Genomic DNA, 112,898 nt, shown 5'->3' on the forward strand with positions numbered 1-112,898 from the left:
ACCCGTCCCGCGCGTCCACGTGGCCGCCGGCGTGCGTCGGTTCGTCACCGGCAAGGTCTACATGCCGTACGGCAAGGGCGTGTCCGCGTACCTGCTCCCGGACGACTCCCTCGTCCACGACGGCCCGCAGCCGCAGCGTTTCGCCGTCGCCATGCTGGAGTGGAAGAACGGCACCACGGACTGGCGTCAGGGCGGAGCAGAAGGAATGCTCGCCGGGATCAGCGCACTCGACGCACTGCCGTCCCCGGACCGGCTGGTGAAGGAGGCCGACCACTGGATCCACGGCCGGGACGGCATCCGGATCGCGATCGGGCACCAGGCGGCCATGGGCAGGCACACGATCGGCACCGGACTGATGCCCAGTGAACGCCGACGGCTGATCGAGTGGGCGGAGCAGGCGATCGCTCCCGAGTTCGTCTCCGTTCCGAAGCTCGAGCGCAGCGCGTACGCGCGGCCGCCCAAGAAGCAGCTCAAGAAGCTGCCGTCCATTCCCAAGAACATGGAAGAGAAGGATCCCGAAGAGCGCGCGGTCATCCTGGACCAGCGTGAGCTGAACGCGGCCCACAACGCTCAGGTTCTGCGGGCACGCCTGGCCGAAGCTCTCGAAGGGGAAGACCTCACCGCGGTCGTGCTCCACCAGAACGACGCCATCCGCGATCAGATGATCGCAGCGGCGGAGACGGGGCTGGGGCTGGCCGGGCACCGGCGTGAGCAGGGTCCCGATACCTGGGTGTGGGAGGCGGAGGAGCTGACCGTCCGGCTGCACGCGCGGCCACTGGGCGTTCTCGGTGCACCGCTGGGAGGCGACGGCGTGCCGCGCCGGGGACAGGAACACGACAAGGCCATCGAGGAGCGCCGTATCGGTGTCGCGCGGGCCATGGCCGCCCTGCGGGAAGCCCTCCCCGGGGTGCGGCTGGCCTTCGTGGAGCTCGACGGACAGGATGCCTTCCGCCACGCCAAGCGACGGACCGACCCCAAGCACGCGATCCGCCTCGGCTGCGCGGACGCAGGCCTGGTGACCCAATTCATCCGTCCACCGGACCCGGATGCGGAAACGGAGGAGTCTCTCGCCGATGCAGGTCTGCGTGCCGCCGCGGCCTGGTCGGACGGCCTGCGCCAGACCGGCATGCGGCTGGTGCCTCAGCACACGCTCGGTGACACGCTCATCCCCGCCAACCTGAACCAGGTGGCCTTCCACCTCGTGGAACGCCGCCTTGACGGGCCCACGGGCAAGCAGCAGTTCACGCCGATCGCGGTGCTCATCCGACCGGGCGCGAAATGCGTGCTGGGCAAGTCGGCCGACATGCACGCATGGGTGCCGTACCCCGAACTCCTCAAGTCATTGACGGGAAGGGTCGAAGGCAGGAAGAACAGCGCGGAGCAGTCGGCCCTCATGGCGGCCTTCGTCAAGAAGACCCTCGCACAACTGCGCAGCACCCCGACGCTCGTCCTGGCCCACGCCCAGGATGTCCGCAAGCGCTGGCCGTGGCTGAGGAACGACGGTCTGGAACGGGACAGGCTCGGCCTCGACGGAGGCCCCGCCCAGCGGATCGGTCTCTACGGCAAGCAGCTGCGTGTCATCCGGATCGCCGACGGCAGCCGGGACGAGACGGCACAGTGCTGGGCCGAGGCGGAGGAACTCTCTCCCGAGCTGGAGGGGCAGCATCGTGGGGGCATCGCGATGGGGCTGTGGCGGCCCGGGGCGCGGCGCGACTCGGGCCGCGTCTTCTACAGCACGACCGGCAAGTCCGGCTCGCAGCCGAACCTCACCAACGATGACGCCAAACTCACTCCGCACACCAACGCCTCGGGCAACAACGCCTACCGGCCGACGGCGAACGCCTGGAACCCGGACCTCCTCGAACTGACCGTCGCGTGCCTTCAGCCCGGTGACGACGCGGAAGCATGGGCCGCGTTCGTCCACCAGCAGCGCTTCAGCGAGGACTACCGTGCTGGTCGTGAGGGGTTGGCTCTGCCCTTGATCCTCCACCTTGCGCGACTCGCGGACGATTACGCTCTGCCTCACGAGATCGAGGAGGCCTTGGATCCGACGGAGCCCCGGGCTGCGGCCGCTCCGGACGACGCTTTGTCGGGCCAGCTGGCCTTCGACTTCGACCTCGATGAAGGGGATGACGACGAGTGAAGCTTCCCGCCGAGTAGCCGAGCGGAGTCTCACCCCTCGGCTACTCGGCGGGGAAGGCCCTCACTACCTCACGGGCGTAGGTGTATCGCATCAATAAATTACATGTGCATACTCTCGGGGAGTGATCTTGCGACTCGCGGGAACATCAACATCAATTAGCCCTGTTGCGGCTGGTCAAAGGATCTCGTGAACGACCCACTCGCAGGGACGTTCACGAGATCGTCCCGAAGCGTTCACGAATTACCGGCCGAGTCATGTTACTCGCCGGTATTTCGTCGTTCCTGGGGCCATCGAGTCTCGTGATCGGCTCGGTGAGGGGGTGGGGCGGTGGCGGTCCAGGTGCTGCGCCTCTCCTGGGCCAGTACCACTGCATGTCGGCCAGCCACTGCAGCTGCTTCGAAGCAGAATTCCGCCACACGGCCAGACCGCGGGCCGGGCCCTCGGCCAGCCACTCCGTCATATCGCGACGCTGCGGCCTGCTGCCCGGGCAGAACTCCAGCACGATGCCGCCGGGTGTACGGTCGGCGGTCACCAGCGTTTTGACGGCATCCACCCGCCGACCTTCCGGCTCATCGCTGTCCGCGACCTGGTACTCCGCGTCCAGCGGCGGAGCGGAGGTGGCTGGCCGGCATGCCTCGTACGGCGGTGCGCGCCACCCTCTGCATACGCTCGGTGCTCCGCACGGCCGCGATCACGTGGCTCGTGGGTCCGTACTCCTTGTCGATGGTTTCAACGCCCAGCCGAGAGCGTCCTCGACGAGCGCGGGAACGCGAGCGAGCTGCGCGTCCCAGTCAGTGGTCCTGGACGGTGCTGGTGTCGAGCTGGCGGTACACGACATGAGTGATCAGAAGGTCACCGTAACTTGCCGATGCCTCGGCGCGCAGCCCCTCCCTCAGCTCGGTGAGCCGGTCGCGGACTGCACGCAGCAGTTGGGCGGAGCGCCACACCCTGTGCACATCGAGTGAAGAGCCGAGAAGCTCCTTATAGGTCTCATCGCCCCAGAGTGCGGAGAGGCCGCGCTTGGCCCTTGCGGCGAACTCCGCGTTACTGACCTTGAATGCGTGATGTCGTCAGGGTGGCTGGCGCCGGAGGCCGGTGCCGGAGAAGCAGCCGTCGAGGACGTCGGGGCGGTACTGGAGCTGGCGCAGGCCGCGTCGGGCGGCGGTGATCAGGTCTTGCGGGTCGGCGAAGGCGCGGTTGGCCACGGTGGTACGTCGTAGGACGGACCAGATGCCCTCAGTGGGTTTGTCACAGAAGCTCCTATAGATCGTCAAGTCGCTGGGGACGTCGATGGTGTGCTGCTGAATGCGCTCGTGACGTGGTGGTAGACCTCGCGTGCGACGAAGCGCTTGAGGCATCTGAAGATGTCCTTCGTCTTGAGCCCTTCGAGAGTGCGTCGTGCGACGTAGTCGCGAGTGCGTGGGTCGTGACGCATGCGGACCAGCACGATGGTGTGCAGCGCACGGTTGGCCTGGCGGTCACCGCCACGGTTGAGTCGGTGGCGGTCGGTGCGCCCGGAAGAGGCCGGCACAGGTGCGGCAGCGCACAGGTGGGCGAAGGATGCCTCCGAGACGAGCCTCTCGGGGTTGTCCCCGGCGGTGACCAGCAGCTGCCCGGCGGTCTCGGTCCCAACGCCCGGCAGCGCGAGCAGGCCGGGCGCGGTGCGGGCGATCAGAACGCGCAGATCGGCGTCCGCGTCTGCTATTTCTTCGCTCAAGTGCCGGTAGCGCCTGGCCAGACGCTTGAGAGCGAGTTTGACGGCTGTGGCCGGGTCGGTCGGATCGGCGCCGGGACGGCCGGCGGCCAGGCGCCGGATCAACTCGGTGGTGGTCAGCGAGCGCAGCGCTTCGCGCACCGCAGCGGGTGCGGTGATGATCAATGATTTGATCTGGTTGATGGTCTGGGTGCGGGCCTTGACGGCGCTGGCGCGTACCACGCGCAGGCCGCGGATTGCCTCGACCGAGCCGTCGCGGTGCTTCGGGGTGCCCTTGGCACGGCCGGAGAGCACCGCGGTGGCGGCGGCGTAGGCATCAGCGGGGGTCGGATTTGCCTGCCGCGCGGCGAGCTCGCCGGTCAGGTCGGTCCACCTCGATGACGGTGACCTGGTCGGCGTGCAGGTACCGGGCGAGTTCGGCGCCGAAGGAGCCGGTGCCTTCCATGCCTACGACCAGCACCCGGCCGTGCGAGCGCAGCCACTCCAGCAGGCGCCGGTAGCCTGCAGGAGTGGTGGGGAACGCCTCAGTGGCCAGGTGTCGGCCGATGGTGTCGATGACGGCGGCCTGGTGGACGTCGGTGTGGGTGTCGATCCCGCCGATCACCTCGATGGGCTGTGGCATGGTGGCCGGGTTGTTCCTTCCGCGCGCGGTGAATGGGCTCGCGCGCACCGGCCCGGCGGACGGACACGACGGTGATGGGACCGCTTCGGTCAAGCTCCTATGAGGTCACGATCGCCGGGCCGGTACGCGCAACGGCACCGCTCGGAAGGCCGACGATTCAGAGTAAGGACAGCCGAAGCGTCAATCGGGGATTGGGTCAGACCCTCGAGCAGTGCCTCCCTCATCCTCACAGTCGGGGATCTTGGAGTTTCACGGTGCGGCAGCGTGATCAACGGGCATGCTCGGGTGGTTCCGATAACCGATGCAGCCGTCGAGGTGCCCGTTGTCCCTGACTTGTTGAATCGACCCCAGACGCTCGGTCTGCAGCCGTAGCGTCCAGGGTGTCGGTCGGCACGGGCCCGCAGTGCTCCTTGCCGCCCTCGGGCTGGCTCACTGATAGCGTGCCGCCGCCGGCCGACACCCGCGCGGTGTGGCTCGACAGAGGCATGAAGGTGACACGGTGACTTCAAGTCAGGGTGCCCACCGCACTCCCCTTCCTGTCTCATCGAGTGCGAGGACAGCAGCCTGTGATCCTGATCGGCATCGATCCCCACAAGTCGTCCCACACCGCCGTCGCCGTCAACGCCGCAGGCCACCAGGTGGCCCAGCGCCGGTTCGTCGTCAACGCCGGAACCTTCCGCCGGCTGCTGCGCTGGTGCGAGCAGTGGCCCGACCGTCGTTTCGCGGTCGAGGGCGCCGGCGGCCTGGGCCGCTCGCTCGCCCAACAGCTGGCCGCCGCGGGCGAGAACGTCGTCGACGTGCCCTCCACCCTTTCGGCCCGGGCCCGGCTGCTGGCCACCGGAGGAGACCGCAAGACCGACGCCAAGGACGCCCTCCACGTCGCCCAGGTCGCCCTCTTCCGCCACGACCTCCGCCCCGTCGCGCGGGAAGACCAGACCACGATCCTGCGGCTGCTGACCGAGCGGCGAGACGACCTGGTCCACGAGCGCACCCGCGTCCTCAACCGGCTCCACGCCGTCCTGCGCGATCTCCTGCCCGGCGGAGCACCCACCGGGCTGTCGGCCGACAAGGCCGCCGCCCTGATGAAGGGCATCCGGCCGGTCACGGCCACCGACAACTGCCGCCGGGACATAGCCCGTGACCTGCTGGCCGACCTGCGCCGCCTGGACCGGCAGGTCAAGGACAACGAGGCCGAAATGCGCGAGGCCGTCGCCGCGACCCGCACCACGCTGACCACCCTGCCGGGCCTGGGCACCGTGCTGGCCGCCAAGGTCATCGGCCACGTCGGCGACGTCGGCCGGTTCCCCACCGAGCACCACTTCGCCAGCTACACCGGCAGCGCCCCCCTGGACGCCTCCAGCGGCAACAACGTCCGCCACCGGCTCAACACCGGCGGCAACCGCGCACTGAACTCGGTGCTGCACACCATCGCCGTCTGCCAGATCCGCGACGGCGGGCGCGGGCAGGACTACTACCTGCGCAAGATCGGTGAGGGGAAGACGCCTTCGGAGGCCCGCCGGGCCCTCAAGCGACGCCTGTCCAACGTGGTCTACCGGATCATGAAACGAGACCAACGGACCCACCTTGCCCAAGCCGCTTGACACACAGAGGCGCTATGAAGTCACAAACGCCCGTCCGGCCGCGTGCGTGGTGACGCCCGGCGGGCCGACAAATCGCAAACAGGACAGTCGAGACGTCAGTCAGTCGGAGGGTCAGACCCACCCGCAGCGTCACCACGAACATCATCACTGTCAGCCAACGTGACAACGCCGATCACACTCCCCATCGGCACGAGCATCCCGGCCTCGACTCATACCAGCCCCGTGACCAGCAACTTCAAGATGAAACGCGCTCAATGCACCCGACGGTCCTCCAACGGAGCCGCCTTCAACTCCCCGTCGGTCGCCCGCGGAAGATGCGGCGTGTGATTGACCAGTCGGGCCGAGTTGCCGACGACCGCGATGCTGCTCAGGTTGTGCAGCAGGGCCGCGAGAACGGGGTTCATGGAACCGCCGGCGCTGGCGAGGAGGCCGAGCAGATTGACTCCGATGGCGAGGCCGTAGTTCTGGCGGACGACGCGCAGGGTGTGGCGGCTGAGTTCGACGACGGCGGCGACCTGGCGCAGGTCGTTGCCCGCGAGGGCGATGTCGGCGGTTTCCAGGGCGACGTGGGAGGAGTGTTCGCCCATGCTGATGCCGACGTCGGCCAGGGCGAGGGCCGGAGCGTCGTTGGTGCCGTCGCCGACCATGGCGACGGTGTGGCCCTCGCTCCGCAGGTCGCGGATCAGCTGGAGTTTGCCCTCCGGGAGGGCATGAGCGTGGACCTCGGTGATGCCGAGGGTGTCGGCGACGACCTGGGCGGTCTCGGGTGCGTCGCCGGTGAGCAGCACCAGCCGTGAGACGCCGAGGTCGCGCAGTTGCCGGAGGACGGTTGCGGCCCCGGAGCGTATGGCGTCGGAGACCCCGAGCAGCCCGATCAGGTCGTCGTCCTGGGCCAGGCAGATGACGGTTTCGCCGCCTCGTCGGAGCTGTTCGGTCCAGTCCTGCGCCCCGTCGGTGAGTTCGACGCCGTGCCGGCGAAGCAGGGCGGGGCTGCCCACCAGCAGACGGGTGCCGTCGAGTTCGGCGCGCATGCCCATGCCCAGGACGACCTCGCAGGCTTGGTGGATGGGCACGTTCAGGTGCTGTTGCTCGGTGCGGGCGACGATCGCCTGGGCGAGCGGATGCCGGGCGTGCAGCTCTCCGGATGCGGCGAGGCTGAGCACCGCGTCGGCCGTGAACCTCTCGCTGAGGGTGACCACGCTGGTGACCAAGGGACGGCCGAAGGTGAGCGTGCCCGTCTTGTCGAAGACGACGGCCGTGACGCGGCCGACGCCCTCCAGGTGGGTGCCGCCCTTGATGAGGGTGCCGCGGCGCGCTCCGTTGCCGATGGCGGCGCTGATGGCGGTGGGCGTGGCCAGGCCGGCGGCGCAGGGGCAGGCGATCAGGAGCATGGTCATGGCGCGGCGGGCGTCGCGGGTGATGGCGTAGGTGAGTGCGGCCAGGGCGAAGGAGACGGGGACGAAGCGCCGGGTGAAGCGGGCCGCGACGGTCTGGATCGGCGCCCGGTCGGACTGGGCCTCTTCGACCCGGCTGATGATCCGGCCCACGGTGGTGTCCCGGCCGACCGAGGTGGCCCGGACGGTGAGCGATCCGGAGGCGACGATGGTCCCGGCATAGACGTGGGTGCCTTCCCGGGCGTAGACGGGCAGGGCCTCACCGGTGATCGCGGCCTGGTCCACGAGGGCCTCGCCGGAGACGACATGTCCGTCGACCGGGATGCGGTGGTGTTCGTACACCGCGACGAGGTCTTCCGGCGCGACGTCTTCGAGGGCCACCTCGGCCTCGACGCCGTCTTCCCGGACGAGCCAGACGCGCTCCTCACCAATGGTGAGCAGCTCCTCGATGGCGCGCCGAGTGCGGCGCAGGGTCAGGGTCTGCAGGAACTCGCCGATGTTGAGCAGCCACAGGACGGTGAGGGCCACCACGTTCTCCCGCAGGAGCAGGGAGATGACGGTGGCCGCGGTGACCAGGGTGTCCGTGCCCGGATGGCTGCGGCCGCGCAGCGAGCGCAGGGCTCCCCGGAAGAAGGGCAGTCCGGTGAAGACGGTGACCACGCCGAGGAGGCCGGACGAACCGAGCGTGATCCTCGGCCGGCCCAGCAGGCGTCGCAGCGCCACGAAGGCGAGGACCGCGCCGCCGACGACCAGCCGGGCCACCTCACCGGTGGACGAGTCGGGCGTGGACCGGGTGGGCTTCGCCGGCGCGGTCGCGGGCGGAGCCTCTTCGAGCGCCGCGACGAGCCGTTCGACGTCGAGGAGGTCCGGCGCCATCCAGACCACGACGCTCCCGGTGCGCGGGAAGATCCGCAGTGCCCGGAACCCGCTGATGCCCGTCAGCCGCTCGTCGACCAGTCCCGCGCTGCCGGGGCGGGCCCGCACCCATGGAACGACCAGCCGGACCCGGCCCGCGGCGACGGAGCGTACGAGCACGCCGGACATGATCAGTGCTCGTGCCCGTGATCGTCGTCTGCGACGCTCACCGCGGAGGGCGGCGGTGCCTCCTCACCGAGCGTGGTGCGGGCCTCCGCGATCATGTCCCCGGCGTTGAGCCGGGCTTCTTCGGCGGCCGAGGCGACCCAGCGGCCGACGACGATGCCGCGGGCGATACCGCCGACGAGGGCCTTCCGGGCGGCGGGTTGGCCGTCGGGTGTGCGTTTGGTGACTCCCCGGATGATCAGGCCGCCCACCACTCCGGAGACGGCGTAGTGGGCGAGACGTCCGGCTGCGGCGCTGGCGACGGTGAGGGGATGCATGCAGGACTCCTTCCGCCGCTGCTGAGTGACGGATCCTCTCCTTAAGTGTGTGCCCGTACCGTGCGTCCGGTCGAACGGAGGCCGACGCGCAGGCTTCCTCGGCGGATGACGTCGGCCACTGCACGCCGTGCCTGCCGCCGTCACCTGCTCGGTCAGGCGGGCTGCGGGGCCGTTCTCCTGGCTCCCGGGCGGCGGGTGCGGTACGTGCCGGCCAGGCGGCAGGCGGCGTAGATCGTGAACGAGACCGTCGTGACGTACGGGCTGATGGGGATGCTGCTGCCCAGGGCGAGGAGAATGCCGCCCTCGATGGAGATCACTGCGAAGACGGTGCTGAGCAGTGGCAGCAGTACGGGGGAGGTGGTGACGCGGGCGGCGGCGGCTGCGGGGGTGACGACGAGGGTGAGGACCAGCAAGGCGCCGACGACCTGCACGGACAGGGCGACCGCGAGGCCGAGCACGATCATGAAGGCGAAGGACAGTCCTCGCACCGGGACGCCGCGGGCCTCGGCGACGTCCGGGTCGGCGCTGGCGAAGGACAGCGGCCGCCACATCATTACCAGAGCCACCAGGACCACGGCGGAGGTGCTGAGCAGCCAGGTCGTCTGCGGGGTGTCGACGGCGACGATCTGGCCGGTGAGCAGGCCGAATTTGTTGGCCGCCCGGCCCTTGTAGAGGGCGAGGAAGAGGACCCCCAGCCCCAGGCCGAACGGCATGAGGATGCCGATGGCCGGGTTGCGGTCCCGGGCCCGCGCTCCCAGGACGCCGATCGCGCCGGCCGCGACGAGCGAGCCGACGATCGAGCCCGCCACGACGTTCGCCTCCAGCAGCAGCGCGGCCGAGGCGCCCGCGAAGGACAGCTCGCTGATGCCGTGCACCGCGAAGGGCAGGTCGCGCATGATGACGAAGACCCCGGCCAGGCCGCCGATCAGGCCGAGTGCGGCGCCGGCGACGAGGGAGTTGCGGACCAGGGCGAGCAGTTCGCCGTAGTTGTCGAAGTTGAAGATCTGCTGCCAGATCCCGTCGGCGAGCGTCATGGCCGGGCCCCGCCGGGCTCGTGGCTGTGGTGAAGCTGGGCAGCCGGTTCGTCGGGTACGCCGGCCACCACGATCCGGCCGTGGACGCGGACGACGTCGATCTGCGTGCCGTACAGGCGGGAGAGCGAGCCGGAGGTCAGGACGTCCTCCGGCGTGCCGACGCGATGGCCGCCCGGTGCCAGGTACAGCACCCGCTCCACCAGGTCGAGGACCGGGTTGATCTCGTGGGTCACGAAGACCACCGCCGTGTCGTGGGAGCGGCGGCGGGCGTCGATCAGTTCGGTGACCGCCCGCTGGTGGTTCAGGTCCAGGGAGAGCAACGGTTCGTCGCACAACAGAAGGCGCGGGTCGGTGGCCAGTGCCTGCGCGATGCGGACGCGCTGGCGTTCGCCACCGGACAGCAGCCCGAGCGGGACGTCGCCGTAGGCCAAGGCCCCGACCTGCTCCAGGATCTCGTCGACCCGCTGGCGGACGGCGCTCGTGCGCAGCCGCGGGCCGAAGCGGTGGCCGTCGATCCCGAAGCGCACCAGGTCGCGGGCGCGCAGCATCGCCTGCGCGGACAGTGCCGCCTGCTGGGGGACGTACCCGATGTGCCGTCCGGCGTCGCGGGGAGGGCGGCCGAGGACGGTCAGCGTTCCCGCGGACAGCGGCTGCCGGCCCAGCAGGGCTTTCACCAGACTCGTCTTGCCCGACCCGTTCGGCCCGAGCACGGCGAGGAACTCCCCGGGCCGTATGTCGAGGTCCAGATCACGCCATACCGTCCGCGTGCCGTAGGCTACGGCGGCGCTGCGCAGGCTGATCAGCGGGGCGGTGTCCGCGCCGACGACGCTGGTTTGTGTCCTGCTCTCGCGGGCCCGGGGTATGGGAGCCACCTCTGGTCACCTCACTTGTTCAGTGCGTCGGCCAGCGCGTCGACGTTGGAGGTCATCCACCCGACGTAGTCCTTGCCCTTGGGCAGGGTCTCGGTGACGGGAACGACGGGGATGCCGGCCGCCTTGGCCGCCTGTTCGATCTTCTCGGTCTGCGGACTGGAGGTCTGTGCGTTGTAGACCAGCGCCTTGACCTGCTTGCCGGTGAACAACGCGAGAGTGGTCTGCAAGGCCTTGGGAGAGACGTCACTGCCTTCCTCGGCGGCCTTGCTGAACTCCGCGGGAGTCTTGTTCACCAGCCCGCCGGCCTCGGTCATGTACAGCGGCACGGGCTCGGTGACGGCGATGGCCTCGCCTCCGTGGGTCTTCTTGATCTGCGCTTCCTTCGCCTCGAGCGGCTTGAGCTTCGCCTTGAAGGTCTCGGCGTTCTTGGTGAAGGTGGCGGTGTCGGCGGGTTCTGCCTCGCCCAGGGCCGCGGCTATGCGGTCGGCGATCTTGGCGGCGGTGGGGAAGTCGTACCAGACGTGCTCGTTGACCTCGCCGCCCTTCGGGGCGGTCTTGCCGGAGATCTTGACCGCGTTGATGACCTCGGCGGAGGAGTTGCTGCTCTTGAGCATCCGGCCGATGAAGTCGTCGTAGCCGCCGCCGTTCTCGATGACGAGCTTCGCCTTGGACAGGGCCAGCTGGTTCTGGGTGTTGGCCTCGTAGGAGTGCGGGTCCTGGCCGGGGTCGCTGATGATCGACGTGACGGCGACCTTGCCGCCGCCTATCTGCTCGACGATGTCGCCGTACACGTTCGTCGAGGCGACCACCGTGACCGTGGAGGAGGCGGCCGGGGTCTGCGAGACGCTCCCGTCGCTCTTGGCGTCCGAGGAGTTGCCGCAACCGGCCACGAGAGCCAGGCAGGCGCCCGCGAGGAGAGCCAGACGGCAGGACGGGAACGTGGGCATGGATCCTCCACGACGCGTGCTGCAGGGGCCTTCGCGAATGCGGCTGGCCCGACCCGGATCGGTCCGGGCCTATGCACCACGCTAGATGGAAGTGAATACCAAAACCATGACCTGATTACATCGATATGACAATCGTTGCGGACAATCGACGCACCGGCTACTCGTGCGATGGCGTCGCCCGTGACCGGCAGAGGCGGCAGACACCCGTGAGCTCCAGGGTGTGCTCGACCTCGGCGAATCCGGTGGTTGCGGCCAGGGTCTCGATCCAGCGCTCCCCGCTCTCCGCGTCCACGGGCGGCTGTCGGTGACGCCGCCACGGCCCACGCGGTGGCGGACCGAGATGCAAGGGCCGCGGCGGGACATCGCCCAGGCCGAACGGGCGATCTTCCAGCGGTCACCGCGTCGGCACCCCGCGCACCCGGTCGGTGTCGGCCTCGTCGGCCAGGTCCAGCCTGTGGAGCACGAGCCCGTCCGCGAACTCCACCTGGCGATCAGCAGATCGTTCACGGTGCGTTCGCCGCCCTGGCAAGGCCGCACGCGCGGGCGGTTCAGGGGGAATGAGCCGCGCTGGTTGTGGTGCGGACGAGGGGTGAGCGGATTCGGTGCAGGTCACCAGCTGCTCTTGGTCACGCCGGGGAGCTCGCCCGCGTGGGCCATCTCGCGTACCCGGATGCGGGACAGGCCGAAAGCGCGCAGGTGGCCGCGGGGACGTCCGTCCACGGCGTCGCGGTTGCGCAGGCGAGTGGCGCTGGCGTCGCGGGGCTGCCGCCGCAGTTCCCGCTGGGCGGCGGCGCGTTCCTCGTCGGATGTTTGGGGGGACGAGATGATCGCCTTCAGCTCGGCGCGGCGCGCGGCATGGCGGGCCACGGTGCGGCGCCGCTGCTCATTCTTCGCGATCTTGCTCTTCTTCGCCATCAGACCTTCCCTCCCCGGGCGCGGATGCGGGCCACGGCGGCCTCGATGCCGATCGTGTCGACCGTCTTGATGCCCTTGGCGGAGAGGGCGAGCCGGACGTGGCGGCCTTCGCTCGGCAGCCAGTAGCGCTTGGTCTGGATGTTGGGGTCGAAGCGGCGCTTGCTGCGCCGGTGCGAGTGGGAGATGCGGTGGCCGAAGCCGGGTCGGCGGCCGGTGAGTTGGCAGTGGGCGGACATGTTTCCTCCTCGTGCGCGGGTCGCGCTCCTGTGTCCGTTCGTGCGGAGTGGTGCGGTCGTGGCGTGGTGCGCAGCAGCACAGTAGCCCGTGATGAAAATGAAAATCAATTCACTGTATGGTGCTGCCCATGGCCCGTAACGAACTGCGCCCGATCATCAAGCTGAGGTCCACCGCCGGCACCGGCTACACCTACGTGACCCGCAAGAACCGCCGTAATGATCCCGACCGGCTGACGCTGCGCAAGTACGACCCGGTCGTCGGCCGCCACGTCGACTTCCGCGACCGGGCCGCCGACTTCGCCTTCCTCACCCGCTCGACGGCCACCAGCGACAAGACCGTCGAGTGGGAGGACGGCAACACCTACCCGGTCATCGACGTGGAGATCTCCTCGGCGAGCCACCCCTTCTACACCGGCACCCAGCGGGTGCTGGACACCGCGGGGCGGGTCGAGCGCTTCGAGCGGCGCTACGGCCGCGGACGGAGCGAGCGGTGAGCGGGGGCCAGGCGAGGCTGCCGGTCGCGCTCGTCGCCGGGTTGCACACGGATGCCCGCCGGGCCGCCGTGGAGGAGATCCTGCGCACGGTCCCCGGCTCGGTCGCGCTGCACCACGACCTGACGTCCGCTCTCGACAGCGCGGTGCACCGCACCGTACGCGACGCCGGCGGCCTGCTGGGCAGTGGCGACACCCCGCTGGTGAACGACTGTGCGTGCTGCGCGCTGCGCGAGGACCTCGTCCCCGAACTGCTGCGGCTCGCGGAGGAGGGCAGGCATCGGCTGGCCGTCGTGGAACTGTGGGACTCGGTCGAACCCCAGGCGATGGCCGCGGTCATCGCCGGCGCGGGCGCACCGCTGGCGCTGACCGGGGTCGCCACCGCGGTCGACCCGGCACTCGTCCTGCCGTGCCTGTCCAACGGCGACGACCTGGCCGACGTGGGCCTCGCCGCCGCCCCGACCGACCAGCGCACCGTCGCCGACACCTTCGCCCGGCAACTGGAGTACCCCACGGTGCTCGCCCTCGTCGAGGGCAGCTCGTGCGGCGAGGCCGACGAGACTGCCGACGACAGCGACCACGCGCTGCTCGCCCAGCTCACACCGGGCGCACGAGCGGTACGCGTCGAGGGCGGTGCGCTGGGGACCGCTCTGCTGGCGGGCTTCGACGTGGCAGCGGCCGCCGCCCGCCAGCATCCCACGTGCGCGCTGCTGCCGCAGGAGTGCGACGAGCACGGCGTGGGCACCCTCGCCTGGCGGCGGACACGGCCCTTCCACCCACAGCGTCTCCACGCGGCACTGGAGGACCTGACCTGCGCGGCCGCCCGCAGCCGTGGGCGGTTCTGGCTGGCCGACCACCCCGACACGCTGCTGTCGTGGGACGCCGCGGGCGGCGCGCTGTGTGTGGAGTCCGCGGGCCCCTGGCTGGCGGCCCTGCCGGATGCCGCCTGGGAGATGGTGCCCGCCGAACGCCGCGTCGCCGCTTCCCTGGACTGGCATCCCGAACACGGTGACCGCTGCCAGTACCTCACCTTCACCTCGCCCGGCCTGGACCGCGACGGTCTGCTGGCCCTGCTCGACTCCTGCCTGCTCACCGACGAGGAGTACGCGGAGGGCAGGGAGGGCTGGAAGGAACTACCGCACGCCTTCGACGATTTGCTCGACCCCGTTGCCTGAACCGTGAACCGTCCCGGCGACGCCCCGCCCCGAAGGCGTGTCGCCCGCACACCCCGCAGCACCCCGCTGGAGAGGACCGAACCGACCATGCCCCGAGGCACAAGTACCCGACGGCAGACCGTCAAGCACCCGCGCGTCAACCCGCTGGACGCCGCCGGCATCACGTACGTCGACTACAAGGACACCGACCTGCTGAGGAAGTTCATATCCGACCGCGGAAAGATCCGCAGCCGTCGGGTGACCCACGTGACGCGTCAGCAGCAGCGACAGATAGCGCGGGCCATCAAGAACGCCCGCGAGATGGCCCTCCTCCCGTACGGCTCCCGCTAGCCGTACGGACGACCGGGGCGGCCCGCGCCGCCGGTCGTCCCCACGTCCGCCGTCAGCGGCCCACCGGATCCTCCCAGGCGCGGTCCCCCGGAGCCGTCAGGGCCAGGTGGCCGCCGTCGTCGAGGGGGGTCGGCACGGTGAGCGTGGCCACATGCCCGGTTCCGTCGAAGAGGTGGACCTCGCCGTGACCGCCGCGGGTGACGGCAGTGAGCGGGGCGCCCGGCGAGGCAGCGATCGCCCGGCGCTGCACTCCGTCCCACGGCGTTCCGCCGGGCCTCGGCGCGCCGTCCATGGGCGGCAGCGGGTGACGGGCGATGACGCGGGGCTCGCCGCCCGGGAGTTCGGCCGTCAGCAGGATCAGTTCGTCGCCGTCGGGGTGCACCCGTGCGTACGCGATGTGGTGCGCGGCGACCGCGAGCCGGAAGACCAGCCCGGGCCCGAGTGGCAGGCGGCCGGTGCGGCCCCCGTCGAGGGTGTGGAACCAGGCGTCGTTGGTCCACTCCGGCCATTGCCCCGGGTCGGTGGGGCCGCCGCGTACGCACGACCACAGTGTCCGCCGTACGGGATCGAGTCGCAGGTAGTAGCCGCGTCCGGGCCCGGCCCAGGGTATCGGCTCTTCCATGAGCAGGTGGTCGCCGTCGCGCCGGGCCCGGTGCACTCCGGAGGCCGCGGCGGCGAACAGCCGTCCGGTGAGCCGGTCGTAGGCGTCGCCGTGGCCGTCGTGGTCGGGCAGCTCCGTCTCGTACGCGGGTGGCGCGGGGGGACTGGCGGGGGCGGCGCTCTGGAGGTCGTCGTAGCGGTACGCGGTCAGCGTGCCGGGCTCGCGGTGCCGCAGGACGACGAGCGGGCCGCCGGAGCCGCACATCACCGTCACGCCCGGTTCGCCGGCCCGTGTACGTACCCGGACCGATCTGCCACGGTCGAGGTCGACCGTGGTCAGCAGATCCGACCACGGCTCCCAGTTTCGGCCCAGACCTGTGGTGACCGCGAGCCGACGGCCCGACGCGTCGGCCGCCAGGTGTTCGGCCGGAGTGGCCACCGGCGCCGTCGCCGCGATCAGTGGGCGGCCCGCGTCCGGGCCGTACGGGTCGAGGACGACGAGCTCGCCCGCGAGGTCGTCGACGAATGCCCAGTGGCCGCCCGGGAGGGCGAGGAAGCCGGCGTGCTCGGCGAGGTGCCGGCCCTCCACGACACCCGTCACCCGGCCGTCCGGCAGGTTCAGCACCCGTATGGATCCGGCGACTTGGTCGGCTGTCAGCAGGCGCGGGGCGAGCGGCATGGCGGGACTCCTGGAGGGGTGGTGGGGTGAACGGGTTATCGGTAATGATTATCATGTGCCTATTCGTGTGGTGGGGGAACGGCCTGGGGCGCCTCTGCCTCACATCCGGATCCGCCCCGGGAACGACACGGAGAGCCGAGAGTCATATGTCACGCAGAATGCTGCGGACCGTTCGCCGCTGTGCCGCCGCGGCCGTCATGGGGGCACTGCTCGCCGGCTGCGGATCCACCGCCGCCGAGACCGGCGACAAGGGGGAAGGTGGTGCGGGGGCCAGGACCGATGTGAAGGTGGAGCCCATCGACGCCGCCCGCTCCGTCACCGATGTCAAGGGCGTCACCGTTGCCACGAAGGCCGCGCCGCGGCGTGTGGTCTGTCTCGTCGCGCTCTGCGACGACATGCTTGCCGAACTGGGCATGACGCCTGCCGCCACCAACTCCGGGCTGCTCGCCCATCCGAAGTTCCTGGGCAGGGAGAAGGCCGCGAAGATACCGGTCGTACCGGGCGGTTTCCTCGCGCCTGAGGCCGAGGCGATCCTCTCCCACCAGCCGGATCTGGTGATCGGCCTGGAGGACACGCACGGCAAGCTCGCGCCGGCGCTGAAGGGTGCGACGGTGTTCTGGCCGGTTCAACCGGGCAGTTGGGAGGACAGCGTCGGCTACCTGCGCAACCTCGCCGCGCTCACCGGACGCACCTCGCAGGGCGAGGCGGCCGAGAAGGCGTTCCGCGCCAAGCTTGCCGAGGCCGAGAGTGCCAGGAGCGACAAGACCGCGCTCATCATCTTCGGCAGCGACGAGAACTTCGGCGTCGCCACGCCCGGCAACGACGTCGCCGCCGGGCTCTTTCCCAAGATCGCGCACTACCCGTGGAAGAGCCGCGGCGTCGACGGGACGTACAGCATGGAGGAGATCCTCGCCGCCGACGTCGACGTGCTGTTCGTCGAGACGCTCTCCTTCGGCGGCCCTTCCGAGGGCAAGCTCTCCGACAAGCTCGCCAAGAACCCGCTCTGGTCGCGCATCCCGGCCGTCCAGAACGGCGAGGTCCACGAGGTCGACTCCGAGGTGTGGGCCAAGGGCCGCGGCACCCGGTCGCTCGGCATCGTCCTCGACGAGGCGACGGCAGCACTGAAGTGACCGGGCAAGGGACCGTGCGCCCTGTCGCTGTGGTCGCCGCGGTGCTGGTGACGGTCGTCTCCAGCGCGTTGTGCCTGGGAACGCCGTATGTGCCGCCTTCCGCACTCGCCGACGCGCTCGGCGGGGACGGCCTTGTCGGCGTCATCGTTGCCGAACTGCGGCTGCCCAGGCTCGTGCTGGCGCTCGTCGCCGGTGCCTGCCTGGGCGCCGCCGGGCTGGTCCTCCAGGAGGCCCTGCGCAATCCGCTCGCCGTGCCCGAGATGCTCGGCGTCTCCAGCGGGGCCGCGCTCGGCGTCGCGGCCCCGCTGGTCCTCGCCCTGTCCGTGCCGCTCGCGGTGCAGCCGCTGCTCGCCATCGGCGGCGCGGCGCTCGGCGGTGTCCTGACCCTGCTCGCCGCCGGGTTCGGGCGCAGCCCCTCGGGTGTGCTGCTCACCGGGGCGGCTGTCGCCGCCGCCCTTCAGGCCGCGCTGCTCGTGCTGATGGTCCTGGCCGACCAGCTCGACCTCCAGCTCATCTACCGCTACCTGCTCGGCAGCCTCTCCGCCCGGACCTGGGACGACGTGACGGGCCTCGGGCCCTGGCTTCTCATCGCCGTCCCGGCCCTGGTCCTGTGCGCCCCGGTGCTGAGCGTGCTGCGGCTCGGCGACGCCGACGCCCGGGCGCTGGGCGTACGGGTACGGCGGGCACGGCTGGCCGCGCTCGCCATCTCCGTGCTGCTCATCGCGCCGGTCGTCGCCGTGTGCGGGCCGGTCGCCTGGGTCGGGTTTCTCGCACCCCACCTGGCGCGCCGGTTGCGTCCGGGCTCGGACGCGGTGGGCTGGCTGCCGTGGTCGGCGGCGTGGGGCGCGCTGGTGGTGGCCTGTGCGGACCAGCCGGCGCGGCTCGCCCTGGCGCCGACCGAGACCCCGGTCGGCGCCTGGACGGCCCTGCTCGGCGTCCCGGCGGGCGTCGCCCTGCTGAAAGCGAGCCGCCGATGACGTACGCGCGCCGAACAGCTCTCCTGGTGCTGCTCGTTGCCACCGTCGCAGCTGCCGGGCTGTGCGCCGGACGCGCGCTGCCGGCCTTTGGCGTCTGGGAGGTGCTGAGCGGCGGCGGCGACCCCACCGCCCGGCACATCGTTCTTCACCTGCGCCTGCCGCGCACCCTGGTGGCGCTGGCGGCGGGCGCCTCGCTGGGCCTGGCCGGCACGGTTTTGCAGTCGGCGCTGCGCAACCCGCTGGCCGGACCCGAGGTCACCGGCGTCACCCCGGGCGCCGTTCTGGGCGCGGTGACCGCGACCGGGCTGGGCCTGGCGGGCTGGGAGTCCCCGGCCGCGGTGGTGACCGCCGCGTGCCTGGGCGGGTTTTCGGGGGCGGGGCTGCTGTGGTTGCTGGCCGGGCGTGAGCGAGGTGATTCCGCGCAGATGGCCGTGAACGGCGTACTCGTCTCGGCGGTGCTCGCCGGACTGACCGCCATGGTGCTGCTGGTCGCCCCCGGCGAGCTCGGCAGCGTCGTGCAGTGGCTGGTCGGCTCCACCGAGGGCCGCGTGTGGGCCCACTGGCACCTGCTGTGGCCCTGGGCGACCGCGTGGGCCGTCGCCGCCTACGCGATGGCGGCCCCCTTGACCCTGCTGCGCTGCGGGGAGGAACAGGCCGCGGCGACCGGGCTGAACACCGGACGGGCGCGGGTCGCGGCGCTCGTGTGTGCCGTGGCGCTCACCGCCGGGGCGGTCTCGGCCGTCGGCGCGCTGGGCTTCGTCGGGCTGCTCGTACCCCACCTCGCGTTCGCCCTCTTCGGGGCGGACCTGCGCGCCGCGCTCCCCGGGGCGGCGCTGCTCGGCGCCGTCGTGGTGGGCGCCGCGGACGCGGGTGCCCAGTGGCTGTCCCGGACGGCCGCCGCCGCACTGGACATGGACCGGCTGAGCATCCCCGTCGGGGCGCTCACGACCTGCGGTGGCGCGGCGCTGCTGCTGATCGTGGCACGCCGCCGCACGGCGAGTGAGGAGTGAAGGTGGACGTTGTCGTGGAAGCCGGGGCCAGGGGGGCGATACGGGTCGAAGGGCTGCGCTTCGGCTATCCGGGCCGGGAGGTCCTCGACGGGATCGACCTGGGCATCGCCACCGGCGAGCTGGTCGCCCTCGTCGGCCTCAACGGCTGCGGCAAGAGCACCCTGCTGCGGCTCTGCGCCGGCCTGCTGAAACCGGCTGCCGGACGGGTGCTGCTCGGCGGAGACGAGCTGTCCCGCCTCTCGCGGCGGGCGGCCGCCCGCCGGGTGGCTCTGCTGCACCAGCAGGCTCCCCAGGTACCGGGTATGACGGTGCGTCACTTGGTGCGCCAAGGGCGGTACGCGGCACGAGGGCCGCTCGGCATGCTTCGCGACGGCGACGACGCGGTGTGCGCCCGGGCCATGGCCGACGTCGGAGTGACCGAGTGGGCGGACCGGCCGGTGGACGCGCTCTCGGGCGGTGAGCGCCAGCGCGTCCGGCTGGCCATGGCGCTCGCCCAGGACACCCGCGTACTGCTGCTCGACGAGCCGACCACGTACCTCGACCTGCGTCACCAGCTGGAGGTCATGCAGACGGTGGTACGGCTGCGCGAGGAACGCGGGCTGACGGTCGTGATGGTGCTCCACGACCTGGGGCACGCGGCGCGGTTCGCGGACCGGATTGTGGCGCTGCGGCACGGTCGGGTGGCGGCGGACGGCCCGCCGGCCGAGGTGGTCACCCCGGCCCTGCTGGCCGAAGTCCTGGGCGTGGCAGGCCGGGTGGGCCGTGATCCGGAGGGCGGCTGGCCGGTGTGTTACCCGGATCACCCGCTCCCCGAAGGCTTGCGAAATGATAATCATCTTCATTAGTGTCAGTGGTGCGTCGCCGCCCCGGCGGCGCGGTCACCCGTATTGAACGGAGACTCAACTCATGGAGCAGAACAAGGTGTTCACGCCGATCGCGGAGCAGGGTCAGCTCGCCCACCTGTCGGCGACCCACTCCAACGCCCTCGTCGAGAACCCCTTCGACGACGTCGTCGAGGCGGACGCGGACAAGTAAGCCCGCCTGCCGAACCTGGGCCCGCCCGGAACGCCTTCCCGGGCGGGCCCGTCCAGTCCCCCTCTCCCTTGTTCCCCCTCGGAGGAATGCTCGTGGCCACCGTGCGGCTCACCCCCGGCGTCGTCCTCGTCACCGTCCCCCAACGGGGCCTCGCCGTCCGCACGCCCGACGGGAGGTTCCTGCGGGTGAACACGGGCACGGTGGGCGAGAAGGAGCTCCTCTCCCATTTCACCGACGGTGGTCCTGGCAACCCCCAACTCCTGGCCCTCGCACGGGCCTTCGAGGAGGCCGGCTACACCACCCGCACACCGGCACCCGCCCCGCTCGACGGACGCACCGTGGTCGTGCTCGGCGATCCCGAGCTCACAGGGCCGCTCACCCGGTGCGTCCGTGACGCGGGAGCCACCGTGCGCAGCGACTTCCGCATCGAGGACCCCCACCGCACCGCCGTCGTCTGGTGCCTGAACAGGCCCGCCGCCGAAGGCATCTGGGAGGAGGCCGACGAGCTGCCCCGACGCGGTACGGCCTGGCTCCGCTGCCACCGCGAGGGCGCCCACGCCTGGCTCGAGCCGCTTGCCTGCGCGCCCGGTGACGTCACCTCCGCGCACGTACGGCTCCGCCGACTCGCCGCGACCCCCGCCCACCGCGAACTCTCCGCCTACTGGGCCGGCCACGCCACCCCCGACGAGGCCCCCGGCCACTCGCAGGCGGCGGCCGCGCTCACCGCGGCACTGCTCACCGGGGACCTCATCGCCTGGGCGGACGGCGCGTCCCTACCCGTACGGCGCCGGCTGCGCCGCATCGACCTGCGCGACCTCACCGTCACCGAACACCCCGTCCTGCCGGTACCGCGCGTCGCCCCGCTGGACCTGCGCCGATGACCACCACCGTCCCCATCGACGGCCTGGCGACCGACCTCTGCCTCCCCCCGACGCCGGGCCCCCACCCCACCGTGGTCATCCGCACCCCCTACGACCGCCGCCATCACCGCGCCGAACTGCGCGGCTGGGCCGCCCGAGGCTTCGCCGCCCTCGCCCAGGACGTACGCGGCCGACACGCATCAAAGGGCGACTGGCACCCGTACGGCGCCCACGAACCCAAGGACGGCGAGACGACCCTTAACTGGATCCGCGCCCAGCGCTGGAGCAACGGCCACGTGGTCGCCGCAGGCGCCTCGTACGCCGCGCACTGCGCCCTCGTCACGCCCGGCGTCGACGCGGTGATCGCCGCCGTTCCCGCCCTCGGGCTCGCCGAGACGGCCCGCGAAACCACCGGCCCCGAACGCCTCCAGGCCCGCGTCGGCTGGTGGTCTCAACACGGCGCCCGCCAAACCCGCACCCCGAGGGCGCTGGAACACCTCCCGGTCAGCGAAATCCTGGACCTCCCGGCGTGGCCCGCCCTGTGGCACGCACCCCGCCGCGCCCTGCCCGGGGCCCGCGTGCCCCTGCTCTGTGTCGGAGGCAGCCGCGACCCGTTCGCCGAGGACACCATCCGGCTCTGGCGGCACTGGCCCGGCCCCGCCCGGCTGCTGCTCGGCCCCTGGGGCCACCGGCTCACCGCGGAGCCGGCACCCGAGGCACGCCCCGGCCACCGGCTCAACCTCGGTGAGCTCTACGCCAGCTGGGCCCGCGCCGCACTCGCCGACACCCTCGCGGGCCGGACCGGCGCGGTCGCGCTCGGCGGCAGCGATCACTGGTGCCGCCCCCGACCGGGCCACCCCGCCTCCTTCGCCTTCGGCACCCGTCTGCGCCTGATGAACGGCGCCGACTTCGTCGCCGATCCCCACCACCCGGTCCGCTCCGACGACCTGAACGTCCCCGACCAGGGCATCCCGGACCGCTGCCTGCTGCTCTCACCACCCCTGCCGCGCCCCCTCGACATCCTCGGCCCCGCCGAAGCCCGACTGGACGCCGTCGCCGACGCGCCCTCCGCCGACTGGGCCGTACGCCTCGTCGCGCTCGACCCCGCCGGCCGGGCCGAACCGCTCGCCACCGGCATCGTGCGCCGCACCGAACCCGGGCCCTTCACCGTCCCGCTCGGACACCTGGCCCGCCGCCTGCGCGCCGGGACCCGGCTCCGCCTCGAAGTCGCGGGCCACCACTTCCCGGCGCACGCCCGCAACCCGCACACCGGCGAGGACCCGGTGGCGGCCACCCGCCTGATGCCCTCCCACCGCACCGTCCGCACGCGCGGCAGCGCCCTCTTCCTCCCCGTCGTCCGGGGCATCCGCCCCCTCGATCCCGCCCAGGAGATCCAGACGTGACCATCGAATCCCTCGTGGACCCCGTCTGCGGGCTGATACGCAGCGTCGAGCCGGTACCGCACCCCACCGGAGCCCCGCCCCGCTACACCGCGATGACCGCCGACGTCTCCGACGCCCGCCGGTTCGGCGCGTGGCCCGCCGACCGGGTCTCGCTCGGCACCACCTTCGGCGACCCGGCCGGCGCACGGATCGCCGCCATCGCCGAGGCAGTCGAACGGTACTGCGGCAACCGTGTGCCCCCGCAGGGCCACCCCGCCGCACCGCGCCGCGCCACCGCCACCGAACTCACCGCCGAGGGAAAACGCCTCTACGGCCCGAGCGACGTCCCGGCCTACGCCCCCTGGCAGTACGCACGCGAGAACTTCCCCTACCGCCCCCTCACCCCCGACACCCCCGCCCTGTGGGCCCGCGGCACCGAGGACGGCGAGGAGTGCTGGGCCCCCGTCGCCCTCACCCACCTCAACTGGCGCCAGGGCGAGCACCGCCTGCTCCCGCGCACCCACCACCTCAACTACGCGGGCATCGCCACCGGACAGGGCCTGGACGACGCCGTCGAACGAGCACTCCTCGAAATCGTCGAACGCGACGCCCTCGAACTGTGGTGGCACCTCGACGGCCCGACCCGCGGCATCGACCCCGCCAGCGTGCCCGGCCTGCTCGACGACCTCGCCGGCACCACCCTCGACGTGTGGATTGTCGAGATGCCCTCCGAGTTCGCCCCGTGCATGGCCGCACTCGTCCACGATCCCGCCCGCGGCATCCACGCCGCCGGCTTCGCCTGCCGCTACGCCCCCGCCGAAGCCGCCCGCAAGGCGGTCCTCGAAGCGGTCCACACCTGGGTGTTCACCCAAGGCGCCACCGACGCCGACGGCTGGGTCTTCCAAGCCATCGACGCGGGCATGCTGGCCCGCGGCCTCTACCTCGACCACCGCCCCGACCGGCGCTACCTCGACGCCTGCGGCGAGGACTTCGCAGCCGTACGCGACCTGGGAGCCCACGTCCAGGTGTGGCTCGACCCGCGCATGGCTCCCCACGCCCGCCGCTTCACCGACCCCGCGCTCGGCACCGTCCCCATCACCGACATCAAACCCACCACACGATCCGCCCTCAGCTCCCGCCTTGCCGGCCACCGTGTGATCACCTTCGACCTGACCACCGAGGACATCCTCGAAACGCCCCTGCGCGTCGCCCGCGTCCTCGTGTCCGGCCTCATCCCGAACCAGCCCGCGGCCTTCGCCTACCTCGGCTGCCCGCGCTTCGCAGAGCAGGCGCTGTCACGACAGTGGCGCACCAGCGTGCCCACCACCGCCGCCGACTTCACCCTCGCGCCACCGCCCCACATGTGATGACGTCCCTCCACACCGCCCTCGCCCGCGCCCGCTGCGCACAGCCGCCCGGCCCCGACATCCCGGCAGGCCACCAGGTCACCCCGTGGCCCGGGGAGCCTCACCCGGTCCCGCCGCGCCTGGACCGGCTCCTGCGCCTGTCCCTCGGGGGCAACCGCCTGCGCCCCGCGGCCTCCGCCGGCGCCCTGCACCCGGTCAACACCCACCTCCTGCTGGGCCCCGACAACACGGTCCCGCCCGGCCGGTACGCGTACGACCCCGTACGGCACCGCCTGCTCGCGCGCGGCACCGTATCCGCCGACGCGCCGCCGGGCGCGACCGCCGTCCTCACCGTCACCGCGCGGCGCACGGTGTCCCACTACGGCCATCGAGCATGGCCGCTGCTGCTCCTGGACACCGGACACGCGACCGCCGCGCTCGCGCTCGCAGGCGCGCCGCAATGGTGCCCGGACGCGGACATCACCCTCCTCGCCGCAGCGGCGGGCCTCCCGCCCGACTGGCACGGAGCCGAGCCGGAACACCCGCTCGCGGCCGTACGACTCACACCCGGGCCGACCGACGCCCTCGACCACTGGGCGGCCTACGCCCCCGGCGCCCCACCCCTCCCGACATCCCACACCCCGCCGCCCGCCCTCCAGGAGGCGTGGCGCATCCTCGGTTCCCTGCCCGGCACGACGACCTGGCGCCCCACAGCGGCTCCCGTACTGCCCGACACCGCCCTGACGTCCCGCCGCAGCGCGCAGCCGCCCTTCCCGGGCGTGCCCGAAAGGACCCTGCTGGACCAGGTCCTGGCAACCGCCCGCCGCACAGCCCCGGTCCCGTGGCGCCTGCTGACCGCCCGCCACCCCGGCACAGCGGCTGCCCCCGCGGACCTGGCCGCCCGGGCCGCAGGCCAGTCACTGCTCGGGCACGTCGGTGCCCTGCTTGTCGCGCACGGCTGCCCCGACGACGCACCGCCCGCCCAGGTGCGCCAGGACCACGTGCTCGCGGGCCACGGTGTCGGCCTCGCCCAAGCGGTCGCCACCCACCTCGGTCTGGCCTCGCGCCCCATCGGCTCCTGGCAGCACGGCCCCTGCGGCCCGCCCCACATCATCCACGCCCTCGCGCTGGGCGTCCGCACACAGCCCCCAGAAGGGACCGACCGGCCATGATGGTCCACCCGGAACTGCTGCGCGCCGCACGGATCGCGCGACGCCCCCTCCTCGGGGCCACCGCTCTGCTCGGCGCCGTGGCCGTCACCCACCTCGCCCAGGCGGTGCTCCTCGCTCTGGCCCTGGCCCGCATCGCGCGCGGTGAGATCTCCGGCCTGCCCGCCCTGCTGGCCGCGGTCCTCACCACCGTCACCGTCCGCGCCGTACTGGGTCACCGCCAGCGCGTCCTCGCCGTCCGCGCCGGGGCACGCGTACGGATCGGCCTGCGCGACGAGCTCCTCGAACGCCTCGCCGCCCTCGGGCCCCCACGCGGCACGGACCACCGCGCAGGAGCCGTACGCGCCACACTGGTCGACGGTGTGGAGGGCGTCGACGCGTACGTCTCCCGCTACCTCCCACAGCTTCTGGTCACCTGCGTGCTGCCGCTCCCGCTCCTCGCCGCCGTCGCAGCGGTCGAACCGTACGCACTGCTCGCCCTCACTCCGGCGCTCCTCCTGGCGCTCTTCGCCCCGCGCTGGTGGGACAAGCTGCTCGCCCGCCGCGGTCAAGAGCACTGGGGCTCGTACGAGGCGCTGTCCGCGGACTACCTCGAGGCGCTCCAGGGCATGCCGGCGCTCCGGGCCGCCGGTGCGGTCACCCGCACCCGAGCGCGCCTGGAGGAGCGTTCGGCGGCCTTGCACCGTGCCACCGTCGCCAAGCTGCGGGTCTCACTCGTCGACACCGGCATCACGGACCTGGCCGTCCAGGGCGGCACGGTCGCCGCCGCGCTCGTCGCATGCGCCTCCGCCGTATCCGGCCGGACCGCAGCCACCGGCACCTACCTCGTCCTCATGCTGGCCTCCGAGTGCTTCCGCCCGATCCGGGACCTGTCACGCGAGTGGCACGCGGGCTACCTCGGCCTCTCCGCCGCCGACGGCATCACCAAGCTCCGCACGGCGCAACCCGCCGTCCGCGACGAAGGCACCGGGCCGGCTTTGCACCGACCGCCCGAGATCCGCTTCGACGACGTGCACTTCACCTACCCGGGCGCCGCACGCCCCGCACTGCGCGGGATCACGTTCACCGCCGAATCGGGCCGCACCACAGCCATCGTCGGTCCTTCCGGCGCCGGCAAGTCGACGCTCCTCGCGCTCCTCTTGCGCCAGTGGGACCCGGACGGCGGGAACATCACCCTCGACGGCACGGACCACACCGCCCTCACTCTCGCCTCCCTTCGACGCGGCATCGCGGTCGTCTCCCAGGAGACCTACCTCTTCCACGCCTCCGTCGCCGACAACCTCCGCCTGGCCCGCCCCGACGCGACCGACCAGGAGCTGTACGCCGCCGCCGGCGCCGCCGGCATACACGACGAGATCACGCGGCTGCCCGACGGCTACGACACGCCGGTCGGCGAGCGCGGCGCGACGCTCTCGGGCGGCCAGCGCCAACGCCTGGCGCTCGCCCGGGCCTTGCTCGCGAACGCGCCGGTCCTGGTTCTGGACGAGGCCACGAGTGCGGTGGACGAGCACCGCGAGTCGCGCATCGGCCGCGAGCTGCTCCGTGCGGCGCGCGGCCGCACCTGCCTGGTCGTCGCCCACCGCCTCGCGTCCGTACGGGACGCCGACCGGATCGTCGTCCTGGACGGCGGTCGCATCGACGGGGTCGGGAGGCACACGAGCCTCCTGGCGCAAGACGGGCTGTATGCGCGGCTGGTGGCCGCGGGACGCGTTCAGGAGGCGGCATGACCACCACGGTGACCGGAACCGAGCGCGGTGCCCTGCGGGCCCTGCTGCCGGTGCTGGCGGCGCACAAGGCCATGACGGCACGGACTTTCGGTGCGGCGCTCCTCGATCAGGCGGCACTCGTCACGCTGGTGACGCTCGCCGCGCACACCGTCGGTACCGCAGTCATGGAGCACTCCGTCCCGGCACCGGCCACCGTCACCGCTCTCATCGCACTGGTTCTGCTGCGTTCGCTCGCCACCTGGCGGGAGATGGACCTGTCGCACGACCTGGCGTACCGGGTGCTGGCCGAGCTGCGGGTACGGGTCTTCGACGGGCTGGCCCGCAGCGCGCCCGCGCGCATAGCCGGCCGACGCAGCGGCGACCTCGCGGCGGCGGCACAGGCCGACGTGGAGGCGCTGGAGTTCTTCTACGCACACGCCGTCGCCCAGATTCTCGCCTCCGCCACCGTCTTCGCGACCGGCACGGCAGTACTGGCCGTGGTCGACACCTGGCTGCTGGCCCCGATCGTCCCCGCTGCCGGGCTGCTGGTCCTCGCGCCGCTGCTGGACGGCCGAGCGCGGGCAACGCGCGGTGCCCGCACGCGCCAGGCAGCCGCCGAGCTGTCCGCAGAGGCGGTCGAGACCGTCGACGGGCTACGCGAACTACTCGCCTTCGGCGCGCTGGAGCAGCGGCGCGCCGGTCTGCGCAAGCAGGGCGAGCGGCTGGGGAAGGCACAGAGCTCGGAGCACGCGTGGGAGGCGGGCGCGGCGGCGGTGCGCGACCTGCTCGTGGTGGCGGCGGTCGTCGGGGTGGTCGGTACGGCCGCGCACTCGCTCAGCGGGGCATGGGCACCGGCGGCCATGGCACTGGCGCTCGGCGTCCTCGCCCCGGTCGCCGACTCCGCCGCCGCGCTCGGCCAGGCGGCCGGGCTGCGTGCGGCGGCCTCCCGCGTCGGCGCGGCGATCCGCGCCCAGGCGGGGGCACCCGCGCCCGCCTCGCCCCGCCCGGCGCCGGCCGGACCCCTGGGCGTCCGGATGCGGGGGATTCGCTTCGACTACGGCGGGGCGCCCGTGCTCGCCGGCCTCGACCTGACGGTCCACGCCGGCGAGACCCTCGCACTGGTGGGGGCGTCCGGCACCGGCAAGTCCACCTGCGCGCATCTGCTGGCGCGCTTCTGGGATCCGACGCAGGGCTCCGTCGAGCTGGTCGGGTCCGGTGGCTCGCCCGTCGACATACGGGAGCTCGCGGAGGAGGAACTGCGCCGTACCGTCTCGGTCGTCGGCCAGGACACGCCGCTCTTCCACGGCACGCTCGCCGACAACCTCCGCCTGGCCCGCCCGGACGCGACCGCAGACGAGCTGCACGCGGCCGCCCGCGTCTGCGGCGTCGACCAGATCGCCAAGGCCCTGCCCGACGGGTACGACACGCAGGTCGGCGAGCGCGGTGCGACGCTCTCCGGCGGGCAGCGCTCCCGCATCGCCCTGGCGCGGGCGTTGCTGACGAACCCGCGGGTCCTCGTCCTGGACGAAACGACGGCCCACCTGGACACGGCGGGGGACGCGGAGCTGTCCGCGGCGCTCGCGGCCGCGTCCCGGGGGCGTACGACGGTGGTGATCGCTCACCGGCCGACGACCGTGCAGCGAGCGGATCGGATCGCGGTCCTGGAGAACGGCCGGATCGCGGAGACCGGCACATGGGACGCACTCTCCCGTGCAGGCGGGGCGTTTTCCCGAGTGCTCACCCGGTGAGCAGGGGAAGGCCACCCGACGGCTGACGGGTCCGCGAAGCGGTGCGCGGCGTCCTTGCCTGGCTTCGTTGATCTATAAGAACAGCGTTTGCCGACCGGGTCCGGAGGCAGTGGGTGATCACTTGGCTCACGGATCTCGATGAGAAACGACGGCACCGTCGTGTCCAAGAACGTGGGACGGCCGCTCGTCAGAGCGGCCAGCCGCCGAAGGGGGCCGTCCACGGTCGGTGGAACGCTGCGGAGGGAACCGGACATCTACGAATCTTGGTCAGGGCGCCAGTGACCTTGTGTGTCGGTCGGTGGTGAGTTCGCCCAGTGCGGCACCGAGGCGGGTGAGGGCGGGGGCGATCCAGGGCAGGGTCTGTGGTTCCTCCGCGGTCAGCGCCAGGTGGCGTTGCTGCGGGGTGGCGCCGTACAGGAGGCTGGTGGCGAGCCGGAGGGTCAGGGCGGTGTCGGGTTCGCCGAATGCGCTGCCGGGCAGAGTGGCGATGCCGTGCCGGTCGAGCAGGGCGGTGGCCAGGTCGGTGCCGGTGGTGATCTCCTGGGCGCGCAGAACCTCACGGGCGGGGGCGAAGTCGGGGTAGAGGTAGAAGCCGGCCTGGGGCGGGCGGCACCGTGCTCCTGCCGCGAGCAGCCGGGTGCGCACCTCGGTGGCGATACGGGCGTGCAGACGGCGGGCGGCGGCGATGTGTGCGGTGGCCTCTGGCGGGTCGCTCAGGGCGCGGGCGGCCACGGCCTGCATGGGGGCGGCCAGGCTGGACCAGATCTCGCTGGCGACCCCGGTCAGTTCCTGGTGCAGGCGCCGCCCCCAGCGGCCCGCTGGGGTGCGGGCGAAGCCGATCCGCCACCCGCCCAGGGCCAGGGACTTGCTCAGCCCGGTGGTGACGACGGTGCGCTCGGCCAGGTGGCGCACCGGGCTGGGGGCGGTGCCGCGGTGGCTCAGTTCGGCGTAGATCTCGTCGCTGATGACCGCAAGGCCGTGGCGGTCGGCGATCGCGCAGACCGCCTCGACCTGTTCGGCGGGGGCGACGGTGCCGGTCGGGTTGTCCGGGATGGTGAGGACCAGTACGCCCGGCCGGGCCCCGGTCGCGGCGGCTTGCCGCAGGGCCTGTTCCAGCAGCTCGGGGTCGGGAATGCCGCCGGCCTCAGCCGGGATGGGTACGGAGATGACGCGGCGGCCGAGCAGGGCGGCCTGGGCCGCATAGGAGACCCACGAGGGGCGGGGCAGCACCACGTCACCGCCGATCGCGGCCAGCAGGGCGAAGAGCAGAGGCTTGCTGCCCGGGGCGAAGAGGATCTGGCCCGGTTCGGTGGCCAGGCCGCGTCTGGTGAACCAGCCCGCGGCGGCGGCCCGGGCCTGTGGTGAGCCGGCAACCGGGCCGTACCCGTTGCGCAGGTGGGCGTCGGCGAGTACCTCGGCCAGGCCCGGGGCGACCGGCAGCCCGGCCTCCCCGAATCCCAGATGGAGTACGTCGTGCCCGGCTTCACGGCGGGCGTGAACGGCCTCGTCGATGGCGAGCGTGGCGGAGTGGGTCGTCATGAGGAACCGTCCTGTTCGGTACCGAGCACCGGTGGCGTGGTGCCGCAGCGCTCTGCCGGGCACACGCCCAGCGTGCTCGAGGCGTAGCATCAGCAACAGCGCGAAAACGCGTTGGAGACTTTAAGGAGAGCTGATGCTGGACCTGCGGCGGCTGGAGATCCTGCACCGCTTCGCTGCCCGGGGCACCATCACTGCCACGGCCGCCGACCTGGGGTATTCGCCGTCGGCGATCTCCCAGCAACTGGCCGCTCTGGAACGGGAGGTCGGCGTCGCGTTGATCGAGCGCACCGCCCAGCGTGCGAGTCTGACCGACGCGGGACGCGAACTGGCCGAGCACGCCGCCCGCATCCTCGCCGCCGCGGAAACCGCCCACAGCCGCATGCGCGCCCGCATCGGCACCGTCAGCGGCCGGGTGACCGTCAGCTGCATCCACGCTTTGGCCCCCGCTCTCGCTCCCCACCTGGCCGCGCTGCAGCGCACGCACCCCGAGTTGAACGTCGTCGCTCACGAGACCGGCTCGACCACCGCCGCCGCAGCCGTCCTGGACCGCCGCTACGACCTCGCCGTCATCGACGACTGGTCCGCGCACCCACCGACCGAGGGCACCGGTCTGTCCGTCCACCGCCTGCGCCGCGAGGACATCGTCCTGGCGATCCCCGCGGACCACCCACTCACCGAGCAGCCCAGCCCGGCCACCGCCGCACGGCTGCGACAGATCGTCCACAACCAGACCTGGCTGTGCGCCCCCATCGGGCAACTCTCCCGAGCCGCGGGCGACCGGTACCTGACCGCCATCAACGCCACACCCCCGCGGCGCTGGGAATTCGAAGGACTCCACATCCTGGCCGCACTCGTCGCCACCGGTGCCGGCGTGGCCTTCCTGCCCGCCGGCCTCGCCCACGAGCAAGCAGGCGTCGCCGGACTGCGGCTGGCTCCCCGCATGCAGCGCACCATCCTGGCACTCACCCGGACCACTACCCAGGAAGACCCCGCCATCACCGCCTGCCTCCACGCCGCCCAACGGGCCCTCAGCAGCCGACACTGAGCAGGAACGAGCTCGCGCGGCGCAGTGTGAGGGCCTGGACGCCGCCCGCGCCCGCGGCGCCGCCGGCCGGCAACAGCTCCTCGAACTGCCCGCCCTGTCGTTGCGGATGCTCTCGGCCACCACGCCAGGACCACCAGCCGGCTCCTCAACGAGGCCGGCGGGGCCGGGAGCCGATACGCCCCTGGAGATCACGGAACGTCACTGCCCCGCTCAGCAGCACCGACAACCCGCGGCAGTTGAATGCGCGAGCCCACCGGTATCGCCGCGTGCAGCTCGACCTTTGACATACGCGGCATGACCAGCACCTTTCACCAGGGGCACCTCGATGCTGCCCCGGCAAGAACCTCGGTGCCTCCCGAACTCGTCGACAGCACCCATCCGCGGATTGGGGGTGCCTCCCAGACCCATCGACAAGTGACTTCGCTGCTGCTCGATAAAGCCACTTGCCGCCCGCCGGGGCGATGATGGCGAACCGGGGAGGTCACGACGCGAGGGCGGCGGTACGCCCGGGGCTGCTCCCGGCACGTCGCGCGCTCCAACTGATGCCCGGGCGGCTTGGGTGACCGGGCGGCTGCCGGGCCGGGCGGCGCCGTGGCTGCGTCCACCGCCCGGCCCGGGGTCTTCAGGCCCCCGCTACAAGGTCGGGGTGCTCGTGCTCGCAGCTGTCGTCGATGCCGTGGGTGTCCCAGGCGGGGAACGGGTCGACGGGCGGCGGGCTTTCGCCGTCGGCCATGAGGCAGTCGGTCAGTGCCGCGTGCAGTGCGTCCGCGTGCAGGTGCGTGCCGATGAAGACCAGTTCCTGGCCGCCGGGGCTGTCGGTGTCGCGGGCGGCGGAGGGCTCGAAGCGCGCGACGGAGCCGGCCTGTGACCACAGGCCCGTCACCTGCGGGCGGCTGGCCAGGGTGAAGAACCCCTTGGAGCGCAGGATCTGCCCGTACGCGCCGCTGTCGAGTTCCTCGGTCACGAACATCCACAGCCGGCCGGGGTGGAACGGCAGTTCGGAGCGGAAGACGGTCGAGGAGATCCCGTACTCCTCCGTCTCGGGGACATGGTCGCCGTTGAGCTCCCTCACCCAGCCGGGGGCCTGTTGGGCGCGTTCCAGGTCGAACCGCCCGGTGCCCAGTACGTCGCCGGCCTGCACCCGGCCGTGAACGGCCGGGACGACGCGCGCGACCGGATTGAGGCGGCTGAGCGTCGCCCGCAGCCGGTCCGCCGACTCCTGGTCGACGAGGTCGAGCTTGTTGAGCACGATGACGTCGGCGAACTCCACTTGGTCCATCAGCAGGTCGCTGACGGTGCGTTCGTCGTCCTCGTACTGGTCCAGGCCGCGCTCGACGAGCTCGTCACCGCTGGTCAGCTCGGGCAGGAAGTTGGCGGCGTCGACGACCGTGACCATGGTGTCCAGGCGGGCGATCTCGCCGAGGGTGGCGCCGTCGTCGCGGGCGAAGGCGAAGGTCGCGGCCACCGGCATGGGTTCGGAGATGCCGGACGACTCGATGAGCAGGTAGTCGAAGCGGCCCTCGCGGGCCAGCCGGTCGACCTCCTCGAGCAGGTCGTCGCGCAGGGTGCAGCAGATGCAGCCGTTGGTCATCTCGACCAGGCGTTCCTCGGTGCGCGACAGGGCTGCCTCGCCACCGCGCACCAGGGCGGCGTCGATGTTGACCTCGCTCATGTCGTTGACGATGACCGCGACGCGCAGCCCCTCGCGGTTGCCGAGGATGTGGTTGAGGAGGGTGGTCTTGCCCGCACCGAGGAATCCGGACAGGACGGTGACGGGCAGTCGCTCAAAAGGCATGAACGCTCAGTCCTCGGGCCGCAGCAGCCCGCGCTCGTACGCCTTCACCAGCCGCTGAGGCACCAGGTACGGGACGCCGTCGACGGTGACCGGCACGAGTGTCGGCGTGGCTGCCTTCCACTGGGCGCGGCGGTGGCGGGTGTTGCTGCGGGACATCTTCCGCTTGGGAACGGCCATGGGGTCCTCCTGGGTCGGTGAGCACGCAGCACGCTACATGAAAACGAATCCCATTACTAATTGGTGTCGGGGCGCCGAGTTCGAGGGGGTGGGCGGCAGGCGTGCTTGCGGACGCACGCACCCCCGCCGGCCGGCCGGCGCTCCCGTCGTTCGGGCGGGTTGCTGGGGACCGATCCGGCGCACCAGGCTGGGTGCACGTGAATCCCATGGCTGTGACGGCCTTTGTCGCATTCCTGCCTCCGGGTTCCTGTCCCGCCACCTGGCCCCTGATCGCTCCCTGGATGGGGCCGTCTCGAAGACCGCCCTGTCTGCACTGCCTGACCCCGGACGCCCTGCGCCGCGTCCACCAGCAGCTCGCGGTGCTGCTGGGCCCGGCGGCGTCCTCGTCAAGCGCAGCGGGCCGTCGCTCACGAGGATTGGGTGTCCCGGTGGGCGACGGCCGCCGAGGGCTCGAAGTGGTCGGCCCGCTCGCCGCACGCCGGATCCGGCAGTCGGCGGCCGCGGCCGGCCGTGGGTCACCAGTCGCGGAGCTCCGGTGACTGGTTGAGGATCTGCGCGCGCAGGGAGGTGAAGCGGGTGTGGGTCTCGCCGCCGCGCGCCTCGGGGGGGAAAACGGCGACGCGGTGGCAGTTCTGGAAGGCGAGGGCGACGCCGAAGTGCCGTTCCAGGCTGGCTCGGATCGCGTCGCTGGACAGGGCGCGCAGCAGCTGGCCGCGCTCCTTCTCGGAGGGCGGCGGGATCTGGTTGTCGGCGAACTTCGCCGTGCCGGAACGCAGTTCGGTAGCCAGGCGGGCGATGAGGTTGTAGGCGTACGGCAGGGACGTGCGGACCGTTTCCACGAAGTCCGGCTCCCGCACCTCGCCGTTCTCGGCTTCGGCGAGCAGCTGCGGTGAGACGTCGAGTGACATGAAGAGGGTGTCCTGTCTGTTGTTCGGATGTCTGGTGTGCGGGACGGACGGGAGCCGCTGATCCGGCCCGTCGTGCGTCAGGTGCAGGCCGCCAGCGCCGCGGGGCCGGGCCGGAAGTCGGGGTCGACCTGGGTGGCGAGGTCGTGGCCGGTGGCCTCGTTGGCCCAGGCGGTGGCGTTGCGCAGGTGGAACTCCACGGCGTGCTGCTGGAAGGCGTCCCAGTCCTTGGGGCGGGCGTCCACGGCTTCGCGCAGCCGGTCCAGGGTGTGGGCGTTGTGCGGCTCCAGCCCGCCGTGGCCGCGGCCCTGCTCCTGGGCGCGTACGTAGGAGGACTGCTCGCAGTGGGCGAGGAGGTCGTCGCCGACGTGCTCCTTGAGGAAGAGCAGGTCGTCCTCGCCGGTGATCTTGTTGCCGACCACGGCGATGGGGATGCCGAACTCGGCGGCGTGGTGGCGGTACTGGCGGTAGACGGAGACGCTCTTGCGGGTCGGCTCCACCACCAGGAAGGTCATGTCGAAGCGGGTGAACAGGCCGGAGGCGAAGGCGTCGGCGCCGGCCGTCATGTCGACGACGACGTACTCGCCGGGCTCGTCCACGAGGTGGTTGAGGTAGAGCTCGACCGCGCCGAGCTTGGAGTGGTAGCAGGCCACGCCGAGGTCGCTCTCGCCGAAGGCGCCGGTCACCATCAGTGGCACGCCGTGCACCTCCTGGACGTGCGGGGCGTGGATCTCGTCGTCGCCGAGCAGGCGCAGCAGGCGGGAGCCGCGGCCGGGCGGGGTCGTCTTGACCATGGCGTCGCGGGACGGGATGCGCGGGTTGGTGCCCCGCAGGTAGTCCTTGATCTCACCGGTGCGCGCGCTGAGCGACGGCGCGGTGAAGAGCTCGTCCTCGCCGAGGCCGAGCGCGTACGCCAGGTGCTGGTTGATGTCGCCGTCGATGGCGACCACCGGCGCGCCCGAGCGCGCCAGGTGACGGGAGAAGAGGGCCGACAGGGTGGTCTTGCCGCTGCCGCCCTTGCCGACGAAGGCAACGCGCATGCCTAGCCCCTCCTATTGAAAATGGATGTCATGAGCATAGGCTGGGGGTGCGGCGGGGCGGTGTCAAATCACCCGCGTCCCAACTCGCCTGTTTCCCAGGAGAGTTGGGTCACCCGTGGCGCAAACAGGGGACCTCTTTGACCCATACGGAGGAGACGCGAGATGAGCGATGCCGCAGGCGGCCGTCGGGGCCGCCCTTTCACCCTGGTCGTCTGCGGCTCATGTCATGCCGCCGCGACCGGGCAAGTGATGGACGGCCTGCGCCGCGCGGTCCGGGGCTGCCCGCACGGGGTCATGGTCTCCACCGGTTGCCTGGGGAAGGTGCTGCACTGTCGGAGCGGCCGCGGGCTGCATGCCGCCGTGCAGCCGTGCGGGGTCGACCGCAGGCCCAGTGGGGTCGTCGTACGCCTCGGCCCGCTGGTGACGGAGGCCGACGCCGAGGCGGTGGGGGCGTGGCTGCACGCCGGGATGCCCCAGGACGGCACGCTGCCCGACCGGCTCCGCGCGGCTCCGGCGCCGCGGCAGGTGGCCCACCTCAACTGACGGGCTGCTCCGGGGCCTGCCGGTGAGACCGCTGAGATGTGCCTCAGTCGAGGTCGCGCACGCCGAGGCGCAGGTGCTCGATGTGGTGGACGGCCTGGTTGAGGAGCTGGGCGACGTGGTCGTCGTAGAGGCGGTAGACGATGCGGCGGCCGTCGCGGCGGCCGGTGACCAGGCCGAGGGCGCGCAGCAGGCGCAGTCGGTGGGAGACGGCGGACTGTTCCACGCCGACGGCAGAGGCGAGTTCGTCGACCGGGTACGGGCGCTGCCGCAGAGTGGTGAGGATCAGCAGGCGGGACGGTGTGGCCAGGGCCTGGAGCGTCGTGGCGACGGAAGCGGCGGTGACCTCGTCGAGCCGGGCGGCCGCCAGGACGTCGCGGCCGCCGGCGTCACCGGCGTGCACGGGCGCGGGCCTCGCGCGGTGGGCGGATGAACTGGAGCGCCAGGGGGGCGGGCGGTTCGGCGATGCCGGGTCCGCCCGCCTGCGCCCAGCGCAGCAGGTCGTCGGTGCAGTCGTCGTCCATCGCGAAGCCCACCCAGACGGCGCGGCCCCCGGCCCGGCGCCCGGCGGCCGACGGCTGGACGACGATGACGTTGGCCTGGTCGCAGGGGCCGAGGCACTCCGTCGTACGGACCCGGAAGCCGCCTTGTGCCGCGCCGGCGCGCAGCCGGTCCAGTTGCCAGGCGTGGTCGGTGCCGGGGTGCTTGCGCGGGTTGCCGCAGCAGCAGCCCCGGCACACGACGAGGGGGCAGGGCCGGGGAGCGGCCGCCCGGATCACGGACCGGTTCACAGCGCGGTCCGGGACGGCACGCCGTACGTCCGGATCCGGCCGTCTTGTCACGCGACGGCCAGCAGGTGGGGGCCTGCCCAGGCCAGCGCCGCGACCGCCGCACCGGTGCCGTCGAGCTCGCGCACCGGCCGCAGGCGCGCCTGCGGCCGTCCGGCCGTGGCGTGCCACAGGGCTACGGTCCCGTCGGCGCCGCCGCTGGCGAGGTGCCCGGCGGCCCCCGGCCGCCAGGCGAGCGCGGTGATCGTCTCGTGGCAGCGCAGCGAGCGCGGTGCCGTGCCCTCCGGGCCTTTGCCGGAGAAGTCCCACACGGTCACGTCGGGTGCGCCGTCGGCGGCCAGCCAGAAGCCGGTGTCGTCGAAGGCGAGCCGGGAGACCTTCTCCGGGTAGCCGGACATGGTCAGCTCGCCGCCGTCCCGCGCTCTCCAGATGTGGATGGAGGCGTCCTGGTTGCCGCTGCAGATCCACTTCCCGGTGGGTGCGATGGCGAGCGCGAGGTGCGAACCGACGTAGGGATAGGTGGCGACCGGCTTCTCGGTGTGCCGCTCGTGGCAGCGCACGGCCCCGTACGCCGCCACGGCCAGGCGCCGCCCCTGCCGCATCCAGGCGAGGTCGGTGATCGTGGAGGCGGCGGGCTCCGTGCGCCGTCGGCCCAGGCGGCGGCCGACCAGGCACCGCACTCCCGCACCGCCGTACGCCCGTCGGAGCGGCGCCACAGCGCGTACCCCATGGGGCCGGTCGCCACCAGGTGCCCGGCATCGGGGGAGAGCGCGATCGTGAGTGCACCTCCGGGAAGGGCGAACGACCCGATCGCGGCGCCCATTGCCGCGTCGAGGACCTTCACGGTTCCCTCGGCCCCCGCGACGGCGACCAGATCGCCCCGTGCGCTGAGCGCGACGGGTGCGTCGTCGACGCCGACCTCCCAGGCGAGCGGGGACTGAACCGTCGTACTCACGCGGCCGCTCCCGCCGTGGCCTGGCAGTCGGCGAAGCCTCGTTCGAGGGCCTCGCGGTCGAGGTCGCGGCCGGTGAACACCAGCTTGTTCGTGCGGGCTTCGCCCTCCCGCCAGTCGCGTGCGAAGGTGCCGTCCAGCAGCATGTGCACGCCCTGGAAGACGTACTGCTTGGGCGCTCCGGCGACGGCGAGGATGCCCTTGGAGCGGAAGAGGTCGACGCCCTTGGTGCGCAGCAGGGTGCCGAGCCAGGCGTTGAGCCGGTCCTCGTCGAGCTCGCCGTCCAGTTCGATGCCGACCGAGGTGACGGTGGTGTCGTGCTGGTGCTCGGTCTCGGTGAGGAAGGCGGGGTCGTCGGCGAGCGCCCACTCCAGGTCGAACGCGCGCCCGCCGACGGTGCTGCGCTCCAGACCGGTGATGGTGGCGGCCCCCCCCGGTCGCCGCGCTGCCGGAAGGGGACGCAAGATCGAGCGCCGCGACCCGGGCGCGCCTGTCCCAGCTGCGGCCCCGTCGATGCCGACCCACACCCTGCCGCTTAGGCTGTCGAACCCGTAGAGCACGTCACCGGCCTACTGAGTAGAGCACGTCACCGGCCTACTGAAAGGCGTGGAAGTCGGCCTCGCCCTCGACGGAGAGCGTCTGCCAGGTCCGGCCCGCGTCCGTGCTGCGGATCAGGCCCGGGCGGGGCGAGCGGGCCTCGGGACCGGCCGGGGCGGGTGGCCGCTGGCCAGGAATGTCGACGGGCCGGTGACGGTGAAGCCCATGGTGTCCTGATAGCGGCCGGCCCCCCGGGTCGCGGTCCCACTGTCCAGGCGGAAGACGCCGTGGTGGCCGGCGGCGTGTGCCGTCACCCCCTGTCATCGATCACCATCGGATCTGATGGGGTCGGCGCCGCCCCGGTGCCCGGGAATGTCCGGGTTCATTGGACGCCCGCCGCGTCTGTCGGCAGACGATGGCCGACAGACGCGGCRGGCGTCGGGGTCATGCGTCGTGGAGTTCGGCCTGGACGCGGCGGGAGGGGCGGAAGGTGTAGAGGTCGAGGATGCCGGGTGGATCGGCGAGGCCCGGTCCGCCGTCCTTGATCCAGGTGGTGATGTCGGAAGTGGCGTCGGGGTCGTTGACCAGACCGAGCCASACGGGGCGCCCGCCGTTTYGGCGGCCGTCAGCGGAGGGCTGGACGACGATGACGTTGGCGCGCTCGCAGGCGTCGAGGCAGTCGGTGACCCGGACGGTCGCCGTGCCGCCCACAGCCTGGCGCAGGTCGCGCAGCTGGGCGGCGTGGTCGAGGCCGGGGACCTTGGGGGTGCCGCAGCAGCAGCCGCGGCAGACGGTGACGGTGGGCCGTGTGGCCCCCGTGGCGGGGGCTGTGCGGCGGGTGCGTTTGCTCACGCGGTGTCCTTGGTGAGTCGGGGCCAGGCGGCCTCGCGCAGCAGGCGCAGGCCGTTGAGGCCGACGATGACGGTGGAGCCCTCGTGCCCGGCGACGCCCAGGGGCAGGGGRAGGGTGCCGATCAGGTCCCAGGCGACCAGGACGGCGATGAACGCCCCGGCGATGACCAGGTTCTGGATCACGAGGCGGCGTGCGGTGCGGGAGAGCTGCACGACGGACGGGATGGTGGCCAGCTCGTCACGGACCACGACGGCATCGGCGGTCTCCAGGGCGAGGTCGGAGCCGGCCTTGCCCATCGCGATGCCGGAGTACGCGGCGGCCAGCGCGGGGGCGTCGTTGACGCCGTCGCCGACGACCAGCACCCTGCGTCCCTGGGCTTCCCACTTCTTGACGTCGGCCACCTTGTCCTGGGGCAGCAGCCCGGCGCGGACCTCGGTGATGCCGACCTCGGCGGCCAGATGCTTCGCGGCGCGTTCGTTGTCGCCGGTCAGCAGGATCGGGGTGCGGCCGGTCAGGCGGGTGAGGGCGGCGACGGTGGCCGCCGCGTCCGGCCGCAGCCGGTCCGCAACCCCCAGCACGCCCACCGGGACGCCGTCGCGCAGGACGACGACCGCGGTCCGGCCGGCCTCTTCCAGCTCGGCCACCACCTTCGGGTGGGCCGGGTCGGCGTCGGCGGGCAGCAGTCGGACAGGTGCGCCGACCTGGACGGTGTGGCCGGCGATGGTGGCGGTGACGCCCTGCCCCGGGGTGGAGGTGAAGTCTTCGACGTCGGACAGGGCCAGGCCGCGTTCGCGGGCGGCGGCGACCACGGCGCGGGCAAGGGGGTGCTCGCTGGGGTGCTCGGCGGAGGCCGCCAGCGCGAGCAGGGTCGTCTCGTCCAAGCCGCTGGCGGAAAGTGGGCGCAGGTCGGTGACGTAGGGGGTGCCTTCGGTGAGGGTGCCGGTCTTGTCCAGGGCGACGGTGTCGATCTGGCCGAGGCGTTCCATGACGACGGCGGACTTGGCGAGCACGCCGCGGCGGCCGGCGTTGGCGATGGCGGACAGCAGCGGGGGCATGGTGGAGAGCACCACCGCGCACGGCGAGGCGACGATCATGAAGGTCATCGCCCGCAGCAGGGCCGAGTCGAGCGTGTCGCCGAAGGCGAGCGGGACGCCGAATACGGCGAGGGTCGCGAGGACCATGCCGATCGAGTAGCGCTGCTCGATCTTCTCGATGAACAGTTGGGTGGGGGCCTTGGTCTCGGAGGCTTCCTCGACCATCGTCACGATCCGGGCGATCACCGAGTCCGACGGATCCCGATCCACGCGCACGTGCAGGGCGCCGGTGCCGTTGACGGTGCCGGCGAACACCTCGTCCCCGGCCTGCTTGGCCACCGGCAGGGGTTCGCCGGTGATGGTGGCCTGGTCCACGTCGCTGGCCCCGTCGAGGACCTGGCCGTCGGCACCGACCCGCTCGCCGGGCCGGACCAGGATCGTGTCCCCGACCGCCAGGTGCTCGGTGGCCACCGTCTCTTCGGTGCCGTCCGGCAGGAGCCGGGTGGCGATGGTGGGGGCGAGGTCGAGCAGGCCGCGCACGGAGTCGGCGGTGCGGGCGGTGGCGACCGCTTCCAGGGCGCCGGAGGTGGCGAAGATGACGATCAGGAGCGCGCCGTCGAGGACCTGGCCGATCGCGGCGGCCCCGAGGGCGGCGACGACCATCAGCAGGTCCACGTCCAGCGTCTTGTCCTTCAGGGCCTTCAGACCCTCCCAGCCCGGCTCCCAGCCACCGGTGATGTAGGTCGCGGCGAACAACGTCCCCCACAGCCAGGCCGGCCCGTCGAGCAGGTGGACCGGCAGCGCGAGCAGGAACAGCACCAGGGCCGCGAGCGCCCACCAGGCCTCCGGCAGCGCCAGCAGGCGGGTGCGGCGCCGGGGCGGAACCGGACGCGAGGCGCCGACGGGCGGCGCGGACCGCTGTTCCAGGACGGAAGACATGACGAAGCAACCTTCACGGGCGGGACGGGGGCAACACCTCCACCGTACAGGAACATATGAACAGGTCTTCAAATTTTGTCGGTATGATGGAGCAATGGGCCACGGACGCGACACCACCGCCAGCAGCGCCAGCACCCGCGCACGCCTCGACGCGGTCGGCACCGCGGACGTCGCCGCCACCCTCCAGGCCCTCGCCACCCCCTCGCGGCTGTACATCCTGGCCCGGCTCCAGGAGGGTCCGTGCTCGGTCGGCGACCTCGCCGAAGCCGTCGGCATGGAAGCCTCCGCCTGCTCCCACCAGCTCCGGCTCCTGCGCAACCTCGGCCTGGTCACCGGCGAACGCCACGGCCGTTCGATCGTCTACTCGCTCTACGACAACCATGTCGCCGAGCTCCTCAACCAGGCCCTCTACCACGTCGAGCACCTGCGCCTCGGTCTGCACGACGCCCCGGCCCGCGCGCTCGCCCCGGCCGCCGCCGGACGCTAAGCGGGCGGCAGGCGCCTCGCTGCCCGGCGCTTCAGCTCTGTTCCCCCCTCGTCCACCTCGGGCGCGTCCGGGTCGCGCAGCGGGCGCAGGGCGCCGGCGGCCGCCCATTGCATCGGATGCGAACAGGCGACACCCGACCCGGAGGTCACCCCCCGAACCGCGGGCGAGCGGTCCCCCCAGGGACATCGGACCTCAACATCACGCGGAACCACGACAGCCGTCACGGCGGCGCCTTTGCGGATGCGTCACCCCATCGGCGGTTGACCTGCGAAGACGCCCCCGGGACGTATCTGATGCGAGAATTTCGCATCAGATACGACAGACGGAGGGTGATCGTGGGTAGGGACGGTCTCGTGCCGGGAGCTGCTCGACTGCACCTGGGGTAGGCCCTTCTGGGGCAGAGCACTCAGCCCGCCCGGGCGGCGGCGAGGTGGGCGTCCACGGCGACGACACCGTCGACGCCCTGGCAGAGCCCCACGACCACCGGAACGAGCCGCGGTTCCGGGACGTGCCCTTGAAGGGTGACGACCCCGTCCCGGACCTCGACCGCGACGGTGCCCTCGTCCAGGCCGAGGAGGCGTCCCAGGACGTCCTGCTCGACCTCGCCGCGGATCTCGACGTCGGAGCGGAGGAAGGCGTCGAGCAGGTCGCTGCGGGTGACGATGCCGGTGAGGAGCCCGTCGTCGCCGACCACCGGCAGCTGCTTGACGTGCCGCCTGCGGAGTTCCCGCGCGGCCCGGGGGATTGTCCAGTCGGCGCGGGCGGTGAAGACGGGGCTGCTCATGAGCGCGCCCGCGGTCCGGGCCCGGGCCTTGTCCCAGGAGCGCTCGTCGGTCCCGTCCTGGCCCTGCGGATCGGGCAGGCCGGTCTCGTGCCGCAGCACGTCGGACGCGGACACGACGCCGACGGGAGCGCCGTCCTCGTCGATGACCGGGGCCGCGACGATGTCGTTCGCGTCCAGCAGGGCTGCGACCTCCTGGAGTGGTGTGGTGGGGCGGAGGGTGACGACCTCCTCGGTCATCACGTCACCGACCGTGCGGCGGTACAGCATGGCATCGGCCTCCTCCGCTGTGCGACGAGGCGGCCGCGGTCGGTCCGCCCGGGCGGACCACACCCGGCGCGTCGGCCTCCGCGCCCTTGCCGACTCGTCCACGCCGTATTCCCTACCCATGACAGCACCGCGCCGCTTCGGCGACCAGTGCCGTTCGGCCAGGCGGGGAGGCCGGCGGTCCCGCGGCCAGGAGTGCGGCCGAGCGCGGTAGGCGTTGGCGACGCTGGGCGTCTGTCCCGTGCGCTTGCCGATGGGGGTGATCAGGTTGCCCCCTGACCGCTCACTCAGCGTCATTGAGCTGCGGGCTGCAGCCGCGAATACCCGCCCCCTCACCATGCGACCTCACCAGTCCCGAGGCCAGCTGGCGGGCATGAAACTCACCGTGCGGGGAGGTCCGCAGCGGGCGGACGCAGACACCCACCGGATATGCACCGTCTCGCCCTACGGCCGCCCTGTCGGCAGCCGTCGCCCTCGGTGGCTTCCGCTGCCGTGCGCTGCGTTTTCTCCGGACTGTCGGTGTCACGCCCCGGCGCCGGGTTCCGGGACCGGCTTTCCCGGTGGGGTGAAGGCGGCCAGCACCGTGGCGGTGATGTGGGCGGCGGCGCGGTCGGAGGTCAGGCGACCGGCGCGGATCTCGTCGGCGGCGCTGTGCATGACCGAGTGCAGGACATTGACCAGCCATGCGATCGGCAGGTCCGTGCGGAAGACCCCCTCGGCGCGGCCGCGGGCGACCAGCGTCTCCACCCGGGCGGCGGGGCCGCTGTGCAGCTCACGGATGCGCCCCGCGGGCAGTTCCCGCTGGGCGGCGACGAGCAAGGCCCGCGCCTCATCCACCAGATGCCAGCCGACCTCGACGTAACGCGCCAGCGCGATGAGCGGAGCCCCGGACAGATCGACCGCGTCCAACGCCTCGTTGCCCCGGTCGATGGCACGGCTCATCGCCGCATCGACGACCTCCGCCCGGGAGGCGAAGTGTGCGTACAGCGTCACCCGGCCCACGCCCGCGGCGCGGGCGATCTCGCTGAGGCTCGCCTCCGGGTTCCGCCCCAGGCACTCGGCTGCGGCCTGCACGATCGCGTCGATGCTCCGCAGGGCGTCGGCGCGCTTGGCGGTGCTTCTGTTGCCCATGAGTCCACAGCCTATCCGAAGAAGTCGAACAAAGCTGTTTGGCTTACGCCCGGACCTGCTCTAACCTGAACATGCCTGTACGGTTTATCGATGAGGGGTGAGCGTCATGAGCGACACGGAAACCACCGGCACACACGCACCGGAAACACCCCATCCGCGGCGCTGGCCGGTCCTGGGCCTGCTGGGACTGGCCCAGCTGATGCTGATCCTCGACATCACCGTGGTCGCCATCGCGCTGCCCCACATGGGCACCGAACTGGACCTGGACCGCGCCGCCCTGACCTGGGTGGTCAGCGGCTACGCCCTCACCTTCGGCAGCCTGATGCTGCTCGGCGGCCGGGCCGCCGACCTGTTCGGCGCCAAGCGGGTCGTCCTGGCCGGCCTCGCCGTGTTCACCGCCGCCTCCCTGGCCGCCGGCCTGGCCACCGGCGCACCCCTGCTGCTCGCCGCCCGGATCGCCCAGGGGGCGGGCGCCGCGCTGCTCTCACCCGCCGCGCTGTCGGTGGTGGTGCGGCTGTTCGACGGCGACGAACGCAACCGGGCACTGGGCATCTGGTCGGCGCTCGGAGGCGGCGGGGCCGCCCTCGGCGTGCTGCTGGGCGGGCTGCTCACGGCCGGGCCGGGCTGGGCCTGGGTCTTCTTCGTCAACGTCCCCGTCGGCCTGATCGTCCTCGTCGTACTCGCCCGGATACTGCCCCGTCTGCCCCGGGCGGCCTCCGGCCCCCTCGACATGCCGGGCGCCGCCCTGGTCGCCGCGGCGACCGGCGCCCTCATCTACGCCCTGATCCGTGCCGGCGACCACGGCTGGCTCAACGCCCTCACCCTCGCCCTGTTCATCTTTGCGGCAGCCGCGTATACCGCCTTCGCCGCCTGGCAGCGCCGGGCGGCGGCACCGCTGATGGACCTCCGCCTGCTCGGCCGGCGCCCGGTGGTGGCGGGCATCTTCGTGATCGCGGTGGCCACGGCTCTGATGGTGGGGGTCTTCTTCCTCGGCTCCTTCTACCTCCAGAACCACCAGAATCACGGCGCCCTGATGACCGGTGTGCTGTTCCTGCCGGTGGCGCTGCTGACCATGGCCGCCGCCACCGCCGCCGGCCGCATGCTCGGCCGCCTCGGGGCCCGGTCGCCGGCAGCGGTCGCCCTGCTCGTCGCGGCCGCCGGGTTCCTCGTCCCGGTGCTCTGGTCCGGCACCGCCGCCATGGTCGCCGGCGTGAGCGTCACGGCGGCCGGCCTGGGTGCCCTGTTCGTGGTCGCCTCAGCCACCGCACTGGGCAGCGTCGCCCCGCACGAGGCCGGCGTGACCTCCGGAATCGTCAGCACCTTCCACGAGTTCGGCGCCTCGGCCGGCGCCGCGGCCGTCTCCAGCGCCGCAGCCGCCGGCATCGCCGGCCACACCGGCACCCGAGCCACCTCCGGCTTCGACGACGCGTTCCTCCTGGCTGCCGGTGTGGCCGCACTCTCCGCCGTCATCGCCCTGTGGCTGATCCCGTCCAGGAGCGAGTAGGCCCAGCAGCACGTGGCCTCCCGGCCGGGTGCGGACTCCATGCCGCCGTGTCGCCGAAGGCCAGGCGCTGGGGACCAAACAGCACTGCCCTCTGCCCGAGCGGCGGCTGGGGAAGGTGGACGGCATCCAGTGTGACGTAGATCGCTGCCGGAGCCGATGCTGAGCGCCCCTCCCCCGGCCCGATCTGCGGCCGGGCCGGGCGGGAGAGCCGAAGTGGGACGGCCTTCGAGCCTTGGTCTCCGACGAGGCGGGCCGGATGATGCTGCGCGCCCGGCGCGGCACCTGTGTGTGAGAACTCCAGCGGCTATGCCGCCGAACGCCGGTCGGCCCGCCGGGACAGGACGACGATTGACAGACCGCCGCAGACGATGAAGACGTCCGCGAGGTTGAAGGTGGGCCATCTCGTCTCGGCCTGCGCGGCACCCCGGCCCAGGCCCCGGCCGCGGCGGCTGGTGCCCGCTGAGTCATCCCTGGCCCAGCCACCGCATCCGCCCTCGCCGTGCATCCGTCCATCGGTGCGGAGGTCCACCAGGCGGCGGGGCCCGCACCGGCCGGTTGGCAGGGACGCTCCGGACTCCTGGCGGATGGCAACGGCATAAGCGCGCGCAGACCCTGGAGCACGTGACATGGAATGCGTCGACCGCTCGTGCTCCGCGTCGTGGAGCCGGTGGCGCGGACCGCCATGCAGCTGCCGCCACAAACACGTCACCACGACAGGCCGGGCCAAAGAGGAGGGCAGACCCATGACGATCCGCCTGACGCTTCTGTGCGCGCCTCCGGCAGACACGGTCTTCGGTGACGCCCCGCCCAGTAAGTACGAACTCCTGGGTGCGGGCGCCGCCGTGGCCTCGCTGCCCGCGCACGCGCCGGCCATGAGATCGCCTTCGTCCGGCTCGGCGCTGACCGCCGCAGCCCTCGGAGTGAAGGCCGCAGTGGAGCCCGCACTGCGCGACCTCGACTGCGGCACCTGGCGCGGCCGCACCGTGGCCGACATCGCCGCCGCGGACCCATACGGATACAGTGCCTGGCTCACGGACCCGGATGCCGCGCCACACGGAGGCGAAACCGTAAGGGAACTCTGCCGCCGTGTCGCGCACTGGCTCAGTGCCCTGCCCCCGGACACGGGCCGCGCGCTGGCCATCGCCGAACCAGCCGTGGTGCAGGCCCTGCTCGTCCATGCTTTGTCCGCACCGGTCCGAGCCTTCTGGACACTCCGGGTACCGCCCCTGTACACCGGCTCCCTGACGTGGCGCGATGGCGCCTGGAGTGCCCGGCCGGCCGACACGTCTTCCGCCCGCGGCCCCGGTCAGCCTCCGGCCCTGCCCTTCACCGTGCTGACCGCGCCCCGGCGCACGGTCAGCGACCGCGGCCCCTATCTCTGCGGAGAACAAGCGGCCTGACCCAGGCCAGCCATTAGGGGAGGGACACGTCCGGCGACGCTGTCGGCCGGATGGTCCACCAGAGCGCGAGAGGCAGGGATGCGCTGTCCAGCGGCTCGCGCCGCATCCCGAAGCGTCGGCCGAGGCCCCGGCCGTCGTGGCCGGGGCCAGTGCCGGAGCAGCCGCGTCACCTCACCCCGGTACCGGAACCGGCTCGGCCGCGAGGTACCCGGCGCGGTGCAGCCGTGACACGAGCCCCGCGCAGACGAGCCCGGTGCCGGCCAGGGTGGCCCACGGCAGCCAACGCACGCCGGTGTCGAACAGCGCGCCGACGACAAGGTTCCCGACGGAGATCGCGATGCCCGAGGCGGTGTTATAGGCGCCGTAGTACGTCGCGACCAGCCGGTCGCCGGAGAGCCGGACCACGGTGTCCATCTCGAAGGGGTAGAGCAGCGCCCCGCCCCAGGCCAGCAGCGCCGCACACAGCGTCAGGGCCCCCACGCCCACGATGGCGTTATACGAGCTGGGCAGCAGTGGCAGGAACGCTGCTCCCATCAACACCAGTCCGTACACGATCGCCCGCGGCCCGGGCAGGTTCCGCTTCGCCCACGCGGTCAGTTTCAGCTGGCCGGACAGCGCGGCCAGCGCCGAGACGGCGAAGACCGTGCCGGTCACCAGCCCGGTGTGCTCGCCGAACAGTTCGCGGGCGTGCAGCGGGAGGGCGAGGTAGACCTGGAAGGCCAGCACGTAACTGCCGGACATGGCGGCGGCGAAGAGCAGGAAGGGGCGGTTGGCGGCGACAGTGCGCCAGTCGGCGGCCACTGCCCGCCAGGCCGGCTCCGCGCCGCGGCCGGCCGGCGGACGAGGCGGCAGGGCGCGGGCCTGCAGGGCGGCCAGGGCGCCGAAGATGAGCGCGGCGACCGCGCACACCGCTCTGAAGTCCCAGGCCAGGAGGGCTAGTCCGGCGAGCGGGCCGACGAGGATGCCCGCCTGGTAGAAGACGTTGAAGGCGGCGAACGCCTCCACGCGCCGCTTTTCACCGGCGTCCGCCGCCAGATACGCGCGTACGGCCGGGTTGAACAGCGCGCCCGCCAGGCCGGTCAGTCCTGAGGCCAGGACCAGCACCGGCAGGCTGCCGGCCACCGCGAGCAGCCCGAAGGCGACGGTCCGCAGGGCGCACCCGGCCAGGATCAGCGGCTTGCAGCCGTAGCGGTCGGCGAGGGTGCCGCCGACGAGGAACATGCCCTGCTGGGAGAGGTTGCGCACGCCCAGCACCAGGCCGACCGCCCAGGCCGCCAGCCCGAGGCCGTGGGCGAGGTGGTCGGCCAGGTAGGGCATCAGCATGTAGAAGCCCAGGTTGATGGCGAACTGGTTCACCATCAGCAGCTGCGCGGGCCGGTCGAAGGAGGCCATCTGGGCCCGCAGCCGCCTCATCGCACACCCGCCTTCACCTCAGCCTGGCGCCCCAGCGGATCCCGCACCCGGCTGCACCGCGTCCAGGAGGTCACCACACACTCGTCCGGCTCGGCGATCTCCTCGGGCTCCGGAGGCGGTTCATGGCCCAGCAGGCCGTGCTCGCGGCACCAGGCATCGTTGTAGACGGTCTCCAGGTAGCGGTGCGGGCCGTCCGGGAAGACGGCGGCGATCCGAGTGCCGGCGGGGTACGTCCGTGCCGCCCACCCGGCCACCAGCGCCACCGCACCGACGCTCCAGCCGCCGGACGCGTAGTGGCGGCGGGCCAGCCGGCGGCAGGCCCATACCGCCTCGGCCGGGGCCACCCAGTGAACCTCGGTGAACGCGTCGTAGTCGACGTTCGACGGGTGGATGCTGGAGCCCAGTCCCCGCATGAGACGAGGAGCCGCGGACTGGCCGAAGATCGTCGATCCGACCGCGTCCACCCCGATCAGCCGCAGTCCGGGGAACCACTCGCGCAGTCCCGCCGTGATGCCGGCCGAGTGGCCGCCTGTGCCCACCGCCGCCACCAGGACGTCGACACAGCCGAGTTGGGCGACGAGCTCGGCGGCCAGCGGCCGGTAGGCGGCGGTGTTGTCGGGGTTGTGGTACTGGTCCGGACAGTACGCGCCCGGGGTCCGGGCGAGCAGTTCACCGACGCGGTCGCGGCGGGCCCGCTGCCAGCCGCCCTGAGGGTGCGGGACCGGCACCTGCTCGACGTGCGCGCCCAGCGCGGTGAGCAGCCGGACCATGGGGGGCTCCATGCCGGGATCGGTGACCACGGTGACCGGGTGACCGTACGTGAGTCCGGCCAGGGTGAGCCCCAGGCCGAGGGTGCCGCTGGAGGACTCGACGACGGGCGCGCCCGGCGCGAGCTCACCGCGCCGTCGCGCCTCACGGACCATGTGCAGGCCGGGACGGTCCTTGATGCCGCCGGGGTTCGCTCCCTCCAGCTTGGCGTAGAAGCCGCGGCCGGGTGGGGCGAAGGGTTCGTCGATCCACAGGACGGGGGTGTTGCCCACCAGCTGTGCGGGGCGGCGGGCGGTCACGGACAGCGGGGCGTGCGCCCCGCGGTATGCGAGCAGGGGGACGTGCATGGGCGTGCGGCTCCTTCGCACCCGCTTCTTGCGTCGGTGGGTGCGGTCGTTGCGGTTCATGGGCGCGCGGGCACGCCTCGGCCACCGTGTCGGGGCGAGGTCGGGGCGTGCGGGCGCGCCTAGAAGCGCCAGACGCAGTGGAGCGCGAGAGTGCCACGGCTGTCCGAGGCACGCGCGGCCTGAGGTGGACCGGCCCAGGCGGCGTACGCGGCCGTGGCCCCCGCCACCGGGGGCGGTGCGACATCCGCACCGCTGTGACCGGACCCGAGGACGACGGTGGCATCGGCGGAGGCCCTGGGCCGGTCCGCCGCGTGCTCGATGTGATCGTCTGCCTCGTGGTGATGCGCGGGAGCGTGGTCATCGCTCTCGTGGTCGTGCCCGAGAACCGGGCCGCGTCCGTGGCCGATGCCGGCTTCCGGGTGGGTGGAGGCTGCGGCTTCGATGCCGACCGCCAGATGGGGGCCGTCGTACGAGGAGCCGTGTACGGTGCCCGCCAGATGGGCGACGATCAGCAGGACAAGCCCCAGCAGCGGGCCGACATGGCCCGCCCGCCCTGGGATTCCTGTTCCGATCCGCCTACCGCTCACACGCGGAGCGTAATGGAATGATTGCTTTCTGTTGCGTTGGGTGGGCTGCGTGCCGGGGTGTGTCGACCTCGGGGATTCGCTGGACGGAGGCGGGCGGCCACGGACCCGTGCCGTGGCCGAAAGCCTCCCGTCGACCGACCACTGCCTGATTGCCCCGCCCCGCGGTGCGCGCAGACCGGCGAGGCCCTCGGCGTCGCTTCCGTGAGGGAGCCTGCGCTGCCCGAACCGGACCTCGCCTCCGGGCTTGAGCCCACCAGGAGCCGAACGGCCCCAGCACCCGGTTCACCAGCCTCAACCGTGCCGAGGCGGGCAGGAAGCGGCAGCCGGCTGCCTGGTGAACGACCGCGTACAGCCCCCACGACCGGCCGAGCGGGGTGTCCGGCGGCCAGTGCGGCGCAGGCGTCGGAGCCGCCCCGAACACCAGCCGCCTCCCGCGCACCAGGAGCTGAACCTCTGCCCCGGTCTCGCGCAGCAGGACCGCGCTCCCCTGGGCCGGCTGACCGGCCCCGACCACGACCACGACCTGTCCGGCGAACGTCGCGGGGTCGGCGCGCTGCGAGCTGTGCGAGACGAGTCCCTCCGGTGCGAGCGCCGCCACCGGTTCGGGAACGCATGCGAAGCCGTCCATGCCGCCGGCCACCACCACGCGGCCGAACCGACGACCCCGGCATCGCGGCCATCGCCGCCCGGAACGGCGAGGAGCCGGACGGGCCGGGACCTCGCCGCGCAACTGGCGTGTGCCGCCCTATCTGACGTGGCGCGCGGGCCGGCCGGCGAGGTGGAGCAGGTGCTCGAGGGGGCCACGCCGGAAGAGGCGGGTCCATACGGCCGCCAGGAGCGTGGCGGCCGCGATGAAGCCCAGGAGTACCGGCAGCGCGTTCATGGTGTCGGCCTCGATTGCGGCCACGTACCAGACGTCGGCGAAGAACCAGAGGGCGACGATGTGCAGGACGTAGAAGGTCAGAGCCATCGTGCCGACCGCCGCGACGGGGGCGGCCAGGCGGGTGAGCCGCGGCAGCCGGGCGGCGATGGTCAGACACGCGGCCAGCACCATGAGGGCGACCCCCGTGTTGCCGAGGATCGAGAAGGTCGTCTGGCTGTGCGGCGCGCCCACCAGCAGCCAGGCCAGCGGGGTGCGGTTCTCGGGTTCGCCCACTGCGTCGGACCACCATCCCGACGCTGCCGAACCGCCGCCCGTGGCCCCCGCGACGGCGGTGAGAGCGTGCGGGACCAGGCGCAGGGCCAGCCAGGAGCCGCCGTAGCCGGACAGGGCTAGTGCTCCGCCGGCCAGGGCCAGCCGGGAGCGGATGCCGGGCCGGGTGAGATCGAGTTTGGCCACTGCCATGCCCGCGACCAGGAACGGCATCCAGGTGAGGACCGGATACTCCCCGGTGAACAGCAGTTCGGTGATCTCGCCCGTGCCGCTGACCCGGGCCAACGGATCGCCGGCGGTGATGGCGTCCGCCCAGTTCCCGCCCTCGATCGACCGGCGGATCGCGTAGAGGACCTGAGGCAGGATCAGTGCGCCCGCGCCGGCGATGAGCGCGAGCGTTTTGGCCCGCAAGCGGTACAGCGGGAGGACGGTTAGGAAGAGCAGCCCGTAGAAGCTGAGGATCACGTCGACCCCGGTGTCCAGGGCGGTCAGGGCGTAGCCGAACCCCAGGAGGACGGCGGCGCGGATCACGATCCGGGCCACCGCCTGTCGCCCGGACCGCCCGGTCCTGGGGTGCGGGCGGCCGGTGATGATGACCAGCGAGAAGCCGGCGAGCAGCGCGAAGAGTGCGGAGGAGCGGCCGCGGGCCGTCTCCAGCAGGAACCCCACCGGCCCGCCCACCGTCACGTCGGGGCCGACATGGGCGGAGTACATGCCGAAGACCGCGAGGCCGCGGGCCAGGTCGATGCCGACCAGCCGCCCCGTCGACGGCGGGCCGGCGTGGGCGGGGGAGCCATCTGCCGCAGGCTCCCGCGGCGCCTGTGCCGGCACGGCCGGCCATGCGTTCTGCGTCATGTCCTCAGCATTGCCGAATCTCCGCCGCGGCTCACGCGGCGCCGCTCCGCGGCCACCCCGCCGACCGGCCGAAGCCCTCCTGGCCGACTGGCCGGGGCCGCGCGGCCGATCGGCGGCAATCGCGCTGGTCCGCGGCCCCACGTCGGCCGCCGGCCGGACTACCGCGTCATTGCGGGCCGCCGGGCCGAACTTTCGGCAGGATGCCGGCTCCCCACGCCACCCGGCGAACAGTTCTGCGATCTGTGCTTCGCTGGGCGGGATCCGCAGTTGCGGTTCCACCGAGGCCCGCGGCCGGTTCATCTCGTCCAGCGGGCACTCGACCACACGCCTGGTGAGGTTGTGCAGCTCCACCTTGTGCCGCAGCTCAAGGAACTGGAAGAACACCGCTGGCGCACCTGCCCGGCCGGTCCGGGTCGACGGTTGGGCGTCGCGGAGCACCTTGCCGAAGTACATGTCGGCGTCGGCCGGCCCCATCTTCCCCAGCGGGCGGCCGAACCGGTCCCGGATCGGTTCCGGGAGGTCAGGGTCGTGGCGGATCGTGCTGCCGGCCGGTCCGGCCGAAGCCCTCGCGAGCACGAGCCCGGCCAGGACGTCTGTCTCGAACTCGGCGAGTTCCTCCTCGCTCACCGGGGCCCGGTACTCACACGGATCGTGCACTACGGCCAGAGCCAACCTAGCCTCGCGCTTTCACGAAGCGGTCTGTCCGGCACGTAAGCAGGGGCGTGGGAAGTGCCTCTGAACAGCGAGAATGAGGATTGTCGAGGTCCTTGTTCCCGCACCAGCCGGAGGCACTTCCCAGGTGAAGAAGCGTATCGGGTTCTACGCGCGTGTCCGCGTCGAGGGCGGCCGTGGGGTGGTCTCCCAGGCCGGGGCCGTACTGCTGGTCGAGACAGTTCGCAAGAGCGGCCTGGATGCGGCGATATCGCGGGCGCTGGCGCCGTGGCGGAAGGCCCGGGCAGTGCATGATCCGGGCAAGATCCTGCTGGATGTGGCGCTCGCCGTCGCCCTGGGCGGGGACTGCCAGGCCGATGTGGCCATGCTGCGGGCCGAGCCGGCCCTGTTCGGGCCGGTGGCCTCCGACCCGACCGTCTCCCGGCTCATCGACACGCTGGCCGCCGACGGGAAGCGTGCCCTGGCCGTGATCCGCACCGCCCGTGCCGAAGTACGCGAACGTGTCTGGCAGTTGGCCGGTGAAGCGGCGCCGGACGCCGGCGGACAGGTGACCGTGGACCTCGACGGTGTCCTCGTCCTGGCGCACTCCGAGAAGCAGGACGCCGCCGCGACCTGGAAGAAGACCTTCGGCCACCACCCGCTGGTGGGGTTCGTCGACCACGGCCGCGGCGGGTCCGGCGAGCCCGTCGCGGGGTTGCTGCGACCGGGAAATGCGGGCTCCAACACCGCCGCGGATCACATCGAAGCCGCCCGGCTCGCGCTCGCTCAGCTGCCCAAACGCTACCGGCGCGGCCGGCAGACACTCATCCGCACCGATTCCGGCGGCGGCACCCACGAGTTCGTGGCCTGGCTCGCGAAGCGCGGACGGTGGCTGTCGTACTCGGTCGGCATGACCATCACCGACGCCATCCACGCCGCCGTCCTGAAGGTCCCGGCCGGCGCGTGGACACCGGCAATCGAACCGGACGGCGAGATCCGCCACGGGGCCTGGGTCGCCGAAATCGACGGCGCCTGCCTCAAGGGCTGGCCAGCGGGCATGCGGCTGATCGTCCGCAGGGAACGCCCGCACCCCGGCGCCCAGCTGCGCTTCACTGACGCCGACGGCATGCGCCTGACCTGCTTCGCCACCAACACCCACACCACCCCGATCGCCGCTTTGGAGCTGCGGCACCGCCAGCGGGCCAGAGCCGAGGACCGCATCCGCGCCGCGCGGGCCGCCGGCCTGCGCAACCTGCCCCTGCACGATGCCGCGCAGAACCAGGTCTGGCTGGAGATCGTCCAGACCGCCCTGGACCTGCTGGCCTGGATGCCGATGCTCGCCCTCACCGGCACCGCCCGGCTCTGGGAGCCCCGCCGGCTCCGCCTACGACTGTTCTCCGCCACCGCTCAGCTCGTCACCACCGGCCGCCGCCGCATCCTCCGCCTGGCGAAGCACTGGCCCTTCACAGACGTGATCACAGAGGCCCTGGGACGCCTCACCGCCCTACCAAGGCCTGGCTGGCCAGCGGAAACGTCCTGCCCCTACGACCCCATTCACCCCGGAGCCGTGGAACCCGGCGCCCACCCGACGCGACAGCCGGGCAATAACCTTGCCCATGATCAGCCCGGACGACCGAAACGGCCCGCCAGAAAACCCGACGGTCCGTCATGAAAGGTCGAGGTTAGTGCCCGCGCAGCCCGCTAGGAGCAGCGCTGCCGCGATCGTGCTCACCACCGTGCGTCTCATTGTCCCGCCCCTGCCGTGCCCGTCCGGTGCTGATCACCGAGCCGGAACGCCACAGTGTGCCATGACATTTCCCGCCCCTTTTCCGCGCGGATGTGCCGTGCCCGGCGGGCGGAACGCGCCGCACAGCGGCGTCCAGGGCGGTCAGGGGGCGGGTTCTTCGGCGGCGGACATGTCGCGCGGGCGGCTGTAGTGGAACTGGTGGGCCACCGTGACCGTGGCGGTGGGCCCGTTGCGGTGCTTGGCCGCGATCAGGTCGCTCTCCCCGGCCCGCCCGGACTCGGGCGCGTAGTGGTCCTCGCGGTGCAGCAGGAGGATCGCCTCCGCGTCCTGCTCCAGGGCCCCGGAGTCCCGCAGGTCGCTCACCGCCGGCTTCTTGTCCTGCCGCTGTTCGGGCCCGCGGTTGAGCTGGGCCGGGGCGATGAGCACGGCGCCGGTGTCGGCGGCGAGGATCTTCAGTTCGCGGCTGATCTCGGTGACCCGCTCGTAGGGCGACTGCCTCGCGGTGCGCTGGTCGGTCTGCATCAGCTGGAGGTAGTCCACCACCAGCGGCGCCCGGCTGGTCTCCCGGGTGATGGTCTTGATGCGGGAGCGGATCCGGGCGGGGCTGAGGCGGGCGGAGTAGTCCATCCACAGCGGCAGGTCGCGTAGTTCGGGGGTGTGCCGGTCCAGGCCGGTCCCAGTCGTCTCCGGTGAGGCCGTCGACGCCGTCGCGGATGTGGTGGAACGCCACCCGGGCCCGGGCGGACAGGATCCGGTTGCTGACCTCGGTCCTCCTCATCTCCAGCCTGTGCACCAGGGTGGGGGCCCCGGTGCGGGCGTTGGCGGTGGCGACGCCGAGGGCGAACGCGGACTTGCCCATGGCCGGGCGGGCGGCGACCACGATCATCTGCCCGGGCATCAGCTTCATCAGGGCGTCCAGATCGGTGAAGCCGGTGACGGCGGCCGCCGGGAGGGACACGGCCAGGCCGTCCAGGTGGGCGTCCAGGTGGTCCCCGAACCGGCCGAAGTCGTCATCGTCGGCCTGGCCGTCGGCGGCGAGGTACTCCAGCTCCGCCTGATGGGCGGCGATCGTCTCCGGCACGGACAGCGGGTCCGCCAGGCGGGCGCCCTGCATCCCGCGCACCAGGGCGGCCTGGTAGCGGCGCACCTGGGCGTAGCCGTGCACGAGGTCGGCGTAGTGGCCGGCCTCGGCCGCCGAACAGGCTTCACTCGCGAGGCGGGACAGGCCGACCACGCCGCCCAGGCGCTGGACATGTAGCCGGAGACGTCCGGCAAACGCATCACCGCCCGCATCTCCCTCCTGGACACCGGCGGAGCGTGACCGGGCGGTTCCCCTCCCGCTCCCCGGCGACGGCACCCGACCGCGTGATCCGCCTCAACCGTCCAACCCGGCCGGGCCGTTCACGAGGGCGTCATGGATGGCCCACCCCATGTCGCCCGCACACCAGCTGACGTTGCCCAGGACGGCGACGTCCACATCGTGCCGGGGATAGTGGTAGAGGCGGGCGCTGACCCCGTCCTCCTCGCCCGTGTGACCCCAGCGGACGACGGTTCCCCCGTCGTCCAGGAGGTGGGTGAGGCCGAAGCCGTACTTCCACCGGTATCCGCGCACCTTCTCCGCCCGCTCGTCGACCTGCGGGGTCAGCGCGAGGCGTGTGGTCTCCTCGTCCAGCAACCGGCCGATGCGCAGCGCCCGGGCGAAGGCGGTCAGGTCGGCGGCGCTGCAGGTCGCTCCCCCGTCGGCGGCGGCGCGCGGAGTGGTGGTGTAGTGATTGGTCCGGTACGGAGTGGGGCCGGTGGCCGGGGTGAGATACCCCTCGGCGATGTCTGGACCGAGTTCGTCCAGCGCCCAGAACCCCGACGCGGTCATGTCGGCGCGGGCGAAGACCTCGTCGGTGATGACCTGCTCGTAGGGGCGGCCGGTCAGCGACTCGATGAGCAGCCCAAGCAGGATGTACCCGGCACCGTTGTACAGATGGCGCTCCCCGGGCGGGAAGTGCGGTTCCTTGCCGGCGAACAGCGGCAGGTAGTCCGCGTTCTCTCGCAGGAGATACAGCGGATGGGAGGAGGTCAGGGCGGCCCATTCGGCCTCCCAGTCGGGGCTGCCCTCCTCGAACCAGTCGCCGATGCCGGACGTCATGGTCAGGGCGTGCCGGACGGTGACACGCGGGTCGAGCCGGGGCATGTGCTCCTTCACGTGGTCCGCGAGCGAGTCGTCCAGATGGACCCGCCTTTGCTCGACGAGCTGCAGCACGGCCACCGCCGTGAACATCTTCGACACCGAGGCCACGCGGAACCGGGTGTCGCACGTGTTGGGTATCGCCCAGCGCCGCGACGCCATCCCGAAGGCGCGGGCGAACACCGTCTCCCCGCGCCGGGTAACGCGCACCGTGCCGGAGAATCCCTGGCCCTGGGCCACGCCGAGGACGGCCTGCTCGAGACGGTCGGGATCGAGGCCGCCGGTCGGATCGTCCGTCGTCGCGCTTGCCACCGTGGACTCCTCGCAGAAGAAGGTTGCATCAGCCATGGGCCATGATCGTCAGGGGTTCGTGTATCAGGCAACCGCTTTGTATTCAACGCCGACTCTGCTGCGCAATTCGGCTGGGTGAGTTCTGCCGGTCGAGCGTGATCGTCTCTGTGGTTGCGATATCCCGGCCTCGTGTCAGTGACGTTTTCTCAGCGGATGTCCGGTCAGCACTGCCAGAGGAACGAGCCTTCCTTGCACGGCACGCACGCGAAGACGTATCCGCAGCCGCCTCCACCGAAGTTCATCGCTGTCCGGTGGTCACGTCCCTCCTCGAGCTGGGCCATGAAGCTCATCGGCTGCGCGCACGACGGACATGCCGGCGTCTCGTCGTGCTGCAGCCACGCCGGAGCGCCGCCCAGTTGGCCGAGGACGTCCCGCAAGGGACGGCCGTAAGTCTGCGACCAGTTACTGCGTGCCTCGTGGTAGGGAACCGCGTCGATCGCCGTGCAGTCGATGCCACAGGTCTCCGACAGCAGGGTCTCACCTTCCGTTGGCACCGGGGCGGGCGTGAGTCCGGCGCGAGGGAACAGCAGTGCCCGGTTGCCGCCCGCGCCCGGATCCCACTCGTCGCACAGCCCCGGGTCGTTCTGGCACATGAAGACCGACAGGACGCACTCGGCCGCCGCAGCTGCCTCGGCCCCCTGGGCGCCGGGCGCGTTCACCAGCAGTTGCGCGATGAACTGCATCGGCCCCGAGCACGCCGCGCACCGCGGCCAGGTGAACCCGGCCGGCACCAGCGGCACGCCGCCGGTGCGTGTCACCAGCGCGTGGTCATCGACCGGACCGATATACGTCATCAAGGTAGTGGTCACGGTCGGGAAGCCTAGATCAGCCATACGACAGCTCCCTGCGGCCCGACCGTGGGAGCACGACGCTGGGCTGGTAAGACGGGGCCCTTCACACACGATCGTCCGCCGACCCAGAGGCTTCACCGTGGTCCCCTACGCCGCCATGCTCGACGTCCCGCGCCGTACCGTCGAGTTCCTCGCCCGCTTGCTGGCCGCGCACCGCCGCCGGATCGGCACTCCGAGGAGGTCCCGTGCCTTGGGCCCGTTCCGGCAGGCGGTGTTGGTGCTGCGCTGGTTCCGCGAGCGCGGCTGCGTGCACTGCCTGGCCCACGATGCTGGGATCTCGCAGGCCACCGGTTACCGCTACCTGCACGAGGGCATCGACATCCTCGCCGACCGAGCCCCCGACCTGCACGAAGTCCTGGAGCGCTGCCGCAAGGACGGCATGACCCATGTGATCCTCGACGGCACGCTGATCGAATCGGACCGGGTCGCCGGCGTGCGCGAGAACGGCAACGACTGGTGGTTCAGTCAGAAGCACAAGGCCTTCGGCGGGAACGTGCAGTTCCTGGCCGCCCCCGACGGCACGCCGCTGTGGATCTCCGAGGTCGAGCCCGGCAGCGTCCCCGACATCACCGCCGCCCGCCTCCACGTCCTCCCGGCTCTGCACAAGGCGGCCCGCCGACGGCCTGCCCACCCTCGCGGACAAAGGCTATATAGGCGCTGGCATCGGCATCCTCGTCCCCACCCGTCGCCCGAAGGGCCGCTCCGAGCAGGCACTCCACATCGATACCCGCACCACCAACGCCCTGCTCAGAAGCCTCCGAGCCCTCGGCGAACGCGCCGCCGCCGAACTCAAGCAGCGCTGGCGCGCCCTGCAGCATGTCACCCTCAGCCCCAGCCGGATCAGCGCCATCGCCCGCGCCGCCCTCGTCCTCAACGGAACCTGGAAATGATCATCGTTGAGAAAACGTCACTGACTGCGGGAGCGCTCCTTCCGGGGGTCGCCTGGCCATGGTGGTTTCTCGAGTGGCGGCACCAGCAGCCCGGCCGTATGAAGCGGTGCGCGACCGAAGGGAGCCGAGGTCTACCGTCCGGTCATGAATTTCACCCTGCCAGAAGGACTTCCCCCGGGGCGGTTCGTCTCCTCGGGGTCGGCGTGCGTCTGGGTCGCGGACGAGCTGCCATGTGACGTTGACGGGGTGTGGCGGCCCCTGCTGTCCATGCAGGAAGACACCGAGCTGGTGCCCCTGCTGGGCGGGACGTTCCTTAGCCGTCCGATAGACCTGGCACAGATATCCGCTGTCCGTCTGGAGGATGCCCTGACCTCGGACTTCGCCGAGTACCGGCGCCGCCGTCTGCCCTGGTGGACGGACCCGACGCCGGAGCCGGTGCCCGAGGGCACCGCGCCGTGGCCGCATGATCCGGGCCCGCCCTTCGAGACATGGCCGGGTCTGGCACCGGCAACGCCGGTCACGGACACTGCCCCTTCACCGGCGGACGCCGCAGCGCACACGATCGGCCACCTCATAGCTACAAACCCGTACGAGTTGGCCGGATGCAGCCTCGTGCTGGCCCCCGCGCAGCACAGCGCCGATATCCCAGCACTTCTCGGCTGGGATGCGGAGGCTCCGCTGCCGCTGGTGTGCGCGCTGCTGCGCAGCTGGGAGGAGCGGTTCGGCGCTCGGGTGGTGGGAATGGGAGGCAGGTTGTTCGTCTCGGTTGCCCGCCCGCCGCAGACCGCAGCGCACGCGGACCTTCTTGCCCTGGAGCATGTCCTGTCGACCGCCGACAACATCGTCGACGACCCACCGACCCCCTTCCCCGAGTACGCAGCGATCCTGCCGCAGCGAACGCACTGGTCGTTTTGGTGGGACTGACTCGTCGGCTCCAGGTGCCGGACGAACGTTCCCGCAGTCAGCGGCTGACCTGCGGATTCACGGAATCGCGGTCAGAACCATTTTCAAAGGGCCCTATCAACATCCTGACGGCGGGGTTCCCTGGCGCTGCCCGGCGGCCTGGTCGTGGTCGGCCCCCGGGCGGGATCGGCCGCCCGGGGGCATCGCGGCGGTGAGGAGGCTGTGTCGTGGCGTGGTTCTCGGTGGGACGCTGGCCAGGGACATGCGGCGTCGGCGGGGCGGTCTGCCGTTCGGCCAGGGCCGCGCCGAGAACCACGCCACGACACAGCCTCCGACGTCCCGGCGGGTGTTTGTACGCACTTGTTTTTGGGACCAGGATTTCCAGGCTCTCTTGGCCGCACTGACAGGCTGCAGGGGGCGTGTGCGGCGTCTCGCACACCCCTGGTTCCGAGAAGTTTTGGCTCCACGTCCGACTACGGCCCGGCGCTGGGCGGCACCGAGGGCTGCACTGCGCCCGGGGCGTTGCCAGGCGGCTGCGACTGCTGGAAGCGGCCGCTGGGCGGGGAAGGCGTGATGTGCTGCTCTTCCACCGTGCCGCGGGTTCCCCGCCACAGCACGGTCAGGAGGCCGACGGCACACACAACGCCGACGACCAGCACGATCGGTGGGCGTTGCCGCGATCGGATCAGGCGAAGGCAGAGCCAGCCAGCGCATGACCCCGCGAAGATGATGATCAGCGGGGTGAGCCTGCCCCGCTTGTATGTGATCAACAGTGCGTCGGGGTCGGCGAGCAACAATATGAGCGCCGCGTAGACGGCGCCGAGCGCCACGATGACCTTGCATGCCCCTTCCAGCAGGCGCAGCGCGAGGCAGCTGCTGTGCATGTTGCCCCTCCCCTCCGCGGCCTACCGTCCAGAGATCGTCAGCCGGCCCCGCTGCGCCCCCGACCCGTGCAGGCTACGGCGTTTGTCATACCAGTGGGGCCAGATCGACTTGGTACATCGGCGGGGCCACAACTCATTGGTGCGGGGGAGCCCAAACAAGTGCGTATAGACACGGGCGGGCGCGCACCGGTGCTGTGGGGCCGGACCGAGTGCGCACCGCCCTGACCCGGTCTGCGCCGCGCTCGGTGTGCCCCGTGTATCCGTCGGCCGGCCCTGCCGGGCCGTCGGTTCGGTGCGGAGGCGGCAGGGCTCCGGAAGGGGTGCGCGCAGGAGAATTCTGACCTGTCGCATCGAAGTTAGCCGTCCGGGTCGCGTTGACCCGCGTCGATCAGGTTGAGCGAGATGGAGTCTCCGGATGTTCTTGACGGAGCGCTTCAACTGGCCATTCTCGCCCTCAGTGCTCCATCCGCCTACCAAACCTTGAGCGCCGCACCTGGATGGGGCGCGGCGCTCGGTCTTGGTCACCCCGTTCCCGTTTCGCGCGAGCCCCCGCGCCTCCTCATCCCAGTGCTTCCAGGAGTTTGCGTTCGCGCTCGATACTCAGGCCGGCCCGGCGGGGCCGGTCCAGACCCTGCTCCCGTTCCCAACGCAGAGTCTCCTCCAGCAGCTCCGCCCGAGGCCGGTGCCGCAGGCCGGCCGCGCTCGCCGCAGCGCCGTTGCGGGCGCCGAAGCCGGCCCAGTCCGGGTCGGCCACCCACAGCGCGAGCGACTCCGGGCCCATGGCCTGGACCACCTTCTGCCCGAGCAGCCAGTCGTCGTCCGCCTCCACCACCGGCCCGGTGTGCCCGCCGATCTCCCGCGACAGCGCGACCCACTCCCCGAAGGGCACGATCGGGCCGACCGCGTTGTACGTTCCGGTCGTCCCCTTCTCCGCACAGTCGAGCAGCCATGCCGCGAGGTCTCGCGCGTCCACCACCTGCGTCGGGATGCCCAAAGAAGTCGGCACCAGCAGCGGGGCCAGCGGCTCGCGGGCCGCGCGGCCGACCCAGTACCCGGAGCGGCCGCTGTGGTCACCGGGGCCGCCGATCAGTCCCGCCCGCGCGATGAGGAGCCGGTCTCCCACTGCGGCCGCCGCGGCCTCCTCGCAGGCCACCTTGGCCTCCCCGAACTCGTCGTGGTCGACCTCGTCCCGCTCGGTCGCCGGGAGCAGTTCCGCCGACTCGTCCGCGTCCGGCTGCGCATGCGAGGCATACGCGCTGACCGACGACACGTACGACCAGTGGCCCGCCCGCTCGCCGAGCGCCGCCAGTGCCCCGCGGACGAAGCCTGGCTGCCACGACACCTCGACCACGGCGTCCCAATCCCGGCCCGCCAGGCTTTCGTACGCCGACGGGTCACGCCTGTCCGCAGCGACCAACACCGCGCCCTCGGCCGCCTCGCCACTCTCCCCGCGGGCCAGGCAGGTCACCCGATGCCCACGTTCCAGTGCCTGCCGCGAGACCTCGCGGCCCACCCACGCTGTTCCGCCCAATACCAAGATCTTCATCAGCTCACTCAATCCGGACTGTGAGCCTGCGCGTCTCGGCTTCGCCGAGGGCGTAGCGGTCCTCAACGGGCCACCGGGGCGCCTTCCCAGCCGTTTACAACGGTCGGACGCTGTGGCCAACTGCCCAGTGCGTCCATCCGCGCGCCTAGGTTCGCTGAGACGGAAGGCCAAACGACTGGGTTCGATGAGGAAACGCCTCGATTGGATGAGAGCGGTCAAATTCGGTTTCCGAAAAAGAGGAGGAAGACTCTTCGAAATCAGGGATAATTCACGTCTGTTGCGTGCTTGGATCGGCTCGGACGAACGGATGGGAATCCTGGTGAAGAAGATCGCTCTATTCGGTCCCCCTGCGAGCGGGAAAACGACGATCGCGAAGAAACTGTCCGATTCGCTGGGTCTCCCCCATACCGACCTGGACGAGATCCTGTTCACCGGCGACGGGACTCTCCCGCTCGATGAATTCCGCATCGAGGCCGACCGGATCACGCGCGGGGCATCATGGGTCGTCGAAGGGAATTACTCGAAACTGGCGGACGTGGTCTGGCACCGGGCCGAGGTCCTGGTCTGGCTCGACCTCCCGCTGCTCCTGGTCGTGCGCCGGATCGTCTACCGGAGCCTGCGCCAACTCGCCGGCCTGGACACGAGCGCGCAGGCCCGGCGGCTCACCTGGAACCGCGCGTTCTTCGGCCGGCGTTCCCTGCTGCGCACCGCCATCCGCAAGTACCGCAACAACCGACCCCGTTACGCCCAGCAGGTCGCCGAGACGGCCGCTCTGGGCGTCCACGTCGTACGGCTCCGCAGCGGACGTCAGGCAAACGCGTGGCTCACCCGGCAGCTCACCGGACGGTGACCCGGACACCGGGGCCTGACAAAACACTGCGATCTTTCACCTTCGTGTCAGTACGCAACCTGCGCGTATATCGCCCGGTGACTGCCGCAGATCATCAGTGATCTGCGTCGATACGATCTACGTCACGTTGTCGGCGCTGCCGCCGGTGCCGGTGTCCTTCAGCCGGTAGGCGGTCCCGTCGGGTGCGATCAGATCCACCTGCAGGTCACCGCTCCAGGTGTGCTTGACGTCCACCTCCACGTGGAGGTTGGCGGGAGCGTTGTGGGGAACGCCGGTCACCCTGATCGGCGACTCGGCGACCGACCAATCCGGGACTCCGTAGTCGGTGGTGTTCTCGAACCGCTTACCGCTCGGCGCCGGCGCGGGCTCCGGAGCACCTCCGCCGTCCTCGCCAACGTTGAGCAGCAGGTTCGGCGAGCCGGGGCCGTGATCGGTGACGGCAGCGTAGGTCGCCTTGCCCGCCAGCGCGGAAGCGCCCTCCTCCGGGGTGGCGGTGGGGTCGTCCGCCAGGGGGTCCCCACCGTGAACGGTGGGGACCCTTCGACGTACGTGGTTGCAGTTCTCGTGAACAGGCTCGACAACTGCGAATCTGCACCGGAAGGACACGCCGCGACCTGCAGCAACCGCACGAGCCGTCACCGCAAAAACCGCACCCCGATGTCACCACCACCCCACACCCCACGGCGAACCCCCAGCCCACCGCCCTGACACCAGCGCTGGAGGGCACTGGTGTCACCACTACAGAAACCGGTGACATGGAGATGCAGATTCGCATCCTGCGCCGGTAGTCCGTCGTTAAATCTCACATAAGTTCTTCCGCCAGGGTGCCGGCAGGGCCCCGGCGTTTGCCCTACAACTCGAACTCCAGGTGCTCAATGTCGGTGAACTCCACCGCCAGGCCGTGGGCGCGCCGGCCGCCGTCGCGGAAGTACACCGCACCCGGGCCTTCGGCGGCGATGCCGCGCAGCACAGCTGTGAGCATGAGCCGTGGATAGCTGCCCCCGACGGGGCGCGATCAACTGTTTCCCCGGTGCGCCGCCCGTGTGGGCGCACTGGTCATACCGGCACAGGCACGGCGCACCCCTCCCGCACGCGTCGCGGTCGCGAACCGAGGTTCTTCGGCCGAATGGCGGGCGGGGTCACCTCTCGTCCGGCCACACCCTAAACACCGCTCCGCTCTCCGCATCGACCAGGATGACCCGGGCGTCCGGCAGCGCACCGTACACGCCGACCCAGACGACGAACTTGTCGCGGGCTGTGGCCTCGCTCCCCCACCAGCCATGCATCGCCGGACGGCCCGCCGCGATCAGGATCAGGTGATAACGCCGGTCGGAACCGAGTCTCATCCCACCAGCCTCCGTCCGGCGTGTCGACGCGCAGCGACCGGCCCGCCGTGACCACACTCGCCCAAAGGCCCGCGATGACGTCCTCCACGGCCAGGCCGTGGTGGCACAGGTCGACCCGGCCGGGGCCGGCCCCCGGGGCAGTCGACGGCCCCCTTTCCGGGCGGCGGCCGCGCAGCTTCTGGGGGTGCGGGTCTTTGCCGTCTCAGGCCCCGGCCGATGGATTGGACGATCCGGCGGTGCGGCGGTATGCGGCGTTGAGGCGCTGGGCCTCCTCGAGCTGGTCCTCGAGGATGATGATGCGGCAGGCGGCCTCGATGGCGGTGCCCTGGTCGACGAGTTCCCGGGCGCGGGCGGCGATGCGCAGCTGGTAGCGGGAGTAGCGGCGGTGGCCGCCCTCGGAGCGCAGCGGGGTGATCAGGCGGGCTTCGCCGAGGGCGCGCAGGAAGCCCGGGCTGGTGCCGAGCATCTCGGCGGCCCGGCCCATGGTGTAGGCGGGGTAGTCGTCATCATCGAGCCGGCCGAAGGAGTCGTCTGCGGTCACTTGCACCTCTCGGTAAAACGCGGGGAGGGGCCCCGGTGCCAATGGCACCAGGGCCCCGAAGGAACTACTACACCATCTGCCGGCCCTGATCCTGCGCCGGCCTCCTGTGTCCGCAGACCCGGCCGAGATGCTGCCGGGGGTGCGGGGATCGCGGTTGCTTGACCGGAGACCACCTCACTATCGATGTCCTGCGGTACCCGGGCTCAGACGTCCGCCCGGGCGATCCTGATGGCGCTCGGCTCCTCCGTTCTTCCCTCTGGGATCAATCACTTGCCTACTGCTGGTACTGCTGGTGATGCGACCTGCTCTGTGGCCTGTGACAGCGCCACCCTTCGGCAGCCGGCCCCGTCGCCCGTCCTGCGTCTGCTCTGGCGTTGGAACCCCACTGCCGAACCTCCCGGTGCGCGCGTCCGCAGCCGACGCCTTCACCGGGGTGCTGCCTCTTTACTTCGCTGCGGGGTACTGCTCACGGCGGCCCCTGATCACTGCGGGCCACCCGGTCCGGTCGTCAGTCCCGTCGCCGTCCTGCAAGCTCTGGCTTCGGAACTCCACCACCGCACCGTCCTGCGGGCACTGCGGCCCGGCAGTTCGTGTCTGCCGGGCCTTGCTCGATCTCGGCTACGAGAGAAACCGTAACCATGCGAGCATCGAATGTCTACTCCAGCAGGCATAGATTTCGGTGTGCTCGGCGATGAGATATCCCCCCTCGGCCGGTCTGCGAATGCTGGGGACCGTCCGCAGCGCAGGTCCGGCGCACGGGGTGAGACCCACAAGCCGCCCGCTGGGCTTCCCGTGACGCCGCCGACCGGCGCGGCGCGTCGACTGCGATCCTCAGTCCCCTCCGGCAAGCACGGTGGCTCTGGCGGGTTGGCCAGGTGGCGGGCAGGGCACAGGGGCCGGGTGGGCAAGGGCCGGGCATAGACGATCCAGCGACCGGGGCGACCCTGATGAACACGATGGCCGTCAACGCCACAACTTTCCGTTCTCCAGCGGCCGTTGCCGACGCACGTGACACCGCACGGGCCTTCCTCAAAGACCTGCGGCAGCCGACCATTGCCCCGGAAACCGCGGACACCGTGGTCCTGGTCATGTCCGAGCTCGTCACCAACGCCCTGCGCCACGGCGGGGGCACCTGCACACCGGAACTGACAGCCCACCCGGACACCATCGAAGTGGCCGTCCACGACCCCAGTTGCAGGTGCCGCACCTGCGCACGCCTGACCTGTATTGCGCCATCTGGGGTTCGGCCGGCCCATGGTCAACCACCTGGTCCGCGCCACCGCGGTCACCCGCCGGGCCTCCTGCGGCAAGAACGTATGCGCCCGTCCTGCCCGGTAGTGCCACCGCCCAAGCCGTCCGGACGGGCCGGTGCATACAATCGGATCTCATGCCGAAGCCTGACAAGCTGATCGTGGAAATCGCCGCCCTTGTGGAGTCCGGGCAGAGCAATCAGATGTCCCTGACCGTGGTCACCGGTGGTGCTGTCATCACCGGTCGCCTGGCTCCCGAAGCCGTGTGGAGGCAGAGGGTGTCGGAGGTGCTGAAGGACTCCGCCCGCCTGGGCGAGTTCTCCGCTGTCTTCGACGCCCCCGCGAAGAAGGACGGGCCGCCCACGCATCTGCACTTCCATGTCGCCCGGATCCTGCAGGGCGCGGTGGGGATCCCGGAGACGGGCGGGATGTACCGCGTTGCGATCGAGGACGTCAGTGCCTGGACCGTGGGTGACTTCAGTTACTCCGACCACTGACCCACCGCCGCGCCGAGAGCGGCACGGCACGCAGTGAGGGTCCGACCGGCGCGCGCCGGTCGGACCCTCACTGCTCTGTTCGGCTCGCGCCTGTCCCGTCGGTCAGATGGACATGGGGGCGCCAAGCATCGCGGAAGCCCGCTGGAGCGGGTCGACGATCCTCGCCGCTGAGGCCGCTGAAGCCTTGGGGACGGTGCGGCAGGTGAAGCCGAGCTGGGTCATGGCCCTGAGGACTTCGCCGTCGCTGAAATCGCGGCGGTCCTGGCGGGTGATGACCTGGCCGACCTGCTTGGCGGGATAGTGGCGGCGCCCGATGACCACGGAGTCGCCGGTGACCGGCTCGGGTTTGACGCCCTTCATCGCTTCCAGCACGCCGCCCTTGGTGAGCTCGAACGGAAAGCGGGCGATGACACAACGCATGATGCCTCACAAGGAGAAGAGGAAGGGGCCGACCATGGTGTGGCGGTTCAGCGGGAGAGGACGACGACGCCCAGGGCGTTGCCGTGCTCGTCGACCACGGGCAGGGCCCCGAGCCGCTGGTGGCGCATCGCGTGCTCGGCTTCGGCCACCGTGGTCAGCGGCGAGGCGAAGGGCCCGCCGTCGTCGGAGATGTCGCGCAGGCGGACCCGGTCGGTGTATTCGGGACTGTCCCGCACGGCGGTGAGCCGGGCCTGGGTGACCAGGTCGGTGTACTGGCCGTCCTCGTCACAGACGACGAGGTGAGCCGTGCGGGCGGCGGCCATGACGGACAGCGCCACCTCGACGGTCATGGCGTCCCAGACCTGAGGCCCGGCCGAGTCCGTGGCATCGGTAACCGTTCTGGGCACGGCGTTGGTGCTAGTTGAGCGGGAATGCATCTGGACCAGCGTCAAGAGGTGCCTCCTGCAGAGATGTGTCAGCTTCCTGATCAAGACGGTTCTAGGCCGCGTCGGAGACGGACCGTCGTGCGGGCGCGCGCCGGGTCGCCGAAGCGGAGCGGCGCCGACCGCGTGAGGTGGCGCCGCGCTTGGGGCGGTCGACCACCGGTGCGGTGATGACGACCGGGATGCCGGAGGGGGCCTGGGCACCGGTGATGCGGTGCAGGGCCTCCGCGCCCGCGCGGACCTGGGTGGTGTGCGGGACGATGCCGGCCATTGCCATGAGACGGGTCATGGCGCGGCGCTGGTTCGGGGTGACCAGGGTGACGACGCTGCCGGACTCGCCGGCGCGGGCCGTGCGGCCGCCGCGGTGGAGGTAGTCCTTGTGGTCGGTCGGAGGGTCGACGTTGACGACGAGGTCGAGGCTGTCGACGTGAATGCCGCGCGCAGCGACGTTGGTCGCCACCAGCACGCTGACGTGTCCGTTCTTGAACTGCGTCAGCGTACGGGTGCGCTGCGGCTGCGACTTGCCCCCGTGGAGGGAGGCGGCCCGCACCCCGCTGTTCAGGAGGTGCTCGGTGAGGCGGTCGACGGCGTGCTTGGTGTCCAGGAACATGATCACGCGGCCGTCGCGTGCGGCGATCTCGGTGATGGCCGCGTGTTTGTCGGCGCCGTGGACGTGGAGCACATGGTGCTCCATCGTCGTGACCGCGCCGGCCGACGGATCGACGGAGTGCACGACGGGGTCGTTCAGGTAGCGGCGCACGAGCAGATCGACGTTGCGGTCGAGAGTGGCGGAGAACAGCATGCGCTGACCCCCGGGGCGAACCTGGTCGAGCAGGGCGGTGACCTGCGGCATGAAGCCCATGTCGGCCATCTGGTCCGCCTCGTCGAGGACGGTGACCAGGACCTGGTCCAGCCGGCAGTCGCCGCGTTCGATGAGGTCCTTGAGCCGTCCGGGGGTGGCGACGACGATCTCGACGCCGCGGCGCAGCGCGCCGGCCTGCCTGCTGATCGGCATCCCCCCTACGACCGTCGCCAGGCGCAGCTTCACGGCGCGGGCGTACGGCGTGAGCGCGTCGGTGACCTGCTGCGCCAGCTCACGCGTCGGTACGAGGATCAGCCCCAGCGGCTGCCGGGCCTCGGCGCGCTGCCCGGCCGTACGGGCCAGCAGGGCCAGCCCGAAGGCGAGGGTCTTGCCGGAACCGGTGCGCCCCCGGCCCAGGACGTCCCGGCCGGCGAGGGAGTTCGGCAGCGTCGCGGCTTGGATCGGGAACGGGGCGGTCACGCCCTGTGAGCCGAGCGCGGCCAGCAGCTCCATGGGCATGGCGAGATCGGCGAAGCTCGCCGCGGCGGGCAGCGCCGGGGTGATCGTCTTCGGGAGGGCGAACTCACCCTGCAACGCGGCGGGGCGGCGGCTGTGACCATTGGAACGAACCGGTCCGCCGGAGCGGCTCGGGGACGATGAGCCGAACCGTTTGCCGTTCTTCCCGGGGGCGGTGCTGCCGTTCCGAGTGCGAGCGAAGCGGTCGTTCGTGCGTGTGCGGTTCATGCGGGACCTTCCTTGATGCGGCACATATCAAGGAATTCCCGCAGCAGTGCGCAGCATGGAGAATTGCAAGAACGGGCCGGTGGAACGCGAAGCGAATCTGGCCGGCAGAAAATCCGTGCGGGCGCAGGCGCTGAAATGGGTGACGCGATGTGGATGCAATACTCAGGGCGTCGACTGCGATGCAGCTATGCAAGGATGCACTGCATCCCCGAAAGGGAACCCGTGTGCGTAAGTCCGCGGATTCCTCGCAGTCGTCCCGCAGGTGAAACCACTACGGGAAGTGCGTACAGCTGGGGCCCGCACCCCGAAGGATGCGGGCCCCAGCTGTAAGTGCGTGCCGACGTCAGGCGGGAACGATGTTCTCGGCCGTCGGGCCCTTCTGGCCCTGCGCGATGTCGAAGCTCACCTTCTGGCCTTCGAGCAGCTCGCGGAAGCCCTGGGCGGCGATGTTCGAGTAGTGGGCGAACACGTCAGCGCCGCCGCCGTCCTGCTCGATGAAGCCGAAGCCCTTTTCCGCGTTGAACCACTTCACGGTACCAGTAGCCATGTCATATCTCCTTTGGGGCAGTGCATCGGAATCCACACTGCGCGGACGCCGTGTCGCCGCGATGATCACCCCGCCCGGAAAAAGACCGGAAAATACAAAAGCGCTTCCAGCGACACAGAAGCCGGCCGGAGAGCACTTGAAGTTTCGGGAACCACAACTGCAACCGAGATCGACAGTAGCACGCCGCAGCGGCCTGCGGGCGGTGAAGAATCCCACGTTAATTATTGCGGCAGGAAATCTGTCTGCATGTTCCGCTGAAATCTCACCTCGCGGACACAGCTATTGATTCACCCGGAGCGCAACCTTTAGCCTCGATCTTTCGTGATCGGCCGTCAGCTCTTGCTGGCGGCCGATCTACGTTCGGCGGTGTTCTTCGGACGTGAGGGCAGCCCGACTGTCGCGTCGGGTGGGCGTCGGGTTCCACGGCTCCGGCGGCGTGGTGCTGTTCGCAGGAACGGGACTTGCTGGTCAGCCGGGGTTGGGAAGGGTTGCGAGTCGCTGGATCGCACCGCTGATCACATCGGTCCAGGGCCAGTGGCGGGCGAACCTCAGGTGCCGGCGGCGCGCGGTGGTGACCAGCTGGACGGCGGCGGAGAGCAAGCGGAGTCGCAGGCGGCGGGGCTCCCAGAGCCGGGGTACCTGTCAGAGCGAGCATCGGCATCCAGCCTGGAGCCACTCACGGCTGGTGCGTTCCCATCCGAGGCGCTGGGCCTTGTGCATCTCCGCCTGGGTGGGGCGGCGGGTGGCGGTGCGGTCGCCCTTCTTCAACTGCCGCAGGCCATAGTCCTTCTCGATCTGCCGACATGCGTCGCCCACACGGAGACCGCTGTCGTGAAGCTTGGGACGGCGGCCGTCCTCACGAACCGTGGTGGCGAGGATGTGGATGTGGTCGTCGGCGTGGCGTACGGCGATCCAGCGGCAGCCGAGGTCGCCGCTCGCCGAGACGATGCCGGCGGCTTCCACGATGCGCTGGGCGATCTCCGCCCACTCGGAGTCGGAGAGGTGGCGGTCCTCGGGGGCAGCACGAACGGGGCAGTGCCAGACGTGGTCCGTGATCTTCTTGCCGAACTCGCTGTTGCGCAGCCGCACGGGCTCGTCGAGGTGGCGGGTGAGCTGAGTGAGGGTGGCGTCCTCGTTGCGTCCGGGATCGGGCATGTCGAGCATCGCGAAACCGGCGACGATGTGCGGATCGGTGTGCTCGTCGTGCCGACCCGGCCCATAGAGGTACGCGAGCAGGCCGCGTGTGTTGGCCCCGGCCGGTTTGATTGCGGCGATCATGCGGACAGGTCCTTCGTCGGGTCGGTGGGCTCGCGCAGAGCCTCGGCGATCAGCTCCAGCAGGTGGTGGAGCTCAGCGAGGTTCCGGCGGATGTCGGGCGGAGTGAGGTCGCTGTTGAGCGCCCGGGCGATCTGGTTGACGTTGACGCCGATGCGGTTGAGGTGGCGCAGTACCCGCGTGCGGAACTCGTGCGTACGGCGGCGGTCCTCGGACAGAGGCAGATTCGCGGTGAACCGGCCGTCCATGAACGCGAGGACGACATCGGCGGCGAAGCCGGATTCGCCTTTGTAGCCGTGCTCTGCGGCGACCTCTTGGAGGCGCAGGCGTTCCTCGCCAAGGAAGCGCAGAGGGCCGACGCGTTCTACGCGCTTGTCGCCGGTGAAACGGCGGATCGTGGGCTGAGCACACTGGGCATGCGGATCGCTGGACGCGGGGCGGAGAACGGCTCTCTGCGCGGCGGGGAATTCGTCCGGCTCGGGGCCGCCCTCGGCCCCGACCCCCGGGTCCGGCGCCCCCTGGCGCCGGGCCGTCTCCGCCACCCCCGGGGCGGAGATCCCCGAAGGCCGGCCGTGAGTCGGACTCGGGGTACTACTGGCTCCGCCAGGGGCCGTCCGTCCGAACGCCTGCCGCAAACGCGCCAGCAGCGCAGGGGACTTCGCCGACGGCAGCGGCTCGTCGGGGGCGTTCTCGGGGTGGAGCGGGTCGCGCGTCATGGACGGTTCTCTCCAGAAAGGGACGGGGAGGGCATGCGGGGCGACGGGAAGGTCTGACGGAGCTCGAGCGCCCACCACCCCATCCACAGGTGTGGACGATCACGCGATGCGTGGGGCGGGGGCCGGCAGGCCGGGTGACCGGAAGGGGTTCCGGCCACCCGGCAGGGGTTCCGGTCAGCTGCTGGCCGGATCGGACTCGGCGGAGGCTTCGCGCTCGGCCCGGAGGATGGCCATCACCTCGGTCAGCCGCTTGCTGCCGATCGTCAGCCCCTTGTCCTCAACTGCCATTCGGACGACGGCCCGGGTGAGCTTGCCCTGCTCAGCGGCAGCAGCCCGGCCGATCTCCACGAGTACCTCGAGTGGGGCGCCGGGCGGACGGCCACCACGCGGCTTGCCCTCAGCGGCGTCGAAAGACGATTCCGACGGCTGGACGGATAGGGCGGCCGGTGGCGCGGTGCCCTGGCCGGGCTCAACCAGTGGCTCGGCAGGCCGGACGCGCTCGACCGGAGCCTCGGCAGACTGGCCGGTTGCGGTGGCCGACGGCTCGGTGGGCCGGCCGGATGGGGTGACCGGTGGTTCCGGCACCTGCGCGGAACCAGGGCCCGAGGGGTCGACAGGCTGCTCGACGAGCTGGTGGATCTGCCGCATCAGCACGCCGAAGGCCACCATCGCGGCGGCCGGGGGAACCGCGGCGACCACGTAGTCGAGGAACGGGACGGTGCCGGCGTCGCCCGTGCCGCTGACCCCGGCGACGTTCAGCGCGATGGAGCCGACCGATCCGATGGCGGTCACGGCGATGGCCCATCGGTCGGTGACGCGGCGCAGGGCCGCGCGGAGCATGAGCAGCTCCCCCGCGACGATGAACGCGTCCAGGGTCGCCGGCCACGCCCAACGGCGGATCGGCGACGTTCCCAACCCGTGCCGGCCGGCGACGTCGGCCAGGTGCGCGTAGGAGAGCCAGAACGCTCCGGCGGTCAGGGCCACGATGACGACGCCGGCCATGACGAGCGCGTATCGCTCGGCATCGTGCTTGGTCATCCTCGGCCGCCCTTTGCCGGGCCGGTCCTCCGGCGACTGGTGGTGCGGTGGAGGAGAGAGGGGAAGAGGCGTCAAGCGGGATACTCCTGTGGTTTCGGCGTGGTGCGTCTTTGCCGTCTTGACCGTTGCAAGCGCAGGTCAGGGCGGGTACGGCAGCGGCCTCGGCCTTCCGTCTCGGCGGGTGGTGTCGGCGTCTTCGGCCCGGATGCGAGGAGGCTCAGGTGGTTCGTCGTGCCCGAGCCCGTCTCGGAGTGGCCGGGCCCCGGGTCAAGACGGTGGCGTCACGTCTTCCGTCTCGGTGGGCAGGGCTGTGACCTGCGTTGATACGGCAAGGACGCCTGGGACGTCGCAAGACGGATCGGGACGGCGTCTTGGGCGGGCGACACGCTGGTCGTGATCGCGTTGCCGTCTCGGCCCCGGTTGCCGTCTTGCCTGGAGGCCGTGTGACCTGCGAGGTCACGGCAGGGACGGCACGGACGGCAACCGGGGAGTGCGGGGCTCAGCCCTCGCGGGGGGCGGGGTCGGCGTCGACGGGGTGGACGGTGGGGCAGTACCGGCGCCAGGCGTCGAGGAACTTGTTGCGCATGTAGCCCTTGCGCTGCGTCCGGTCGGCCATGCGCACGTTGCCGGACGTGATGCCGAACTCGCGCAGCATCCTGCCCAGTTCGCGGGCCGTCAGCCCGCCACGTCCCCACTCCGACCACGGAGCCTCGGGGTCCTGGCGCAGGTGGTGGAGGAGTTCCTCGGTGGACAGGCTGTCCACCTCGCGCTGGGCGACGAAGACGCGGCGGATGTCGGCGAGGATCCGTGCTCCGCTGGGGTGATCCTCCTCGGCTGCCACTTCGGCGGCGACCATTCTCGTGCACGCGGCTCGCGCCAGGCGGGGCCAGTGCCCGCCTGCCAGGTCGGCGACGATGACCAGGGGTTCCCAGGTGTCGGCGGCGCGGTCCTCGACCGGCATGTCCGGCTCCAGCCCCGCGGCCTCGTCGAGGAGCGGCCTGGCCCACGCGGCGATGCGGTCACGCAGATCGTGCAGGGCCGGGATGTCGCGGCGGGAGCGGAAGGGCTTGACCTTCTCGCCCTCGGCCCGGCGCCGCATACGGATCACGGCTGCCCGGTCCATGATCGTGTCGGGCAGGTCGCCGATTCCCGCGATGGCCGCCATGGCGAAGGTGGCGAAGCGGTGCGGGGTGTGGTCGTTGCCGACGACCCGGGTCACATACCGGTTGCGCTGGTGACCGGCGTTGAGCAGGCCGCGCATCTCCTCGTTCTTCTCCGCCATCTTCGGGGTGCCGAAGATGGTGTCCGCCTCGTCCACCAGGAGCGTGGGCGGCTGCTCCTCGGTGATCGAGCGGAAGATCGCCGCGGGTGTGGTGTTGATGGTGAGCATCGGCTCGTGGACCGTCTCGGTCAGCACGTCCAGCAGCCGCGACTTGCCGCACCGCTTGGCCGGCCCCACCACCGCCAGGCGCGGGGCGTGCTGCCACGCGGGCTGCAGGTGCGTCGCCGCCACCCACAGCGTGACCGCGTCCAGCGCCTCCGGCGAAGGCAGGATCAAGAACTTGGCTATCTGCTGCCGGAGTTCGTCCAGCAGCGCCGACCCGTGGGTCGGCTCGGGGTCCGGTATCGAGCTCTCGGCTGTCTCGGCCGGCGACGTTTCTTCGGGTTCGCGCCGGCCTGGGTTGCCCGGCACCGCGACCGGCGGCCAGGCGGCGGCACCGGGTGCGGAATAGGGCGCGGGTATCTCGGGTTCCACTGGGCGGCTCCTCTTCTTGCGTCGCTGGGCGTGCAGGTCCGGCGGGCGCGGGTCGTTCGCGGGGATGCGGGCGGTGGAGTGTGTTGGGCCTCCGGCGTTGGCGCGCCGGGGGCTCACCCGTTTCTCGTGGGCTGTCGGCCACGGGCGGGGAACAGGGACAGTACGTTCACGCCTGGTGACAGTCCAGCGTTTCTGTGTCAGCTCAGCGCAGAACCGTCTGCTACGCTGCCGCTCCTTCACGCCGCCAGTCCGAGCAGTTCCAGCAGGTCCGCGGTCACCACCCGGTAGGCGTTGCCGAGCCGCAGCACCTTGCACGGGTACTCGCCCCGCTTCGCCAGCTCGTACCCCTTGCTCCGCCCGAGACCCAGGGCTCGATTGCCTGTATCCAGGTCAACGGCCACGGGGAGGGCGAGCAGCTCCTCCCGGCTCATCCCCTTCACGCGTGCCGCGCGGCTTCCTTCAGGCATGCAGCTTCCGTCCATTCCGTGCGCCGTCGGCGAACGAGCCCATCTCGTCCGGCTCCAGGCAGGCACTTACCAGCATCGCCAAGCTAATGTGTCTTCATGACACAACACGTTGGCGATGCTGGATGGGACGAAGACGACGTCCCCGAGTGGGCGGATCAGGTCATGGCCACGGTGGCGGCCGAGGTCCGCCGACGCAGGAAGGAACTCCGTATGAGCGCTCAGGACTTGGCCGACCGCTGCGAAGAGATCGGCCACCCGATCCCCCGCAACGTGATCGCCAACATGGAATCCGGCCGGCGCGCCAACCTTCCCTTGATCGATGTCCTGGTCCTCGCCGAAGCTCTGCAGACGCCTCCGCTCACTCTGATCTATCCCGTCGGCTACGTCCCCGAAGTGCAGCGCCTGCCCTTCCGCTACACCGAGCCGACCTGGGACGCCCTGCACTGGTTCACCGGCGACTTGGACGAGCACCCCTACCAACTCGACACCATGCTGCGTCGCTTCCATCGACACGTAGGCCTCCAGCGCGCTGCCTTCGCCGCCATCCGAGGCGAGAAGCACGAACGCTGGAAGGCCGAGACAGCCTCCATCCCCACCAAGCGCGCCGAAGCCGAGCAGAACCGCGAGGACTACGCCGAACGGGCCCTCCAGGCCAAGTACGAGCTCCGCAGCCTGCGCGCCTCTATTCGTAAGCACGGCGGTACCCCGCCACTCCTGCCGCCCGAACTCCACGACGTTGACCCGCCCGAACCCGACACCGTCACGGAGGAACGCCTTTGAAGGGCTCCACTCACCGCCGCTGCTACTGCCGTGATCCCAAGACCAGCAAGCCGCTCGGCAAGAACTGTCCCAAGCTCTCCAGCCGCAAGCACGGCTCATACTCCATACGCCAGGAACTCCCGCCCCGCGAGGAAGGCACCCGCCGCTCCTTCAGCCGCGCCGGCTACGAGTCCCTGAAGGCCGCTCAGGCGGACCTCGACCACGTCCGCTCCCTGCTCGCCCTGGCGGACAAGGACGACCCGGACAGCCTCCAGCGCCTCGTGGCCATGCTGGAGGAGGTCGCGGTTGAGAAGGCTCCGTTGCCGGCCATCGAGGAGACCCGGCGCCGCCTGAGGGCCGGCCTGACCCTCAGGGGCAGCCTCACCGTGGGCGAGTGGCTCGACCAGTGGTTCGCCGCGAAGAAGCGCCGCAAGACCACTCTCAACGGTTATGCCTCCCACATCCGCGTCCACTTGAAGCCCCGCATCGGGCAAGTACGCCTCGACCGGCTCAACGTCGGCCACCTGGTGGAGATGTTCGATGCCATCGCCGACGAGAACGAGGTGATCGCGGCCGAGAACGATGCCCGCCGCGAGCAGATCGCCCGCTGCAAGCCGAGCAAGCCCGGTCGCCCCGTAGGAGCCGAGCGGAAGCTGCTGGCGGCCGAACGGGCCAAGCTGGCGGAGATGAAGCCGTTCCGGAAGGTCACCGGCCCGGCCACCCGTCAGGCGGTCCGCCGCACCCTCCGCGCTGCCCTGAACTCCGCGATCGCCCAGCAGCTCATCACCTTCAATCCCGCATCCCACGTCGAGTTGGAGTCCGGCCGACGCCCCAAGCCGCTCCTATGGACCGAAGAGCGGGTCCGGCGGTGGTGCGAGACGGGCGAGACACCCGGCCCGGTAATGGTGTAGACCCCTCAGCAGTTCGGCGCCTTCCTCGACGCCGCCGAGGGCGACCGGCTGTACGCGATCTTCCACCTGATGGGCACCCGCGGCCTTCGTCGCGGCGAGGCGGTCGGCCAGGACTGGCACGAGATCGATCTCGACGCCGGCCTCATCACACCCGCCAAGGAGATCGTGGTGGACGGATGGGATCCCTACGAGTCCGAGCCGAAGACGGACGGCAGCGCGAACACGATCGCGCTCGACAGCGTGAACATCGCCGTCCTGCGCGACCACAAGGCCCGCCAGGAAAAGGAACGCGCCGAGTGGGGCGACGCCTGGAAGGACACCGGCAAGGTGTTCACCAAGGAGGACGGTTCCTGGCTGCACCCGGAGACGGTCTCCGAGACCTTCCGCCGCGTCCTCGCCACGACCGATCTGCCGCCCATCACGCTGCGGGACCTGCGCCACGTCTCCGCGACCCTCACGCACGGAGGCGGCGGCGACATCCATGCAGTGAAGGAGACGCTGCGGCACTCCACCATCACGCTGACATCGGACACGTACACGAGCCTGCTCCCTGAGCTGGACCGTGAGATCGCCGAGAAGGCGGCAAAACTGATCCCGCGGTCTCGTCCGGCAGTCGACGAATCGACGGCCTCACCGGCAGCCGATCCGCAGGCATGAACGCATCCGCTCACGCATCGCCCAGGGGTTGAACGTCTGCCTGCACTACTTGCCGTCGAAGCCGGCCGGGGTTCCACGGCGATCTCGGAGACACCGGTACCCGGCGGTCCCAGGAGTAGCGTGGTCAGCACGAGGCGAATCCGTGTTCGCACCGGATCCCGAACGGGTGGTCCCTCATGACCGACTCCGACACATCCCCTGGTTTCCGGCATCTGCCGAGTGGCATTCACCAGGCCGTGCGGCCGGGGTGTGCACTGCTCCGGCTGGAGACGACGGCATCGCGCGAAGGCGTTCTCGACGGGGCGTGGTGGCCGCGGTCGCGTGATATCGGTGCGGAGTTGCCCGCGCTGCTGAGCGCCCTCACGGGGCACCTCGGGCCCCTGACCCGCGTCGGGCTGGACGCCGAAGCCTGGGAAGGGCTCCCGACTCGGATCGTCGTGGACGACCGGGTAGTGCACATCGACTCCTTCCCGGTGGGTGACGACACCGTCCTGATCACCCGGGGCGAGAAAGACCTCTTCTCTCTGCTGGTGGTTCCGCCGGACGCGGCTCCCGAGGCCGCCCACGCGGCGATGGCCCAGGCTGTCCGGGCCGACAATCTCAGCCCGGCGGAGCAGATCATCGTCGACACGGGAAGCGGGCAGAGGCCGTAGCGCTGACGGGCCGGGCCGCCCCGCGGCCGGCGCCGACGGCGCGCTCAGCCGCGCCACTCCATCAGGAGGAGCGTGGCGTCGTCCGTGGTGTGTCCGCCCCGCGCCCGCTTGAGTGTGTGCGACAGGGAGCGTGTCACCGCCCGGACACCGCGACCGGTTCTCTCCAGCTGGTTCACCCAGTCGATCAGCTGGTCCTCCCCCGAACTGCTCTTCGCCCCTCGCGTGTTCCTCGATCAGTCCGTCGGTGAAGCAGAGGACGCGGTCTCCGCGTTCCAGACCCACCTCGCTGACCTCTGGCTCCGGTCCGCCCAGGCCGACCGGGAGTGTCGTGGGGGCGGCCAGCCGACGCGTGAGGCGGTGGTCGCGAACGAGCATCGGCAGCGGGTGTCCCGCATTGACCCACTGCATGCTTCCCGTGGTCGTGTTCAGCCGCATCATCTGCGCGGTGACGAAGTGGTCAGGACCGAACTGCTGTGCCACAGCGGCGTCCATGAAGGCATAGATCTCCGACAGCCCGGTTCCGAGGCGGCGGGCGTGGCGGTAGGCGCCGATGGCCACGGTGGCCATGGTGGCCGCGTCCAAACCGTGCCCCATCGCGTCGATCATGGCCACGTGGAGGACGTCGTCGTTGAGCGCGTAGTCGAAGCTGTCGCCCGCCACGTCGTAGGCGGGTTCCAGGATTCCGGCCACGGCGACGCGCGGCATGATCATGGCCAGCGGCGGCAGCAGAGACCACTGGATCTCGGCGGCGACGCTCATCGCTTCACCGCGCCGGGTATGGAAGAACAGGTCGGAGTAGCCGTGTTTGGTCACCAGCAGGTCGGCCACCAGGCCGGCGAGCCTGCGCAGCATGCGGCGGTCGTCGTCATCGACGCGGTCCAACGTCACGGCCATGACGCCCACCTGGTCGCCGCCGTCCAGCAGCGGCAGGTGGACCCGTACGCCGTCGTCCTCGGGCAGTTCGACCGTCAGCGCGTCGAGGAAGCAGCGCCCGGCGGCAGAGTCGTCGATCACCTGCGGGTCCCCGCCCGTGAGGCCCTCGCCGGGCAGGGGTACGAGCAGCAGCTGGCCATAGTCCTGCGGCAGCACCTACGGACGGCGGCCCCCCAACCGCTCCACGACGCCGGCGACCAGCGACCCGATGAGATGGGGCGGAAGCGCGTGCGCGCGATCGAGAACCATACCCAGCAGCGCTTCCCCGAAGCTCTCGGAGCGGTCCGCACGACGCCCGGCTGTCATTCGCTCACCCGCCATGATCCGTGCGTGTACGGACGGCGGGGTCGGAGGACGAAGGGACTGCCCGTCTCATCGCTCCATCATGGCCCGTTCCGCTCCCCGGCGCTCCCCTGGCCGAAGCCGTCCTCGACGCGCGCCAGGATGCGCTGAGCCGACAGCGGGTTCCAGGGATCGGCGGCGGCGGTCAGCAGCCGGGCGGCCGTTCCGACCGGCTCGTCGGGCGGGATGACCAGCAGCTCCCAGCGCCCCACGGTGCCGCAGTCCACGGCGATGGCATGGGCCTCGTCGGCGACATCGGTCAGGATCACCTCGATCACGTGATCGGGCGCCGGCACTGTCTGTGGGGCATCGGGCCAAGCCTCTGCGCCCACGGTCACACGGGTGACGGTGCCATGACCCGGGTCCAATGAGCCCACGAGCGCGGGCAACTCCAGTTCCAGGGCGCCGCACCGCGGCCACCACGCCCCGTCCAGCGGGCCGTGGCTGGCGTCCGGCGTGAGGCTCAGCCGGGGCAGGGGCATCCGGTAGGTGTGTTCGTCAGCTGAGGACGTGCCGCCGGCGGGCGGAGTGATGGCGTCCATCGTGCGGTCCCGTCCCGGGTGGCCTTCGGCTGCCCGCGTTCGTCACTTGCCGGGAACGGCGCCGCCGTGGTCGTGCGCGCGACATGCTCTCGGTACCTCTCAGGCTACTCCCGGCCTGGGCCGACGGCGCGAGGCGCAGGCGCCGTGCGAAAGCGCGGTTTCCCGGGACAGGCCCAGCACGCAGGGGGCGACCGGACCGGGCAGCCCGATCACCTCTCCGTGGTTCCGCCAGCCCCAGGACTCGAAAGCGGCCTGCCCGGCCTGGTCGGCCGGATGAAGCAGGGCGACTGCGAGGGCATTGTGCCGGTCGGCCAGCAGGCGCTGTTGCAGACGGCGGGCGATGTCGAGGTGTTGGGCGTGCGGATGCGCCACAACCTGGGTGAGGAGCAGGAACCGGGTGCAGCCGGTAAGCCGTTGGATGCTCTCCTGCAGTCCTCGGTCGGACCGGACGCCGGGGCATATCGGAAAGCCGAAGGCGCATCCGACCAGCCTCGTCGTCTCGGCGACCAGCAGCGCGAAGCCGGGCCGTCGGGCGCTGGCGGCCAACCGCCGCAGGAAGTCGCCCCGATCCTGGTACGCCTCCCCGGATGTGCCCACGACGGACGCCATGGCCAGGTCGGCGATGTCCTCACTCATCCCCTCCGCCTGCCAACGACTCAGCCGGCGAAGGCGGATCCCGTCCTTGACGACCGGCGCACTGGCGCGGTCGCCCACCGTCGGCATCCCGTCGGTGGGCGAACCCGACGGGGCCGTCTCCAGTAGATCGCGGAGCAGGGCGGGTGGCGCCGGAAACGCCGGGGCCGCAAGGAGCAGGGGTGTAGAGCCGGTGGCGGCGAGCAGCCGGGTGATCTGCGCGCACGGATGGTGCAGCCGCAGGGAGGCGTGCACCCGGCCGGCGCGCTGTGACGCCGTCAGGAAGACGTTGAGGCCCTTGGCATCGCAGGAGCCGACCGTCGTCAGATCGACGTCGATGGCGGTCACGCCGTCGCGCAGACACTGGTCCAGCGCGGCCCGCAGCAGGGGCGCTGTGGCCGACCCGATCTCACCGGCGAGCGTGACGAGAGCCCGCTCCCCTCGGTCACGTCGGTGGATGTCCAGCCGCCGCAGGGCCATCACGCCTCCGCCCGGCAGGCGCACAGAACGGCACAGACACTGAACTTGCGCGAAGTTGCTTCGATGGCGGCGGACACGATGCCGACCCGTCTCCGCGCCGACCGCTCGGGCAGGTACGGGGTTCGTCTCTCGCCGAGGACGACCCGGCGTGGCGGCCTGAGTACGCGATGCCCTCGGTATCTCCACGGTACGCCGCCGACAACTGGAACGGTTGCGGCGCGGGGCAGGAGTGGCGTGGGAAGGATCGAGGGTACGTCGTACGCCGCTGACAGGACTGGTCTTGTCCTCGGCGCGCGGCGCGGGCCGTGCGACACGATACGAGCCGTTCCTCGGCCCAGGTCGGGTTCCGCCTCATGACCACCGAACCCGTGCGCCTTCCGTACCCGCTTCCGTCCGCGGACCCGCCGGACGACGTTCCCAGTGAGAGCAGGGTCGAGGCCCGCATCATCTCCATGGACCCCGAAGCGGCCCGGCACGTCGCCGATGCCCTCCGGCTGCTGTTCGCCGGGGGCGAGCAGCGCAGTTATCCGGCGTGCCCGTCGGAAGAGGGACACGTCTGCACCTCACGCTCGATCCCGCGCGGGGCGTCGGCCCGCGGCTGCTCCTGGCTGGAGGCCAGCAGGCCGCCCGTGGACCGAACGCATCCGGGCGAGACCGCCTGACGCGTGTCCCCGCCGGCGCCGGACCAACGGCACCCACCAAGCCACCGCCACCGGCGGATCTCCACCACTCCAGCCCCAGGAGACCTCATGACAACCGCCTCAGTGCTCCACTCGTCCACAGAGGCGGAAGCCGAGCGGTTCATGGAGACGGCCACAGCAGACAGCCGGCTCGTGGGGCACGCTGCCTGACCGCGGGCACATCCGCTCACGCATCGCTCACGCAAGGGCCCGAAAACGAAGCAGCGCCCGAGCCGACCGAAGCCGACCCGGACGCTGAAGACCAGGTCAGAGGGGGTAACCCCTTCCCCACATCCGTAGGCCCTGTGGGACTCGAACCCACAACCAATGGATTAAAAGTCCACTGCTCTGCCAATTGAGCTAAGGGCCCTTGGCGATGTTGCCCCCACGAGCATAGCGGGATGTGGGCGCTTCTTTGATCGGGTATCGGCGAGGGGGACCCGGACGTGTCCCGTGGAAAACGCGGGAGGGCCCGCACGACGGGTGTCGTGCGGGCCCTCCCGGGTCGGTCCGGTGCGCCGGGGTCAGCCGTTGCGCTTCCAGCGCGGCTTGTCCTCGCGGCGGCCGAAGGAGCCGCCACCGCGGTGGTCGTCACGGCGGCCGTACGGGCGGTCGTGGGAGGCACCGGAACGGAAGCCGGGGCGGTCGCCCTGACGGTCACGGTTGAACGGACGGTCGCTGCCGCGGTGGCCGCCACGCTCGTCGCGACGGAAGCCGCCACGGTCACGGTCGCCGTCACGGCTGAACCCACTGCGGTCGTCACGGCGTTCGAAGGAACGGCCACCGCGGTCACGGTCACGGTCGAAGGAACGGCCGCCACGGTCACCCCGGTCGTCACGGCGGAAGCCGCCACGGTCGCCGTCACGGCGGTCGTCGCGACGGAAACCGCCGCGGTCACCGCGGTCGTCACGGCGTTCGAAGGAACGGCCGCCCCGGTCGCCGTCACGGCGGTCGAAGGAACGGCCGCCACGGTCACCCCGGTCGCCACGGTCACCCCGGTCGTCACGGCGGAAGCCGCCACGGTCGCGGTCCCTGTCGCGGTTGAACCCACCGCGGTCGTCACGGCGTTCGAAGGAACGGCCGCCACGGTCACCGCGGTCGCCCCGGTCGTCACGGCGGAAGCCGTCCCGGCGCTCGGGGCGCTCGAAGCGCTCCGTGTCGCGCGCGGTCGGCTGCTCCGGCAGCGAGACCACGGTCTGGGCCTGGGCCGCCGCCACCTCAGTGGCCGCCTCGGCCACCGCCGTCTCCGGGTCCTCGCCCCGCTCCCGGGCGGCCCTGGCGACCAGCCGGTCCGCCTCGTCACGCAGTTCGGACGCGCGGCGCTGCGCCCGCTCCAGCTCCTTGGTGAGCTGGGCGACCTCACGCTCCGCGTGCTGCGCCGCGTTGCCCGCCGACTCCGCCTGGACCTCGGTCATCGACCGGGCCCCGGTGATCTCGGCGAGCTCCGGGTCGAAGGCCGCGCCGCCCTGGATGATGTGGCGCGTGGCGTCCACGCCCGCGTCCTCCATCAGCCGGAAGATCTGGCGCCGCTGGTGCGGCAGCGAGAGGGAGACCACGGTGCCGGTACGGCCCGCGCGCGCCGTGCGGCCGGCCCGGTGCAGGTAGTCCTTGTGGTCGCCGGCCGGGTCGACGTTCAGCACCAGGTCGATGCCGTCGACGTGAATACCGCGCGCGGCGACGTCCGTGGCGACCAGGACGTTGACGTAGCCGTCCTTGAAGTCGGCCAGCGTCCGCGTCCGCGCGCCCTGCGTCATGCCGCCGTGCAGCGCGTCGGCCTTCGCACCCGCCTCGCGCAGCTGGTCGGCGACACGGTCCGCGCCCAGCTGGGTGCGGACGAAGATGATGGTGCGGCCCTTGCGGGAGGCGATGGCCGCGGTGACCGGCGCCTTGTCCTTCGGCTTCACGACCAGGATGTGGTGCGACATGGTCGTGACGGCACCCTGGGCGGCGTCGACCTCGTGGCTGACCGGGTCCTTCAGGTACCGGTCGACGAGGGTCTTGATCTCGTTCTCCATCGTCGCGGAGAACAGCATCCGCTGACCGCCCGCCGGAACCTGGTCCAGCAGCTCCGTCACCTCGGGCAGGAAGCCCAGGTCGGACATCTGGTCGGCCTCGTCGAGGACGGCGATCTGCACGTTCTCCAGGGAGCACGCGCCACGGTTGATGATGTCGCGCAGCCGGCCGGGCGTGGCGACGAGGATGTCGACACCGCGCTCGAGGGCGTAGATCTGGTTGCCCATGGAGGTGCCGCCGCAGACGACCTTCATGCGCAGGCCGACGACGTCGCCGTAGGGCTGGAGGGCGTCGGCCACCTGCATGGCCAGCTCACGGGTGGGCGTCAGGATGACGGCCCGCGGCTTGTGCTTCTCGGTCCGGCCACCGGCCAGCGTGGCCAGCGTCGGCAGACCGAAGGAGAGGGTCTTGCCGGAGCCGGTACGGCCCCGGCCGAGGATGTCCTTGCCGGCCAGGGCGTCCGGGATGGTCGCCGCCTGGATCGGGAAGGGGCTGGTCACGCCGTTCTGCGCGAGCTTGCGCACGACGCCCTCGGGAAGACCGAGGTCGGCGAAGGTGAGCTCGGGGGTGTCGTCGGTGACGCCGTCGTCGGCGACATCGATGACGGTGTCGTCGGCGACGTCGGTGATGACGGCGGTGATGTCGGTGTCCACCGAGCTCCCTGCGTTCTCAGGGGTCTCGGGCACGACGACGTGATCAGTACTGGCGATGGGCATACGAATGCGAAACCTTCCGGAGTCTCTTCGGCACGCGCCCGTCAACTCCGTGATTCGCGATTCGCAATATGACCGCCTCGATGCGGTCCACCACGGTAAGGGGAGAGTACGCGCCACACGGCGCGCTCTGCAGTGGCGCCGGGCAAATAGGATCAAACGATCTGCCACCATACGCACCCTCCCCCACCGAAAGCAAACCGATCTCCCCTCACTCCACAGACCCGCAGGTCAGCAGAGTGAAGGCCAATCGGCCCACGCATCGACAGGACGGCAGGACAAGTGCGCATACCGGCGAGGAAACGCTGGAGAAGCCGCTACACCGGCGCCCCCGCCTCCGGCGCCGGCTCCCGCCGCGCCAACTGGGTCTCCGGCGGCTCGTGCGCCGGCGAGGAAGGCTCCGCGACCGTCGGCTCCGGTGTGACCGACGGCTCCGGCGGCGGGGGTGCCGGCTCCGGGTCCGACGGCCGACTCGGCTCCGGTGGATCGGGTCGGCTGTCGGGCGTCGTCGGCTCCGTCGGCCCGCCCGGCCGCCCGGTGTCGTCCGGCGCCGGACCGCTCACCCCCGCGGAGGGCGACGCCTCGGCCGAGGCCGACGCCCCCGCCCCGCCCTTCTCGCGCTTGCCCTTCCCTCCTTGGCCCGCACGGCCCCCGCGCTCGCCCTCGGCCGCCGCGCCGCCATGGCCGTCCACACCTCCCGGCCCCGGCGGCAGCCCTCCGTCGGGCGCCGCACCACCCGGCCGACCCTCGGAATGCGACGGCTTGGCGGCCCCGCCCGCCCCGTCCTCACCGACACTCATACAGCCGGCGGCGGCGGCGACGGCCACGACGGTGGCGGCCAGGCGGACGGGTACGTACAAGGGGCGCACGAGGCCACCTCCGGTCGCGATGCTGGGTCGATGTGTCCAACTCCCGCCGCCCGCCGGAGGACACGCCAACAACGCACCAGTGACAGACTGGTGACCTACCCGTAGCCGAGAGCGTGCAGTCGGGCGTCGTCGATCCCGAAATGATGCGCGATCTCGTGCACCACCGTGATCTCCGCCTCCGCGACGACGTCCTCCCGGGACTCGCACATCCGCAGGGTCGGGCCCCGGTAGATGGTGATCCGGTCCGGCAGCACGCCGGCGTACCACTCGCCCCGCTCCGTCAACGGAGTTCCCTCGTACAGCCCCAGCAGCTCGGGATCGTCCGCCGGGGGCTCGTCCTCGACGAACACCGCGACGTTGTCCATCAGCCTCGTCAGCTCCGGCGGAATCCGGTCGAGCGCCTCGGCCACCAGCTCCTCGAACTCCCCGCGCGTCATCTCCAGCACACCGCCATTGTCAGCCATGACCCGTCCGTACGAGCGCCATCGGACACCCCGCATATCGACTGCTCCGTATGGGCATACGGGACCAATGGTCCGCGTCCCCTCCGTACTCAGGAACCTCCGACACCGCTCCCCAAGGGGCCCGCGCGCACTCAGTCGGCGCCACCGCTCCCGCCGCCGCGTCCCTCCGACGACGACCACCACGCTCGCCCCCCGCCCCCGCCCCTGGAAGCGGGTCCTGGGACTCATCGCCGTCGTTCTGCTGGGCGCCTGGCTCGGCCTGCTGGTCGTGGGCGACGTCCGGGTCCCGGTCGGCCCCATGGACACGACCATGACCCTGCGCCCCTCCCTCACCGGCGGCACGAAGATCAACGTCTCTCCCCTGGGCGCCCTCGAACTCGACAGCCACAACGCCCCCGTCCGCCTCGACGTCAACGTCGACCAGCTCGACCCCGCCCGCTCCCAGGCCCTCGTCGACCACCCCGAACGCCTCTCCGGGCTCCAGGACGAAGTCACCCAGGACATCGCCCGCGGCACAGCCGACCTCGCCGTACGCTCCGTCGTCGCCGTCGTCACCGGCGCCACCGCGCTCGGCCTCATCGTCTACCGCCGGCCCCGCCGCGCCCTGGCCGCGGGCGGCCTCGCCCTCACCCTGCTGGCCGCGTCCGGCGGCACCGCGTACGCCACCTGGAACCCGGACTCCGTCCTCGAACCGAAGTTCTCCGGGCTGCTCTCCTCCGCGCCGTCCCTGGTCGGCAACGCCCGCAGCATCGTCACCGAGTTCGACGTCTACCAAAAAGAGCTGGCCCGCCTGGTCACCAACGTGACGAAGCTCTACGACGCCACCTCCACGCTCCCCGTCTACCAGCCCGACCCGACCACCATCCGGGTCCTGCACGTCTCCGACATCCACCTCAACCCCGCGAGCTGGGCGATCATCGCCTCGCTCGTCGAGCAGTACCGGGTGGACGTCATCGTCGACTCCGGCGACACCATGGACCACGGCACCGCCGCCGAGAACGGCTTCCTCGACCCCGTCGAGGACCTCGGCGCCCCCTATGTCTGGGTCCGCGGCAACCACGACTCCCTGGTCACCCAGCGCTATCTGGAAGGCCTCAAGAACGTCCACGTCCTGGACGAGGGCCGGGCCGAGACCATCGCGGGCCTGCGCTTCGCCGGCACCGGAGACCCCCAGTTCACCCCGGACCGGTCCAAGAAACCCGGAGCCGAGCAGTCCCAGGAACTCGCCGGCGCCCGCCTCGCCTCCGCCCTGCGCGACCAGAAGGCGGCCGGCACCCCGGTCGACGTGGCCGTCGCCCATGAACCGTCGGCGGCTCGCGAGGTCGACGGCACGGTGCCCCTCGTCCTGGCCGGGCACATCCACCGCCAGAAGACGGAGGTCATGAAGTACGGCACCCGGCTCCGCACCGAGGGCTCCACCGGCGGCAGCGGCCTGCGGGCGATCGAGGGCGAGCACCCCGACCCGATCGAGACCTCGATCCTCTACTTCGACCGCGACACACGCCGCCTCCAGGCCTGGGACGCGATCAAGCTGGGCGGCCTGGGTCTCACGACGGCAGAGGTCAGCCGCCACCTCCCGGAGGAGAACCAACCGGGCGCGACGCCGTCCGGGTCCTCCTCCGAGTCCCCTTCCGAGTTCCCCTCCGAATCCCCCTCCCAGTCCCCGCCTCGGCCCCCCTCGACAAGCGCCCCGTAAATCGTTTTGGCGATCGCTCCCGCCATCCCATATGCTTCTCACGTCCCCGACGCGCTGAGAAGCGCCCAGGCGGGCCGATAGCCCTCATCGTCTAGCGGCCTAGGACGCCGCCCTTTCAAGGCGGTAGCACGGGTTCGAATCCCGTTGGGGGCACGCACCACCCTGTGCGACACTGTCGTACGAAGCTTGGTCCTGTGGAGCAGTTAGGAGTGCTCGCCACCCTGTCAAGGTGGAGGCCGCGGGTTCAAATCCCGTCAGGACCGCTGAGGTTTCACGTGAAACCTCGTGGCTGGGTAGCTCAGTTGGTACGAGCGATCGCCTGAAAAGCGATAGGTCGCCGGTTCGACCCCGGCCCCAGCCACAACAACACCCCCTCCGGGTTCCCGGAGGGGGTGTTCGCGTGCGCCGCACCGCCAAAACTGTTGGCCACAAAATTCTCGATGATGAGATCCTGGTTCCCGTATGTCCACGCAACCTGTCTCCGCTTCCGCGTCCTCTTCCGACACCCCCTCCTTCGGAGCCCTCGCCTCCCGCCTGACCGAGCTCTCACTGCGCGATGCGCAGCGGCTCGGGCGCAGGCTCGAAGGCGCGCGCAAGATCCGCAAGCCGGAGGCCCGGACCGCTGTGCTCGACGAGATCGCGGCGGAGGTCACGAAGGCCGAGGAGCGGATGGCCGGGCGGCGTGCGCGTGTCCCGGTGATCACGTATCCGGAGCAGTTGCCGGTCAGCCAGAAGAAGGACACGATCGCCGAGGCCATTCGCGATCACCAGGTGGTGATCGTCGCGGGCGAGACGGGTTCGGGCAAGACCACGCAGATCCCGAAGATCTGCATGGAGCTGGGCCGGGGCGTCCGCGGGATGATCGGGCACACACAGCCCCGCCGGATCGCCGCCCGCACGGTGGCCGAACGTGTCGCCGAGGAGCTGGACACTCCGCTCGGGGAGGCCGTCGGCTGGAAGGTGCGGTTCACCGATCAGGTGAGTCCGGACTCCACCTTCGTGAAGTTGATGACCGACGGCATCCTGCTCGCCGAGATCCAGACGGACCGGGAGCTGCGCGCCTACGACACGATCATCATCGACGAGGCCCACGAGCGGTCGCTGAACATCGACTTCCTGCTGGGGTATCTCGCTCAGCTGCTGCCGCGGCGCCCGGACCTGAAGGTCGTCATCACCTCGGCGACCATCGACCCGGAGCGGTTCTCCCGGCATTTCGGCGATGCTCCGATCATCGAGGTCAGCGGTCGTACGTATCCCGTCGAGGTCCGGTACCGGCCGTTGCTCGAGGAGGATTCGCAGGACGCCGACCGTGACCAGATCACCGCGATCACGGACGCGGTCGAGGAGCTGATCGCCGAGGGACCGGGCGACATCCTGGTCTTCCTCTCCGGTGAGCGGGAGATCCGGGACACGGCGGACGCGCTGACGAAGAAGCAGTACAGGTTCACCGAAGTGCTGCCGCTGTACGCGCGGCTCTCGCACGCCGAGCAGCACCGGGTCTTCCAGCAGCACAGCGGCCGCAGGATCGTTCTCGCGACCAACGTGGCGGAGACGTCGCTGACGGTGCCGGGCATCAAGTACGTCATCGACCCGGGCTTCGCCCGTATCTCCCGGTACAGCCACCGGACCAAGGTGCAGCGGCTGCCGATCGAGCCGGTGTCGCAGGCCAGCGCCAATCAGCGCAAGGGCCGCTGCGGGCGTACGTCGGACGGCATCTGCATCCGGCTGTACAGCGAGGACGACTTCGACGCCCGCCCGGAGTTCACGGACGCGGAGATCCTCCGTACGAACCTGGCGTCGGTCATCCTGCAGATGACGGCGGCGGGTCTGGGCGACATCGAGAAGTTCCCGTTCATCGATCCGCCGGACCACCGGAACATCCGGGACGGCGTGCAGTTGCTGCAGGAGCTCAACGCGCTGGACCCGGCGCAGAAGGACCCTCGCAAGCGGCTGACGGAGACCGGGCGGAAGCTGGCCCAGCTGCCGGTCGACCCACGGCTGGCGCGCATGGTGCTGGAGGCGGACCGCAACGGCTGTGTCCGCGAGGTGATGGTGATCGCGGCGGCGCTGTCCATCCAGGACCCGCGTGAGCGGCCGTCCGACAAGCAGACCCAGGCGGACCAGCAGCATGCCCGGTTCCGGGACGAGACCAGCGACTTCCTCGCCTACCTGAACCTGTGGCGCTATGTGCGCGAGCAGCAGAAGGAGCGCGGCTCGTCGTCCTTCCGGCGCATGTGCAAGCAGGAGTATCTGAACTTCCTGCGGATCCGTGAGTGGCAGGACATCTACACGCAGTTGCGCACGGTCGCCAAGCAGATGGGCATCCACCTCAACGAGGAGGACGCGCCCGGGGACCGTATCCATGTCTCGCTGCTCGCGGGTCTGCTCTCCCACATCGGGATGAAGGACGTGAAGGAGTCGAAGGACTCCGGTGCGGCCGGGCACAAGGACGGGAGCGGTCGCAAGGACGGAGGCGGGCGCAACGAGTACGTGGGGGCGCGCAACGCCAAGTTCGCGATCTTCCCCGGTTCGGCGTTGTTCAAGAAGCCGCCGCGGTTCGTGATGTCGGCGGAGCTCGTCGAGACGTCCCGGCTGTGGGCCCGGGTCAACGCGAAGATCGAGCCGGAGTGGGTCGAGCCGCTCGCCGGGCATCTGCTGAAGCGCACGTACAGCGAACCGCACTGGGAGAAGGACCAGGCCGCGGTGATGGCGTACGAGAAGGTCACGCTGTACGGCGTCCCGATCGTCGCCCACCGCAAGGTGAACTACGGTCGGATCGACGCCGAGGTGTCGCGCGAGCTGTTCATCCGCCATGCCCTGGTCGAGGGTGACTGGCGCACGCACCACAAGTTCTTCGCGGACAACCGCAGGCTGCTCACCGAGGTCGAGGAGCTGGAGCACCGGGCGCGGCGCCGGAACATCCTGGTCGACGACGAGACCCTGTTCGACTTCTACGACCAGCGGGTTCCCGAGCACGTCGTGTCGGGGGCCCACTTCGACTCGTGGTGGAAGCGCAAGCGGCACGAGCAGCCGGACTTCCTCGACTTCGAGCGCGAGATGCTCATCCGTGAGTCGGCGGAGGCCGTCACCAAGGCCGACTATCCGGATTCCTGGCGGCAGGGCGCCCTCACGTTCCGGGTGACGTACCAGTTCGAGCCGGGTGCGGACGCGGACGGGGTGACGGTCCATGTTCCGCTCCAGGTGCTGAACCAGGTCACGGAGGAGGGCTTCGACTGGCAGATCCCGGGTCTGCGGGAGGAGGTCGTCACGGAGCTGATCCGTTCCCTCCCCAAGCCGATCCGCCGCAACTACGTGCCGGCGCCGAACTACGCGAAGGCGTTCCTGGAGAGAGCGGTTCCGCTGCAGGAGCCGCTGACCACGACGATGGCGCGTGAGCTGAAGCGCATGGTCGGGGTGCCCTTCGACGCGGACGACTTCGACTGGTCCAAGGTCCCCGACCATTTGAAGGTCACGTTCCGGATCGTCGACGAGCGTCGTCGCAAGCTCGACGAGGACAAGGACCTCGAAGCGCTCCGGATCCGGCTCAAGCCGAAGGCCCGCAAGGCGCTCTCGCGGGCGGCGGCCGCCACGGCCGAACGCCGGGGTGGCGAGTCCCTGGAGCGTACGGGGCTGACCGACTGGACCGTCGGCACACTGACCCGCGTCTTCGAGACACGGCGGGCCGGTCAGCCGGTGAAGGCGTTCCCGGCACTGGTCGACGACGGCGACACGGTCTCCGTACGGCTCTTCGACACGGAGGCGGAGCAGCAGCCGGCGATGTGGAAGGGCACGCGTCGGCTGATCCTGCGCAACATCCCGGTGAGTCCCGCGAAGTTCGCATCCGAAAAGTTGACGAACCCCCAGAAGCTCGCTCTGTCGGCGAATCCGCACGGTTCGATCCAGGCGCTGTTCGACGACTGCGCGATGGCGGCGGCGGACCGGCTGATCGCGGACTTCGGTGGGCCCGTGTGGGACGAGGAGTCGTATCGCAAGCTGTACGACAAGGTGCGCGCGGAGATCGTGGACACGACCGTCCGTGCGGTGGATCAGGTGCAGCAGGTACTTGCCGCCTGGCAGGCGTGTGAGCGGCGGCTGAAGAGCGTGCGCAGCCCCGCGCTGCTGGCGAACCTCCAGGACGTGCGGGGGCAGCTGGACGCCCTGGTGAAGCCGGGGTTCGTGACGGAGACGGGGTTGCGGCGGCTGCCGGACCTGATGCGGTACCTGGTGGCCGTGGACCGTCGTCTGCAGCAGATGCCGGCGAACGCCCAGCGGGACACGACCCGCATGGAGAAGGTCCAGGAGATGCGGGACGAGTACGCCTGGCTGCTGGAGCAGATGCCGCAGGGGCGGCCGGTGCCGCAGCAGGTGCTGGACATCCGCTGGATGATCGAGGAGCTCCGGGTCAGCTATTTCGCCCACGCGCTGGGCACGGCGTACCCGGTGTCGGACAAGCGGATCGTGAAGGCGATCGACGCCGCCGTTCCGTGACGGAAGCGGCACGCAGGGTGAATTCGACCAGCGGGCCACGACTCCTGTACAGTCTCTTCTCGCAGCGCAAGACGGTAATCGCGCCGCGAAACCTGGTCCTGTGGAGCAGTTAGGAGTGCTCGCCACCCTGTCAAGGTGGAGGCCGCGGGTTCAAATCCCGTCAGGACCGCTTTCACGAAGGGGCCCGCACCGTACGGTGCGGGCCCCTTCGCCGTACTTGAGACCGGGCCGGGGCAGAGGCCGCGCCCGCGGCGGCAGCCGCCGTCGAACACAGCGAACCCCGTCAGGACCGCATCCACCAAGGCGCCCGCACCATGTGGCGCGGACCCTTTCGCCGTATCCGCGACCAGGCCGCGCCCGTGGCGGTCGCCGTAACGGTGAGGTCCTTCTCGCCAGGTTTCGTCGTCGCCCTCTCTCCCACTCCCCCCTCGCGGCGTCGCCATTCGCCACCCGAAGGCCCTCACCGGCGGCGTGAGGGCCTTTCATGCGGTCCCGCGTGTTCCAGGGCCCCACGCCCCGTGTCGAGCGCCTCTGAGGCTTCCCGGCGGAACTCCCTGTGTCTTGACGGGGCGGGATTCCCTGGGTACCCCGGACAGCAGGGCGGGCCGCTCTCCGTGCGGCCCTCTGGAGGTGGCACATGACCGCATCGGCCAGGCACGAAACGCAGGCGTTACTCCGCGCGCACCTGTTGGCCGCGTCGTCGTTCGGGGGGCATCTCACCCGCCACTGTCCTGTCTGCCACCGCCTGTTGCGGCTGGCGATGGACTCCGCCCCCCACGACTCCTTCCCCCGCCCCACCGAATCCACCGAACCCACCGAACCCCCCGAAGGCACAGAGCGGCCACCGGAGCCCGTCGAGGGCGAGGGCGCCGCGACCGCCTAGCCCACCGCCCCGCCCAGCACCCCGGCCACCCGGTTACCGGGCCCCACCGCCGAGTTGCTCGCCTCGCCCCCGACGCCCACCCCCTCTAGCGCATATGCCGGTGGCTCAACAACCCAGCCGGTATGTGACGGGTGTCACCGCACGAGTTTTGGAATGTGCGGTACTCACTCCCGTCCTATGCCAAGTCAATTTAATATGTACAATTGCACTCTCTTCAGGGGCCCGCACAAGCCTCCGCACAGATGGCCCCACAGTCGCCCCCGGAGTCGGACAAGCTCGCGCACGAAGCACCCGTCGGCCCACCCGGCCGGCCTTTCCGGGGCCTCGGCCAGCACCGATCACCGAGCGTTCACACCGACCGGCCGACAGCCCACCGCACAAAAAATCGCGCTGGACTCGGCGGAGTCCAGCGCGATCGACGACGCACCCTGTGCAGCTGCCTGGAAAGTTCTGTTCGGCGTGGGAGAGGGGCCTGTTGGGGCAGTCCCCGCGTCGTGTGGAGCTGTGGTTCCGAACGCCTCGACCAGTTGGGGGACCAGCCGGTTCGTCCGGGTTATTCAGTTGTTCAGGCCTCGCTGCGCTGCTGCGGAATGCCCGCGAGCAGGGCGCGGACCTCAGCTTCGCGGTAGCGGCGGTGCCCGCCGAGCGTGCGGATCGACGTGAGCTTGCCGGCCTTCGCCCAACGCGTGACCGTCTTCGGGTCCACGCGGAACATGGTGGCGACCTCAGCCGGGGTCAGCAGCGGCTCGGCATCAGGGGTGCGAGCGGTCATGAGCGGCCTCCTCGGGAGAACCGAACCTTCTCGGTTCTTTCCTCTAAATTCTGCACCTTGACCCGCGTTGCCCGAAATGGTGGACGCGGGTCGAGTCGGTTATAGGACGAACGGCTTGTCCTCGGCACTACAACTACACCATCCGTCCAGCCGCGTCGGCCAAACCGATGGAATTGCCCTCCCAGGTGTTCATCAGCCGCGGAAGCCGATGGACCATGCCATAGCGGACAGTCACTCGCCTGTGACGATCAGTCACAGGCGAGATCAGGAGCCACTCGACCCCCCAAAGCGGGCAATGCTGAGATTCCGCCCATAGTCGAGCACAGCAGGACGGAGGAGCCCTCCCGGACTCCTTGTCCTATTTTGGCACGAGGGGGTGCAAGGGGCGCAAGGGCCGCGTACGTGCGGTCCGTCACGCTTGACCCGCTTGGGACATACGCCCGGATCGGCATCTACGTCCGTTGTCGGGTTCGGGTTGACGAAACCTCAGGGCGACGACAAAACCTCAAGAAGGGCGTTTGGTCAAACGCCCGTTCGCCACCTCGGCCGTGCGGCGGGCGTCAGTTGGCCGACCGCAGATCCCGTACGGAACGCCACCGCTCCACCAGCCGCCCGTAGGCCTCCCCCGCGGCCACTCCGTCGCCGCGGCGCAGGGCCGCGATCCCCTCGGCCACGTCGGCCGCCGAGTGGTCGTCCTCCAGGGCGCCGGCCGGCAGGACGTGCACCAGGCCGCCGTAGTCCAGCTCGACCAGTGAGCGCGGATGGAACTCCTCCAACCAGCGCCCGACGTCCACCAGGCCGTCGATCAGCGGCCCTCCGTCCATGGTGTCTTTCAGTGCCCGCAGTCCGCGTGCCACCCGCCGCCGCGCCTCGACCATGGGCGTCCGGTAGCGCAGTACGGGAGTCCCGGTGGAACCCGCGCCGGCGGAACCCTTGTCGTACTCGCGCTCCTCGTCCGAGACCAGCACGAACCAGTTGATCGGCACCTGCCAGGTCGCCGTGCGGATCCACGGCCGGGCGTCGGGGTGGGCGGCCAGCCAGCGCTCGTAGTCCTCGGCGGCCTGGCGTCGTACGAACGGGGGCAGCAGCGTGTCCAGGACGGGCAGGGGAAATTCCTCGGCGAGTTCGCCCAGGGCCTGCCAGCCGCGCAGCCGGGTGCGCCAGGGGCAGACGCAGACCACTCCGTCGACCTCCAGCACGAACGCGTCGTCGCTCTCCCGCACCGGAACCGGGACCGGCGGGGTGGGCACGACGTCGGCCAGGGCCCGGCGGAGTTCGTCCTGGTAGGAGGGGAGGTCGGTGCGGCGGGCGTAACGTGCCCAGTGGCCGCGCTCCGGCTCCGGGAAGGCGGCCAGTGGTTCGTACACGCGCAGATAGGTCGCGTAGGGCACGACCACCGAGGAGACCTTGGGCACGCCTGCTCCCTCCCCCGCGCACCGGCGCGAAAACCTGCGGGCCCGCTCACGCGCGCGCGGGGGACGCGGACGCACGGGCAATCCAGGCAAATGGTCGCACGGTGACACCCCGGGAGTGACCACGGGAACGTGATCCTGGACACGTCGCCGCTCTCGGGCACGGCAGGGCCTAATCTCGTGCTCACAGCCTCCGCGGGCTCCCCCATCGCCACAAGCGGCGGGGGAGTTTTCGGGATCTGCGTCCACCCGCCGCTACTTACTCAGGAGTCACCACCGTGACCGACGTATCTGACGGCGTCCTGCACACCCTGTTCCGTTCGGACCAGGGCGGTCACGAGCAAGTCGTGCTCTGCCAGGACCGTGCAAGTGGCCTCAAGGCCGTCATCGCCCTCCACTCCACCGCCCTGGGCCCCGCCCTCGGCGGTACGCGCTTCTACCCGTACGCGACCGAGGAGCAGGCCGTCGCCGACGCGCTGAACCTCGCCCGCGGGATGTCGTACAAGAACGCCATGGCCGGTCTCGACCACGGCGGCGGCAAGGCAGTGATCATCGGGGATCCCGAGACGGTCAAGAGCGAGGAGCTGCTGCTCGCCTACGGCCGGTTCGTCGCCTCACTGGGCGGCCGGTACGTCACCGCCTGTGACGTCGGCACCTACGTCGCGGACATGGACGTCGTGGCCCGCGAGTGCCGCTGGACCACGGGCCGCTCCCCGGAGAACGGCGGCGCGGGCGACTCCTCGGTGCTCACCTCCTTCGGTGTCTACCAGGGCATGCGGGCCGCCGCCCAGCACCTGTGGGGCGACCCCTCTCTGCGCGACCGCAAGGTCGGCGTCGCGGGAGTCGGCAAGGTCGGCCACCACCTGGTGGAACACCTGCTCAAGGAGGGCGCGGAGGTCCTGGTCACCGACGTGCGCGAGGACGCCGTGCGGCGGGTCCTGGACCGGCACCCACGGGGCGTCACGGCCGTCGCCGACACCGAGGCGCTGATCCGGGCCGAGGGGCTGGACGTGTACGCCCCCTGCGCACTGGGTGGTGCCCTGAACGACGACAGCGTGCCGGTCCTGACCGCCAAGGTGGTCTGCGGCGCCGCCAACAACCAGCTCGCCCACCCGGGTGTGGAGAAGGACCTCGCCGACCGCGGGATCCTCTACGCGCCGGACTACGTGGTGAACGCCGGCGGTGTCATCCAGGTCGCCGACGAGCTGCACGGCTTCGACTTCGACCGGTGCAGGGCGAAGGCGGCGAAGATCTTCGACACCACGCTCGCGATCTTCACACGTGCGAAGTCCGACGGGATTCCGCCGGCCGCGGCGGCCGACCGGATCGCCGAGCAGCGGATGGCGGAGGCCCGCGCGGCGCGCTGAAACAGGCTGTAAACCGTAAACAGGAACGCAGACAGGAACGCCGATGCCGGACGGGGGCGGGGACGGGCCGGTGGGTCCGTCCCCGCCCCCGTCCGGACGCTGTTCGTACGTTTGGCCGGTACCCGCGGCGGGGTACTTCGAGAGAACTCTCACTTCTCTCGGCGGGTCGGCCCTCGACAAGTGCTTGAAATCGCAGTTGACCTGCGAGAACAGGGTGCCGTAAGGGTCACGGAAGGGGGCACGTCACGCGGGCGACGTACCGTATGGGCGTGGGCTCAGGTACCGTGGGAGCCCTACGGACCGGCCTCTCCACGGAGAGTCCGTTCCGGACTATGAACGCGTGTCAAGACTCTGGGGCCGTCGAGCCCCGTCGTTGAGGGGGTCGAGCCATGGGGCGCGGCCGGGCCAAGGCCAAGCAGACAAAGGTCGCCCGCCAGCTGAAGTACAACAGCGGCGGGACGGATCTCGCACGTCTGGCCGAGGAGCTGGGTGCATCACCTTCGAACACGTCACCGAATGTCAACGGTGACCCGGTCGAGGACGATGAGCAGGACGACCTGTACGCACGGTACGCCGACCTCTATGAGGACGACGACGAGGACGAGGACGGCCAGTCCTCTCCCCAACGTCGTGGCGCTTGACCTTGCACTGATTCATCAGCCCGGTCGGTGACTCCGGTCACCGACCGGGTTCTGTGCTGCCCGCACGCCCCGGGTTCCGGGCGCGGCCCGGTGGTGCCGGGTCCACTGGCCCCGGTCCGCCGGTCCGCGCGGGGAGTCACCGTGCTCGGCCTGCCGCTCGGTGTGCTCGTCCTGCATCAGCTCGCGTAGTCACCCACCAGTGCCGCTCCCGTCGTGTACTCGCCGCGGTCGGTGATCTCGCCGGCCACCCAGGCGTCCACACCACGGTCGGCCAGCGTGGTCAGCGCCGCGTCCGTGGACTCCTCCGGCACGATCGCGATCATGCCGACGCCCATGTTGAGGGTGCGCTCCAGCTCCAGGCGCTCGACCGAACCGGTCCGGCCGACGAGGTCGAAGACCGGGGCCGGGCTCCAGGTGGAGCGGTCCACGACCGCGTGCAGCCCGTCCGGGACGACGCGGGCCAGGTTGGCCGCGAGGCCGCCGCCGGTGACGTGGCTGAAGGCGTGCACCTCGGTGGTGCGGATCAGGGCCAGGCAGTCCAGCGAGTAGATCCGGGTGGGCTCCAGGAGCTCCTCCCCGAGGGTGCGGCCCAGCTCATCGATCCGGCTCTCCAGGGCGAGCCCGGCCTGGTTCAGCAGGACGTGCCGGACCAGCGAGTACCCGTTCGAGTGGAGCCCGGAGGCGGCCATGGCGACGACCCGGTCACCCTTGCGGATGCGGTCCGGGCCGAGCTGCCGGTCGGCCTCCACGACGCCCGTACCGGCGCCGGCGACGTCGAAGTCGTCCTCGCCCAGCAGGCCGGGGTGCTCGGCCGTCTCCCCGCCGACCAGGGCGCAGCCGGCCAGTACACAGCCTTCGGCGATGCCCTTGACGATGGCGGCGACCCGCTCGGGGTGGACCTTGCCGACACAGATGTAGTCGGTCATGAACAGCGGCTCGGCGCCGCACACCACGATGTCGTCCATCACCATGGCGACCAGGTCGTGCCCGATGGTGTCGTAGACGCCCATGCGGCGGGCGATGTCGACCTTGGTGCCGACGCCGTCCGTGGCGGAGGCCAGCAGGGGACGCTCGTACCTCTTCAGGGCGGAGGCGTCGAAGAGGCCGGCGAAACCGCCGAGGCCGCCGAGGACCTCGGGGCGCCGCGCCTTCTTCACCCACTCCTTCATCAGCTCGACCGCTCGGTCACCCGCGTCGATGTCGACGCCCGCGGTCCTGTACGACGCCGCCGCGTGGCCGGCGCCAGTGTTCTCAGACATGACTGGGAGAGCCTTCGTCTCGTTACGGCAGGGCAGGGCTTACGGGCGGCGGATCGCGTCGAGCGCGGCCGGCTCGGCCGTACCGGCGGCCAGCTCCGACTCCAGGAGCCGCTTGCCGAGGAGCTCCGGATCGGGCAGCTCCATCGGGTACTCGCCGTCGAAGCAGGCGCGGCACAGGTTCGGCTTGGCGATGGTCGTCGCCTCGATCATGCCGTCGATGGAGATGTACGCCAGGGAGTCGGCGCCGAGCGAGGTGCCGATCTCGTCGATGGACATGCCGTTGGCGATCAGCTCGGCGCGGGTCGCGAAGTCGATGCCGAAGAAGCACGGCCACTTCACCGGCGGCGAGGAGATCCGGATGTGGATCTCGGCGGCACCCGCCTCGCGGAGCATGCGGACCAGGGCGCGCTGGGTGTTGCCGCGCACGATCGAGTCGTCGACGACGACCAGGCGCTTGCCCTTGATGACGTCCTTGAGCGGGTTCAGCTTCAGTCGGATGCCGAGCTGGCGGATGGTCTGCGAGGGCTGGATGAACGTACGGCCGACGTACGCGTTCTTCACCAGGCCGTTGCCGAAGGGGATGCCGGAGGCCTCCGCGTAGCCGATGGCGGCCGGGGTGCCGGACTCCGGGGTCGCTATCACCAGGTCGGCCTCGGCGGGCGCCTCCTCGGCGAGGCGGCGGCCCATCTCGACGCGCGAGAGGTAGACGTTCCGGCCGGCGATGTCGGTGTCCGGGCGGGCCAGGTACACGTACTCGAAGACACAGCCCTTGGGCTTCGCTTCCGCGAATCGGGAAGAGCGCAGTCCGTTCTCGTCGATGGCGACGAACTCGCCGGGCTCGATCTCGCGGACGAAGCTGGCGCCGCAGATGTCGAGGGCGGCGGACTCGGAGGCGATGACCCAGCCGCGCTCGAGCCGGCCGAGGACCAGCGGGCGGATGCCCTGCGGGTCGCGGGCGGCGTACAGCGTGTTCTCGTCCATGAAGACGAGGCTGAAGGCGCCCTTGACCTGCGGAAGGACCACGTGCGCGGCCTGCTCCACGGTCACCGGTTCGCCGTCGGCGGCACGCTGGCCGGCCAGCAGGGCGGTTATCAGGTCGGTGTCGTTGGTGGCCGCCACCTTCGGGGCGCGGCCGTTCTCCTTGGGCAGCTCGGCCACCAGCTCGGCGAGCTCCGCCGTGTTGACCAGGTTGCCGTTGTGGCCGAGCGCGATCGAGCCGTGCGCGGTGGCGCGGAACGTCGGCTGGGCGTTCTCCCACACGGAGGCGCCGGTGGTCGAGTAGCGGGCGTGACCGACCGCGATATGACCCTGGAGCGAACCGAGCGAGGTCTCGTCGAAGACCTGGGAAACCAGGCCCATGTCCTTGAAAACGAGGATCTGGGAGCCGTTGCTGACCGCGATACCCGCGGATTCCTGACCCCGATGCTGGAGGGCGTACAGCCCGAAATACGTGAGCTTGGCGACCTCTTCGCCCGGAGCCCAGACACCGAAGACGCCGCAGGCGTCCTGGGGGCCCTTCTCTCCGGGGAGCAGGTCGTGGTTGAGTCGTCCGTCACCACGTGGCACGGCACCGAGTGTAGGCGAGGTCGAGTGCTGGTCCGAATTGGGTGCACCACCTCAGCCCTGGATCACGTGGCGGCGAAGAGTTCGACGGACGGACCGTTCTCGCTGGTCAGCGTCATGCTCCGGTGCTCGACCCGGTAGTTGAGCGTGGTGTCGAAGAGCCGCAGCAGCCGCTTCTCGGTCTTCATGAGTGAGTCTTCGCACACCATTCGGGTCGTGGTGGGCGTGCCGACGGTGATATGGCCGTCGCGGACGGTGGCGTCGGCGTTCACCTTGTTGCAGCCGAGGCTTCCGGAGACGGTGCCCTCCTCCTCGTCGAAGGTGAGGTGGGCACGGCCCGCGGAGTCGGGGGAGACGATCTTCCACTTCGTGCCGTACAGCGGGGTGTCCGCGTTGCCCTCGCTGAGACGGACGGTGGTGCCGTCGTCGGCGGTGAGGCTCAGACGGTCGTCGTTCACCCGGACCTTCAGAGCACCGTCCTGGAAGGAGAGGGCGCGGGCGAGGGCACCTTCGAAGCTCCTGCGCGGCTCGTCGTCACAGGCCATCAGGGTGGTGTCGACGGCGAACCGGACCCGGTCTTCGTCGAAGCCGGTCTCACCGCGGAAGTAGTTGCAGGCGTACCGGCCGCTGGTCCGGCCGTCGTCCTCGATGGTGACGTGCGAGTCGACGGGGGCACGGAGGGTGGTGCCGTTCGCGGTGACGCTGTCGACGTTCCAGCGCATGCCGGTGAGGGACCGCTCCGCCGTACCCGTCTTCGCACCGACCGCGCTCGCCCGCCCGGCGTCCGCCCCCGCGCCCGCGCCCGCCTGCTCACTGCCACAGGCCGCCACGAAGGGGACGGAGAGGGCGACGGTGGCCGCCGCGAGAACGGTGCGCCGTTTGCGCCGGTTGTTCCTCTGTGTGTACATGCCGCTTCGACGGAGACGGGGGACTTCCGGTTCCCCTCGCGTCGTCCGCCGTCGCCTCACGTCATCAGCGGCAGGTACGGTCCCAGGTCCGCCCGCTCCCCGCTCGCGCTCACCTCGGCATCGGCCACCGCGTCCTGCCAGGCCGTGCGCCCGGTGGCCAGCCGGATCCAGGTCAGCGGGTCGGTCTCGACGACGTTGGGCGGGGTGCCCCGGGTGTGCCGCGGCCCCGCCACGCACTGCACGACCGCGTACGGCGGGATGCGCACCTCCGTCGAGCCGCCGGGCGCCTTCGCCGCCAGCGTGTCGGCCAGCAGCCGGGTGCAGGCGGCGAGGGCCTGACGGTCGTGGGGGACGTCGAGGCCGGGCACGGCGGCGCCCAGGTCGTCGGCGTGGACGACGAGCTCGACGGTGCGGGTGACCAGGTAGTCGGTGAGGTTCATGGCCCCGGGGCGCAGGGCGAGCACACGGGTGGGCGGGGCGGCGTCGAGGTCCCGGGTCAGCTCCTCCGCGGTGCGGGTGAACAGGGCGTCGAAGTCCGAGGTCGCCTCGGCGAGCGCCCGGGAACGCTCGGCGACGGCACCGGCGTGGGCGGCGGTCGCGGCGGGGTAGTCCAGCAGCGCCAGCTCGGGCTTCGCCGGTTCGTCCCGCTCCAGGGCCCGGCTGACGCTCCCGACGGTCAGGGCGAGGTGCGCGAGCAGGTCCCGTACGGTCCAGTCGCCGAGGCGGGTGGGCAGGGCGAGGTGTCGCGCGTCCAGGGTGCGTACCGCCTGCCGTACGTTCCCGAACTGGGCCAGGACGGCGGTGCGGGTCTTGGCGGGGTCGTAGGAGCGGGTGCGCTTCTTGGCCGGGGACATGGGGGCAGCCTAGGAGGTGCGCCGCGAGGTCGGCACGGGCGCCTCGGACACCTCGCCGCCCCGGCCGGCCCCACGAACGACGGAGCCCCCGACCGGCGGACCGGGCGGGGGCTCCGTACGGGAAACCGAACGACGCAGGCCTCGGATCAGGCCAGCAGGGCCGGGATCGTCTCCTCGTGGACCGTGCGCAGCTCCTCGAGGGTGAGCGCGAACTCGCCCTGGAGGTCCACCGTGTCCCCGTCGACGACTCCGATGCGGGTCGCCGGGAGGCCGCGCACACCGCACATGTCGGTGAAGCGGACCTCCTCCGAACGCGGCACGGCGACGATCGCGCGGCCGGCCGACTCGGAGAACAGGAAGGTGAACGCGTCGAGCCCGTCCGGTACGACCAGACGCGCGCCCTTGCCGCCGAGCAGCGCCGACTCGACCACGGCCTGGATCAGACCGCCGTCGGACAGGTCGTGCGCGGAGTCGATCATGCCGTCGCGGGAGGCGGAGATCAGGATCTCGCCGAGGAGGCGCTCGCGCTCCAGGTCGACCTCGGGCGGCAGGCCGCCGAGGTGGTCGTGGACGACCTGGGACCAGGCCGAGCCGCCGAACTCCTCACGGGTGTCGCCGAGGAGGTAGAGCAGCTGCCCCTCCTCCTGGAAGGCGGCCGGCGTGCGCCGCGCCACGTCGTCGATCACACCGAGGACCGCGACCACCGGGGTGGGGTGGATGGCGGCCTCGCCGGTCTGGTTGTAGAGCGAGACGTTGCCGCCGGTGACCGGGGTGCCGAGCTGCAGACAGCCGTCGGCCAGACCGCGCACGGCCTCCGCGAACTGCCACATGACCGCGGGGTCCTCCGGCGAGCCGAAGTTCAGGCAGTCGGAGACGGCGAGCGGCTTGGCACCGGTCGTCGCCACGTTGCGGTAGGCCTCCGCCAGGGCCAGCTGCGCGCCCGTGTACGGGTCGAGCTTGGCGTACCGGCCGTTGCCGTCGGTGGCGATGGCGACGCCGAGGCCGGTCTTCTCGTCGACGCGGATCATGCCGGAGTCCTCGGGCTGGGCGAGGACCGTGTTGCCCTGCACGAAGTGGTCGTACTGCCGGGTGATCCACTCCTTGGAGGCCTGGTTGGGCGAGCCCACCAGCTTCAGGACCTGGTCCTTCAGCTCGTCGGACGTCTGCGGCCGGGGCAGCTTGTTCGCGTCGTCGGCCTGGAGCGCGTCCTGCCAGTCGGGGCGGGCGTAGGGGCGCTCGTAGACCGGGCCGTCGTGGGCGACGGTGCGCGGGTCGACGTCGACGATCTTGCCGCCGTGCCAGAAGATCTCCAGGCGGTCGCCGTCGGTCACCTCACCGATGACGGTGGCGATGACGTCCCACTTCTCGCAGATCTCGAGGAAGCGGTCGACCTTCTCCGGCTCGACGACCGCGCACATGCGCTCCTGCGACTCGCTCATGAGGATCTCCTCGGGCGAGAGCGTGGAGTCGCGCAGCGGTACGTCGTCGAGGACGACGCGCATGCCGCCGGAGCCGTTGGAGGCCAGCTCGGACGTGGCGCAGGACAGGCCGGCCGCGCCGAGGTCCTGGATGCCGACGACCAGCTTCTCCTTGAAGGCTTCCAAGGTGCACTCGATGAGGAGCTTCTCCTGGAAGGGGTCGCCGACCTGGACCGCCGGGCGCTTGGACGGCTTGGCGTCGTCGAAGGTCTCGGAGGCGAGGATCGAGGCGCCGCCGATGCCGTCGCCGCCGGTCCTGGCGCCGTACAGGATAACCTTGTTGCCGGGCCCGGAGGCCTTGGCAAGGTGGATGTCCTCGTGCCGCATGACGCCGATGGCACCGGCGTTGACCAGCGGGTTGCCCTGGTAGCAGGCATCGAAGACGACCTCGCCGCCGATGTTGGGCAGGCCGAGGCAGTTGCCGTAGCCGCCGATGCCGGCGACGACGCCGGGCAGGACGCGCTTGGTGTCGGGGTGGTCGGCGGCACCGAAGCGCAGCGGGTCCACGACGGCGACCGGGCGGGCGCCCATCGCGATGATGTCGCGGACGATGCCGCCCACCCCGGTGGCCGCGCCCTGGTAGGGCTCGACGTACGACGGGTGGTTGTGCGACTCGACCTTGAAGGTGACCGCGTAGCCCTGACCGACGTCGACGACACCGGCGTTCTCGCCGATGCCGACGAGCATCGCGTCGGACTCGGGGGCCTTCTCGCCGAACTGCCGGAGGTGGACCTTGGAGGACTTGTACGAGCAGTGCTCGGACCACATCACCGAGTACATGGCGAGCTCGGCGCCGGTCGGGCGGCGGCCGAGGATCTCCACCACCCGCTCGTACTCGTCCTTCTTGAGGCCGAGTTCGGCCCAGGGCAGCTCGACGTCGGGGGTCTCGGCCGCGTGCTCGACCGTGTCCAGAGGCGTCCGGCTCATGCGTTGACCAGCTTCTTGAGGATCGAGGTGAAGAACGGGAGGCCGTCGGTGCGACCGGTGCCGATCAGTGACTCGACGGCGTGCTCGGGGTGCGGCATCAGACCGACGACGTTGCCCGCCGCGTTGGTGATGCCGGCGATGTCGTTGAGCGAGCCGTTGGGGTTGAAGTCGAGGTACCGGAAGGCGACCCGGCCCTCGGCCTCCAGCTCGTCCAGCGTGTACTGGTCGGCGACGTAGCGGCCGTCCATGTTCTTCAGCGGGATGTGGATCTCCTGGCCGGCCGTGTAGTCGGTGGTCCAGGCGGTCTCCGCGTTCTCCACCCGCAGCTTCTGGTCACGGCAGATGAAGTGCAGGTGGTCGTTGCCCAGCATGCCGCCGGGGAGCAGGTGCGCCTCGGTGAGGATCTGGAAGCCGTTGCAGATGCCGAGGACCGGCAGTCCCGCCTTCGCCTGCTCGATGACGGTGTCCATCACCGGCGAGAAACGGGCGATGGCCCCGGCGCGCAGGTAGTCGCCGTAGGAGAATCCGCCGCACAGCACGACCGCGTCGACCTGCTTGAGGTCCTTGTCCTTGTGCCAGAGCGCCACGGGTTCGGCGCCCGCGAGCCGGATCGCGCGCTGCGAGTCCCGGTCGTCGAGGCTGCCGGGGAAAGTGACGACGCCAATACGAGCGGTCACTTCACGGCCCCCGAGACTTCCTCGACCCTGACGGTGAAGTCCTCGATCACGGTGTTGGCGAGGAAGGATTCCGCAAGATCATGAATGCGGGCGAGCGCGGCCTCGTCGACCGGCCCGTCAACTTCCAGTTCGAATCGCTTTCCCTGACGGACGTCCGAGATCCCCTCGAAACCCAGCCGCGGCAGTGCGCGCTGCACCGCCTGGCCCTGGGGGTCGAGGATCTCCGGCTTGAGCATGACGTCGACTACGACGCGTGCCACTGGCACTCCCGGTGTGTGGTGCTGAGCAGGTCCCTTCAGACTACCCGCACAAAATTTCTACGCGAGTAGAGTTGGAGGAATCTACGTGACCCCGATCACGATTCGGCGTCGCGGGGAGGAGCCGGGGAAAAGATCCGGGAAAGATCCGCGATCTGTCACGTATCGCTATTGCGCCCCGGACACGCGGGCAGATTTAGTCGAGCTTCACAATGCATTGCCGAGCACTGTACAAATGAATTGTCATTAGCAGATGGTTTGCCCGTTTACAGGCGGACGCCGACATCTCCGCGACACCCGGGGCGTCATCACCGACGTCGGCACAGAGGCGTCGCACGAAGGGACCGATTATTCGTGGCGCAGAAGGTCGTGGTCACTCTCTTTGACGACATCGACGGCTCGGAAGCGGCGGAAACGATCGCCTTCGGACTCGACGGCAAGTCGTATGAGATCGATCTGAACGAAGCCAACGCCGATGGCCTGCGGAGGGCGCTCGCGCCCTACGTACAGGCCGGCCGCAAGCGCTCCCGCTCGGGCCGGGCGTACCGGCAGACGGAGGTCGCCCCCGATCCGGCGGCCGTGCGCGCCTGGGCGCTGTCGAACCAGATGGACGTCCCCGCGCGCGGGCGGATCCCCAAGCGGATCTACGAGGCGTTCGCCGCGGCGCGGTGAGGCCGGCGCGGCGGGACGGGTGTGACGGGGCGCGCGGTGCGGCGGGGTGCGTCCCGGCCGTCCGGGCTCCGGTCGCCCGCGCCTCGGTCGCCCGAGCTCCGGCCATCCGGCCCCCGTGGCAGCCGACTTGCACAACACCCCCGTTGATCAGCTAGAGTCTGGAGCACACCGCGAGGCCAGGCCGAAAGGCCCAGCTCACGGAGTACATGCGGGTGTAGTTCAGTAGTAGAACATCCCCCTTCCAGGGGGAAGGCGCAGTGTGCAATTCCTGTCACCCGCTCTGCGTAGCCGTACCGATCGGTGCATCCGATCAGGTAGGCTGGTGCTCGCACCGACCGGTGAAAGCCGGTCGGAGGCAATGCGGACGTAGCTCAGCTGGTAGAGCGCAACCTTGCCAAGGTTGAGGTCGCGAGTTCGAACCTCGTCGTCCGCTCGGGAATCAGACCCCGGTCCATCGGACCGGGGTCTTTTCGTGTCGCCGTGACCCTCCCGGTGCCCGTGCGGGACGACCCGGCGCCGTTCTGACATTTGTCACGCCCAGTGATGACAGCCCGCACGGCTGCCCGGCCGGTTGATCCTGAATGATCGAAGCATGCGAGGAAACGAACATGAACACGTGATCGAGGTCACTGACCTGCGCCGTGTGTACAAGGGCGGGTTCGAGGCCGTACGTGGGATCGGCTTCTCCGTACGGCGCGGGGAGGTCTTCGCGCTGCTGGGCACCAACGGCGCGGGCAAGACCTCCACCGTCGAACTGCTGGAGGGTCTCGCGGTGCCGACCGGCGGACAGGTCAGGATCTTCGGTCACGACCCGTACACCGACCGCGCCGCGGTACGGCCCCGCACCGGCGTGATGCTCCAGGAAGGCGGCTTCCCCTCCGACCTGACCGTCATGGAGACCGCGCGGATGTGGGCCGGCTCCGTCAGCGGGGCCCGTCCGCCGCAGGAGGTGCTGCCGCTGGTCGGACTGGCCGGGAAGGACGACGTACGGGTCAAGCAGCTGTCCGGGGGTGAGCGGCGCCGCCTCGACCTGGCCCTCGCGCTGCTCGGCGACCCCGAGGTGCTGTTCCTCGACGAGCCGACGACCGGCCTGGACGCCGAAGGGCGCCGCGACACCTGGCGCTTGGTGCGGGACCTGCGCGACAACGGCACGACCGTGCTGCTGACCACCCACTACCTCGAGGAGGCCGAGGCACTGGCCGACCGCCTCGCGATCATGCACAAGGGGCGCATCGCCACCACCGGCACCCCCGCCGAGGTGACCGCCGCGCAGCCGTCGCGGATCACTTTCGAACTGCCCCCCGGCTACTTCCCCGGGGACCTGCCGCCGCTCGACGACCTGGGCGTGGCCGGGCACGAACTGGACGGACGGATCATCCGGCTGCACACCCGTGAACTGCAACGGGCGGCCACGGGCCTGCTGGTGTGGGCGGAGCGGGCCGGTGTGGAGCTGAAGGGACTGGATGTGCGCTCGGCGTCACTGGAGGAGGCGTTCCTGGGCATAGCCCGGGAAGCCTCCGCACGCGAAACCCTCGAGCAGGGGGAGAGCACCATCACGGGAAAGGAATACGCGGCATGAGCGGGACGGTCAGCACGACCAAGGGGTCGACCGGGGGAACGGCCGAGGCCGCGAGCGGCGGGAACACCGCGGCCAGCACCCCCGTGGGACGCATGCGGGCCCTCGCCCGAGCCGAGTTGACGCTGTTCGGACGCAGCAGGGGCACGCTCTTCGCCGCGCTCTTGGTGCCGCTGGTGCTTCCGCTCAGCCTGTACTCGGCGGCCGACGGGATGGACCTCGACAAGGCGGGTCTCAGCCTCGGCGCGGTGATCCTGCCCGGCGCGATCGGCTTCTCCCTGCTGTTCGCCGTCTACACGTCGCTCGTCAGCGTCTTCGTCACCCGCCGCGAGGAACTGGTGCTGAAGCGGCTGCGCACCGGGGAGCTGCGGGACGCCGAGATCCTGTGCGGGGCCTCGCTCCCGGCCGTCGTCACCGGACTGGTGCAGTCGCTGCTGCTGGCGGGGGGCTGCGCACTGGTCCTGGACGTGGCCGCGTCGCAGGCCGTCCATCTGTCCGTGCTGGGGCTGCTGCTGGGCCTGGGACTGTGCGCGACGCTCGCCGCCGTCACCGCGGGCTTCACCCGGACCACCGAGAGCGCGCAGGTCACCGCGATGCCGGTGATCATGGTGTCGATGCTCGGCTCCGGGATGATGGTCCCGCTGGAGGTGCTGCCCGACCGGCTGGCCTCCTTCTGCGAACTGCTGCCCCTCACCCCCGTCATGACCCTGCTGCGCGGCGGCTTCACCGGCGACCTGTCCGGCTCCGAGACGCTGTTCGCCGTGGCGACCGGCGCGGCCTGGGCGCTGCTGGCGGTGTTCGCCGTCCGCCGGTGGTTCCGCTGGGAACCGAGGCGCTGACATGCCGACGGCGGGAGGCGGGGACACGAGCAGGCGGGGCGGCTGGTGGGGGAGCAAGAGCACCCCGGCGAAGGTGGAGACGTACACCCGGTGGTCGTTCCACTCCTTCGCGTTGGCCGAGTTCGTGGCGGTCGGCGGGCCGGTGATCGGGCGGTTCGGGCACCTCGGGCCGAGGCTCGCTGCTCCACTGCTGCTCGTGATCGCCGTGCACTGCGCGCTGTGCGTCGTGACCGCCTCACGGGCGCTGGACTGGCTGCGCGGGCCGCGGGAGCAGCCCCTCCGGCTGCTGTGGGCGCTCGGTGTCGTCTCCGCGGTCGTCACGGTGACGGCCGTGGCGATCGCCGAGCACGGGCCGGCCGACCGCGACGTCGCCGAACCGGTGGCCGGGATCCTGATGCTCGTCCCGTCCTTCGGCGCCGGGATCGTCGCGCTCGGGGTGCGCAGCCGGCCGCGGGCGTTCGGCTGGGTGGTGGGCTTCGCGGTGGGCACGGGAGTGGTGTCACTGCTCTTCGGCATGCCCGCCCCGGCCGCGCTGCTCTTCTCGGTGGCGATGCTGTTCGGCGGCGGGTTCATGGCCTTCGCCTCGGTGATCTCGGTCTGGCTGCTCAACGTCGTGTACGAACTCGACGAGGCCCGGGAGACCCGTACCCGGCTCGCCGTCGCGGAGGAGCGGCTGCGGTTCGGGCGGGATCTGCACGACGTCATGGGCCGCAACCTCGCCGTGATCGCCCTGAAGAGCGAGCTGGCCGTCCAGCTGGCCCAGCGGGAGCGGCCGGAGGCGGTGACGCAGATGGTCGAGGTGCAGCGGCTGGCGCACGAGGCGCAGCGGGAGGTGCGCGAGGTCGTCCGCGGCTACCGCGAGGCCGACCTGGGCAGCGAACTCGCGGGCGCCAAGGGCGTCCTGGACGCGGCCGACATCGACTGCACGGTCACCGGTCCGACGACCGGGCTCCCGGCACAGGTGCAGTCCGCGCTGGGCTGGGTCGTACGGGAAGCGGTGACCAACGTGCTGCGGCACGGGGACGCACGGTGGTGCGCGGTGGGGATAAGGGTGCTGGAGGGGCGGACGGTACTGACGGTGGAGAACGACGGTGCACCGGAGAACGGCGGCCCGGGCCGGGGGGCCGGTCTGGTCGGGCTGCGGGAGCGGCTGGCCGAGATCGGGGGGACCCTGCGGGCCGGCCCGGCCGGGGACGGACGGTTCCTGCTGACGGCCGAGGTCCCGTCGCCGTCGGCCGCCGGTTGGGAAACGTTCCCCTCGGGGGAGTCCACCGCGTCGTCCGCGCCCCGCACGAGCGTGAGCGAGGTCACGTCATGACGACACCCCGGCCCGCGCACCCCGTCCGGCTGCTGCTCGCCGACGACGAGCATCTGATCCGGGGCGCGCTCGCCGCGCTGCTGTCCCTGGAGGACGACCTCCTGGTCGTCGCCGAGGCGGCCTCCGGTCCGGAGGCGCTGGCGATGGCTCGGGCGCACGCCCCCGACGTCGCCGTACTGGATCTGCAGATGCCCGGCGCCGACGGCGTGAACGTCGCCACATCTCTGCGGTCGGAACTCCCCGGCTGTCGGGTGCTGATCGTGACCAGCCACGGGCGGCCCGGGCACCTGAAGCGGGCGCTCGCGGCGGGTGTGCGCGGCTTCGTCCCCAAGACCGTCAGCGCACAGCGCCTCGCGGAGATCATCCGCGCGGTGCACGCGGGAAACCGCTACGTGGATCCCGAGTTGGCCGCCGACGCGATCGCCGCGGGGGACTCGCCGCTGACCGCGCGCGAGGCCGAGGTGCTGGAACTCGCGGCCGACGGGGCGCCCGTGGCGGAGATCGCGGAGCGGGCCGCGCTGTCCCAGGGAACCGTGCGCAACTATCTGTCGTCGGCCGCGTCGAAACTCGGTGCGGAGAACCGTCATGCCGCGGTACGCCTCGCCCGCGAGCGAGGTTGGGTATAGTTGGCCTCGCGCCACGGCGCAACGCGGACGTAGCTCAGCTGGTAGAGCGCAACCTTGCCAAGGTTGAGGTCGCGAGTTCGAACCTCGTCGTCCGCTCCGCACCAAGGCCCCGGTCATCGACCGGGGCCTTCGCCGTTGCCTCAGCTCCAGCTCATGCCGGTCAATCGCTCGTACGCCTCCACGTACTTCGCCCGGGTCGCGTCGACGACGCGCTGCGGCAGCGCCGGCGGGGGCTGCTCGCTCGCGCGGTCCCAGCCCGACTCGGCGGAGGTCAGCCAGTCCCGCACGTACTGCTTGTCGTACGACGGCTGCGCGTGGCCCGGCTCCCACTGATCGGCCGGCCAGAAGCGGGAGGAGTCCGGGGTGAGCACCTCGTCCGCGACGACCAGGGTGTCGCCGTCGAAGCCGAACTCGAACTTGGTGTCCGCGAGGATGATCCCCCGGTCGCGGGCGACGTCCCGGGCACGGGTGTACGCGGCGAGGGTGGCCTGCCGCAGCTGCGCCGCGGTGTCGGCGCCGACCTGGCGGGCGACCTCCTCGTAGGAGACGTTCTCGTCGTGCTCGCCGACGGCGGCCTTGGTGGCCGGGGTGAAGATCGGGGCCGGCAGTTCCGATCCGTCCACCAGGCCCTCGGGCAGGGCGAGGCCGCAGACCGTACGGGACTCCCGGTACTCGGCGAGGCCCGAACCGGTGAGGTAGCCACGGGCCACGCACTCCACGGGGGCCATCCGCAGGGACTTGCAGACGAGCGTGCGGCCCGCCCAGTCGGCGGGGGCACCCGCGGGGAGTTCGGTGCTCAGGACGTGGTGCGGGACCAGGTCGGCGAGCTGGTCGAACCACCAGAGGGAGAGCTGGGTGAGGACCCTGCCCTTGTCCGGGATCTCGGTCGGCAGCACCCAGTCGTAGGCGGAGATGCGGTCACTGGCGACCATGACGAGGTCGCCGGCCTCGTTCCGGTACAGCTCGCGCACCTTTCCGGTGTGCAGATGCACCAGGCCCGGAACCTGGATCGGCTCGGGCTTCTCGACGAATCCGGACACGGTTCCTCCGCGTGGCTCGGAACAGCAGGACACCCGCGGGGCTCGCTCCGCTCGCGCGGGGTGGCGGTGGGAGACGGCGGGACAGTGACGCCAATTGTCCCGTACGAACAGCCGCCCCCGCCGCTCGGGGGCAGCCGCGGGGGCCCACGGGCCGGAGCCGGCCAGGTCAGTCGTGTTTGCAGATGCGGTCGAGGAGGTTGGCCGTGGCGCGCTGGATGCGGGGATCGCTCCGGCCGGGGCCGTCCAGGGCCGGGGACCAGGCGAGCGTCCCCGACGCGAAGACCCACGCGCCGGAGGGCGCCCGGTAGAGGGAGGTCTCCTGGTGCCGTCCGCCGTCCGCCCGGTCGGTGTACGGGGAGTGCGCGAGCAGGACCCGCTCCTCGTGCTCGGGCAGCGGGGTGCGCGGGAAGTAACGGTCGGCCCCGACCGCGACCAGCTCCTCGATCCCGTCGCCCTCGGACGCCCCCGTCCCCTCCCACAGCCAGTGGTCGGCGTTGCGCACGATCAGCGGATGCGGTGCGGGGACCTGACCGGCGTACTGGATGCCGAGCAGCTGCTGCTCCGCGCGGTCCGACTCCCGCCACAGCGACGGTCTGCCCGGAGTCCTGCGTTCCGGCGCTCGGCGTTCCGGGGCCCGGCGTCTGCGGCGGGTCAGCAGACGGTCGGGGGCTCCGGACGGGGAGGGGGCGAGCTCCACCTGCCCGTACATCGTGCGGGCGGAGAGGAAGACGAGGGAGGTGCCGTACCCGCGGGCGTGTTCCACGGTGTCGCGCATGGCCTGGGACCAGTACACGTCGGGGCCGGGGAAGACCATCCCCCGGTAGCGGGTGGGATCGACCCGGCCGGAGTGCAGGTCGCCGGCGCCGGCGTAGGCGAGGTCGTAGCCGTAGCGTTCGGCCCAGCGGATGACGTCGTAGGTGTGACCGCCGTACGGCGGCAGGCCGGTGCCCGCGTACGGGCGGTCGAAGGAGACGGTGGCCGCCGCCGCGCCGGCCTCGTCGAGCGGCTGCCCGTCCTCGTCCCACGGGTAGCGGTTGTGGGCCTGCCAGGTGATGTCGGGCAGCACCAGGAGCAGGTCCGCCGGACGGTCGTCGCGCACCGTGAAGGGGACGTGGGACCGGTGGCGGCCGTCGGCGGTGGTCAGGACGGCCACGTAGGCGCCGACGCTCCAGTCCGACGGGACCCGCAGCCGCCAGGACAGCCACCAGTGGTGGCAGGAGACCGTACGGCCGGCGGTGAGCGGCGGCGGCTGCACGATGCCTGCCAGGCGGGGGCCGGACGTGATCCGGGCGGTGCGCCGCCCGTCGTAGTGGCCGACGCGGTGGACGTCGACGCCGAACTCCTGGGGCGGGTCGACGGAGACGTGGAAGTCGATCGTCCCTCCGGGTGCCACCCCGCCGGTGGAACTGAAGCCCTCGATCCGGCGGCGGCCCTGCTCCGGTCCCATGGTGGCTCCCCTCCCCCGGCCCCGTCGGCCCCCTTGCCGGCGGTCGGCAATGCGCTTGTCGTGTGCCGCAAGCCCTGGTCACGGAGCGCGAACAGACCAAGCACATCACATGGGGCACATATTCCATCACCCTTCGTCGCGAACCGGTCAAAAGCGGAAGCCGGAACTCCGGGTGATGGGCGGGAGTTGTGGGGAGGTTCGACTCAGACGAGCCGTACGGGCTTCTCCGGACGTATGCCCTGCCGGGCCAGCCACAGGCGCAGGGCCACGGGATCGCCGTCCTCGATCAGCGTCATGACCTGGGCGGGGAGGTCCGTGACACGTACGCCGCCGATGAGGAGGGCCGGGCCGTCGAGCCAGTCGAGCCCGGGGGTCGCGCCCGCGGTGTCCATGGCCGCGCAGCAGACCATCGCCATGATGTGGTCGGCGAGCAGTTCGCGGCCGGTACGCGGGGGCTGGAGGGGGAGCAGGGGCAGCGCCCTGTCGTCCCAGAGGGAAGCGGGGTCGGCCGGGGCGGGGGGAACGGTCGGGGCGCTCCCGGCCGAGGTGAGTGCGGAGGCGGGTATGGATGCTGAAGCGGGTATGGGCGCGGACGCGGCCCGCTCGGTGGCCGCGGCGCCCTCGCGGGCCACTTCGGCACTGATCCGGGCGGCCAGGGCGGCACTGCGCGGGGTGGTTCCGGCGAGGTCCTCGTCGTAGTCGACGGCGTCGGCGTCGGCGTCGGTGTTTTCAGGCCCCGCGTGTACGGGCGGTTCCGCGCGCGGGGCCGGCACCGGGTCCGTCAGGTGGTCGAGGACGCGGGAGAGGGTCGGGCCGTCGGAACCCAGGCCCTCCCCACCGTCGGCGGGGCGTACGCCGAGGGCGTCCAGAACGCGGTGGAGCCGGGCCGCGTCCGCACGCCACTTGCGGTCGACGACCTCCTCCGGGTAGTCGCCCCAGCGGACCGGCGACCACTCGGGCCCGCTCCCGGCGGGACCGCCGTGGAAGAGGCGGGCGGCGAGGAGGGAGGTGGCCTCGTCCACCGCGCCGGGCTCTTCGAGCAGGTCGCAGGCGGGACGCTCACCGAGGCGGGCGGCGAACCCCTCGGCCAGCCGGTCCCGGCGGGACAGCTCGGTGAGCGCGGCCACCACCCCGGCGTTGAGCCGGGAGGGCCAGCGGCCCATCCGCCAGGCGGGCAGCGCCACCCGGGTGAGCAGCCGGTCCCAGCCCGCGTACGCCAGCCCCACCTGTTCCTGGGCGACGATCCTCAGCCCGTAGTCCACGGCCTGGGCGCGATCGGCCGCCGCCGCGGCGACCCCGCGTTCCATCTCGGCGGTGTGCACCCGGCAGCCGCGCAACAACGACCGCGCGACCCAGCCGACGCCCGCGAACACCGCCCGGAACACCGGCCCGCGCCGAGGCTCCGAGGTCACGGCCACCGCCGCGTCGAGGCCCCGGACGAAGCGCCGGGCGGCGGCTATGTCCGGGTGCGCCGAGGGTCCCGTACCGGCGACGACCGGGGCGAGGACCGCGCGCAACTCGCCGACACGCATCCACCACAGGAAC

At 71.2% G+C, this 112,898-nt stretch carries 97 protein-coding genes, 8 tRNA genes and 11 pseudogenes (2 of these 116 cut by a window edge); 48 read left to right on the forward strand and 68 right to left on the reverse strand.

Annotated features, from left to right (window positions below; translation table 11 throughout):
• A protein-coding gene (locus DIZ27_RS01265; RefSeq protein WP_109376377.1) for a pPIWI_RE module domain-containing protein crosses the window boundary here: on the forward strand, positions 1–2,143 show its 3' portion. It extends 728 nt beyond the left edge of the window; the window shows 2,143 of its 2,871 coding nt (coding positions 729–2,871); the start codon falls outside the window, past its left edge; the stop codon is at positions 2,141–2,143.
• A gap of 791 nt (positions 2,144–2,934) precedes the next feature.
• Here the strand turns inward: DIZ27_RS01265 and DIZ27_RS45525 are convergent.
• From DIZ27_RS45525 to DIZ27_RS01275, 3 genes and pseudogenes are all read right to left on the reverse strand, one after another.
• The gene (locus tag DIZ27_RS45525; RefSeq protein WP_181383331.1) at positions 2,935–3,090 is read right to left on the reverse strand and encodes a hypothetical protein; all 156 of its coding nucleotides are present in this window, start codon (positions 3,088–3,090) and stop codon (positions 2,935–2,937) included.
• Between the two features lie 123 nt (positions 3,091–3,213).
• A pseudogene (locus DIZ27_RS01270) lies at positions 3,214–3,387 on the reverse strand (DDE endonuclease); the annotation flags it as partial.
• Positions 3,388–3,413: 26 nt separating this feature from the next.
• A pseudogene (locus tag DIZ27_RS01275) lies at positions 3,414–4,479 on the reverse strand (IS110 family transposase).
• A gap of 566 nt (positions 4,480–5,045) precedes the next feature.
• Here DIZ27_RS01275 and DIZ27_RS01280 point away from each other — a divergent pair.
• Positions 5,046–6,080: an IS110 family transposase gene (locus DIZ27_RS01280; RefSeq protein ID WP_109376378.1), complete on the forward strand. Its 1,035-nt coding sequence runs from the start codon at positions 5,046–5,048 to the stop codon at positions 6,078–6,080.
• Between the two features lie 251 nt (positions 6,081–6,331).
• Here DIZ27_RS01280 and DIZ27_RS01285 read toward each other — a convergent pair whose 3' ends face one another.
• From DIZ27_RS01285 to rpmB, 7 genes are all read right to left on the reverse strand, one after another.
• Positions 6,332–8,518, reverse strand: coding sequence for a cation-translocating P-type ATPase (locus DIZ27_RS01285; protein ID WP_109376379.1), 2,187 nt, complete (start codon positions 8,516–8,518; stop codon positions 6,332–6,334).
• A 2-nt stretch (positions 8,519–8,520) separates the two neighbouring features.
• Positions 8,521–8,832, reverse strand: a complete 312-nt coding sequence (locus DIZ27_RS01290) for a DUF1490 family protein (RefSeq protein ID WP_109376380.1) — start codon at positions 8,830–8,832, stop codon at positions 8,521–8,523.
• Between the two features lie 152 nt (positions 8,833–8,984).
• Positions 8,985–9,866 carry a metal ABC transporter permease gene (locus DIZ27_RS01295; protein ID WP_109376381.1) on the reverse strand — a complete coding sequence of 294 codons (882 nt, stop codon included), beginning with the start codon at positions 9,864–9,866 and terminating at the stop codon, positions 8,985–8,987.
• On the reverse strand, positions 9,863–10,729 hold the full coding sequence (locus DIZ27_RS01300) for a metal ABC transporter ATP-binding protein (protein ID WP_375231925.1): 867 nt from the start codon (positions 10,727–10,729) through the stop codon (positions 9,863–9,865). The genes DIZ27_RS01295 and DIZ27_RS01300 overlap by 4 nt, the downstream gene beginning before the upstream one ends.
• A 20-nt stretch (positions 10,730–10,749) precedes the next feature.
• Positions 10,750–11,685: a metal ABC transporter solute-binding protein, Zn/Mn family gene (locus tag DIZ27_RS01305; RefSeq protein WP_109376382.1), complete on the reverse strand. Its 936-nt coding sequence runs from the start codon at positions 11,683–11,685 to the stop codon at positions 10,750–10,752.
• Positions 11,686–12,294: 609 nt separating this feature from the next.
• The gene (gene rpsN, locus DIZ27_RS01315) at positions 12,295–12,600 is read right to left on the reverse strand and encodes a 30S ribosomal protein S14 (RefSeq protein WP_109376383.1); all 306 of its coding nucleotides are present in this window, start codon (positions 12,598–12,600) and stop codon (positions 12,295–12,297) included.
• Entirely contained in the window at positions 12,600–12,836 is a 237-nt protein-coding gene (rpmB, locus tag DIZ27_RS01320; protein WP_109376384.1) for a 50S ribosomal protein L28, read from the reverse strand. Before rpmB ends, rpsN begins: the two co-directional genes overlap by 1 nt.
• Before the next feature lie 128 nt (positions 12,837–12,964).
• Between rpmB and DIZ27_RS01325 the strand changes: the two genes are divergently transcribed.
• The 3 genes from DIZ27_RS01325 to rpsR all read left to right on the forward strand — a co-directional run bounded on the left by DIZ27_RS01325 (position 12,965) and on the right by rpsR (position 14,832).
• Positions 12,965–13,330, forward strand: a complete 366-nt coding sequence (locus tag DIZ27_RS01325; RefSeq protein ID WP_109376657.1) for a type B 50S ribosomal protein L31 — start codon at positions 12,965–12,967, stop codon at positions 13,328–13,330.
• A complete protein-coding gene (locus tag DIZ27_RS01330; RefSeq protein ID WP_109376385.1) occupies positions 13,327–14,502 on the forward strand; it encodes a GTP-binding protein in 1,176 nt (391 codons plus the stop codon). Before DIZ27_RS01325 ends, DIZ27_RS01330 begins: the two co-directional genes overlap by 4 nt.
• An 87-nt stretch (positions 14,503–14,589) precedes the next feature.
• Positions 14,590–14,832: a 30S ribosomal protein S18 gene (gene rpsR, locus DIZ27_RS01335; RefSeq protein WP_109376386.1), complete on the forward strand. Its 243-nt coding sequence runs from the start codon at positions 14,590–14,592 to the stop codon at positions 14,830–14,832.
• Between the two features lie 52 nt (positions 14,833–14,884).
• Here rpsR and DIZ27_RS01340 read toward each other — a convergent pair whose 3' ends face one another.
• Positions 14,885–16,111 carry a hypothetical protein gene (locus tag DIZ27_RS01340; protein ID WP_109376387.1) on the reverse strand — a complete coding sequence of 409 codons (1,227 nt, stop codon included), beginning with the start codon at positions 16,109–16,111 and terminating at the stop codon, positions 14,885–14,887.
• 146 nt (positions 16,112–16,257) lie between these two features.
• Here DIZ27_RS01340 and DIZ27_RS01345 point away from each other — a divergent pair, with 146 nt between their 5' ends.
• From DIZ27_RS01345 to DIZ27_RS01390, 11 genes are all read left to right on the forward strand, one after another.
• Positions 16,258–17,241: an ABC transporter substrate-binding protein gene (locus DIZ27_RS01345; RefSeq protein ID WP_109376388.1), complete on the forward strand. Its 984-nt coding sequence runs from the start codon at positions 16,258–16,260 to the stop codon at positions 17,239–17,241.
• Between the two features lie 14 nt (positions 17,242–17,255).
• On the forward strand, positions 17,256–18,218 hold the full coding sequence (locus DIZ27_RS01350) for an iron ABC transporter permease (protein ID WP_109376658.1): 963 nt from the start codon (positions 17,256–17,258) through the stop codon (positions 18,216–18,218).
• Positions 18,215–19,228, forward strand: coding sequence for an iron ABC transporter permease (locus tag DIZ27_RS01355; protein ID WP_109376389.1), 1,014 nt, complete (start codon positions 18,215–18,217; stop codon positions 19,226–19,228). The genes DIZ27_RS01350 and DIZ27_RS01355 overlap by 4 nt, the downstream gene beginning before the upstream one ends.
• Positions 19,225–20,073 carry an ABC transporter ATP-binding protein gene (locus DIZ27_RS01360; RefSeq protein ID WP_258308178.1) on the forward strand — a complete coding sequence of 283 codons (849 nt, stop codon included), beginning with the start codon at positions 19,225–19,227 and terminating at the stop codon, positions 20,071–20,073. The genes DIZ27_RS01355 and DIZ27_RS01360 overlap by 4 nt, the downstream gene beginning before the upstream one ends.
• A gap of 61 nt (positions 20,074–20,134) precedes the next feature.
• Positions 20,135–20,263: a streptamidine family RiPP gene (amiA, locus tag DIZ27_RS46730; RefSeq protein WP_258308179.1), complete on the forward strand. Its 129-nt coding sequence runs from the start codon at positions 20,135–20,137 to the stop codon at positions 20,261–20,263.
• A gap of 86 nt (positions 20,264–20,349) precedes the next feature.
• The gene (locus tag DIZ27_RS01365; protein ID WP_109376390.1) at positions 20,350–21,144 is read left to right on the forward strand and encodes a hypothetical protein; all 795 of its coding nucleotides are present in this window, start codon (positions 20,350–20,352) and stop codon (positions 21,142–21,144) included.
• On the forward strand, positions 21,141–22,526 hold the full coding sequence (locus tag DIZ27_RS01370; RefSeq protein ID WP_109376391.1) for a CocE/NonD family hydrolase: 1,386 nt from the start codon (positions 21,141–21,143) through the stop codon (positions 22,524–22,526). Before DIZ27_RS01365 ends, DIZ27_RS01370 begins: the two co-directional genes overlap by 4 nt.
• Positions 22,523–23,872, forward strand: a complete 1,350-nt coding sequence (locus DIZ27_RS01375; RefSeq protein WP_109376392.1) for a YcaO-like family protein — start codon at positions 22,523–22,525, stop codon at positions 23,870–23,872. Before DIZ27_RS01370 ends, DIZ27_RS01375 begins: the two co-directional genes overlap by 4 nt.
• Positions 23,872–25,023 carry a hypothetical protein gene (locus DIZ27_RS01380; RefSeq protein WP_109376393.1) on the forward strand — a complete coding sequence of 384 codons (1,152 nt, stop codon included), beginning with the start codon at positions 23,872–23,874 and terminating at the stop codon, positions 25,021–25,023. The genes DIZ27_RS01375 and DIZ27_RS01380 overlap by 1 nt, the downstream gene beginning before the upstream one ends.
• Positions 25,020–26,747 (forward strand): ABC transporter ATP-binding protein/permease, encoded by a 1,728-nt coding sequence (locus tag DIZ27_RS01385; protein ID WP_109376394.1) that lies wholly within the window; start codon positions 25,020–25,022, stop codon positions 26,745–26,747. Before DIZ27_RS01380 ends, DIZ27_RS01385 begins: the two co-directional genes overlap by 4 nt.
• A complete protein-coding gene (locus tag DIZ27_RS01390) occupies positions 26,744–28,474 on the forward strand; it encodes an ABC transporter ATP-binding protein (RefSeq protein WP_109376395.1) in 1,731 nt (576 codons plus the stop codon). The genes DIZ27_RS01385 and DIZ27_RS01390 overlap by 4 nt, the downstream gene beginning before the upstream one ends.
• Positions 28,475–28,741: 267 nt before the next feature.
• Here DIZ27_RS01390 and DIZ27_RS01395 read toward each other — a convergent pair whose 3' ends face one another.
• A complete protein-coding gene (locus tag DIZ27_RS01395) occupies positions 28,742–30,013 on the reverse strand; it encodes a pyridoxal phosphate-dependent aminotransferase (RefSeq protein WP_109376396.1) in 1,272 nt (423 codons plus the stop codon).
• A 133-nt stretch (positions 30,014–30,146) separates the two neighbouring features.
• Between DIZ27_RS01395 and DIZ27_RS01400 the strand changes: the two genes are divergently transcribed.
• The gene (locus DIZ27_RS01400) at positions 30,147–31,058 is read left to right on the forward strand and encodes a LysR family transcriptional regulator (protein WP_109376397.1); all 912 of its coding nucleotides are present in this window, start codon (positions 30,147–30,149) and stop codon (positions 31,056–31,058) included.
• Positions 31,059–31,680: 622 nt separating this feature from the next.
• Here DIZ27_RS01400 and DIZ27_RS01410 read toward each other — a convergent pair.
• The 4 genes from DIZ27_RS01410 to DIZ27_RS01425 all read right to left on the reverse strand — a co-directional run bounded on the left by DIZ27_RS01410 (position 31,681) and on the right by DIZ27_RS01425 (position 34,975).
• Positions 31,681–32,853, reverse strand: coding sequence for a GTP-binding protein (locus DIZ27_RS01410; RefSeq protein WP_109376398.1), 1,173 nt, complete (start codon positions 32,851–32,853; stop codon positions 31,681–31,683).
• A 6-nt stretch (positions 32,854–32,859) separates the two neighbouring features.
• Positions 32,860–33,030 carry a 50S ribosomal protein L32 gene (rpmF, locus tag DIZ27_RS01415; protein WP_109376399.1) on the reverse strand — a complete coding sequence of 57 codons (171 nt, stop codon included), beginning with the start codon at positions 33,028–33,030 and terminating at the stop codon, positions 32,860–32,862.
• Between the two features lie 515 nt (positions 33,031–33,545).
• Positions 33,546–33,938 (reverse strand): SCO5389 family protein, encoded by a 393-nt coding sequence (locus tag DIZ27_RS01420; protein WP_109376400.1) that lies wholly within the window; start codon positions 33,936–33,938, stop codon positions 33,546–33,548.
• A 77-nt stretch (positions 33,939–34,015) separates the two neighbouring features.
• The gene (locus DIZ27_RS01425) at positions 34,016–34,975 is read right to left on the reverse strand and encodes an ATP-binding protein (RefSeq protein ID WP_109376401.1); all 960 of its coding nucleotides are present in this window, start codon (positions 34,973–34,975) and stop codon (positions 34,016–34,018) included.
• Positions 34,976–35,137: 162 nt separating this feature from the next.
• Here DIZ27_RS01425 and DIZ27_RS01430 point away from each other — a divergent pair, with 162 nt between their 5' ends.
• Complete coding sequence (locus tag DIZ27_RS01430; RefSeq protein ID WP_109376402.1) at positions 35,138–35,518, forward strand: hypothetical protein; 381 nt, start codon at positions 35,138–35,140, stop codon at positions 35,516–35,518.
• A 43-nt stretch (positions 35,519–35,561) separates the two neighbouring features.
• Here DIZ27_RS01430 and DIZ27_RS01435 read toward each other — a convergent pair whose 3' ends face one another.
• From DIZ27_RS01435 to DIZ27_RS01465, 7 genes are all read right to left on the reverse strand, one after another.
• Entirely contained in the window at positions 35,562–35,918 is a 357-nt protein-coding gene (locus tag DIZ27_RS01435) for a metalloregulator ArsR/SmtB family transcription factor (protein ID WP_109376403.1), read from the reverse strand.
• Positions 35,905–36,306, reverse strand: a complete 402-nt coding sequence (locus DIZ27_RS01440; RefSeq protein WP_258308180.1) for a (2Fe-2S) ferredoxin domain-containing protein — start codon at positions 36,304–36,306, stop codon at positions 35,905–35,907. Before DIZ27_RS01440 ends, DIZ27_RS01435 begins: the two co-directional genes overlap by 14 nt.
• A gap of 47 nt (positions 36,307–36,353) precedes the next feature.
• On the reverse strand, positions 36,354–37,019 hold the full coding sequence (locus tag DIZ27_RS01445; RefSeq protein ID WP_258308181.1) for a WD40 repeat domain-containing protein: 666 nt from the start codon (positions 37,017–37,019) through the stop codon (positions 36,354–36,356).
• Between the two features lie 235 nt (positions 37,020–37,254).
• Positions 37,255–37,719, reverse strand: coding sequence for a GTP-binding protein (locus DIZ27_RS01450; RefSeq protein WP_258308182.1), 465 nt, complete (start codon positions 37,717–37,719; stop codon positions 37,255–37,257).
• 207 nt (positions 37,720–37,926) lie between these two features.
• On the reverse strand, positions 37,927–38,106 hold the full coding sequence (locus DIZ27_RS01455; protein WP_109376404.1) for a hypothetical protein: 180 nt from the start codon (positions 38,104–38,106) through the stop codon (positions 37,927–37,929).
• A gap of 130 nt (positions 38,107–38,236) precedes the next feature.
• Complete coding sequence (locus tag DIZ27_RS01460) at positions 38,237–38,644, reverse strand: hypothetical protein (protein ID WP_109376405.1); 408 nt, start codon at positions 38,642–38,644, stop codon at positions 38,237–38,239.
• Entirely contained in the window at positions 38,641–40,617 is a 1,977-nt protein-coding gene (locus tag DIZ27_RS01465) for a heavy metal translocating P-type ATPase (protein WP_109376406.1), read from the reverse strand. Before DIZ27_RS01465 ends, DIZ27_RS01460 begins: the two co-directional genes overlap by 4 nt.
• A gap of 94 nt (positions 40,618–40,711) precedes the next feature.
• Between DIZ27_RS01465 and DIZ27_RS01470 the strand changes: the two genes are divergently transcribed.
• Positions 40,712–41,104, forward strand: a complete 393-nt coding sequence (locus DIZ27_RS01470; RefSeq protein ID WP_109376407.1) for a metalloregulator ArsR/SmtB family transcription factor — start codon at positions 40,712–40,714, stop codon at positions 41,102–41,104.
• 406 nt (positions 41,105–41,510) lie between these two features.
• On the opposite strand, the gene DIZ27_RS01475 is transcribed toward DIZ27_RS01470, so the two are convergent.
• Both DIZ27_RS01475 and DIZ27_RS01480 read right to left on the reverse strand, forming a co-directional pair.
• Complete coding sequence (locus DIZ27_RS01475; RefSeq protein WP_109376408.1) at positions 41,511–42,155, reverse strand: CBS domain-containing protein; 645 nt, start codon at positions 42,153–42,155, stop codon at positions 41,511–41,513.
• A 519-nt stretch (positions 42,156–42,674) separates the two neighbouring features.
• The gene (locus tag DIZ27_RS01480) at positions 42,675–43,283 is read right to left on the reverse strand and encodes a TetR/AcrR family transcriptional regulator (RefSeq protein ID WP_109376409.1); all 609 of its coding nucleotides are present in this window, start codon (positions 43,281–43,283) and stop codon (positions 42,675–42,677) included.
• A gap of 106 nt (positions 43,284–43,389) precedes the next feature.
• Here DIZ27_RS01480 and DIZ27_RS01485 point away from each other — a divergent pair, with 106 nt between their 5' ends.
• Both DIZ27_RS01485 and DIZ27_RS01495 read left to right on the forward strand, forming a co-directional pair.
• Positions 43,390–44,787, forward strand: a complete 1,398-nt coding sequence (locus DIZ27_RS01485; RefSeq protein WP_109376410.1) for an MFS transporter — start codon at positions 43,390–43,392, stop codon at positions 44,785–44,787.
• Between the two features lie 743 nt (positions 44,788–45,530).
• A complete protein-coding gene (locus DIZ27_RS01495; RefSeq protein ID WP_109376411.1) occupies positions 45,531–46,187 on the forward strand; it encodes a histidine phosphatase family protein in 657 nt (218 codons plus the stop codon).
• Between the two features lie 171 nt (positions 46,188–46,358).
• Here DIZ27_RS01495 and DIZ27_RS01500 read toward each other — a convergent pair whose 3' ends face one another.
• The 4 genes from DIZ27_RS01500 to DIZ27_RS01515 all read right to left on the reverse strand — a co-directional run bounded on the left by DIZ27_RS01500 (position 46,359) and on the right by DIZ27_RS01515 (position 51,310).
• Positions 46,359–47,600 carry an MFS transporter gene (locus tag DIZ27_RS01500; RefSeq protein ID WP_109376412.1) on the reverse strand — a complete coding sequence of 414 codons (1,242 nt, stop codon included), beginning with the start codon at positions 47,598–47,600 and terminating at the stop codon, positions 46,359–46,361.
• Positions 47,597–48,715, reverse strand: coding sequence for a PLP-dependent cysteine synthase family protein (locus DIZ27_RS01505; RefSeq protein ID WP_109376413.1), 1,119 nt, complete (start codon positions 48,713–48,715; stop codon positions 47,597–47,599). The genes DIZ27_RS01500 and DIZ27_RS01505 overlap by 4 nt, the downstream gene beginning before the upstream one ends.
• 119 nt (positions 48,716–48,834) lie before the next feature.
• Positions 48,835–49,302: a hypothetical protein gene (locus tag DIZ27_RS01510; protein ID WP_109376414.1), complete on the reverse strand. Its 468-nt coding sequence runs from the start codon at positions 49,300–49,302 to the stop codon at positions 48,835–48,837.
• Positions 49,303–50,047: 745 nt separating this feature from the next.
• Entirely contained in the window at positions 50,048–51,310 is a 1,263-nt protein-coding gene (locus DIZ27_RS01515) for a DUF418 domain-containing protein (protein ID WP_109376661.1), read from the reverse strand.
• 799 nt (positions 51,311–52,109) lie between these two features.
• Here DIZ27_RS01515 and DIZ27_RS01520 point away from each other — a divergent pair.
• Positions 52,110–53,480 (forward strand): annotated as a pseudogene (locus DIZ27_RS01520) (IS1380 family transposase); the annotation flags it as partial.
• 369 nt (positions 53,481–53,849) lie between these two features.
• Here DIZ27_RS01520 and DIZ27_RS01525 read toward each other — a convergent pair.
• From DIZ27_RS01525 to DIZ27_RS01540, 4 genes and pseudogenes are all read right to left on the reverse strand, one after another.
• Entirely contained in the window at positions 53,850–54,377 is a 528-nt protein-coding gene (locus tag DIZ27_RS01525; RefSeq protein WP_258308203.1) for a DnaB helicase C-terminal domain-containing protein, read from the reverse strand.
• Between the two features lie 61 nt (positions 54,378–54,438).
• Positions 54,439–54,822: pseudogene (locus DIZ27_RS48670) on the reverse strand (DnaB-like helicase C-terminal domain-containing protein); the annotation flags it as partial.
• Between the two features lie 261 nt (positions 54,823–55,083).
• Entirely contained in the window at positions 55,084–56,235 is a 1,152-nt protein-coding gene (locus tag DIZ27_RS01535; protein ID WP_109376416.1) for a serine hydrolase, read from the reverse strand.
• 164 nt (positions 56,236–56,399) lie between these two features.
• Positions 56,400–57,047 carry a YwqG family protein gene (locus tag DIZ27_RS01540; protein WP_258308183.1) on the reverse strand — a complete coding sequence of 216 codons (648 nt, stop codon included), beginning with the start codon at positions 57,045–57,047 and terminating at the stop codon, positions 56,400–56,402.
• A gap of 121 nt (positions 57,048–57,168) precedes the next feature.
• Here DIZ27_RS01540 and DIZ27_RS01545 point away from each other — a divergent pair.
• Positions 57,169–57,979, forward strand: a pseudogene (locus DIZ27_RS01545) (transposase family protein).
• A 144-nt stretch (positions 57,980–58,123) separates the two neighbouring features.
• Positions 58,124–58,903 carry a DUF4253 domain-containing protein gene (locus DIZ27_RS01550; protein ID WP_109376418.1) on the forward strand — a complete coding sequence of 260 codons (780 nt, stop codon included), beginning with the start codon at positions 58,124–58,126 and terminating at the stop codon, positions 58,901–58,903.
• 452 nt (positions 58,904–59,355) lie between these two features.
• Here the strand turns inward: DIZ27_RS01550 and DIZ27_RS01555 are convergent, their stop codons facing one another.
• Together DIZ27_RS01555 and DIZ27_RS01560 are read right to left on the reverse strand one after the other, a co-directional pair.
• Positions 59,356–59,766, reverse strand: coding sequence for a hypothetical protein (locus tag DIZ27_RS01555; RefSeq protein ID WP_109376419.1), 411 nt, complete (start codon positions 59,764–59,766; stop codon positions 59,356–59,358).
• Between the two features lie 559 nt (positions 59,767–60,325).
• Entirely contained in the window at positions 60,326–61,312 is a 987-nt protein-coding gene (locus DIZ27_RS01560) for an NAD-dependent epimerase/dehydratase family protein (RefSeq protein ID WP_109376420.1), read from the reverse strand.
• Positions 61,313–61,589: 277 nt separating this feature from the next.
• Here DIZ27_RS01560 and DIZ27_RS01565 point away from each other — a divergent pair, with 277 nt between their 5' ends.
• On the forward strand, positions 61,590–62,162 hold the full coding sequence (locus tag DIZ27_RS01565) for an adenylate kinase (RefSeq protein ID WP_258308184.1): 573 nt from the start codon (positions 61,590–61,592) through the stop codon (positions 62,160–62,162).
• Positions 62,163–62,279: 117 nt separating this feature from the next.
• Here the strand turns inward: DIZ27_RS01565 and DIZ27_RS01570 are convergent, their stop codons facing one another.
• The 4 genes from DIZ27_RS01570 to DIZ27_RS01585 all read right to left on the reverse strand — a co-directional run bounded on the left by DIZ27_RS01570 (position 62,280) and on the right by DIZ27_RS01585 (position 64,049).
• Complete coding sequence (locus DIZ27_RS01570; RefSeq protein ID WP_258308185.1) at positions 62,280–62,768, reverse strand: proprotein convertase P-domain-containing protein; 489 nt, start codon at positions 62,766–62,768, stop codon at positions 62,280–62,282.
• A 244-nt stretch (positions 62,769–63,012) separates the two neighbouring features.
• A complete protein-coding gene (locus tag DIZ27_RS01575) occupies positions 63,013–63,144 on the reverse strand; it encodes a terminal protein (RefSeq protein WP_375231920.1) in 132 nt (43 codons plus the stop codon).
• A gap of 157 nt (positions 63,145–63,301) precedes the next feature.
• On the reverse strand, positions 63,302–63,508 hold the full coding sequence (locus DIZ27_RS01580) for a hypothetical protein (protein WP_109376422.1): 207 nt from the start codon (positions 63,506–63,508) through the stop codon (positions 63,302–63,304).
• A 202-nt stretch (positions 63,509–63,710) separates the two neighbouring features.
• Positions 63,711–64,049 (reverse strand): MerR family transcriptional regulator, encoded by a 339-nt coding sequence (locus tag DIZ27_RS01585; RefSeq protein WP_109376423.1) that lies wholly within the window; start codon positions 64,047–64,049, stop codon positions 63,711–63,713.
• A gap of 947 nt (positions 64,050–64,996) precedes the next feature.
• Here DIZ27_RS01585 and DIZ27_RS46740 point away from each other — a divergent pair.
• Both DIZ27_RS46740 and DIZ27_RS01595 read left to right on the forward strand, forming a co-directional pair.
• Positions 64,997–65,387 (forward strand): annotated as a pseudogene (locus DIZ27_RS46740) (ATP-binding protein).
• Positions 65,388–65,436: 49 nt separating this feature from the next.
• A complete protein-coding gene (locus DIZ27_RS01595) occupies positions 65,437–65,796 on the forward strand; it encodes a hypothetical protein (RefSeq protein WP_109376424.1) in 360 nt (119 codons plus the stop codon).
• Positions 65,797–65,898: 102 nt separating this feature from the next.
• On the opposite strand, the gene DIZ27_RS01600 is transcribed toward DIZ27_RS01595, so the two are convergent.
• From DIZ27_RS01600 to DIZ27_RS01645, 10 genes and pseudogenes are all read right to left on the reverse strand, one after another.
• Positions 65,899–66,216 carry an SCO5918 family protein gene (locus DIZ27_RS01600; protein ID WP_109376425.1) on the reverse strand — a complete coding sequence of 106 codons (318 nt, stop codon included), beginning with the start codon at positions 66,214–66,216 and terminating at the stop codon, positions 65,899–65,901.
• A gap of 47 nt (positions 66,217–66,263) precedes the next feature.
• Positions 66,264–66,668 (reverse strand): CBS domain-containing protein, encoded by a 405-nt coding sequence (locus DIZ27_RS01605; protein WP_109376426.1) that lies wholly within the window; start codon positions 66,666–66,668, stop codon positions 66,264–66,266.
• Between the two features lie 46 nt (positions 66,669–66,714).
• Positions 66,715–68,205, reverse strand: coding sequence for a DEAD/DEAH box helicase (locus DIZ27_RS01610; RefSeq protein ID WP_109376427.1), 1,491 nt, complete (start codon positions 68,203–68,205; stop codon positions 66,715–66,717).
• A gap of 343 nt (positions 68,206–68,548) precedes the next feature.
• Positions 68,549–68,752 (reverse strand): cold-shock protein, encoded by a 204-nt coding sequence (locus DIZ27_RS01615; protein WP_004986771.1) that lies wholly within the window; start codon positions 68,750–68,752, stop codon positions 68,549–68,551.
• Between the two features lie 468 nt (positions 68,753–69,220).
• Positions 69,221–69,416: pseudogene (locus tag DIZ27_RS01620) on the reverse strand (transposase); the annotation flags it as partial.
• A pseudogene (locus tag DIZ27_RS01625) lies at positions 69,398–70,030 on the reverse strand (relaxase/mobilization nuclease domain-containing protein); the annotation flags it as partial. The pseudogenes DIZ27_RS01625 and DIZ27_RS01620, both read right to left, overlap by 19 nt.
• Positions 70,027–70,569 (reverse strand): MobC family plasmid mobilization relaxosome protein, encoded by a 543-nt coding sequence (locus tag DIZ27_RS01630; RefSeq protein ID WP_109376428.1) that lies wholly within the window; start codon positions 70,567–70,569, stop codon positions 70,027–70,029. The pseudogene DIZ27_RS01625 and the gene DIZ27_RS01630, both read right to left, overlap by 4 nt.
• 348 nt (positions 70,570–70,917) lie before the next feature.
• Positions 70,918–71,781 (reverse strand): DUF2637 domain-containing protein, encoded by an 864-nt coding sequence (locus DIZ27_RS01635; RefSeq protein ID WP_109376429.1) that lies wholly within the window; start codon positions 71,779–71,781, stop codon positions 70,918–70,920.
• A gap of 499 nt (positions 71,782–72,280) precedes the next feature.
• Positions 72,281–73,537 (reverse strand): DUF3631 domain-containing protein, encoded by a 1,257-nt coding sequence (locus DIZ27_RS01640; RefSeq protein WP_109376430.1) that lies wholly within the window; start codon positions 73,535–73,537, stop codon positions 72,281–72,283.
• 236 nt (positions 73,538–73,773) lie between these two features.
• Positions 73,774–74,004, reverse strand: coding sequence for a hypothetical protein (locus tag DIZ27_RS01645; RefSeq protein WP_258308186.1), 231 nt, complete (start codon positions 74,002–74,004; stop codon positions 73,774–73,776).
• A gap of 96 nt (positions 74,005–74,100) precedes the next feature.
• Here DIZ27_RS01645 and DIZ27_RS01650 point away from each other — a divergent pair, with 96 nt between their 5' ends.
• The 3 genes and pseudogenes from DIZ27_RS01650 to DIZ27_RS01660 all read left to right on the forward strand — a co-directional run bounded on the left by DIZ27_RS01650 (position 74,101) and on the right by DIZ27_RS01660 (position 76,984).
• The gene (locus DIZ27_RS01650; RefSeq protein ID WP_109376432.1) at positions 74,101–74,784 is read left to right on the forward strand and encodes a helix-turn-helix domain-containing protein; all 684 of its coding nucleotides are present in this window, start codon (positions 74,101–74,103) and stop codon (positions 74,782–74,784) included.
• Positions 74,781–76,331, forward strand: a pseudogene (gene xerC / locus DIZ27_RS01655) (tyrosine recombinase XerC). Before DIZ27_RS01650 ends, xerC begins: the two are co-directional and overlap by 4 nt.
• 176 nt (positions 76,332–76,507) lie before the next feature.
• Entirely contained in the window at positions 76,508–76,984 is a 477-nt protein-coding gene (locus DIZ27_RS01660; protein WP_109376433.1) for a DUF5994 family protein, read from the forward strand.
• A 44-nt stretch (positions 76,985–77,028) separates the two neighbouring features.
• Here the strand turns inward: DIZ27_RS01660 and DIZ27_RS01665 are convergent.
• The 3 genes and pseudogenes from DIZ27_RS01665 to DIZ27_RS01675 form a co-directional block, all read right to left on the reverse strand.
• A pseudogene (locus tag DIZ27_RS01665) lies at positions 77,029–78,223 on the reverse strand (PP2C family protein-serine/threonine phosphatase).
• Positions 78,224–78,300: 77 nt separating this feature from the next.
• Positions 78,301–78,801, reverse strand: coding sequence for a DUF5994 family protein (locus DIZ27_RS01670; RefSeq protein WP_258308187.1), 501 nt, complete (start codon positions 78,799–78,801; stop codon positions 78,301–78,303).
• 99 nt (positions 78,802–78,900) lie between these two features.
• Positions 78,901–79,914, reverse strand: a complete 1,014-nt coding sequence (locus DIZ27_RS01675; protein ID WP_109376434.1) for an STAS domain-containing protein — start codon at positions 79,912–79,914, stop codon at positions 78,901–78,903.
• 353 nt (positions 79,915–80,267) lie between these two features.
• Here DIZ27_RS01675 and DIZ27_RS45530 point away from each other — a divergent pair, with 353 nt between their 5' ends.
• Positions 80,268–80,576 (forward strand): hypothetical protein, encoded by a 309-nt coding sequence (locus tag DIZ27_RS45530; protein WP_181383333.1) that lies wholly within the window; start codon positions 80,268–80,270, stop codon positions 80,574–80,576.
• A 315-nt stretch (positions 80,577–80,891) separates the two neighbouring features.
• Here the strand turns inward: DIZ27_RS45530 and DIZ27_RS01680 are convergent.
• The 4 genes from DIZ27_RS01680 to DIZ27_RS01695 all read right to left on the reverse strand — a co-directional run bounded on the left by DIZ27_RS01680 (position 80,892) and on the right by DIZ27_RS01695 (position 84,635).
• Positions 80,892–80,964: transfer RNA gene (locus tag DIZ27_RS01680), tRNA-Lys, on the reverse strand.
• 154 nt (positions 80,965–81,118) lie between these two features.
• Positions 81,119–83,323: a DEAD/DEAH box helicase gene (locus DIZ27_RS01685; RefSeq protein WP_109376435.1), complete on the reverse strand. Its 2,205-nt coding sequence runs from the start codon at positions 83,321–83,323 to the stop codon at positions 81,119–81,121.
• A 314-nt stretch (positions 83,324–83,637) separates the two neighbouring features.
• On the reverse strand, positions 83,638–84,189 hold the full coding sequence (locus tag DIZ27_RS01690; protein WP_109376436.1) for a hypothetical protein: 552 nt from the start codon (positions 84,187–84,189) through the stop codon (positions 83,638–83,640).
• Between the two features lie 95 nt (positions 84,190–84,284).
• Positions 84,285–84,635, reverse strand: a complete 351-nt coding sequence (locus DIZ27_RS01695; RefSeq protein WP_055593280.1) for a metallopeptidase family protein — start codon at positions 84,633–84,635, stop codon at positions 84,285–84,287.
• 85 nt (positions 84,636–84,720) lie between these two features.
• Here DIZ27_RS01695 and DIZ27_RS01700 point away from each other — a divergent pair, with 85 nt between their 5' ends.
• The 7 genes from DIZ27_RS01700 (at position 84,721) to DIZ27_RS01735 (ending at position 91,720) form a co-directional block, all read left to right on the forward strand.
• Positions 84,721–86,349 carry a metallophosphoesterase gene (locus tag DIZ27_RS01700; protein WP_109376437.1) on the forward strand — a complete coding sequence of 543 codons (1,629 nt, stop codon included), beginning with the start codon at positions 84,721–84,723 and terminating at the stop codon, positions 86,347–86,349.
• A gap of 80 nt (positions 86,350–86,429) precedes the next feature.
• Positions 86,430–86,502 (forward strand) — tRNA-Glu (locus tag DIZ27_RS01705).
• Positions 86,503–86,537: 35 nt separating this feature from the next.
• Positions 86,538–86,612: transfer RNA gene (locus tag DIZ27_RS01710), tRNA-Asp, on the forward strand.
• A 24-nt stretch (positions 86,613–86,636) separates the two neighbouring features.
• Positions 86,637–86,710: transfer RNA gene (locus DIZ27_RS01715), tRNA-Phe, on the forward strand.
• 101 nt (positions 86,711–86,811) lie between these two features.
• On the forward strand, positions 86,812–90,837 hold the full coding sequence (gene hrpA, locus DIZ27_RS01720; RefSeq protein ID WP_109376438.1) for an ATP-dependent RNA helicase HrpA: 4,026 nt from the start codon (positions 86,812–86,814) through the stop codon (positions 90,835–90,837).
• Positions 90,838–90,931: 94 nt separating this feature from the next.
• Positions 90,932–91,006, forward strand: a tRNA-Asp gene (locus DIZ27_RS01725).
• A 468-nt stretch (positions 91,007–91,474) separates the two neighbouring features.
• On the forward strand, positions 91,475–91,720 hold the full coding sequence (locus DIZ27_RS01735; protein WP_109376440.1) for a DUF6274 family protein: 246 nt from the start codon (positions 91,475–91,477) through the stop codon (positions 91,718–91,720).
• A 565-nt stretch (positions 91,721–92,285) separates the two neighbouring features.
• Here DIZ27_RS01735 and bldC read toward each other — a convergent pair.
• Together bldC and DIZ27_RS01745 are read right to left on the reverse strand one after the other, a co-directional pair.
• Positions 92,286–92,492: a developmental transcriptional regulator BldC gene (bldC, locus tag DIZ27_RS01740; RefSeq protein ID WP_003949541.1), complete on the reverse strand. Its 207-nt coding sequence runs from the start codon at positions 92,490–92,492 to the stop codon at positions 92,286–92,288.
• 560 nt (positions 92,493–93,052) lie between these two features.
• Entirely contained in the window at positions 93,053–93,907 is an 855-nt protein-coding gene (locus DIZ27_RS01745) for a hypothetical protein (protein WP_109376441.1), read from the reverse strand.
• 275 nt (positions 93,908–94,182) lie between these two features.
• Here DIZ27_RS01745 and DIZ27_RS01750 point away from each other — a divergent pair, with 275 nt between their 5' ends.
• Entirely contained in the window at positions 94,183–95,271 is a 1,089-nt protein-coding gene (locus DIZ27_RS01750; protein ID WP_109376442.1) for a Glu/Leu/Phe/Val dehydrogenase dimerization domain-containing protein, read from the forward strand.
• A gap of 389 nt (positions 95,272–95,660) precedes the next feature.
• Entirely contained in the window at positions 95,661–95,912 is a 252-nt protein-coding gene (locus DIZ27_RS01755; protein WP_109376443.1) for a DUF3073 domain-containing protein, read from the forward strand.
• Positions 95,913–96,088: 176 nt separating this feature from the next.
• Here the strand turns inward: DIZ27_RS01755 and purM are convergent, their stop codons facing one another.
• The 7 genes from purM to purS all read right to left on the reverse strand — a co-directional run bounded on the left by purM (position 96,089) and on the right by purS (position 103,838).
• Complete coding sequence (purM, locus tag DIZ27_RS01760; protein ID WP_109376444.1) at positions 96,089–97,171, reverse strand: phosphoribosylformylglycinamidine cyclo-ligase; 1,083 nt, start codon at positions 97,169–97,171, stop codon at positions 96,089–96,091.
• A 39-nt stretch (positions 97,172–97,210) separates the two neighbouring features.
• Positions 97,211–98,737: an amidophosphoribosyltransferase gene (gene purF / locus DIZ27_RS01765; RefSeq protein WP_109376445.1), complete on the reverse strand. Its 1,527-nt coding sequence runs from the start codon at positions 98,735–98,737 to the stop codon at positions 97,211–97,213.
• Positions 98,738–98,799: 62 nt separating this feature from the next.
• Positions 98,800–99,642, reverse strand: a complete 843-nt coding sequence (locus tag DIZ27_RS01770; RefSeq protein ID WP_109376446.1) for an META domain-containing protein — start codon at positions 99,640–99,642, stop codon at positions 98,800–98,802.
• Positions 99,643–99,698: 56 nt separating this feature from the next.
• Positions 99,699–100,496, reverse strand: a complete 798-nt coding sequence (locus tag DIZ27_RS01775) for a maleylpyruvate isomerase family mycothiol-dependent enzyme (RefSeq protein ID WP_109376447.1) — start codon at positions 100,494–100,496, stop codon at positions 99,699–99,701.
• A gap of 146 nt (positions 100,497–100,642) precedes the next feature.
• A complete protein-coding gene (gene purL, locus DIZ27_RS01780) occupies positions 100,643–102,901 on the reverse strand; it encodes a phosphoribosylformylglycinamidine synthase subunit PurL (protein ID WP_109376448.1) in 2,259 nt (752 codons plus the stop codon).
• Positions 102,898–103,578, reverse strand: coding sequence for a phosphoribosylformylglycinamidine synthase subunit PurQ (gene purQ / locus DIZ27_RS01785; RefSeq protein WP_109376449.1), 681 nt, complete (start codon positions 103,576–103,578; stop codon positions 102,898–102,900). The genes purL and purQ overlap by 4 nt, the downstream gene beginning before the upstream one ends.
• Positions 103,575–103,838, reverse strand: coding sequence for a phosphoribosylformylglycinamidine synthase subunit PurS (gene purS, locus DIZ27_RS01790; RefSeq protein ID WP_109376450.1), 264 nt, complete (start codon positions 103,836–103,838; stop codon positions 103,575–103,577). Before purS ends, purQ begins: the two co-directional genes overlap by 4 nt.
• 351 nt (positions 103,839–104,189) lie before the next feature.
• On the opposite strand from purS, the gene DIZ27_RS01795 reads away from it, so the two are divergent.
• From DIZ27_RS01795 to DIZ27_RS01830, 8 genes are all read left to right on the forward strand, one after another.
• A complete protein-coding gene (locus DIZ27_RS01795; RefSeq protein WP_109376451.1) occupies positions 104,190–104,507 on the forward strand; it encodes an Lsr2 family protein in 318 nt (105 codons plus the stop codon).
• A gap of 208 nt (positions 104,508–104,715) precedes the next feature.
• Positions 104,716–104,787: transfer RNA gene (locus DIZ27_RS01800), tRNA-Gly, on the forward strand.
• 80 nt (positions 104,788–104,867) lie between these two features.
• Positions 104,868–104,940 (forward strand) — tRNA-Gly (locus DIZ27_RS01805).
• 159 nt (positions 104,941–105,099) lie between these two features.
• On the forward strand, positions 105,100–106,086 hold the full coding sequence (locus DIZ27_RS01810; protein WP_109376452.1) for an ABC transporter ATP-binding protein: 987 nt from the start codon (positions 105,100–105,102) through the stop codon (positions 106,084–106,086).
• 92 nt (positions 106,087–106,178) lie between these two features.
• The gene (locus DIZ27_RS01815; protein WP_258308204.1) at positions 106,179–106,922 is read left to right on the forward strand and encodes an ABC transporter permease; all 744 of its coding nucleotides are present in this window, start codon (positions 106,179–106,181) and stop codon (positions 106,920–106,922) included.
• Between the two features lies 1 nt (position 106,923).
• Complete coding sequence (locus tag DIZ27_RS01820; protein WP_109376454.1) at positions 106,924–108,240, forward strand: sensor histidine kinase; 1,317 nt, start codon at positions 106,924–106,926, stop codon at positions 108,238–108,240.
• Positions 108,237–108,866 (forward strand): response regulator transcription factor, encoded by a 630-nt coding sequence (locus DIZ27_RS01825; protein WP_109376455.1) that lies wholly within the window; start codon positions 108,237–108,239, stop codon positions 108,864–108,866. The genes DIZ27_RS01820 and DIZ27_RS01825 overlap by 4 nt, the downstream gene beginning before the upstream one ends.
• 23 nt (positions 108,867–108,889) lie before the next feature.
• Positions 108,890–108,962 (forward strand) — tRNA-Gly (locus DIZ27_RS01830).
• Between the two features lie 44 nt (positions 108,963–109,006).
• Here DIZ27_RS01830 and DIZ27_RS01835 read toward each other — a convergent pair.
• The 3 genes and pseudogenes from DIZ27_RS01835 to DIZ27_RS01845 all read right to left on the reverse strand — a co-directional run.
• A complete protein-coding gene (locus DIZ27_RS01835; RefSeq protein ID WP_109376456.1) occupies positions 109,007–109,906 on the reverse strand; it encodes a phosphoribosylaminoimidazolesuccinocarboxamide synthase in 900 nt (299 codons plus the stop codon).
• A 166-nt stretch (positions 109,907–110,072) separates the two neighbouring features.
• Positions 110,073–111,392, reverse strand: a pseudogene (locus DIZ27_RS01840) (N,N-dimethylformamidase beta subunit family domain-containing protein); the annotation flags it as partial.
• A gap of 164 nt (positions 111,393–111,556) precedes the next feature.
• Positions 111,557–112,898: the 3' portion of a hypothetical protein gene (locus tag DIZ27_RS01845; protein WP_109376665.1), read on the reverse strand. Its footprint extends 521 nt past the window's final position; 1,342 of the gene's 1,863 nt are visible here — the last part of the coding sequence; the start codon falls outside the window, past its right edge; it ends in the stop codon at positions 111,557–111,559.

Origin of the sequence: Streptomyces sp. NWU339, from assembly GCF_003143855.1 — a bacterium.
Taxonomy (GTDB): Bacteria; Actinomycetota; Actinomycetes; order Streptomycetales; family Streptomycetaceae; genus Streptomyces.

Bases quoted from the DNA above. Each gene is read 5' to 3' on its own strand.
- DIZ27_RS01285 (WP_109376379.1), bottom strand. From the start codon at position 8,518: ATGTCCGGCGTGCTCGTACGCTCCGTCGCCGCGGGCCGGGTCCGGCTG.
- DIZ27_RS01290 (WP_109376380.1), bottom strand. From the start codon at position 8,832: ATGCATCCCCTCACCGTCGCCAGCGCCGCAGCCGGACGTCTCGCCCAC.
- DIZ27_RS01295 (WP_109376381.1), bottom strand. From the start codon at position 9,866: ATGACGCTCGCCGACGGGATCTGGCAGCAGATCTTCAACTTCGACAAC.
- DIZ27_RS01305 (WP_109376382.1), bottom strand. From the start codon at position 11,685: ATGCCCACGTTCCCGTCCTGCCGTCTGGCTCTCCTCGCGGGCGCCTGC.
- rpsN (WP_109376383.1), bottom strand. From the start codon at position 12,600: ATGGCGAAGAAGAGCAAGATCGCGAAGAATGAGCAGCGGCGCCGCACC.
- rpmB (WP_109376384.1), bottom strand. From the start codon at position 12,836: ATGTCCGCCCACTGCCAACTCACCGGCCGCCGACCCGGCTTCGGCCAC.
- DIZ27_RS01325 (WP_109376657.1), top strand. From the start codon at position 12,965: ATGGCCCGTAACGAACTGCGCCCGATCATCAAGCTGAGGTCCACCGCC.
- rpsR (WP_109376386.1), top strand. From the start codon at position 14,590: ATGCCCCGAGGCACAAGTACCCGACGGCAGACCGTCAAGCACCCGCGC.
- DIZ27_RS01340 (WP_109376387.1), bottom strand. From the start codon at position 16,111: ATGCCGCTCGCCCCGCGCCTGCTGACAGCCGACCAAGTCGCCGGATCC.
- DIZ27_RS01345 (WP_109376388.1), top strand. From the start codon at position 16,258: ATGTCACGCAGAATGCTGCGGACCGTTCGCCGCTGTGCCGCCGCGGCC.
- DIZ27_RS01355 (WP_109376389.1), top strand. From the start codon at position 18,215: ATGACGTACGCGCGCCGAACAGCTCTCCTGGTGCTGCTCGTTGCCACC.
- amiA (WP_258308179.1), top strand. From the start codon at position 20,135: ATGGAGCAGAACAAGGTGTTCACGCCGATCGCGGAGCAGGGTCAGCTC.
- DIZ27_RS01365 (WP_109376390.1), top strand. From the start codon at position 20,350: ATGCTCGTGGCCACCGTGCGGCTCACCCCCGGCGTCGTCCTCGTCACC.
- DIZ27_RS01370 (WP_109376391.1), top strand. From the start codon at position 21,141: ATGACCACCACCGTCCCCATCGACGGCCTGGCGACCGACCTCTGCCTC.
- DIZ27_RS01380 (WP_109376393.1), top strand. From the start codon at position 23,872: ATGACGTCCCTCCACACCGCCCTCGCCCGCGCCCGCTGCGCACAGCCG.
- DIZ27_RS01385 (WP_109376394.1), top strand. From the start codon at position 25,020: ATGATGGTCCACCCGGAACTGCTGCGCGCCGCACGGATCGCGCGACGC.
- DIZ27_RS01390 (WP_109376395.1), top strand. From the start codon at position 26,744: ATGACCACCACGGTGACCGGAACCGAGCGCGGTGCCCTGCGGGCCCTG.
- DIZ27_RS01395 (WP_109376396.1), bottom strand. From the start codon at position 30,013: ATGACGACCCACTCCGCCACGCTCGCCATCGACGAGGCCGTTCACGCC.
- DIZ27_RS01400 (WP_109376397.1), top strand. From the start codon at position 30,147: ATGCTGGACCTGCGGCGGCTGGAGATCCTGCACCGCTTCGCTGCCCGG.
- DIZ27_RS01410 (WP_109376398.1), bottom strand. From the start codon at position 32,853: ATGCCTTTTGAGCGACTGCCCGTCACCGTCCTGTCCGGATTCCTCGGT.
- rpmF (WP_109376399.1), bottom strand. From the start codon at position 33,030: ATGGCCGTTCCCAAGCGGAAGATGTCCCGCAGCAACACCCGCCACCGC.
- DIZ27_RS01420 (WP_109376400.1), bottom strand. From the start codon at position 33,938: ATGTCACTCGACGTCTCACCGCAGCTGCTCGCCGAAGCCGAGAACGGC.
- DIZ27_RS01425 (WP_109376401.1), bottom strand. From the start codon at position 34,975: ATGCGCGTTGCCTTCGTCGGCAAGGGCGGCAGCGGCAAGACCACCCTG.
- DIZ27_RS01430 (WP_109376402.1), top strand. From the start codon at position 35,138: ATGAGCGATGCCGCAGGCGGCCGTCGGGGCCGCCCTTTCACCCTGGTC.
- DIZ27_RS01470 (WP_109376407.1), top strand. From the start codon at position 40,712: ATGGGCCACGGACGCGACACCACCGCCAGCAGCGCCAGCACCCGCGCA.
- DIZ27_RS01475 (WP_109376408.1), bottom strand. From the start codon at position 42,155: ATGCTGTACCGCCGCACGGTCGGTGACGTGATGACCGAGGAGGTCGTC.
- DIZ27_RS01480 (WP_109376409.1), bottom strand. From the start codon at position 43,283: ATGGGCAACAGAAGCACCGCCAAGCGCGCCGACGCCCTGCGGAGCATC.
- DIZ27_RS01485 (WP_109376410.1), top strand. From the start codon at position 43,390: ATGAGCGACACGGAAACCACCGGCACACACGCACCGGAAACACCCCAT.
- DIZ27_RS01495 (WP_109376411.1), top strand. From the start codon at position 45,531: ATGACGATCCGCCTGACGCTTCTGTGCGCGCCTCCGGCAGACACGGTC.
- DIZ27_RS01500 (WP_109376412.1), bottom strand. From the start codon at position 47,600: ATGAGGCGGCTGCGGGCCCAGATGGCCTCCTTCGACCGGCCCGCGCAG.
- DIZ27_RS01505 (WP_109376413.1), bottom strand. From the start codon at position 48,715: ATGCACGTCCCCCTGCTCGCATACCGCGGGGCGCACGCCCCGCTGTCC.
- DIZ27_RS01515 (WP_109376661.1), bottom strand. From the start codon at position 51,310: ATGACGCAGAACGCATGGCCGGCCGTGCCGGCACAGGCGCCGCGGGAG.
- DIZ27_RS01535 (WP_109376416.1), bottom strand. From the start codon at position 56,235: ATGGCTGATGCAACCTTCTTCTGCGAGGAGTCCACGGTGGCAAGCGCG.
- DIZ27_RS01550 (WP_109376418.1), top strand. From the start codon at position 58,124: ATGAATTTCACCCTGCCAGAAGGACTTCCCCCGGGGCGGTTCGTCTCC.
- DIZ27_RS01555 (WP_109376419.1), bottom strand. From the start codon at position 59,766: ATGCACAGCAGCTGCCTCGCGCTGCGCCTGCTGGAAGGGGCATGCAAG.
- DIZ27_RS01560 (WP_109376420.1), bottom strand. From the start codon at position 61,312: ATGAAGATCTTGGTATTGGGCGGAACAGCGTGGGTGGGCCGCGAGGTC.
- DIZ27_RS01575 (WP_375231920.1), bottom strand. From the start codon at position 63,144: ATGCTCACAGCTGTGCTGCGCGGCATCGCCGCCGAAGGCCCGGGTGCG.
- DIZ27_RS01580 (WP_109376422.1), bottom strand. From the start codon at position 63,508: ATGAGACTCGGTTCCGACCGGCGTTATCACCTGATCCTGATCGCGGCG.
- DIZ27_RS01595 (WP_109376424.1), top strand. From the start codon at position 65,437: ATGCCGAAGCCTGACAAGCTGATCGTGGAAATCGCCGCCCTTGTGGAG.
- DIZ27_RS01600 (WP_109376425.1), bottom strand. From the start codon at position 66,216: ATGCGTTGTGTCATCGCCCGCTTTCCGTTCGAGCTCACCAAGGGCGGC.
- DIZ27_RS01610 (WP_109376427.1), bottom strand. From the start codon at position 68,205: ATGAACCGCACACGCACGAACGACCGCTTCGCTCGCACTCGGAACGGC.
- DIZ27_RS01615 (WP_004986771.1), bottom strand. From the start codon at position 68,752: ATGGCTACTGGTACCGTGAAGTGGTTCAACGCGGAAAAGGGCTTCGGC.
- DIZ27_RS01635 (WP_109376429.1), bottom strand. From the start codon at position 71,781: ATGACCAAGCACGATGCCGAGCGATACGCGCTCGTCATGGCCGGCGTC.
- DIZ27_RS01645 (WP_258308186.1), bottom strand. From the start codon at position 74,004: ATGCCTGAAGGAAGCCGCGCGGCACGCGTGAAGGGGATGAGCCGGGAG.
- DIZ27_RS01650 (WP_109376432.1), top strand. From the start codon at position 74,101: ATGACACAACACGTTGGCGATGCTGGATGGGACGAAGACGACGTCCCC.
- DIZ27_RS01660 (WP_109376433.1), top strand. From the start codon at position 76,508: ATGACCGACTCCGACACATCCCCTGGTTTCCGGCATCTGCCGAGTGGC.
- DIZ27_RS01670 (WP_258308187.1), bottom strand. From the start codon at position 78,801: ATGGACGCCATCACTCCGCCCGCCGGCGGCACGTCCTCAGCTGACGAA.
- DIZ27_RS01675 (WP_109376434.1), bottom strand. From the start codon at position 79,914: ATGGCCCTGCGGCGGCTGGACATCCACCGACGTGACCGAGGGGAGCGG.
- DIZ27_RS45530 (WP_181383333.1), top strand. From the start codon at position 80,268: ATGACCACCGAACCCGTGCGCCTTCCGTACCCGCTTCCGTCCGCGGAC.
- DIZ27_RS01685 (WP_109376435.1), bottom strand. From the start codon at position 83,323: ATGCCCATCGCCAGTACTGATCACGTCGTCGTGCCCGAGACCCCTGAG.
- DIZ27_RS01700 (WP_109376437.1), top strand. From the start codon at position 84,721: ATGGTCCGCGTCCCCTCCGTACTCAGGAACCTCCGACACCGCTCCCCA.
- hrpA (WP_109376438.1), top strand. From the start codon at position 86,812: ATGTCCACGCAACCTGTCTCCGCTTCCGCGTCCTCTTCCGACACCCCC.
- DIZ27_RS01735 (WP_109376440.1), top strand. From the start codon at position 91,475: ATGACCGCATCGGCCAGGCACGAAACGCAGGCGTTACTCCGCGCGCAC.
- bldC (WP_003949541.1), bottom strand. From the start codon at position 92,492: ATGACCGCTCGCACCCCTGATGCCGAGCCGCTGCTGACCCCGGCTGAG.
- DIZ27_RS01755 (WP_109376443.1), top strand. From the start codon at position 95,661: ATGGGGCGCGGCCGGGCCAAGGCCAAGCAGACAAAGGTCGCCCGCCAG.
- purM (WP_109376444.1), bottom strand. From the start codon at position 97,171: ATGTCTGAGAACACTGGCGCCGGCCACGCGGCGGCGTCGTACAGGACC.
- DIZ27_RS01770 (WP_109376446.1), bottom strand. From the start codon at position 99,642: ATGTACACACAGAGGAACAACCGGCGCAAACGGCGCACCGTTCTCGCG.
- DIZ27_RS01775 (WP_109376447.1), bottom strand. From the start codon at position 100,496: ATGTCCCCGGCCAAGAAGCGCACCCGCTCCTACGACCCCGCCAAGACC.
- purL (WP_109376448.1), bottom strand. From the start codon at position 102,901: ATGAGCCGGACGCCTCTGGACACGGTCGAGCACGCGGCCGAGACCCCC.
- DIZ27_RS01810 (WP_109376452.1), top strand. From the start codon at position 105,100: ATGCGAGGAAACGAACATGAACACGTGATCGAGGTCACTGACCTGCGC.
- DIZ27_RS01815 (WP_258308204.1), top strand. From the start codon at position 106,179: ATGCGGGCCCTCGCCCGAGCCGAGTTGACGCTGTTCGGACGCAGCAGG.
- DIZ27_RS01820 (WP_109376454.1), top strand. From the start codon at position 106,924: ATGCCGACGGCGGGAGGCGGGGACACGAGCAGGCGGGGCGGCTGGTGG.
- DIZ27_RS01825 (WP_109376455.1), top strand. From the start codon at position 108,237: ATGACGACACCCCGGCCCGCGCACCCCGTCCGGCTGCTGCTCGCCGAC.